This window comes from Schumannella sp. GW821-FHT10F01 (genome assembly GCF_058809295.1).
The window spans coordinates 55027-167259 of sequence record NZ_JBXASM010000009.1; the positions used below are offsets into that span (position 1 = coordinate 55027).

Sequence of the window (112233 nt, forward strand, 5' to 3'; positions counted from 1 at the left end):
CCGAGCGTGCTCGACAACCGCCGCGCGTTCACCACGATGGTGCGCAACGAGCTCTGGCGCCGGGTGCAGGCCGCGGCGCTGCAGCACGACGACGAGCTCGCCGCGCTCGATCCGGGCGTCGACTGGAGCGCCGCGCTCGACGCCTACTTCGACGAGCACGAGTCGATCGGCACCGGACCGGATGCCCGCGGGGCCGCCCGCCTGATCGTGCGGGAGGAGCCGGGCGCGTGGCGCGTGCGGCAGATCCTCGACGACCCCGCCGGCGATCACGACTGGGGCATCGAGGCCGAGGTGGATCTCGCCGCGTCGGCCGACGAGGGCCGCGCGGTCGTGCGGGTGCTCTCGGTGGGCCGGCTCTAGGCGGCGAGCAGCCGGGCCTCAGCGGGCGGAGTCCGCGGCCTCAGTCCTCGTCGTCGTCGCTGAGTGCGCGACGGTGGCGCTCGGCGGTGCTCTCGAGGTCCGCGTCGTCGTGCTCGTCGGCGGCGTGCCCGAGGCGGATCGTGAGGATGAGCCACCAGACGGCCGGCACGATGCCGACCACGAGGAGCACGGCGCCGATGACGGCGAACACGACGGCCACGGTGGGCACCGCCTCGTGGGCGCACGCGGCGACGGCGCTCGTGCAGGCGCGCGAGATCGCCGTGGACTGGTCGACGACAGCGAAGCTCACCGCGGCCACGGCGAGGCTGCCGAGCGCCACGGTGCCCAGGGTGCGTCGAGAGAGCACGATCGATTCCTCACGGGCCGCGCGGAGGGTGCGGGCCCGCGCTCAGCGTAGGGACGACGACGCGGCTCCCGACATTCCCAGAACGGGTTCCACCCGATGTGGGGGAGAACCGCGGCGCGCGTGCGGGAGGCTCGCAGGCTCCCGGCGGCACCGGCCGGACAGCCCGCGTTCATCCCGCGTTTGCGCACAGCCCCGCGACGTGCTCCACTGGTGCGCGGTGGACTTCCCTGTCATGGTCGCGCTGGTCATCGCACTGGCTCTCTTCTTCGACTTCACGAACGGGTTCCACGACACCGCCAACGCGATGGCGACGCCGATCGCCACGGGCGCGCTGAAGCCGAAAGTCGCGGTCACGGTCGCGGCGATCCTCAACCTCGTCGGCGCGTTCCTCAGCACCGAGGTGGCGCAGACGATCTCCGGGGGCCTCATCCGCGAGGGCCAGGACGGCATCCACATCACGCCGACGATGATCTTCGCCGGCCTGATCGGCGCGATCCTCTGGAACCTCTTCACCTGGATGCTCGGCCTGCCCTCGTCGTCGAGCCACGCGCTGTTCGGCGGGCTGATCGGCGCTGCGATCGTCGGGGCCGGGATCTACTCGATCGACGGCGCCGTGCTGCTGTCGAAGATCGTGATCCCGGCGGTGCTCGCGCCGTTCACCGCCGGGCTCGTGTCGTTCCTGGCCACCCGGATCGCCTACGGCATCACGAAGAAGCGCCAGCGCGGCGGCTTCAAGCGCGGCCAGATCCTCACCTCCTCGCTCGTCTCGCTCGCGCACGGCACGAACGACGCGCAGAAGACGATGGGCGTCATCACGCTGACCCTGGTCGCGGCGGGGTTCCAGCCGGTCGGTTCCGGCCCGCAGTGGTGGGTCGTGATCGCCTGCGCCATGGCGATCGCGCTCGGCACCTACACCGGCGGCTGGCGCATCATCAAGACGCTCGGCACCGGGATCACCGACGTCGAGCCGGCGCAGGGGTTCGCAGCCGAGGCCTCGACGACGGCGACGATCCTGGCCTCCACCCACCTCGGCTTCGCGCTCTCCACGACGCAGGTCGCGTCCGGCTCGGTGATCGGCGTCGGCATCGGCCGCAAGGGCGCGTCCGTGCGCTGGAGCACGGCCGGTCGGATCGCGCTCGGCTGGGTCGTCACGATCCCCGCGGCGACCGCGATCGGCGCGATGATGACCGGGCTCGCGGCGATCGGCACCGTCGGGGTCGTGCTCGACGTGGTGATCGGCGCCGCCGCGGCGCTCGGCATCTGGCTGTTCGCGCGCCGCTCCGGCATCCAGTCGCCCGGTCTCGACACCGTCGAGCCCGGCGAGCTCGTCCGCCCGAAGCGGCGCAAGCGGAAGGCCGGCGCATGATCGAGTGGGGCTCGTTCGCGAGCGTCCTGATCACCACGCTCGTCTCCGCGTGCGCGGTCGTGGCGCTGTTCTCGCTCGGCCTGCGGGTCGCGGACGGCGAGGCCGCCTGGCGCCGGCCGGTCTCCATCGCGCTGTTCGCCGTCTGCCTGCTCGCCGTCGCGCTCGGCATCGTGCTGATCGTGCCGCACCTCAGCGCGCTCGTCCTCCCCGGCGGCTGAACCGGCGGTGGCTAGGCTCTGACTGTCCCGCGCCGCACCCCCGCGCGGATGAGTCGAGATCGAAGGAGATCCCCGATGCAGAGCGCATCCGGGCGCGCGCCACAAGCGACCGCGTCCAGCACGTCCGCCCCCTCGTCCGCCTCCGCCGCCGGAGCCGCCTCGGAGGGCGAGGAGATCATCGCCGGCGACGAGAACGCCGTGACGACGGGACCGGAGGCCGCATCCGAGCGCCTGCACCAGGTCGCCGGCGGCGAGTCGGCCACGCGGGGCGAGAGCGACTCCCTCGGATCGATGGCGATCCCCGTCGACGCCTACTGGGGCATCCACACCGCCCGTGCGCTCATCAACTTCCCGATCACGCGCCGCGCGATCAGCAACTACCCGGACCTCGTGCGCGCCCTCGCCCGGGTCAAGCAGGCCGCTGCCCGGGCCAACCGCGAGCTCGGCGCGCTCGATCCCGCGAAGGCCGACGCGATCGACGCCGCGTGCGAGCGGATCGTCGCCGGCGAGTTCCACGACCAGTTCGTCGTCGGCGTCATCCAGGGCGGCGCGGGCACGAGCACGAACATGAACACCAACGAGGTGATCGCGAACGTCGCGCTCGAGTCGCTCGGGCTGGCGCGCGGCGACTACGCGGCGATGCACCCGATCGACGACGTCAACCGCAGCCAGTCGACGAACGACGTGTACCCGACGGCGATCAAGCTCGCGATGGTCTTCGGCGTGCTGCGGCTGCTCGAGGAGCACCGCCTGCTCACCGAGTCGTTCGCGGCGAAGGGCCGCGAGTTCGCGCACATCCTCAAGGTCGGCCGCACGCAGCTGCAGGACGCGGTGCCGATGACCCTCGGCCAGGAGTTCACCGGCTTCGCGCACACGCTCGCCGAGGACTACGACCGGCTCAGCGAGGCCATCCCGTGGATGAACGAGATCAACCTCGGCGCGACGGCGATCGGCACGGGCATCACCGCCGACCCGCGCTACGCGGAGGCGGTGCGCCGCCGGCTCGAGGAGGTCACCGGGCTCGCCTTCGAGACCGCGCCCGACCTCATCGAGGCCACGAGCGACGCCGGCATCTTCATGACGCTGTCCGGCATCCTCAAGCGCGCGGCGGTGAAGCTGTCGAAGATCTGCAACGACCTGCGGCTGGTGTCGTCCGGACCGCAGGCGGGGCTCGGCGAGATCAACCTGCCGCCCCGCCAGGCGGGCTCGAGCATCATGCCGGGCAAGGTGAACCCGGTGATCCCGGAGGTCGTGAACCAGGTCGCCTTCAGCGTCATCGGCGCGGATGCCACGGTCACCGCCGCGGCGGAGGCCGGGCAGCTGCAGCTCAACGCGTTCGAGCCGGTCATCGCCCACTCGATCCTGCAGTCGCTGGCCTGGATGACGAACGCCTGCCGCACGCTCCGCGTGAACTGCATCGACGGCATCACGGCCAACACGGCGCGGCTGTCGCAGCAGGTCGGCACCAGCGTCGGGGTCGTCACCGCCCTGACGCCGTACATCGGCTACGCCGCGGCCGCGAAGCTCGCCCACGAGGCGCTGACCACGAGCGCGTCGATCGCCGACCTCGTCGTCGGCGCCGGGCTCATGGAGCGCGTCGAGGTGGAGCGCGTGCTGTCACCCGAGCGGCTCAGCGGAGTGGCGCCGGTCACCGGCGTCGTCGACCTGGGCACGATCCAGGAGGCGCAGCGGGTCGAGGCCGAGCGCGCGGCCGGGGCGCCGCGCACGGAGGCCGATCTCACCTGACGTCCGTTCGGGTGATCGCCGCGCCGTCTCGCAACCCGTGCCGGAGATCCGCGCCGGGTTGGGAGACGGCGCGGCGATCATGATCCGGGCTCCTCGATCCGCACGGAGTCGGGGTCCTTGTCCGGGCGCCAGCCTCGCCAGACCGGATGCCGGAGGCGCCCGTCGCGGGTCCGCTCCGAGTACTCGACCTCGCCCACCAGGCTCGGCCGCGACCAGTGCGCGCGCCGCGCCTCGGCCGCGGGCACGCCGTCCACGGGCGGCGTCGCCCGGCCGATGCGGTCGAGCCGGGTCCGCGCGTCGACGAGGTCGCGCTCCCGGAACCCCGTGCCGACCTTCCCGGCGTAGCGGAGGCCGCCGCCGTCGGGCAGCGCGAGCAGGAGCGCCCCGAGCGTGCCGGCCCGACGGCCGGTGCCGTCCGTCCAGCCGATCACGACGACCTCCTGGGTCGCGGTGTGCTTGATCTTGATCCAGTCGCCGCTGCGCTTGCCCTCGCGGTAGCGGCTGTCGCGGCGCTTCGCCATGACGCCCTCGAGGCCGAGCTCCCGGCTCGTGGTCAGGGCGTCGGCGAGGGAGTCGCCGGCGTCCCCGGGCACCTGCACGGTGCGCGAGCCGGAGATCAGCCCGACCAGCCGCACGCGGCGCTCGTCGTACGGCGTCCTGGTGAGGTCGTCGCTGTCCGTCTCGAGCACGTCGAACAGCAGCACGGCGGCGGCGACCTCGGCGCGGGCGCGCTCGACATCCCTCGGCGCGGTGAGCCCGAGGCGCTGCTGCAGCCGGGAGAAGCTCGGGCGTCCGCGCTCGTCGAGGGCGACGATCTCGCCGTCGAGCACCGCGGTCTCGGCACCCGTCAGCGCATCGCCGAGCGCGGCGAGCTCCGGGAACGTCGGCGTGAGGTCGAGCCCGTTCCGCGACCGCAGCGTGACGGACGCGGGGGAGTCGCGGCGGTCGATCACGGCGATCGCGCGCACGCCGTCCCACTTCATCTCGTAGCCCCACTCGTCGCGCTCGTCCTCGGGGATCGACTCCGGCGTGCCGAGCGTCGCGAGCATCGGGGCGCGGGAGGTGTCCGGAGGCCGTCGCGCGCCGGACGCCGACTTCGCCCCGGACGCCGACTTCGCCCCGGCCCCGGACTTCGCCCCGGCCCCGGAGTTCGCCCCGGACCCGGACCGCTTCGAGGACGCCCCGGATGACCCCCGCGCCGCCGCCTCCTCGGCAGCGACCTCGTCCGCGTGGCGCCGTGCCGCGTCGGAGGACCAGTGCCCCGGGCGCTGGTCCTTCATGAGGTGGATGAGCCACTGGTCGCCGCCGGTGCGGATCAGCGCGTAGCGCGCCGCGCCGCGGCCGCCGTGCAGCGTGACGATGACCTCCTTCTCCTTCCACTTCTCGAGCACGTAGGTGCCGGAGTCCCAGATGTCGACGTGGCCGCCGCCGTACTCGGCCTTCGGGATGTCGCCCTCGAACCCGGCGTAGTCCATGGGGTGGTCCTCGGTCTGCACCGCGAGGTGGTTCCTCCCGGGCTCGGTCGGCACGCCCTTCGGCAGCGCCCAGCTCACGAGCACGCCGTCGTGCTCGAGCCGGAAGTCCCAGTGCAGCCGGCTCGCGTGGTGCTCCTGGATGACGAACACCGGCTCGGCGTCGTCGCGGGCGCCCGGACCGCCCGTGGCGGCCCGGTGGGCCTCGTCGCCGAACGGCTCCGGCGTGACCGCGCGGTCGCGCATCGACCGGTACCGCGCGAGCGCGTCCGTCCCGTCCTCCGCTGCCGCGGCCGCCTCCTCGTCGGGGTGATCGCCGCCGAGGTGCGCGAGGGGGTCGCCACGGCTGCGGAGCCGGTCGAGCACCTCGTCGAGCTGGAGCTGGCGGAGCCCCGGATGCAGCAGCTCGCGCCAGGTGCGCGGCGCCGCCACGGTCGGACGGTCCCGTCCGCGGAGCGAGTAGGGCAGGATCGTCGTCTTGCTGCCGTTGTTCTGGCTCCAGTCGACGAGCACGCGGCCGCGGCGCAGCGTCTTCTTCATATCGCTGACGACGAGATCCGGATGATCGGCCTCGAGCGCGCGCGCGAGCTCGTGCGCGATCTCGCTGATCCGGTCGCTCGACAGCGACCCGTCGAGGCCGGCGTAGAGATGCACGCCCTTGCTGCCGCTCGTCACGGGCACGGGATCGAGCCCGATGTCGCGGAGGATCTCGCGGGCGAGCTTCGCCACCTCGACGCACTCGGGCACCCCGGCGCCCTCACCGGGATCGAGATCGAGCACGAGGCGGTCGGGATCGCGTCGCGCACCGCGCGGCCCGAACCGCCACTGCGGCACGTGCAGCTCGAGCGCGCCGAGCTGCGCGAGCCACACGAGCGTCGCGGAGTCCTCGACGAGCGGGTACTCGTTCACGTGGTCCTTGTGCTCGATGCGGCGGCGGCGCACCCACGACGGCGCGGAGTCCGGCACGTTCTTCTCGAAGAAGACCGGCCCGTCGACGCCGTGCACCCAGCGCTTGCGGGTGACCGGCCGGCCCGCCGCGTGGGGCAGCAGCCACTCCGCGACCTCGGCGTAGTAGCGCAGCACGTCGCGCTTCGTCGTGCCCGTCGTCGGGTACATCACCTTGTCGAGGTTGGTCAGCCGCAGCCGGTGGCCGTCGACCGATGCGGTCGTCGTCTGCTCGGCCATGAGCCGACGCTAGGCCCGTGCGGGGCCGTTCGGCCACCGCCTCCCAGCGGATGCCCCGCCCGCCTCCCTATCGGAATGGCAACCTTCAAGGTCAGAATGAACCCATGAGGTCCATCTGGAAGGGCTCGCTGAGCTTCGGCCTGGTCAACGTGCCGGTGAAGCTCTACTCCGCGACCGAGGACCACGACGTGCCACTGCACCAGGTGCACGACAAGGACGGCGGTCGCATCCGCTACCAGCGCATCTGCGAGATCGACGGCAAGGTCGTGCCCTACGAGCACATCGACCGGGCCTACGACGACGGCGGCGAGACCGTCGTGCTCACGAAGGACGACCTCGAGTCGCTGCCGGTGGAGCGCAGCCGCGACATCGACATCGTCGAGTTCGTGCCGACCGAGCAGATCGACCCCATCCGCTTCGAGAAGAGCTACTACCTCGCCCCCGACTCGAAGTCGGTGAAGGCGTACACGCTGCTGCGGCGCACCCTCGAGAGCGAGGACCGCACGGCGATCGTGCAGTTCTCGCTGCGGCAGCGCACCCGGCTCGCCGCGCTCCGCGTCATGGACGACGTGCTCGTGCTGCAGACCCTGCTCTGGGACGACGAGGTGCGCGAGGCCGCGTTCCCGGAGCTCGACGAGCATCCGCGCATCTCGGCGAAGGAGCTGGAGATGTCGAAGCAGCTCGTGGAGAGCTTCGCCGGCGACTTCGACCCGACCGCGTATCGCGACGAGTACCAGGTGCAGCTGCGCAAGCTCATCGACGCGAAGCTCGAGCAGGGCGAGTCGATCGACACCGAGGCGACCTTCGGCGCGCAGGAGGACGAGGGCGGCGAGGTGCTCGACCTCATGGAGGCCCTGCGCCGCAGCGTCGACGAGAAGCGGGGATCGGCGAAGGGCGCGGGCCCGAAGTCCAAGTCGACCACCGCGAAGACCGCCGCGAAGAAGCCCGCGAAGTCGAAGAGCGCCTGAGCCGCGGTCCGACCTGAGCCGCGCCGCTGCGCCGTCGCGCCGCCGGCGCGGCCTCAGCGGTCGCGCAGCATCCTGACGAGCTCGGCCTTCCGCTTGCCGGAGTACCCCTCGATGCCGAGCTCCCTGGCGCGCTTCCGCAGGTCCGGCACGGTCCAGTCGTCGTACGACCCGGACTCGCCGCCCTTCCGTGCGACCGCCTTCGTGCCCCGCGCGGCTGCGGCGTTCGAGATCCGGGCCGCCTTCTCCTTGCTCGCGCCGTCGTCGCGGAGCTCCTCGTAGAGCTCCGGCTTCTTCAGGCTGCTGTTCCGTCGTCCCGGCATGGCGCGACGGTAGAGCCGTCGGCGGCGGGGGTTCCGGCGGCCCCAGGTGATGCCCAGCATCCCGGCTCCCGGCACGGTCCGGTCGGTGCAGTGACGCGCGCATGCTCTGCTTACACTGGGCCCCGGATGACGCCCGGAGCGGGTGGGGAAGGACGGACGTGGGAAAGCTGCTGTACGGCAACCTCAAGTCGGAGATCGTGCTCGACGACCGGGTGCTCGCGCATCTCCAGGCCGTCGTCTCGAGCAAGCTGCGCCGCGGCGAGGGCTTCTTCATCAACTGGAAGGACGACCCGTCGATCGGCGACGGCCACAGCGCCGCCTGGATCGGCCCCGGCATCCCGATGTTCTTCAAGTACTTCGGCTCGAAGCCGATCGAGCTCAACCGTCAGTGGCTCGAGGCCCTGACGATGTCGGCGAACAGCAACGGCGGCCTCCAGCTCACCGACGAGCCGAGCATGTCGCTCACCGGCCCGGCGTCGAACCAGGACTGAGGTCCGGCGCGACCTCATCGACCGGCTGCTCGGACGCCTCGTCGGCGCGCTCGCGTGCCGCGTCGCGGAGCCGCTCGGCGTCCGCGATGTCCTCGCTCCGCTGGGCGGCGAGCCGCAGCACCCGCTCCGTGCGCTTGAGCGGCACGACGATCTCCTCCTCGGCCGCGACGCCCTCCTCGAGCTGGCGGACCCGCAGCAGCTCGGAGTCGAGCTGCACGCCGATGAGCAGTGCGGCGTTGCTGAGGTAGAGCCAGAGCAGTCCCGCCAGCAGCAGGCCGAGCCGGCCGTACAGGTGCCCGTACGCGCCGGTCAGGCCGACGTAGAGGGCGAACAGCCCGGTGAGCAGTGCCCAGACGCCGAGCGCCATCGCCGATCCGAGCGTGAGCCACCGCAGCCGGGGCAGCCGGACCCCTGGCGCGGCGTAGTACAGCACCGAGATGAGCAGCACGAGCACGACGACGAGCACCGGCCACTTGGCGATGTTCCAGATCGTCTCGATCACCGGATCGACGCCCCGCCGCGCCAGGATGTCGCCGGACGCGGTCGGCGTGAGCAGGAGGATCGCGGCGGCGATGGAGGCGAGCACGACCACGACGACCGCGACCGCGACCATCTGGGCCCGGAACAGCGGCCAGCGCCGACCCTCCTGGCTCTCGTAGACGGCGTCGACCGCGCGGCCGAACGCGGCCGCGTAGCCGGAGACCGTCCAGATCGTGAGGAGGAGGCCGAGCAGGAGGGCGACACCCGGGTTCTCGAGGCGGAGCAGCTCGCCGAGCGCGTCGTGCACGGTCTCGCCCGAGTCCGGCGCGAAGGTGGTCGCGATCGCGGTGAGGTCGTCGACGGCTCGCGCCCGCCCGTCGAGCAGGCTCACGGTCGTCACGGCCAGCAGCCCGGCCGGGAGCAGCGCGAGCGCGCCGAAGAAGGTCAGGGCCGCCGCCGAGTCGTAGGCCCGGCCGCGCAGGAAGCCGCGCCAGGCGCGCCGGAGCACGAGCGTCCGGCGGGAGGGGAGGTCGTCGTCCCGCTCCGTGCGGGCCTCGCCGGGGGCTCCGCTCGTCGTCGTGGCGGAGGTCGGCTCCGCGGCGTGCGCCGGGCTCACGACTCGCGCCCCCGCGCTCGGATGGCGGTCGGCAGGCCGATCCAGAGTCCCGCGATGATCGCGGCCGAGGCGATCGCGGCGACGATCGCCGCGACCGGCCCGACGACGACGTCGAAGATCAGCGCGGCGGTTCCCGCGAACACGAGCGCCACGAGCGTCAGCGTCACGAGCATGAGCGCGTGGGCGACCTCGACCAGCTCCGACTTGAGCCGGCGGCGGAACAGCGAGCGATGCAGTGCCACCGGGGCCAGCCCGAGCACGGTCGCGAGCACGGCGACCACGACGAGCGCGAGGTAGAGGGCGACCTGATCGCCGGTCAGCGAGCCGAACCGCTGCTGGAATGCGAGCGTGAGCAGGAAGCCGGTGAGGATCTGGGTGCCGGTCTGCAGCACCCGGAGCTCCTGGAGCAGCTCGACCCAATGGCGGTCGGAGCGCTGCTGCGCGGTCTCCGGACGGCCGTCCCCGGGGACCGCGTCGTCGTGCGGGGCGTCGTCCGCGTCGGCGGGGCTCCGGTGGTCCGGGTTCGCGGGCATGTCCTCGATGGTAGGGAGTCGGCGAGGTCGCCAGGCTCGGTGCCCGGGGCGTGCTCGGTAGACTCGGAGCGAGGAGGCCGGCGCTGTGACCATCGAATCCGTCGACAGGATGAGCCGTCTGCGCGACCGCCTCGGCGACGCGCTCCTGATGGGGGACGCAGCGCTCGAGGCCGCGCGATCGGACCGCTCCGGGCACGTCTCGGCCCGGCGGCCGCTCGCGGTCGTGGAGGCCCGCACGATCGAGCACGTGCAGGAGACCCTGCGCTTCGCCACCGCCCACCGCATCCCGGTGGTGCCGCGCGGCGCGGGGACCGGCCTGGCCGGGGCCGCGATCGGCGACGCCGGCGAGATCGTGCTCTCCACCCGCTCGATGGACGCCCTGCTCGAGGTCTCGGTCGACGACGAGCTCGCCGTCGTGCAGCCCGGCATCATCAACGCCGAGCTCAACGAGCGGCTGTCCGAGCACGGCCTCTGGTGGGCACCGGATCCCGCGAGCCGCGCCATCTCGACCGTCGGCGGCAACATCGCCACGAATGCGGGCGGCCTGCTCTGCGCGAAGTACGGCGTGACGCGGGAGGCGGTGCTCGGGTTGAAGGTCGTGCTCGCGGACGGCACGCTGATGGAGTTCGGCCACCGCACGGTCAAGGGCGTCACGGGCTACGACCTCACCGCGCTGATGATCGGGTCGGAGGGCACGCTCGGCGTCATCGTCGAGGCCACGCTGAAGCTGCGGCCGCTGCCGCGCGGCGGCGTCGTCACCATCGCGGCCCGCTTCGACGACGTGGAGCGCGCGGCGCGGGCCGCGGCCGTGATCACCGCGCGCGGGCTCCGGCCGGCGATCCTCGAGCTGCTCGACCGCCGCGCGGTGGCCGGCATCGCCGAGCACCTCGAGCGCCGCGGCGTCGTGCCCGCGATCCGCACCGACGGCGTCGCGCTGCTCGCGCAGACCGACGGCGAGGGTGCCGCGGCCGAGGCGGAGTCCGTGCTCGCCGTCATCCGCGGGCTCGGCGGCGACGCCGTGCTGACGGCCGACCGCGACGAGGGCGAGCGGATGTTCGCGCTCCGCCGCGCGTTCCATCCGGCGATGGAGGAGCGCGGCACGGTGCTCATCGAGGACGTCTCGGTGCCCCGCAGCGCGCTGCCGGCGATGTTCGCCGCCATCGAGCGGATCGAGGCCGAGACCGGCCTGGAGATCCCGACCGTGGCGCATGCGGGCGACGGCAACCTGCACCCGAACTTCGTGTTCGAGGCCGAGCACGACGCGCACGGCCGACCGGTCGTGCCCGAGGCGGTGTGGGACGCGGCGGACCGGCTGTTCCAGACCGCGCTGCGGCTCGGCGGCACGCTGACCGGCGAGCACGGGGTCGGCATCCTCAAGCGGCGCTGGCTCGCGGACGAGCTGGGGGAGCCCCAGATCGAGCTCCAGCGGCGGCTCAAGGCCGCGTTCGATCCGCTCGGCATCCTCAATCCCGGGAAGGTGCTGGGAGGCGCGGTCGCGAGTCCGACAGTCGGGGAATAGCGAGCAGGGCGGCCTCGTTATCTGGGAGCGAGAGGGGGATCCCCTGAACCTGATGATGACCGCACTCCCTACCACTGCGCCGGACTCGTCCGGCATCCTCCGCCGTTCCACCGGTGTCGTGCCGCGGCCCGGTGCCGGCCAGCTGCGTCTGCGCCCGACCGCCCGCGGCCGGGGCTTCGTCGTGGGCGAGGTCGAGGCGAACGGACCCGACACGGTCGGCTTCGCGAACCACGACCGCGTCGCCTGGCGCGACACCTCGACCGAGCTGCCCGAGCTGCTGCTGATCGACCAGGACGACGTGCTCGGCGTTCCCGACTGGATCACCGACGACCAGGTCGTCACCCTGCTCGGGCCCGGGCTCGTGGCCCGCGCGCTGCTCCGCAGCAGCGGACCCGTCGGCCGCGGCGACGCGGTGCGGGTCATCTCCACGGATCCCGTCGTGTCGCGCCTCGCCGCCTCCTGGGCGAAGTCGCTCGGCGCGCGCATCGTCGACTCCGGCCCCGCGGTCGAGCTGCGCTTCGCAGACGGCCGGCGGCGTGCCGTGCCGTCGAGCCATGGCCGGCTCGCCCAGGCCGCCGTCGACGTGTTCCAGGCGATCCGCAGCGGCGTGTTCGACGACGCGGCCGACGACGGCGCCGCCAGCGCGGCCTGATCGACCCGTCGGCGCGCGCCGCCTAGGCTGGTCGCCATGAGCGGCGACCCGGAGACCCAGGCGGCCGCGCGCCGCTGGGACGACGCGCGCGAGGCCGTCGTCCCCGTGATCGGCGAGCGGATGACCGCGCTGGTCGTGCACGCCCTGCTGGCCGCCGCGGGCCGCGACGACCTGGCCGATGAGCTCGCGGCCGAGCTGCGCGAGCAGGGCGACGACCCGGCGGCGCCCGCCGTGACCGAGGTCGAGGCGTCGCTGCTCACCTGGGCCCGCGAGGCCGGTGCGGACGCGGACGGCTCGGCCGACCGCCGCCTCGACGCGACGCTGAGCGACGGCACGCGCGCCCGGCTGCTCGAGCTCGCGGCCGCGGCGCGCGACCGCTCGGCCTGAGGGCGCGGCGGTAGGTTCGACGTCGATGGAGAACCGCGCCCTGCTGCTCGCCGCCCTGTTCCTCGGAGCGGTGACGGTCCTGCTCCTCGTGGTCGACGCCGTGACCGCCTCGATCGAGGCCCGCCGCGCGCGCGACGACGACGAGCTCGAATCGCTGTCGGAGCGGCGCATCCGCGATCTCGTCTGGACGATCGCGATCACGGCGGTGCTGTCGGTCGGCGTCGCGTTCACGGTCGACTCCGTCATCCGCTCGTCGGTCAACGTGCACGGCGACCTCAGCGCGGTGCTCGGGCTGCTCGTCGCGAGCACCGGTGCGGTCTTCGTGGTCGGGGTCGTCGGCGCGCTCTCGGCGGTGCGCCGCGAGCGACCGAGCTACGCGCGCATGCGCCGCGACCTGCGCGATCGGGAGTCGCTGTCGATGGAGCCCGTCGAGCTCCGCGCCTTCCAGCAGCGGCTCCAGCGTGCCGACCGGGTGCGCGAGCGCCGCTACAGCACGTCGAGCCTGCTCCGCGTGGTCGGGCTCGTCATCGTCATCGCCGTCGCGATCGGCACCGTCGCGACCGGCGGCCTCGCGGACGGGCGGATGCTCGCGCTCGGCGTCGCGGAGGCGATCGTCGCGATCGTCGCCTTCATCGTGGGACTGCGGGCGGCCGAGGTGCGCCAGACGGCCGTCGAGTCGGTGCTCGCCGCCCAGCGCGCCGAGGTCGTCTCGATGCTCGAGCGGGCCAAGATCCCGCCGCGCGCCCGGGTGCCCGGGCTCTCGCGGCGCGTGTCCCGCGCGCTCGCGATCCTGAGGGAACAGCAGAAGTAGGGTGAGCGCATGAGCTACGGACAGCCCGCACAGCCAGGTCCCGCGCAGCCCGGTCCGGGCGGCTGGGGCCAGACGCCGGCCTCGGCGCCCGCGCAGGTGCGCGCCGAGACGCAGCAGTCCCCGGCCGCCGCGCTCGGTCAGCCCGCCCCGAAGAAGCGCGGCGCCCTGTTCGTCGTCGGCATCGTCGGCATCTCGGTCGCCGGGCTCGCCCTGCTCATCGCGCTCGCCTACACGCTGCTCGAGCTCGGCGTCGCGGCCGTCGCGGGCGGCGTGCTCGCGCTCATCCCGCTCGCGATCGTGCTGCTCGGCATCTGGTGGATCGACCGCTTCGAGCCGGAGCCGTGGCCGGTGCGCCTGTTCGGCTTCCTCTGGGGCGCCGGTGTCGCAGTGATCTGGGCCCTGCTCGTGAGCCTCGGCGTGCAGATCTACGAGCTCACGAGCGGCTCCGACCCGACGTCGGAGGGCTCGCAGTTCTTCGGCGCGGTCATCCAGGCGCCGATCATCGAGGAGTCGTCGAAGGGCCTCGGCGTCCTGCTGATCTTCCTCATCGCCCGCAAGTACTTCGACGGGCCGGTCGATGGCATCGTCTACGCGGCGACGGTGGCCGGCGGGTTCGCCTTCACGGAGAACATCCTCTACTTCGGCCGCGCGATCGACAGCGGCGGCGGGCTCGGCACCGTGCTGATGACGTTCCTGCTGCGCGGCATCATGTCGCCGTTCGCGCACGTGCTCTTCACCTCGTGCACGGGTCTGGCGATCGGCATCGCCGCCCGCTACGGCAACCGCTGGCTCGGCGTGCTCGGCGCGGTCGTCGGGCTCATCCCGGCGATGCTGCTGCACGCGCTGTGGAACGGCTCGTCGTCGATCGTGCCCGGGCTGTTCGGCTTCTTCATCTTCTACGTCGTCGTGGAGGTGCCGATCTTCGCCGGCATGATCGTGCTCGTCGTGTTCCTGCGGCGGGCGGAGTCGAAGCTCGTGGTGAAGCGGCTCGGCGAGTACGCCGCCGCCGGCTGGTTCAACGCCTCCGAGATCGCCTCCCTCGGCACCGCGGCCGGTCGTGGACGCGCTCGCGCCTGGGCCCGCACCGTCGGCCGTGCGAAGCTCATGAACACCTACATCCGGGATGCGACGCGCCTCGCGATGACCCGGCAGCGGATCGTCACCGGCGCCGTGCGCGCGCAGTCGCAGCTCGACGAGCGCGAGCTGCTCGACGCCGTGACCGCGAGCCGTCGGGCCCTGCTCGGCGGCGGACCGGGCGCGCCTGCCGTCGGGGGTCCCGGCCAGCCCGCGCCCGGCGGGCCGGCGCCCGGCGAGTACAGCCAGTACGGGTACACGGGGGCGCCGCAGGGCGTCGCGCCGCAGCAGTTCCAGCAGAGCCCGTACGTGCAGACCCACGCGCCGGTCGCGGGAGCGGGTGCCGCGGTCGCGGCGGCACCGGTGGCGCCCTCGCCCGTCGCGCCCGAGCCCGTCGAGCCCTCGCCGGTCGAATCCGCGGCGTCGTCCTCCGAGTCCACCCCGGCGAGCGGCTCGTGGAGCATCGCGGCGGAGTCCGAGGTCGAACGGGCCGAGCCGGTCGGCGACGACGCGATCGAGACCGGCGGGGGAGCGGCGCCCGCGACGCCGAGTGCGCCCGCCTCCGTCGAGACGCCGTCGGAGCCGTCCGAGTCGCCCGCGGCGGCGGCCGCGCCCCCGGCGGAGACCCCACCCGCGGCGGCGCCCGCACCCGCAGCGGCGGCCGCGCCCGCGGCACCCGCGCCCGTGACGCCGCCGAGCGCGGGGTATCCGGCGGAGGCGGCCCCGGCTCCGGAGCAGCCGGCGTTCCCGGCTGCTCCGCATCAGCCCGCCGCACAGCCCGAGCCGCAGAGGCCGTGGGGCCAGCAGGCGGCCGCACCGCAGTACGGCACGCCGCAGGTCGACACACCGCAGTACGGCACACCGCAGCCCGGCACCGCGCCGCAGGCCGGGGCGCCGTGGCCGCAGCCGTCGCAGCCGCACGCTCCCCAGCAGGGCGGATGGGGCGGATCCCCCTCGGGCGCCCCCGCGCAGCCCGCCTACGACCCCTATCGCGCCGCGCCCCCGCAGCCCGCGCCGCAGCAGCCGGGTGGTTGGAACGGCCAGCCCACGCCGCCGCAGCCCGGGCCGCCCCAGCAGCAGCCGGGAGCATGGAACGGTCAGCCCGCCGCACCCCAGCAGCCGGGCGCATGGAGCCCCCAGTCCGCCGCACCCCGGCAGCCGGGCGCATGGAGCCCCCAGTCCGCCGCTCCGCAGCAGCCCGGCGGGTGGACCGCACCCGGTGCACCGCAGTCCGCCCCTGTCGCGCCGGCGGCCCCGAGCACGCCGGCGGCTCCGAGCACGCCGCCGCCGGCTCCGTTCTCCTCGACGACCCCGCCGGGCGTCCCGGCGCCGAGCACGCCGCCATCGGCACCGCCGGCGCCCCCGGCCCCGCCCGCCGAGCCCGCAGGCGGGTCCGACGACGCCGCGGACGAGACGGACGATCGTCCGCGTCCGGCATCGCCGTGGGGTCCACCGCCGCAGTTCTGACCTGCGGGCCGCAGGCGAGGCGCCACGTTAAAGACTCATCGCCCAGTGGCGGGTCAGTGACTCCAGCACTTCTGGGCGATGAGTTGGTCTGCCCTCAGGGTGCACCCGTGTCCGTGCGGCGTCAACCCCCGGTGCGCCGCCCCGCGTGTCATCGGACAGGTGTAGACCGGCCCCATGACGAGAGCAGAGGACTGGATCGCGGGCTATGTGCGGGCGTGGCGCAGCGATGACCGGCTGGAGATCACCGCGCTCTTCACCGACACTGCGGAGTACCTGACCGCGCCCTGGCGCGAGCCGATCCGGGGCGCCGCCGCGATCGCGGACTGGTGGATCGCGGAGCAGGAGCCGTCCGAGCCGGGCTTCGAATGGGAGGTCGTCGTCGAGACCCCGGACACGGCCGTCGTGCAGGGGCGCACGGTCTATCCGGGCGACGAGACCTTCGTGAACCTCTGGGTCATCCGCTTCGCCGACGACGGGCGCGCCGCCGCGTTCACGGAGTGGTGGATGATCCCGTCCTGAGCGCAGCGCGGTAGGCGGCCTCGGCGGTCGCCCCGAACGGCACGAACACGACCTCCTCGACCCGGGTGACCGTGCCGGCGACCGTCTCGACCGCCGCCCGCACGGCGTCGTCGAGCGGCCAGCCGTAGACGCCGGCGCTGATCGCCGGGAAGGCGACCGTCCGGGCGCCGAGCTCGTCGGCGACGCGGAGTGACTCGCGATAGCACGACTCGAGTTGCGCGCGGGTGCCGCGACCGTGCACGGGGCCGACGGTGTGGATCACCCAGCGCGCCGGCAGCCTGCCGCCGCCGGTCGCGACCGCGGAACCGGTCGGCAGCCCGTCCGGGTAGGCGTCCCGCCGCAGCGCCCGGCACTCGGCGAGGATGCCGGGCCCGCCCGCCGCGTGGATCGCGCCGTCCACCCCGCCGCCGCCGAGCAGCGACGAGTTGGCGGCGTTGACGACGGCGTCCACCTCGATCCGGGTGATGTCGCCCGGGCGGATGCTCATCCTCGTCATCCGGGCAGGCTACGCCGCCCATCCGCGTCCGAAGTGTCTCGTCCCTCCCGGTGCGGACCGCGGCTGCGGTGCCGCCGAGCGGGCACGGTCAGCCCTTGGTGCAGTGCCCAGGGTCGACCGCGGCGCCGAGGGCGGCGGCGCGCGCGGCGACCGGGCCGACGACGGCCGGGCCGATCGCGTAGCCGAGCTCCGGGTCGTCCGCGTTCTCGGCGAACACCAGTCCGGCGACGGTGCCGGCGGAGGTGAGGAACGGACCGCCGGAGTTGCCCGGCTCGACCTTCGCGGCGAGCGTGTAGATCTGCCGCGGGTTGCGGCTGTCGCCGTAGATGTCCTCGACGCGCTCGGTCGACAGCGCGAGCACCTGCGCGCCGCCGGTCGTGAACGGACCGCCGTACGGGTAGCCGTCGATCACGCCGTCGGTGCCGACCGCCTGCTCGGCCGCGAGCCCGAGCGGCGCCGCCCGCAGCCCGTTGGTCGCGAGCACGGCCAGGTCGTTCACCGGATCGAAGTACACGACGCGCGCCTGCACGGCCTGGCCGTCCGGGGCGTCGACGACGGGCGCGCTCACCCCCGCGACCACGTGCGCGTTCGTGAGGATGCGGTCGGCGGCGACCACGAAGCCGCTGCCGGACTGGTTCTGGCCGCAGGCGTACGCGGTGCCGTTGATGCGCACGACGGATCTCGCGGCGGCCTGGAGCGCCGAGGTGCCGGTGTCGACCTCGGGGGCGCCCGGCGACTCGGTGATGCCGCCGAGGGCCTCGCCGATGCGGGGGAGCCCGGACTCGAGCACGAGCGACCGCAGCCGGGCGACGCCCGCCTGCACCGGCGTGGGCGTGACCCGGTCGATGCCGCGCAGCACCCAGGATCCCGCGGCCGCCTCCGACACGACGGGCGCGCCGAGCGACTGCAGGCTGCCGAGCACGAGCGAGCTCGAGAGGGCGGCGACGACGAGCGCGAGCGCGGCGCCGACGATGCGGTCGAGCACACGCAGCGGGCGGCGGGTCGAGAGCGGACGGCTCGCCGCCTTGCCGACCGCGCTGCCGGCGGCGTGCAGCCCGACGATGAGCAGCACGGTGGCCGCGATCGTGGCGACGATGCGCCAGGTCGGGTCGGGGATGAGCGGCACGAGCAGCGGGATGCCGAGGAACGCGATCACGGCGCCGACGATGAGCCCGACGACGGCGCCGACCGTCCTGGCGAAGCCGTCCCGCCATCCGACCACCGTGTAGGCGAGGAGCAGGAGGATCAGCACGACATCGAGGATCCTGGCTGCGATCACGTGTCCTCCTGCGCCGGCGCCTCGTGCTGGTGCGCCGCAGACAGTCTGCCGGATCCGGCCGGGAACGAGCGGCACCGGCCCGGCCCCGTTCTGGGGATGCCGCGGTGCGCGGCCGCGCGCGTAGCGTCGGAGGCGTCTTGGGGGAGGCGATGATCATGCTGCAGACGGTCCGACCGGACGTGACGGCGTCGGAGCACGACTCCGTGGCGCTCGCGAGCACGGCGCCGGTCGTCATCCCGGATCCGGCCACCGCGCCGCGGCCGCCGCTGCGCAGCCTGCGCGGTCGCCCCGCCGGCGCCGCCGCGATGCGCCGCTGCCTCGAGCTCCAGGCCTACTCGTCCACCCCGCGCGGCGCGCTCGCCCGGCTGATCGGCCGCGATCCGCTCGCGCCGTCGGCCCGCGAGGCCTTCGCGGAGGCCCGCGCCGAGGAGCGCGTGGCCAGGACCGTCGACGCGCTGGCCGGCTGGTCGGTGCTGCACTCGCTGCCCGTCTCCGCCGACGGCGGCGACCTCGCGCACCTGCTCGTCGGTCCCGCCGGCGCGGTGCTGCTCGTCACCCGCGACTCCCGCGGCCGCCGCGTGCGCGCCGCGGGCGACACGCTCGGCTCGAGCGCCGGCGACGAGTCGGCTGTGCTCGACGCCCTCACCCTCCGCGAGGACGTCGCCAGCCGCCTCGGCGTCGCGCTCGGCCGGCACGTGCCGGTGTCGGCCGCGGTCGTGCTCGTCGGCTCCGACCCGGCGTCCATCGAGCGGACGGCCGTGCCCGTGCTCTTCCTCGACCAGCTGCACGCCTGGCTGGCCCACCTGCCCGGCGCGCTCGAGGCTGACGAGGTCGCCGACCTCGCCGCCGCGGCCGAGCTCGCCGACGTCTGGCGCCCGCGTCCGTCGTCGGAGCTGTCCGACCCGGTCGAGGTCGCGGCCTTCCGCCGGCTCGAGGGCGAGGTGCGCTCCGCCCGCACCCGTCGCGCCGCCTGGGCCGTCGGCGGGATCGTCGCCGCCGTCGTCGTGGTGTTCGGCAGCGCCGCCGGCGGCGCGCCCGGCACGCTGATCCACTCCGTCGCGGAGCTCGTCGTCCGCTGAACCTCGCGCCTGGTAGCATTGCCAGGTTGCCGTCAGAACGGCCGCGGACACAGAGCGCCCGCTCCATCGGGGAGCGAGCACCGCGCAACGAGTGAAAGGGGATCCCTCTATGGCCCTGGATGCAGACATCAAGAAGGCGATCATCGACGAGTACGCCACCACGCCCGGTGACACCGGTTCCCCGGAGGTGCAGGTCGCGATCCTCACCAAGCGGATCAAGGACCTCACCGAGCACCTCAAGGAGCACAAGCACGACCACCACTCGCGTCGTGGACTGCTGCTCCTGGTCGGCCAGCGCCGTCGCCTGCTGGGCTACCTGCAGGACATCGACATCGCCCGCTACCGCTCGCTCATCGAGCGCCTCGGGCTCCGTCGCTGACGGTTCGCCGCTGATACCGCGAGCTTCTTGACGAAGGCCCGCCGCCCCTCGGGGCGGCGGGCCTTCGCCGTTCGCGGAGCCGGACGGCGCGTCAGCGACCTCGCGCGTAGGAGATGGCGCCGCGGATGCCGGCGATGATGCCGAAGACGACCGGGCCCCAGAGCAGGATGAAGTGGTCGCCCGGTGCGAAGAGGAACGTGCCGAGCGTGATGATGATGCCGAGCGCGGCGATGCCGAAGCCGAAGACCATCAGCTTCACGCCCGGGGCGCTCCATCCGGTCGGGCGCGGCGCGGCCGCGTACTGGTGCTGCGGCACGGCGCCGAACTGCTGCGGGGCGCCGTACTGGCCCGGCTGGCCGTACGGCGGCGGCTGCTGCCCGTCCTGCGGCGCGTACTGCCCGGGCTGGGCGTACTGGCCCTGCTGCGGCTGGTACTGGCCGGGCTGGGCGTACTGGCCGTCCTGCGGCGCGTACTGCCCGGGCTGGGTGTACTGACCCTGCTGCGGCGCCTGGCCCCACTGCTGCGGCTGCGAGTACTGGCCCGGGTCCTGCTGCGGTGCGGCCGGGGCGGCGTAGCCGGGCGCCTGCGGCACCGCGGGCTCGGGGGAGGTCTGTGCTGCGTCGCTCATCGATAGATCCCTTTCCAGATGCGGACGGATGCTCAACATACTCCCGAGCGACGGCGGCCGGGCCTCGCCGCGCCACCCCAGTTCGCGGCGCGTAGCCTGGCGTCATGGTCCCGGGCACCGAACGCGCCGTCCGCTTCGACCGCTTCGGCGGACCGGAGGTCTTCACCGTCGCGGAGGTGCCCGAACCGCATGCCGGGCCGGGCGAGGTCCGGGTCCGCGTGCACCACGCCGGGCTCAATCCGGTGGATGCGAAGATCGCGGCCGGCGGGCCGAGCCGTCACCGCGTCGAGCTGCCCTCCGGCAACGGCAACGACTATGCCGGGGTGGTCGACGAGGTCGGCGTCGGGGTCGACGGCGTGCGGGTGGGGGACCGGGTCTTCGGGGGCCACCGGTTCTTCGCGCAGGCCGACCATCTCGTCGTCGCCGCCGATCGCGTGAGCCCCGTGCCGCCGGGGCTCGGGCTCGTCGAGGCGGCCGTGCTCGACATCGCCGGCCGCACGGCCTGGGCGTCAGTGCAGGCCGTCGGCGTGCGCGCCGGCGACACCGTGCTGGTCGGGGCGGCCGCGGGCGGCGTCGGGGTCTTCGCCGTGCAGCTCTGCCGGCTCCGCGGCGCGCGGGTGATCGGCACCGCGTCGGACGACACGGCCGCCTTCCTGCGCGATCTCGGTGTCGAGCCGGTGGCCTACGGCGACGGGCTCGCTGACCGGGTGCGGGCGATCGCGCCGACGGTCGACGCGGTGCTCGACTACGCCGGACGCGGCACGGTGGAGGTCGGGCTCGAGCTCGGCGTCGCCCCAGACCGGATCAACACGAACGCGGACTCCGCCGCCGTCGAGCGACACGGTGTGCGCAACGCCGGCGCGCACACGACCCCGGGCCTCGACGAGCTCCGCGCGCTGGCCGACCTCGTCGCCGCCGGGGAGGTCTCGGTGCCGATCGCGGGCCGCGCGCCGCTCGAGGACGTGACCGCCGCCTACACCCGGCTCATGGACGGCCACGTGCACGGCAAGCTCGTGCTCGACCTCGTGCGCGCCCGTCCCTGAGGCGGCGTCGGTAGTCTCGCCGCATGGCGTTCTTCAAGGCGAAGGCGGGCGACCCGTCGCTCCCGCGCACCGACCGCGGCTCCGGGTCGCTCGACGACTACGACTTCGATCTGCGGCCGCGCAAGCGCAAGGACATCACGATGCGCCTCGAGGCGAGCGATCCGTGCCAGGAGGAGCTGCAGGCCATCGTCGACGCCGGCGACGGCGAGCTCGCGACGATCACGCCCGCGCGGAACCAGGAGGAGGACGGCCGGGACGCGCCGATCGAGGTCCGCCTGTTTGCGGGGCGCCGGGTCAGCGGACCGGTCGGCCGCGTGCCGCGCGGGCTCGAGGCCGTCTTCGACCAGGCCGTGCGCCGGCTCGAGGACCGCGGCGACAAGCCGCGCATCCCGGCCGTCATCGTGAAGACCCGTCAGGGACTCCGCGTCGACCTGCGGATGGCCGAGACGCGCTGACCCGGATCAGGCCCGTGCGGGGCCGTCCTCGTCGGTGACGTCGGCACTCTCGGCGATCTTCGCCTTGATGGCGTCCATGTCGAGCGCCCGCACCTGGGCGAGCAGGTCGTCGAGGGCCGGGCGGGGGAGGGCGCCGGCCTGCTTGAAGACGCCGATGCCGTCGCGGAACGCCATGAGCGTCGGAATCGCCTGGATGTCGGCCGCGCCGGCGAGGCCCTGCTGCGCGTCGGTGTCGACCTTCGCGAAGACGACGTCGTAGTTGTCGTTCGACGCCGCGTCGTAGATCGGCGCGAACGCCTTGCACGGGCCGCACCAGTCGGCCCAGAAGTCGACGAGCACGATGCCGCCCTCGAGGACGGTGGATTCGAAGTTCTGGTCGGTGAGCTCCACGGTGGCCATCCCATAAGGGTAGGCGGCGCATCCGAGCCCTCGCTGGCCGCTCGGAGTACATCCCCAGGATGATTCCGGGGCGCCGCCAGGACGATTCCGGGCCGCCCGGCCGCCCGCCGCGCCGCGCGGTGCGTACCGTGGACCTCATGTTCCGCCCGATCACGCGACGGCAGCTGATCGCCGACGTCGTGATCGCGCTCGTGCTGGTGCTCGTCGGCTACCTGCCGGCGATCGCCTACAACTCCTCCGGCGCCGAGGTCTTCACGCTCATCGGCCTCTCCGGCGCACTCGCGCTGCGGCGGCTGTCGCCCGGGCTCGCGCTCGGCGCGGCCTGGCTCGTCGCGCTCGTCGAGATGGCGATCGGCATCAACCCGATCGGGCCCTCGAACCTCATCATCCTCGCGATCCTCTACGCCACCTCCGCCTACGGCAACCGCGTCGTCCGCTGGCTCGGGTTCACCTCCGCCTTCGTCGGCGCGGCGTTCGTCGGCGTCTACACGACGCTCGTGATCCGCGGGGTCGGGTCGCTCGCCAACTCCGGCATCAGCGGCATCCTCGCGGCGATCGGGTCGGCGGCGTTCGCGTTCGGTGCGGCCGTCGCCGGGTTCCTCCTGGCCTGGACGGTGGGCCTGCTGGTCGCGACCTGGCGCCGCGGACGCCAGAGCCAGGCGCAGGTCGTGCAGGCCGAGCGCGAGGTCGTCGCCGAGCAGGAGCGCACGCGCATCGCCCGCGACATGCACGACGTGGTCGCCCACTCGCTCGCCGTCGTGATCGCCCAGGCCGACGGCGCGCGCTACCTCCGCGCGAGCCAGCCGGAGGCCGTGGACGAGGCGCTGCAGACCATCGCCGGCACGGCCCGCGAGGCGCTGGCCGACGTGCGGGTCCTGCTCGCCCAGCTGCGCCACACGCAGGGCGACGCCCCGCAGCCGGCGCTCCACGACCTCGATCGGCTCTACTCCCAGCTGCGCGCCGCCGGCCTCGACCTCCGCGTCGAGTCGACGGGCGACTCGATGCCGCTCGGCACCTCGACGCAGCTCGCCGTGTACCGGATCGTGCAGGAGTCGTTGACGAACGCGCTCCGGCACGGCGACCCCGCGGCCGAGGTGCTGGTGCGGTTCGACTGGACCGCCACCGGCCTCCACCTCTCCGTCTCGAACACCGTGCGCGCACCCGCGACGCACCCCGGCGGGCCGCTCGGCCACGGCCACGGGCTCGCCGGCATGACCGAGCGCGCCAGCCTCGTCGGCGGCAGCCTCAGCGCCAAGCAGACCGGCCCCGTCTTCGTCGTGCGCGCCTGGCTGCCCGGCGGCCTCACGGGCGCGATGCCGCTCGCGCTCCTCCCGGAAGGAACTCCCACCACATGACCGATCGCATCCGCGTCGCGCTCGTCGACGACCAGTCGCTCTTCCGCACCGGCATCCGCATGCTCGTCGCCTCGCAGCCCGATCTCGAGTTCGTGGGGGAGGCCGGCGACGGGCTCGAGGGCATCCGCCTGGCGTCCTCGACGAAGCCGGACGTGATCCTCATGGACATCCGGATGCCCGTGCTCGACGGCATCGACGCCACGACCCGCATCCTCGGCGGCATCCCGGCCGGCGCGCCGGCCCCGCGCATCATCGTGCTCACGACCTTCGACCTCGACGAGGCAGCGACCCGCGCGATCCGCGCCGGCGCCTCCGGGTTCGTGCTCAAGGACGCCGACCCGGAGTTCCTGCTCGCTGCGATCCGCACGGTGCACGCCGGCACCTCGGTCATCGCCGCGAGCGCCACCCGCGAGCTGTTCGAGCAGTTCGGCTCCCGATCCGCCGCGCGCACGGAGCCCGAGGCGTTCGGCGAGCTCACCGCACGCGAGCGCGAGGTGTTCCTGCTCGCGGCGCAGGGGCTGTCGAACTCGGAGATCGCGGGACGCGAGTACGTCAGCGAGGCGACGGTGAAGACGCACATCAGCCGCATCCTCGCGAAGCTCGGCCTCCGCGACCGCGTGCAGCTCGTCGTCTACGCCTTCGAGAACCGCCTCGTCGACTGAGCGGACGACGAGGACGGCCGCCCGGTCATCCCCGCGGATGACGGCCTTCCGCCCGACGCCCGATCCGCCGCCGACCGCCCGTCCCTAGCGTCGAAGGCATGGACAGCAGCCTCGACGACGCGGGCCTCGTGGCCCGGGTCCACTCCCTCACCAAGACCTACGGCGGCGACGCCAACCCCGTGCACGCGCTGCGCGACGTGAGCCTCGGACTCCGCCGCGGCGAGTTCACCGCGATCATGGGCCCGTCGGGCTCCGGCAAGTCGACGCTCATGCACATCATGGCCGGACTCGACAGCCCGACCTCCGGCCGCGTGTGGCTCGGCGAGGCGGAGATCGGCACGATGGCCGACAGCCAGCTGACGCTCGTGCGCCGGCGGCGGGTCGGCTTCGTGTTCCAGGCCTTCAACCTCGTGCCGACGCTCGACATCGAGGGCAACCTGCTGCTCCCGTTCGAGCTCGACGGCCGGCGTCCGAGCGCCGAGGAGCGCGCCTGGATCGACCGGCTCGAGACCACCCTCGGGCTCGGCGGACGGCTCCGTCACCGACCGCACGAGCTCTCCGGCGGACAGCAGCAGCGCGTGGCGATCGCGCGAGCGCTCGCCACTCGGCCGGACCTCGTGTTCGCCGACGAGCCCACCGGCAACCTCGACTCGCGCACCGGCCGCGAGGTGCTGCAGCTGCTCGCCGCGGCCAGCAGCGAGTACGGCCAGTCGATCGCGATGGTCACGCACGACCCGATCGCGGCGAGCTACGCCGACCGCATCCTGTTCCTCGCCGACGGCCGCGTCGTCGACGACCGGCCCCGCATGGAGCCGTCCGAGATCTCCGCGATCATGCTCGCGATGGAGGCGGCGGCATGATCCGGTTCACGTTGAAGGGCAACGGGCCGAGCATCCTCGTCGCGGCCCTGAGCGCGTCGTTCGGCGTCGCGCTGCTGCACATCGGCAACGTGCTCGCCGCCGTCATCGGCGCGAACGAGCGCGCGGGCGAGAGCGAGTTCGCGGCCGTCGCGCTGCGGATCGTCGCCATCGTGTTCCTCGCGATCGCCGCCTACGTCGGGGCGATCGTCACGGCGAACACCTTCTCGACGATCATCGCCGGCCGGGTCCGCACGGTCGCGCTGCTCCGGCTGGTGGGCGCCTCCGCGGCCCGCCAGCGCCGAGCCGTGGCGCTGCAGGGCCTCGTGGTCGGCATCATCGGCGCCGCGATCGGCGGGATCGTCGGCACGGTCGCCGCCATGGGGATCACGCGGATCGCCGTCGACGCGGACTGGTTCCCGGCGCCGGCGTACGGCTGGTCCGATCCGGTGCTGATCCTGCCGATGGCGGGGGTCGTGCTGACCACCTGGCTCGCGTCGTGGGTCGGCTCGCGCCGGGTGCTCTCTGTGACGCCCCTGCAGGCCCTCGGCGGCTCGCAGGAGCTGAGCCGGGAGGAGGCCGTCCGACGTCCGCTGCGCAACGGCGTCGCGATCGCGTTCTTCGCCATCGGCACGGTGCTGCTCGTGCTCGGCGTCGTCGTCGGGCTCGCCTCCCCGTACGGCGTGTTCATCGGCCTCGTCGGCGGCATCGTCTCGTTCAGCGGACTCGTGCTCGGCGCCCACCTCGTCATGCCGCCGGCACTGCGGGTCGTCGGGGCGCTGGCGGGACGCTCGCCGAGCGCCCGGCTCGCGGCGCAGAACGCGCTGCGCTATCCGGAGCGGAGCGCACGGACGACGATCGGACTCGTCATCGGCGTCACGCTCATCACGACCTTCTCGGTCGCGCTGCAGAGCTTCGCGCAGATGGTGCTGCTCGGCACCGAGGGCGATCCGTCGCGTCCGCAGATCGAAGCGCTGCTCGGCGGGCTGCAGGCGGTATTCGGCGTGCTCGTCGGCTTCAGCGCCGTGATCGCGGCCGTCGGGCTCGTGAACAACCTCTCGCTCAGCGTGCTGCAGCGTACCCGTGAGCTCGGCCTGCTCCGCGCGCTCGGGTTCAGCGTGCGGCAGCTCCGGCGCATGGTGCTGGCGGAGAGCGCGCAGCTCACGGTGACGGCGGTGCTCGTCGGACTGGTGCTCGGCGGGTTCTACGGCTGGGCCGGGGCGCAGTCGCTGCTCGGGTCGGCCGGCGGCGGACTCGGCATCGTGCTGCCGGGCATCCCGTGGGCGGTGCTCGCCGTGATCGTCGTCGGCGCGGCGGTGCTGACCTGGGCCGCGGCGCTGGTGCCCTCTCGGCGCGCGACGCGGGTCTCCCCGGTGGAGGCGCTCGCGGTGCAGTAGCGGCCGCGGCCGCCGGGGGCTGCGCGGCGGCCGCGCGGCGGGTGGCTGCGCGGTCCGCCGGTGCGGCCCGGTTCGGGTGCGGCGCGGCTCGGGTGTCGGAAACTCAGGACTCCCGTGCCACCCGGCTCGGGATCCCGCTGATGCGCCACGCGACCGGATCGGGAAGTCCTGAGTTTCCGACACCGCGGCACGGAACGGCCGCGCGCGCGGCCCGGCATCCCGCCCCCGCGTCCTACGCTGAACCCGTGGAGATCCGGCTGTTCGGCGGCTTCGCGGTCGTCCACGAGGGTGCGCCGCTGGGGGTCGTCGGCGACCGGCAGCGCGGGCTCCTGTTCCGCCTCGCGCTCGAGCCCGGCACGGCCGTCTCGTACCGCGCGATCGCCGAGGACCTCTGGGACGACCTGCCGGACAACCCGCGCGCGAGCCTGCAGAACCTCGCCTCGCGGCTCCGCACGCAGCTGCCCCCGGGTGCACTCGCCTCGACCCCGGGCGGCTACCGGCTCGAGGTCGCGCGGGACGCCGTCGACGTCGCGCGGTTCCAGGACCTGGTCGTCCGTGCGACGAGGGCGGACGCCGACGCCGCCCCGACGATCGCCCGCGCCGCACTCGAGCTCTGGTCGGGCGAGCCGTGGACGCCCGGCGACGGCTACGACTGGCTGCGCAAGGACCTCGCGGAGGATCACGCCGCCGCGCTCCGTCTCGCGGGGTCTGCGGCCGCGACCGGGTCGGGGAGCGCGTCGACACCCGGTCCGGGGAGCCCGACGGGCTCGCGCATCCCGGCGCCGATCACGGGCCTCGTGGGCCGCGTCGCCGAGCTCGACCAGATCGCGGCGCAGCTCGGGAGCGGCCGGCTCGTCACCATCCTCGGTCCGGGCGGCGCCGGCAAGACCCGGCTCGCCGTGGAGGCCGCGCGCCGGCTGTCCGGCGCCACGCTCGTCGAGCTCGCCCCGGCCGGCCCCGACGAGGTCTGGGCCGCGGTGCTCACCGCGATCGGCCGCGAGCTGCGCGCCTCCGGCGACGTGGCACGGCCGGCGCCGAGCGTCGTGACGCAGACGGTGCGCGCCCTCGACGGCCGTGAGACGGTGCTCGTGCTCGACAACTGCGAGCACGTCATCGCGAGCGCCGCGGAGCTGTCGGCCGAGCTCCTCGCCGAGCTGCCCGGGCTGCGCATCCTCGCCACGAGCCGGGAGCCGCTCGGCGTGCCGGGGGAGGCCTTCGTGCCGCTCGGCCCGCTCGATCCGTCGTCCGCCGAGCGGCTCTTCGCCGAGCGCGTCCGATCGGCTCGCGGGCGGGGGCTCGATCCCGAGGAGGAGGCGGATGCCGCTCGGGTGCGCGACCGCCTCGACGGACTGCCGCTCGCGCTCGAGCTCGCGGCCGCGAAGGCCCGCACGCTGACCATGGCCGAGATCGCCGACGGCCTCGATCGCCGGTTCGAGCTGCTCGAGGGCTCGACCCGGGTCGGACTGCCGCGCCACCAGACGCTCCGCGCGCTCGTGGACTGGAGCTGGCAGCTGCTCGGCGACGGCGAGCGCGACGCCCTCGCGGTGCTGGCGAGCTACCCGGCCGGCGTCGCGGTGACGGACGCCGACCGGGTGACGGCGGCGCACGGCCTGCGTCGCGGGGATGTCGACGCGCTCGTCGACAAGTCGCTGCTCCAGCGCGTGCACGGGCGCTTCCGGGAGCTCGAGACGATCCGCGAATACGGGGTGGAGCGGCTGATCGAGCGCGCCGCGCTCGACCGGGTGCGCGAGGTCCAGGCCCGCCTGCTCGCCGACGAGATCGAGCGGCACGACGTGCTGCTCCGCGGGCCGCACATGCTGGACTCGCTCGAGTGGTTCGACACCGAGGACGACAACGTCGTCGCCGCGCTGCGCTGGAGCGTCGAGCATCCCGATCCGTCGCTCGCGCTCCGGCTCGCCGCCGGCTGCGGCTGGTACTGGATGCTCCGAGACCGCAACGAGGACGCGGTGTCGTGGGCGCGCGCCACCCGCGGATTCGCGATGGTCGACGACAGCGATCCCGGGCTGTTCGTCCGGGCGCTGACGATGATGCTCGAGCGCTTCGAGGACGACGGGCGCGAGGCGCGGATGCCGACCGCCGACGAGCTGGACGAGATCGACGACCTCATCGTCGAGCTGCGCGGCCGCGACGGGGAGCTGTTCGCGATCCTGCCGGAGCTGTTCGCCGCGATGACCTCCGCGCTGCGCTCCGGCGGCAGCATCCAGGACGCACGGGTGCGCATCCCGGAGGGCCGCCCGCTCTCCGACTGGTCGCGCGCGGCGCTGACGACGTTCCAGGCCGCGATGGCGCAGAACCGCGGCGACGTGGACGAGCTCGGCGAGGCGAGCGGCCGCGGCATGGAGCTGTTCGCGGCGGTCGGCGATCTCTGGGGCTCGGCGATCGCGCGGCAGATGCGCTCGATCTGGCTCATGCTGCAGGGCCGGCTCGAGGAGGCGCTGGAGCTCACGGACGCCGCGGCCGCCGACCTGTCGCGCGTGAGCCGCGGGCCCGACACGCTGCAGCAGCGCGGCGCCGCGATCGAGCTGCTCGCGCGGCTGGGACGCACCGAGGAGGCACGGCAGCGCGCGGACCTGCTCGTCGCCGCCGCCCGCGAGTCGGGCTCCGCGAGCCAGCTGCGCTACGCCCTGCTCGTGGCCGGCACGCTCGCGGTGCGGACGGGGGACGCGGTCGACGGTCGACGACTGCTCGGCGAGGGCGAGTCGTCCGCGCTGTCGTCGTGGTTCCCGCCGCAGCTCCGCGCGCTGTACGAGGTGCTGCTGGCGGAGGTGACCGGCGACCCGGTGCGCCGACGCGAGCGGCTCCGGATCGCGGTCGCCGAGGCCGAGGAGAGCCACGACCAGCCGGTCATGGCGGAGGTCGCGCTCGGCGTCGGCGCGGTCGCGCTCGACGAGGGCGACCCGGACACCGCGCGGACCGCGCTGCACGTGGCCCGCGCGCTCCGCGGCGCACCGGATCCGACGCATCCGCTCGAGCGCCGGATCGCGGGCGAGCTCGAGCGGGCGGGCGCCCCCGAGGGAGCGCCCGCCCTGAGCCGCGGTGCGGCGATGGAGCGGTTCGCTCAGATCCTGCGGCGGTAGGCCCAGGCCGCGAGCGGGAAGAACACCGCGACCAGCACGACGCAGGAGAGCAGCGTCCAGAGGATCTCGCCGCCGACGGTCTCGCCGGCCGCGAGGGCGTGCTGCCCGAGCAGCAGCCCGCGCATCGTCTCGATCACGTGCGTGACCGGGTTGACGCGCACCCAGGCCTGCAGCCAGTCGGGCATGGTGCTCGCCGGCACGAACGTCGACGAGCCGAACGTCAGCGGGAACGTGATGAGGAACGACAGCCCCTGCACCGCGCCGGACGACCGCGCCAGCATCCCGATGAACACCGAGACCCAGCACAGGCTGACGGCGAACACGATCATGAGCACGACCGCGAGCAGCACCTCCGCGGGCGAGGTCTGGAACCGGAACCCGATCAGCACGCCGAACAGCAGGCTCACCCCGGTCGCGATGGAGTGGCGCACGATGTCGCCGACGACGGCGCCGAACAGCGGAGCCGAGCGGGCGATCGGCAGCGACCGGAATCGGTCGAACACGCCGTTCTTGAGGTCGGTGTTGAGGTTCACGCCGATGGTCATCGAGGTGAACATGATCGTCTGCACGAGGATGCCCGGCAGCGCGAACTGCAGGTAGTCGTGGGTGGAGCCCGCGACCGCGCCGCCGAAGATGAACACGAACAGCACGGTCATGATGATCGGCTGCAGCGTCACGTCGAGGAACTGCTCGGGGTTTCTCGTCATCTTCGTGACGGTGCGGCGCGCGAGCACCAGGGTGTCGCTGATCATCGGGTGGCTCCTTCGAGCTCGGGGGACGCGTCGGCGTCGGCGGCGGACGAGCGGCTGCCGCCGTGCCCGGTCAGGGAGTAGAAGACCTCGTCGAGGCTCGGGAGTCGCAGTGACAGCTCGGTGACGCCGATGCCGTCCGCGGCGAGGGCCGCCACGGCGGCCATGAGCGCGTCGTCGCCCGCGACCGGGACGCTGACGAGGTCGGCGGCCGGATGCTCCGGCTCGCGCTGGCCGAGGCGGGCCAGCAGGGCGGTCACCCGCGGCACGTCCTCGAGGCGGGACGGCCGCACCTCCAGGGTCTGCCCGCCGACCTGTCGCTTCAGGCCCTGCGGGGTGTCGTGCGCGATGACGCGGCCGTGGTCGATGACCGTGATGTCCTCCGCCAGCGCGTCCGCCTCCTCGAGGTACTGGGTCGTCAGGAGCACCGTGGTGCCGGCGCGGGTGAGCGCGCGCACCATGTCCCAGACGTCGTCGCGCTTCGCCGGGTCGAGGCCGGTCGTCGGCTCGTCGAGGTAGACGACGCTCGGGCGGCCCACGAGCGAGGCCGCGAGGTCGAGGCGGCGGCGCATGCCGCCGGAGTAGGTCTTCGCGAGGCGGCGGCCGGCATCCGTCAGCTCGAACTCCTCGAGCAGCTCGGCGGCGCGGCGCTTCGCCTCCCGGGCGGGCAGGTGCAGCAGGCGTCCGATCATCACGAGGTTCTGCACACCGGTGAGGTCCTCGTCCACGCTCGCGTACTGCCCGGTGAGGCCGATGGTGCGGCGCACCGCGGCGGCGTCCTTCACGACGTCGAAACCGCCGACGCGGGCGGTACCGGAGTCGGGGCGCAGCAGGGTCGCGAGGATGCGGACGGCCGTGGTCTTGCCGGCGCCGTTCGGCCCGAGCACGCCGAGCACGCGGCCCTCGGGCACGACGAGGTCGATGCCGGCCAGGGCCTTCGTGGTGCCGAACGACTTGGTGAGGCCCTCGGCCTCGATCGCATTGGTCATGAGGACACCGTGCTCCCGGAGCGCTGTCACGGTGCTGTCGTGCGCTGTCAGCCGGTGTCGAAGCGGGTTCCGACGCCCTCGCGGGCGGGTGTAGCCTCGGATCGTGCGCTACGGCCAGCTTCTTCTTCGCTGCCGCGACGGGGCCTGATCCAACGGCCTTCCTCGTCGCGGAGTCCGTCGTCGGCTGTTCCCGTCCGTGACAGAGGAAGAGAACCATGAAGAACACCCAGCGCCCCTCCGGGATGCCGATCCATCGGTACCGCCCGTACGCCGAGCAGTTCCCCACCGACCTGCCCGACCGCACCTGGCCCGCGAAGACCATCACCGAGGCGCCCATGTGGTGCGCGGTCGATCTCCGCGACGGCAACCAGGCCCTGATCGATCCGATGAGCCCCGAGCGCAAGCGGGCCATGTTCGACCTGCTGGTCCGCATGGGCTACAAGCAGATCGAGGTCGGCTTCCCGAGCGCGAGCCAGACGGACTTCGACTTCGTTCGGCAGCTGATCGAGGAGGACCTCATCCCGGATGACGTCGTCATCCAGGTGCTGACGCAGGCTCGCGAGCACCTCATCGCCCGCACGTTCGAGTCGATCGCCGGCGCGAAGCAGGCGATCGTGCACCTCTACAACTCGACGAGCGTGCTGCAGCGCGACGTCGTGTTCCGCACCGACAAGCAGGGCATCGTCGACATCGCCCTGCAGGGCGCGCACTGGTGCAAGCAGTACGAGGCCACCGTGCCGGGCACGACCGTGTACTACGAGTACTCGCCGGAGAGCTACACCGGCACCGAGCTCGAGTTCGCCGCCGAGATCTGCAACAAGGTCATGACCGTGCTCGTGCCGACGCCGGAGCGCAAGGTCATCATCAACCTGCCCTCCACCGTCGAGATGGCCACGCCGAACGTCTACGCCGACTCCATCGAGTGGATGTCGCGGCACCTCGACCACCGCGAGAACGTCATCCTGAGCCTGCATCCGCACAACGACCGCGGCACCGCGATCGCGGCGGCGGAGCTCGGCTATCAGGCCGGCGCCGACCGCATCGAGGGCTGCCTCTTCGGCAACGGCGAGCGCACCGGCAACGTCGATCTCGTCGCGCTCGGCATCAACCTGTTCACGCAGGGGATCGACCCGCAGATCGACTTCAGCGACCTCGACGGCATCCGCCGCACCGCCGAGTACTGCAACCAGCTCCGCGTGCCCGAACGCTCGCCCTGGGCGGGCGACCTCGTCTACACCGCCTTCTCCGGCTCCCACCAGGACGCCATCAAGAAGGGCTTCGAGGCGATGGAGATCCGCGCGAAGGCGGAGGGCGTGGAGCTCGCCGAGCTCGAGTGGGCCGTGCCGTACCTGCCCGTCGACCCGAAGGACCTCGGGCGGGGCTACGAGGCCGTCGTCCGCGTCAACTCGCAGTCCGGCAAGGGCGGCGTCGCGTACCTGCTCAAGACCGACCACAGCCTCGACCTGCCGCGTCGGCTGCAGATCGAGTTCAGCCAGGTCGTGCAGGCGAAGACCGACAGCGAGGGCGGCGAGGTGACGAGCGACCAGATCTGGCGCATCTTCTCCGACGAGTACCTGCCGGCGCCCGAGTCGCAGCCCGACGACAAGTGGGGCCGCTACGAGCTGCTGTCCACGCGCACCGCGTCGGACCTGGCGGGCTCGGTCGCACTGGACATCGAGCTGCGGATCGGCGAGGAGGTGGAGGCGGCGACCGGCGCCGGCAACGGACCCATCGCCGCGTTCCTCGGAATCATGGCCGAGCAGGGTCACGAGATCCGGCTCTACGACTACGTCGAGCACACGCTGTCGGAGGGCGGCGACGCGCTGGCCGCGGCCTACGTCGAGCTGCAGGTCGGCGACGTGCGGCTCTGGGGCGTCGGCATCGACGGCGACATCTCGACCGCATCGCTCAAGGCGGTCGTGTCCGCGGTGAACCGGGCGGTGCGCACGCGCGCCGACGACCGGGAGCTCGCCGCGGTCTGACCCGGGTCACGCGTATCCGGAGGCCCGGGCGGAGCATCCGTCCGGGCCTCCGGTGTCTGCGGCGGGGCGGCTCGGCCTCCGGGCCGGGACCTGGACCGGGTGGAGGGCGCCGGTCCGCGGCGCGGGCTGCGGCGTCGGCGTCGGCGTTGGCGTTGGCGTCGCGAGCGTCGGAAACTCAGGACTCCCGCCGCACGTGGCCCGACGCACCACCGCGATCGCGACGAACAGCGACGCGGACTCCTGAGTTTCCGACCACCGCGCTCGATACCAGCTGGTCAGGTGCGCGGGCGACGCCCGGGGAACCGCCATGCCACGGCGCGCTGCTCGGGCAGCGTCCAGCGGAAGAGCACCGCGAGCACCCGGATCGCGGTCGTCAGCACCACGCAGCCGACGGCCGCCACCAGCACCGGAACGCCGAGGGCGACCATGAGGACGAGCGAGGCGGATCCGGCGATGGCGGCGACCGCGTAGAGCGATCCGACCTGCATGAGCGCGATCGGCAGCCCGAGCAGGAGGTCGCGCAGGATCGAGCCGCCGACCGCGGACACCGCGCCGAGGAAGATCGAGGGCACGAGCGGGAGCCCGAGCGACAGCGCCTTCGTCGTCCCGATCGCGCCGAACAGGCCGAGCGTCACCGCGTCGAGGCCGGCCAGCAGCGCGCGGAGGCGATGGAACAGCCGCTCGGCCGCCATCCCGACGAGTGCCGCGGCGGTCGCGACCGGCAGGTACCAGTCGCTGAGCAGCGCCGCGGGCGTCTGGGCGAGCAGCAGGTCGCGCAGGATGCCGCCGCCGAACCCGGTCGCGATGCCGATGATCGCGACGCCGAGCAGGTCGAGACGCCGGTCGCGGAACCCGGCCGCGAACAGCGCGCCCTGCAGGCTGCCGACCCCGACCGCCAGCAGGTCGGCCCAGAGCGGGATGGTGAACGCCGCGTTCACAGCCGCTCGAAGAGCCCCGGGTAGTCGACGACGAGCCCGCGCGCGTCGACGGTGATCTCCGCCTCGAAGTCGCCGTCGAGCGACTCGAACAGCCACACCCCCTCGTCGACGCGGGTGTAGCGCTGCGGATCGACGTAGACCTCGAGGTCCGGGAACGAGACGTAGGCCATGTCGAAGTCGCCCTCGTCCTCGTCGCCCATGCGCCGGATCGGCAGCGTGTTCGTGAACGGCGACACGGCGAGGTCGATGTCGACGCAGCCGGCGAGGTCGGCGCGCGGCTGCCCGTCGACGGTCCAGCCCTCTGCGCCGTGCTCGATCTCGAGCACCCGCTGGCCGGCGAGGGCCTCGAGGTGGAGCGTGCGGAACGTCCAGTCCCGGTCGAGCGCGACCTCGTAGGAGTACCGCCCGCGTGCGGAGTCGATGACGCCGGACGCCTCGATGCCGTCGGCGGAGTCCGTCAGGCTGAGCCGCTCGAGGCCGTCGACCTCGACGCCGCGCCACACGATCTGCATGGTCGCCAGTCTGGCATCCGGCTAGGGCCGCGGGCCGCGTCGGCGCAGCGCGGCGCTCGCGGAGCCGGCGACGTCGGGATCGACATCCTGCGCCAGACGCTCGAGCACGGCGTCGGGTGTGCCCCTCCAGCGCGCGACCATCTGCCGCTCGCCGGCGCCGCCGGACTCGGCGAGGGCGGCGATCTCGTCCTCGGACGGCGCCCAGCGCGTTGCCTTCATGGCCGAACTCGCGATGAACACGAGCACGCAGACGAGCGCGAGGTACCAGATGGCCGTGGTGACCGGCGCGCCGCCTCCGCCTGCGACGGTCAGCGCGATGCCGACGACGACCGCCGGGATGCCGACGACGAGCGACCCGATGCCGGCGCGGTACCAGACCCGGTAGCGGGCCGGGTCCATCGGGGTCTGTCGGAGGCCGACGTCCATGGGAGCTCCTTCGATCGCGGCAACGCTACCGCCCGCGGTCGCGCGAGAGCCTGCGGATCCGCTCGGGGATCGACGGGTGCGGCGTCAGCGGATCGTCGGGGGCGCGGGGGATGATGGGGCGGTGCCGACCTACCGTGACGACGTCGTCGTCCTGCGCACCCACAAGCTGGGTGAGGCGGACCGCATCGTGACGATGCTGAGCCGCCAGCACGGGAAGATCCGCGCCGTGGCGAAGGGCGTACGCCGTACGGCCTCGCGGTTCGGCGCCCGGCTCGAGCCGTTCATGGTCGCGGACGTGCAGTGCTACATCGGCCGCAGCCTCGACATCGTGCAGCAGGTGGAGTCGATCGGCGCGTACGGGGCGGACATCGCCCACGACTACGGGCGGTACACGGCGGCGACCGCGATGGCGGAGGCCGCCGACAAGCTCACCGACCACGAGGCCGGGCTGCAGCACTATCTCCTGCTCGTCGGCGCGCTGCGCTCGCTCGCGCGCGGCGAGCACGACTCCGGGCTCACGCTCGACTCGTACCTGCTGCGGGCGCTGTCGATCGCGGGATGGGCGCCGAGCTTCTCGGACTGCGCGGTCACCGGTGCGCCGGGTCCGCACACGCACTTCGTGGTGCAGCTCGGCGGCGTCGTGAGCGACGCGGCCGCCCCGCCCGGATCGCCGCGCGTCGCGCCGGAGGTCATCGCGCATCTCGGGGCGCTGCTCGCCGGCGACTGGGAGGCGGCGGAGGGCGCGGACGAGCGCACCCGGGCCCAGGGCTCCGGCATCGTCGCCGCCTACACCCAGTTCCACATGGAGCGCGGCCTGCGCTCGCTCGAGCACGTCGATCGGACGCCGGCGTGAGCCCGCGCCGGCTGCGCGCGCCGGGCCAGAAGACGCACCGCGACTCGATCGACTTCGTGCCCGTCGACTGGACCGGGCTCACCCCGCCGGCGCTGCCGCGAGCCGCGGTGCCCGGTCACGTGGCGATCGTCATGGACGGCAACGGCCGCTGGGCGAACCAGCGCGGCCTCCCGCGCATCGAGGGCCACCGAGCCGGGGAGGCGAGCCTGCTCGACGTCGTGGCCGGCGCCATCCAGGTCGGCGTGACGCATCTCAGCGTGTACGCGTTCTCGACGGAGAACTGGCGTCGGAGCCCCGAGGAGGTCCGCTTCCTCATGGGCTTCAACCGCGACGTGCTGCACCGCCGGCGCGACCAGCTCGACGAGTGGGGCGTGCGCATCCGCTGGGCCGGGCGCCGTCCGCGGCTCTGGCGGTCGGTGATCGACGAGCTGCGGTTCGCCGAGCGCCTCACCGAGGGCAACTCGACGCTGACGCTGACCATGTGCGTGAACTACGGCGGCCGCACGGAGATCCAGGATGCGGTGCGCTCGATCGCCGCTGAGGTCGCATCCGGTCGGCTCAGCCCCGACCGGATCACCGAGCGGACGATCGCGCGGCACCTCTACCAGCCCGAGCTGCCCGACGTGGACCTGTTCCTCCGCAGCTCCGGCGAGCAGCGCACGTCGAACTTCATGCCGTGGCAGGCGGCGTACGCGGAGATGGTGTTCCTCGACCGGCTCTGGCCGGACTTCCGCCGCACGGACCTGTGGCATGCGATCCAGATCTACGCGGACCGCGACCGGCGCTTCGGGGGAGCGGTGGACGCGCCGACGGCGTGAGCTCTGGGCCGAGGCCGGGTCGGGGCGCCGCGGCGGCGTCGCGTGCGGCCTCGGGTGTCGTGTCCCGATGTCGGAAACTCAGGACTCCCGCGCTGCCCGAGCGCGCGCGTCCGCGGGGTCTCGGGTGACGCCGCGCAGAGCTCCTGAGTTTCCCGACACCAGCACCGAAACGTGCACCAGCGCCGACATCAGCACCGACACGAGCACCAGCGCCGACGCCAGCACCGACACCGACACCGACACCGACACGGAGCCCGGCACAGCAACACCCCGGCTCACCCCCGGGGCAGCAGCTCCCCGCGCACGACCCGGCGCAGCCACTCGTCCGCGTCGTGCGGCGTGGCGAGCCGCACGATGGGCAGCTCGGGCCGGTGCTCCTCGACGAGCGGCACGCGCTCCCGATACTTGTCCCGGGTCGCCAGGGCCCAGCGGACGATGTGCTCATCCGGCTCCGTGAAGAACGTGCGCAGCGGCGGCTCCACGTTGCCGTGCCAGAGCACCTCGCGCCGCACGCGCCGGCGCACGGTGCGGCGCACGAGCCGCCCGAGCGTGACGCGGAACGGGTAGTCGAGCCAGACCAGCAGCTCGGCGCGCTCCAGCAGGCGCTCGCGTACGACGCGGTACTGCCACTCCGTGACCCAGGCGTCCCCGGCGACGAGCTCGTCCACCTCATCGACGAACTGCGGCCGCGGCACCCAGTTCGGGCCGTGGTACAGAGAGTCGATCTCCGTGTACGGCACGCCGAGCACGCCCGCCAGCTCGGATGAGAACGTCGACTTGCCGGATCCGGTCACGCCGCAGACCAGGATGCGCCGCGGACGCAGGGGGAGCGGATCGGCCGGTCCGAGCATGAGCCGATGCTACGCCGCGGGTTCGTGTCATGGCGACACGAAGGTGTATGCTCTGTTCAGGTCGCCGAGACACGAACTCGGAGGCCCCACCGCCGGATGTCCGGCGCCCAGCAGCACATCGCACGACCGAGCACCGGAGCGGAGGAGCCATGGCCGGCATCGACCTCGCCGTCTCCACGGTGATCTTCGCGCTGCGTCCGGCGCCGGGGGGCGACCGTCCGCGCGTCTCGCTGCCGCTCGTCCGCCGTCTCAGCGAGCCGTTCCAGGGCCGCTGGTCGCTGCCCGGTGGCTGGGCCCGGAACGACGAGGCCCTCGCGGCGGGCGCCGCGCGCACCCTGCTCGAGACGACCGGCGTCGCGCCCGCGTACCTCGAGCAGCTCTACGCCTTCGGCGAGCCGGACCGGTCGCCGACGGGCCGCGTCGTCTCGGTCGTCTACTGGGCGCTCATCCGGCCCGACCTCGCGGACGCGGCGGTCGAGGACGACAACGTGCGCTGGGTGCCCGCTGACGACCTCCCCGACCTCGCCTTCGACCACGAGCTGATCGTGCGCTACGCCCTCTGGCGGCTGCGCACGAAGATGGAGTACTCCCGCATCGCGCAGGCCTTCCTCGGCCTGACGTTCACCCTCGCGGAGCTCCGCGAGGTGCACGAGGCCGTCCTCGGCCGCTCGCTCGACCCGGCGAACTTCCGTCGTCAGGTCGAGGCCTCCGGCACGCTCGTGCCGACCGGCGAGCACCGCACCGGAGGGCGCCACCGCCCCCCGATGATCTACCGCTACGACACCGACATCGAGCTGGTCGACAACGGCCCGCTCGCCCCCTCGAGCTAGGAGCACCGAGCGTCATGCCCTCCGTCGAACTGCTGATCACGTCCGCCCCCGGCGAGGCCTGCACCCCCGATCTCGCGCAGGGGCCGTGGGACTTCGACACCGTGCCCGGGTACGGGCCGGGCTCGTCGATGGGCGACGTCATCCCCGTCGGCGCGCCGCGGCAGGGCGAGCTGCCGAAGGAGTACCGCGACGCCTCCGATGAGGAGCTCGACGCCCGCATCGTGGCCGCGAAGGCGACCCTCGGCGACCGCGTCGTCGTGCTCGGGCACTTCTATCAGCGCGACGAGGTCGTGAAGCACGCGGACTTCCTCGGCGACTCGTACCAGCTCGCCAAGGCGGCGCTGACGGTGCCGGAGGCCGAGACGATCGTGTTCTGCGGCGTGCACTTCATGGCCGAGACCGCGGACGTGCTGGCCCGCGACGACCAGCGCGTCATCCTGCCGAACCTGGCCGCGGGCTGCTCGATGGCCGACATGGCCGACATCGACAGCGTCGAGGACTGCTGGGCGCAGCTCGAGGCGCTGTACGGCACGGAGCCGGATGCCGACGGCCGGGTGCCCGTCATCCCGGTCACCTACATGAACTCCGCGGCCGCCCTCAAGGCGTTCTGCGGCCGGCACGGCGGCGTCGTCTGCACCTCGTCGAACGCCGAGACCGTGCTCGAGGACGCGTTCCGCCGCGGGCAGCGGGTGCTGTTCTTCCCGGACCAGCACCTCGGACGCAACACTGCCAAGCGGATGGGCGTGCCGCTCGACCGCATGCCGATGTGGAACCCGCGCAAGCCGCTCGGCGGCTCGACCGGCGACGAGCTGCTCGACGCGCGCGTGATCCTCTGGCACGGGTTCTGCTCGGTGCACCGCCGCTTCACGGTCGAGCAGATCGACGCCGCCCGCGCCGAGCACCCCGGCGTGCGCGTGATCGTCCACCCGGAGTGCCCGATGGCCGTCGTCGACGCGGCGGACGAGGCGGGCTCGACCGACCACATCCGCAAGGCCGTCGCGGCCGCGACCGAGCCGACGACCTTCGCGATCGGCACCGAGATCAACATGGTGAACCGACTCGCGGACGAGTTCCCGCAGCACACGATCTTCTGCCTCGATCCCGTCGTCTGCCCGTGCTCGACCATGTACCGCATCCACCCCGGCTACCTCGCCTGGGTGCTCGAGGAGCTCGTCGCAGGCCGCGCGCCGAACGTCGTCAGCGTGCCGGAGGACGAGGCCGCGGATGCGCGCGTCGCGCTCGAGCGGATGCTCGCCGCCGTGCCGCGGAACAGCAGCGCCACCGCACCCGGCGCCGGAGCCGGAGCCGGAGCCTGATCGTGCGCGTCCTCGTGATCGGATCCGGCATCGCCGGGCTGACGACCGCGCTGCACGCCGCGCGGCGGCACGACGTGACGATCGTGACGAAGGGCGCGGCAGACGACGGCTCGACCGCGTTCGCGCAGGGCGGGGTGGCCGCCGCGCTCGACGCTGGGGACGCGCCGGAGCTCCACGCGGCCGACACGATGCGCGCCGCGGCCGGCGGCGCCGATCCGCTCGCCGTCGCCGTGCTGACGCACGACGGGCCCGAGCGCGTGCGGGAGCTGGCGGCGCTCGGCGTCCCGTTCGACCGGGCCGGCGCCGAGCTGGCTCTCGGCACGGAGGCTGCGCACTCGCGGGCGCGGATCGTCCACGCCGACGGCGACGCGACGGGGCGCGCCATCGAGCGGACGCTGCTCGACGCGGTGCGCGGCGCCGGGATCGAGCTGCGCGAGGGGCTCGCGCTCGAGGACCTGATCGTGGAGCACGGCCGCGTCATCGGCGCGCGGCTGATGGACGCGGACGGCGGCACGAGCGCACTGCCGGCGGACGCGGTGGTGCTCGCCACGGGCGGCGCCGGCCGGCTGTACCGCCACACGACGAACGCGCCCGGTGCGACCGGCGACGGCATCGCCGCCGCCCTGCGGGCCGGCGCCGTCGTGGCGGATCTCGAGTTCCAGCAGTTCCACCCGACCGCGCTGGCCGTTCCGGGTACGCCGCTCATCTCGGAGGCCGTCCGCGGCGAGGGCGCCGTGCTGCGGGATCGGACCGGACGGCGGTTTCTGGTCGACGCGCACCCGGATGCCGAGCTCGCGCCGCGCGACGTCGTCGCCCGAGCGATCGCGGATGCGATGGCCGCGCAGGACGGCGAGCCGGTGCTACTCGACGCGACCGGGCTCGGCGCCGAGCTGCTCGGACGGTTCCCTGGTCTCACCGCACTGACCCGCGCGCACGGCTTCGACTGGACGCGCGAGCCCGTGCCGGTCACCCCAGCCGCGCACTACGGGATGGGCGGGATCGTCACCGACCTCGACGGCCGCACCAGCCTCCTCGGCCTGTGGGCCGTGGGGGAGTGCGCGCGCACGGGGGTCCATGGCGCGAACCGGCTCGCGTCGAACTCGCTGCTCGAGGGCGCGGTCTTCGCGGCGCGGGTCGCGGCGGCGCTCGACGGGGTGGGGCTTGACGCGTCTGCGCTCGAGGGCGTCGGGCTCGACGGCGTCGGGCTCGACGGGGTGGTGCTCGAGGGGGCGCCCGCGCCCGCGATGTCGGAAACTCAGGAGTCTCGACGCGAGCACGGGCATCCGCGTCGAGGATCTCGGCGCCCGACGCACGGGAGTCCTGAGTTTCCCGCGCCCGCCACCCGCACCCTCCCCGTCGCGAGGCCCTCGTCGCGCACGCTCTCCCGCACGGACCTCCAGGACCTCATGTGGCGGCACGCCGGTCTCCACCGCGATGCCGAGGGCCTCGCGGTCGCGCTCGACGTGCTCCTCAGCACCACACCCGAGCCCGAGGTCGGGATCGCCGGCATCGAGTCCCGCGCGCTCCACGAGCTCGCGATCGCGGTCGTCGCGGCCGCACTCGCGCGCACCGAGTCCCGCGGCGCCCATGCCCGCACGGACTTCCCCTCCGTCGATCCCGCGCTCGCGCACCCGATCCGCTGGCGGTCGTCCGCCGCCTCCGCGAGCCTCAGCCCCGCCGACCGCGACCCCGCCGAGCGGGGCTCCGCCGAGCGCGGCCCCGCCGATCGAGTACCCGCCGACCGCGGACCCGACCCCCGGCTCGACTCCGAGCCCGAGCACACCAGGAGCGCCGTCGCGTGACCGTCATCACCACCTCGACCCTCGGCACCACGCAGGTCGACGACATCATCCGCCGCGCCCTCGCCGAGGACGCGCCCTGGGGCGACGTCACCTCGGAGGCGCTCATCCCGGCGGAGGCGACCGCGCAGGTCGTGCTGGCCGCGCGGGAGCCGGGCGTGCTCAGCGGCATCGAGGTCTTCCGCCGGGTGCTCGAGCTCGTCGATCCGGACGTCCGCGTCGACCTGCTGTCGTCCGACGGCGACCGCTTCGGAGCCGGCGCCGTGCTCGCCACCGGGAGCGGACGCGCTCGCTCGCTCCTCCGGGCCGAGCGGATCGGGCTGAACCTCGTGCAGCGGATGTCCGGCATCGCAACGCTCACCGCGCGCTTCGTCGAGGCGGTCGAGGGGACCGGCGCGCACATCGTCGACACCCGCAAGACCACGCCGGGGCTCCGCATCCTGGAGCGGCACGCGGTGCGGTCGGGCGGTGGACGCAACCACCGCTTCTCGCTGAGCGACGCCGTCCTGGCGAAGGACAACCACCTCGCGGTGCTCCGAGCGCAGGGCCTCGACCTGCACGACTCCGTGCGCGCGCTGCGCGAGCGGGTCGGCCACACCGTGCACGTCGAGGTGGAGGTCGACGCGCTCGAGCAGATCGAGCCGGTCGTGTCCGCCGGTGTCGACACGATCATGCTCGACAACTTCGACGCCGCGATGCTGCGCGAGGGCGTCGCGATCGTCGCCGGCCGTGCGATCGTCGAGGCGAGCGGGGGCGTGGATCTCGGCACGGTCCGCGCCATCGCGGAGAGCGGCGTCGACGTGATCTCCGTCGGGGCCCTGACGCACAGCGTCCGGTCGCTCGATCTCGGGCTCGACATCCGCCTGGAGGCGGACGGCGCGTGAGCGTCCGCTACCTCGATCACGCGGCGACCTCGCCCGTGCGCCGGAGCGCGCTCGAGGCGATGTGGCCGTACCTGACCGGCGAGTTCGGCAACCCGTCGAGCACGCACGATCCGGGCCGCCGGGCCGCCGCCGCGCTGGACGATGCGCACCGGCGCATCGGCTCGGCCTTCGGCGCCCGGGCCTCGGAGGTCGTCGTCACGTCCGGCGGGACGGAGGCGGACAACCTCGCGCTGAAGGGCATCGTGCTCGCCTCGCGTCGCGGCCGGCACCTCATCGTGTCGGCGGTGGAGCACGAGGCGGTGCTGGAGTCCGCCGAGCAGCTGGTGCGGCTGCACGGCGCCGAGCTGACCGTCCTGGGGGTGGATCGCGACGGAATGGTGTCCGCTGACGAGCTGGCCGGGGCGCTGCGCCCGGACACGGCGCTCGTCAGCATCCAGCACGGCGGCAACGAGACCGGGACGGTGCAGGACATCCGCGCACTGGCGGCGATCGCGCACGAGGCAGGCTCGCTGGTGCACACGGACGCGGTGCAGTCGGCCGGCTGGCTGCCCGTCGGGCTCGCCGAGCTCGGCGTCGACGCGCTGAGCATCTCCGGGCACAAGCTCGGTGCGCCGAAGGGCGTCGGCGCGCTGATCGTGCGCGCCGGCGTGCCGCTCGAGCCGGTGGTCGCGGGCGGCGGTCAGGAGCGCGGGCGACGCAGCGGCACCGAGGATGTGGCCGGCGCGGTCGGGCTGGCCGTCGCGGTGGCCGAGTCCGAGTCGGAGCGGCGCGCCGGCATCCCGTCCCGTGTCACCGCGGAGCGCGACGTCCTGCTCCGAGAGGTCGTGGACGGGGCGCGGGCGACCGTGCCGGGAATCCGCGTCACCGGGTCGGTGGAGCACCGGCTGCCCGGCACGGCGTCGTTCGTGCTCCCCGGGCTGTCGGGCGAGGCGGTGCTGCTCGAACTCGAGCGCGGCGGGCTCATCGGGTCCGCGGGATCGGCGTGCGCCGCGGGACGCGATGAGCCCTCCGCCGTTCTGCTCGCCATGGGGTACTCCGAGGCGGACGCGCGGTCCGCGATCCGCTTCACGCTCGGGCGCGATGCGGAGGCCGGGCTCGGGGCCGAGGTGGCCGCGCGGACGGTCGCGGCCGTGGAGCGGGTCGCGGCGCTCGGGCGGTGAGGTCGCGTCGGCTTCAACCGCGACGGGTCCTGCGCTCGGGATGGGCGCCGGAGGTGGGCTCCGGAAGCGTGCGCCAGGGTGCGTGCTGGAGTGCCGGCGGCGCGGCCCCGCTGTCGGGAAACTCAGGAGTCCCGCGACCGGCCGCGCGCCCCGTGAGCACTCCGCTGCGAACGGCCACGCGAAGTCCTGAGTTTCCGACGCGGGAGCGCCCGACCGACCCGGGTTCAGGAACGTCGCCACCTCAGACCGCGACGAGCCCCCAGTCCGCTCCGTCGATCCCGCGGATCGCCGCGAGCGCCGCCGCGATCGAGGGGACCCGGCGCGCACCGGCCTGCACGACAACCTGGATGCTCCGGTCGCTGGAGGGGGTCGTGGCACGCACCGTCGCGCCCGGCGGGATCGGCGCCGTCGCGAGCGCGAGCCGGGGGAGCAGCGCCACCCCGAGGTCGGACGCCACCAGGTTGAGCACGGCGATCGCGTTGTCCGTCTCGAGCTCGATCCGGGGGTCCACGCCGACGGCGAGGCAGGCCGCGAGCAGATGGCCGCGGCAGAGCGGGCATCCGGCGATCCAGGAGTCCTCCGCGAGGTCCGCGAGCGCGACCGGGTCCGCGGCGATCGCGCCGAGGCCGGCGTCACGGCCGTCACCGCGATGGACGCCACGGTCGGGCCTGTCCGTCTCGCGCCGGTCGCGCTCGACACGGTCGCGCTCGGCACGCTCATCCCCGCCGCCGTAGCCCAGCACCCCGGCCACGAGCGGATGCGCGCTCGGGAGGGCGACGACGACCGGCTCAGTGAACAGCGGGACCGTCTCGAGCATGGCGCCGTCGCGGTGCGGATCGGCCCGGTCGCCCGGGTACTGGAACGTGATCGCGGCGTCGACGACGCCGTCGCGCAGCATCCCGAGCGCCTCCGGGGGCTCAGCCTCGACGTAGCCGACCGTGAGGCCGGGATGCGTGTCCCGCAGCCGGCGCAGCAGCCGCGGCACGATCGTGGACGACGCGGTGGGGAAGGCCGCGAGCCGCACGGACCCGGTCCGCATCCCGACGAGCTCGGCGAGCTCACCGCCGGCCGCGTCGAACGCGCTCGTGATCGCGACGGCATGCCGTGCGAGCACCATCCCGGGCTCCGTCAGGCGGACGCCGCGCCCTGACCGCACGACGAGCGGCGCGCCGATCCGCGCCTCCGCCCGGCGCAGGTGCTGGCTGATGGCGGGCTGGCTGTAGCCGAGGGCGCGGGCGGCGGCGCTGATCGTGCCGTGCTCGGCGATCGCGCGGACGATGCGCACCGAGTGCAGATCGATCTCCGGTTCCATGAGGTCACGGTACGTTATGCATTCCATCGAATACATGCCCTTGTCGCATGGATGACGAGAGCGGATGCTGGCCGCATGATCGCCACGAGGTCCGAGACCGCCACCGGGTCGGCGGACACCACCGCATCGGGGTCCGCCGCCGCATCGGGGTCCGCCACCGCATCGGGGTCCGCCACCGCATCGGCTTTCCGCTCACGCGAGGACGCCGCCGCCGAGTTCGGCGAGCCGCGCGGCTATCTCGCGGTCGCCTCCATCGGGCTGCCGCCGCGGTGCGCGGTCGAGGCCCTGACGGCCGATCTCACCGCCTGGGCGGCCGCCGACCGCGATCCGCAGGGCTACGACCCGGTGATCGACCGGACCCGCGGCTCCTACGCCTCCCTCGTCCGCGTCGGGCCCGAGCGCGTCGCGATCGGGTCGCAGACCTCCGTGCTCGCGTCGCTGATCGCCGCGGCCGCACCGGCCGGCGCGCGCATCCTGCTGCCGGACGGCGACTTCTCCTCGATCATGTTCCCGTTCCAGGCGCGCGGCGACCTCGAGGTCGTGACCGTGCCGCTGCCCGCGCTGGCGGAGGCCGTCGACGAGCGGACCTGGCTCGTCGGCTGGTCGTTCGTCCAGTCGGCCACGGGCGTGCTCGCGGCGGATGCGGACATCGTTGAGGCCGCGGCGCGCACCGGCGCGCTCACGCTCTGCGACCTCACGCAGGCGGCCGGCGTGCATCCGGTCGACGCATCGCGGTACGACGCGACCGTCTGCCACACCTACAAGTGGCTCTGCGCGCCGCGCGGGGTCGCCTTCCTGACGCTGAGCGAGCGGATGTCGGACCGCCTCCGCCCCCTCCAGGCGGGCTGGTATGCGGGCGCCGACGTGTGGCGGAGCACGTACGGGCCGGCGATGACGCTGAGCTCCGACGCCCGGCGGTTCGACGTGTCGCCGGCGTGGCAGGCGTGGATCGGCGCGGAGCAGTCGATCGGGCTGTTCGCGTCGCTCGACCTCGACGAGGTGTGGACGCACACGTCCGGCCTCGGCGACGCGCTCTGCGACGGGCTCGGCATCGCGCAGCAGCACCAGGCGATCGTGACCTGGCCCGACGCCACCGGGGACGACCTGCAGCGGCTGATCGCGGCCGGCATCCGGGTCTCGGGCCGCGCCGGTCGGCTGCGCGCGAGCTTCCATGTGTGGAACGACCTGTCCGACGTGGAGGCCGTGCTCCGCGCCATGGAGTGATGGCTGGTCCTGCCTGGTCGGGCCCGTGTCGCGGTGGTCGAGTTCCGGGTCTGGGCTGATCCGGTCGACGGCGCGGTGTCGGAAACTCTGGACTCGCGGGCCAGCCAGAGCCGATCGACCCCGCGATTCCCCGACCCCGCCGCCGATCCTCCTGAGTTTCCGACCCCCGCGCCGCGGCTAGGCTGGGAGTTCCGCACCACCGACCGCCGCCGCAGCCCTCGCCGCAGCGCCGGTCCGACCCCGGGAGCTCACTCTTGGCCGCCTCCGTCCTTGATTCCGTCATCTCGCTCGCGAAGCGCCGAGGCTTCGTGTTCCAGTCCGGCGAGATCTACGGCGGGTCGCGCTCCGCGTGGGACTACGGGCCGCTCGGCGTCGAGCTGAAGGAGAACATCCGCCGCCAGTGGTGGCAGACGTTCGTGCGCGGACGCGCCGACATGGTGGGCCTCGACTCGGCCGTCATCCTGCCGACGAAGGTGTGGGAGGCCTCCGGTCACGTCGCGACCTTCACCGATCCGCTGGTGGAGTGCCTGCACTGCCACCGCCGCTTCCGCGCCGATCACCTGGTCGAGGCGTTCGAGGCGAAGAAGAACCGTGCGCCCGAGGGCGGCCTCGCCGAGATCACCTGCCCGAACTGCGGCACGCGCGGCCAGTGGACCGAGCCGCAGCAGTTCTCGGGCCTCATGAAGACCTACCTCGGCCCGGTCGACAACGAGGAGGGGCTGCACTACCTCCGTCCGGAGACCGCGCAGGGCATCTTCGTCGACTTCCCGACGGTGGTGCAGACGAGCCGCAAGAAGCCGCCGTTCGGCATCGGGCAGATCGGCAAGGCGTTCCGCAACGAGATCACGCCGGGCAACTTCATCTTCCGTACGCGCGAATTCGAGCAGATGGAGATCGAGTTCTTCACCCCGCCGGCCGAGGCCGACGAGTGGTACGAGAAGTGGATCGCGGACAGCGTCGCGTGGTTCACCGACCTCGGACTGAACCCGGAGAAGCTGCGCCGCCTGGATGTGCCGGACGGCGAGCGCGCCCACTACTCGACCGCGACCGCGGACCTCGAGTACGAGTTCGGGTTCGCGTCCGGCGACGGGTGGGGCGAGCTCATGGGCGTCGCGAACCGCACGGACTTCGACCTCACGAACCATCAGACGGCGTCGGGGGAGGACCTCCGCTACTTCGACCAGGCCACCGGCGAGCGGTACATCCCCTACGTGATCGAGCCGTCGTTCGGCCTGACGCGCGCGATGATGGCGTTCCTAGTGGATGCCTACGCCGAGGACGAGGCGCCGAACGCGAAGGGCGGCGTCGACACCCGCACCGTGCTGCGGCTCGACCGCCGGCTCTCGCCGATCAAGGCCGCGGTGCTCCCGCTGTCGCGCAACGAGCAGCTCTCGCCGGTCGCGCGCGAGCTCGCCGACACGCTGCGCAAGCACTGGTCGATCGACTTCGACGACGCGGGCGCGATCGGACGCCGCTACCGCCGCCAGGACGAGATCGGCACGCCGTTCGCCGTCACGGTCGACTTCGACACCCTCGAGGACCGGGCCGTGACCGTGCGCGAGCGCGACACGATGTCGCAGGAGCGGGTGGGGCTCGACCGGCTCGAGGGGTACCTGGCCGAGCGGCTGCTCGGGGCGTAGTCCCGCCTGGGCTGGGCTGTGCCCGCTCGGGATGCGGGTGCACGGTCGGCGGCGGGCTCCTCGGCGTGTCGGCGGTGTCGGAAACTCAGGACTGCCGATCTATCCGACTGCAGCGCCACCGGTTCCCGCGTGGTCATTGATCGCGGACTCCTGAGTTTCCGGCAGCGCGGAACGCGACAAGCTGACTCGACTCCTCCACAACGCCCGGGTCGGTGTTCTCTCCACCTCACGCACCGCGCGAGCGCTGAGGTCCCTCGACCCCGCGCACGCTCGATCCGTGGTCCTGGATCTCGCGGAGTACGTCTCGCGGCACGGCGGCTTCGCCCGCACCCGTGAGCTGCTCGCGGCCGGAGCCTCCGAGCGGGCGCTGACCGCCGCGGTGCGAGCCCGTGTGCTGATCCGCGCCCGCAACGGCTGGTACAGCACGCGAGCCGCGGATGACCCGGAGCTGCTCGCGGTCCGCGTCGGAGGGGTGCTCACCGGGATGTCGGCGCTCCGTCGACTCGGTGCGTGGGACTGGGCTGCCTCGACGTCGCTGCGCGTCGCTGTACGGTCCGGGGACGCCCGACTCCGCGCCGCGAATCGCGGGCGGCGCCGCCCACGGCTCGCCGCCCGTGATCGATCGGTCCGCGTGCATTGGACGGATGCGCCGACGCGGTCGCCCGGAGTGGCCACGATCGCGCCGATCCAGGACGCGCTGGTGCGGGTCGCCCTGGACGAGTCGCTGGAGACGACGGTCGTCGCCTTCGACTGGGCACTGCGCGCCGGACGAGTCGATCGGATCGACCTGGAGCTCGTGCTCGCCCGACTCCCGCGTCGGCTGCGGATCCTCCGTGCTCTGGTGGATCCCGCGTCCGAGAGCCCGCTGGAATCGGTCGCCCGGACCCGGTTGCGGCTCGCGGGGCATGACGTGGCGACGCAGGTCACCCTGCTCCGTCCGGGACCGGTGGACCTCGTCGTCGACGGGACGGTCGCGATCGAGGTGGACGGACGGAGCGTCCACGAGTCGTCATTCGAGCGGGACCGCGAGAAGGATCTCGAGATCACGTCCGCGGGCATCCACGCCCTCCGGTTGTCCGCGAGCGGGATACGCGATCGCTGGCCGCTGCTCATGGAAGCTCTGCACGCGGCGTTGCGCGCGCGGAGCCTCCTGGTCCCAGGTCGGGAAACTCAGGAGTCCGCGTGGCGCCGGTCCCGCGCGCGCCCGCCGTCTCGGGGCTGTGCTCGCGCCGCTCCTGAGTTTCCGACGCCACCCCCGCGCGCACCGTCCCCGGTCGACTCCGCCTGCGTGCGACCTCGCCGCGAGCTCCCGTGGACCGTCCCGCGGCGACCACCCGACCGGGGCCCCCGGGAATACCCGCGCCGCGCCCCGCGGTTGAGACCCGCGTGAGCAACGCCCCCATCAAGGTCGACATCTGGTCCGACGTGCAGTGCCCCTGGTGCTACATCGGCAAGCGCAAGTTCGAGGCGGCCGTCGCCGCGTTCGACGGCGAGGTCGAGGTCGAGTACCACTCGTTCGAGCTGGCTCCCGACACCCCGGTCGACTTCGAGGGCACGCCGATCGACTACCTCAGCGAGCGGAAGGGCATCAGCCGCGACCAGGCGACCCAGATGATCGAGCGCGTCACCGGCATCGCCACCGCGGTCGGGCTCGACTACCACTACGACGACATCCACCAGACGAACACGGTGCTCGCGCACGAGCTGCTGCACTTCGCGAAGTCGCACGGCCTCCAGCTCGAATTGAAGGAGCGCCTCCTCGCGGGGTACTTCGTCGAGGGCCGGCACGTCGGCCGCGCCGAGGACCTCGCGGATCTCGCGGCCGAGGTCGGGCTCGACCGTGCCGAGGCGCTGGCTGCGCTCGAGGACCACCGCCACCTCGCCGACGTGAAGGCGGATGTGGCGCAGGCGGCCGAGTACGGCATCCAGGGCGTGCCGTTCTTCGTGTTCGAGGGCGAATACGGCGTGTCCGGCGCGCAGGAGACCGCGACGTTCGGCAATGTGCTCGAACAGCTCCGCACCATGAAGGAGAGCGCCGCGTGACCGAGAACCTCCCCGCCCCGCTGACGATGCTCGGCTCGGCGGATGCCGCCGTGTGCGACGGCGACGTCTGCATCATCCCGGAGCACCCCGAGCACGCGATCGTCGCGCGCCGGTTGGACGACGACCGGGTCTGAGGCCCCGTGCGCGGCGCGGCGCGGCTCGAGCCGCGAGTGCAGGCATCCCGGCTCGGCAGTCGGAAACTCAGGAGTCGACGTGTCGGGTCGTGCGTTCAGCGGGCTGCGGCGTTCCGCCCTCGCCGGAACTCCTGAGTTTCCGAAACCGGGACCGCACGGGTCGCACCTCGCAACTCCCGGAGCGCCAAGCCCACCCCGAGCGGCGCCGACCCTCACCCCTCGCGAGCGCCCCCGCTCCTACCCTTCCCGGGCAGCCAGCGGCTCGGTGATGTCGGCGACCACGGCATCGAATCCCCGGACGACCTCGTCGGCATCCGCGAACAGCGAGCGCCCGTGCTCCCCGGCGCCCATGGCGATGCGACGTCCCGGAACCGTGGAGTCCGCGAACACCGGCCACGCCGTACTCGAGCCGAACGGGGTGATCGTGCCCCGCTCGTAGCCGGTCGCCTCGAGGGCGACGTGCGCCTCCGGCAGCCGCAGCTTGTTGACGCCGACCACCGCGCGCAGCTTCGCCCACGAGATCTGCCGGTCGCCGGGCACGAGCGCGAACAGGAACGTGCCGTCGTGCCGCTTCACCACGAGCGTCTTCACGATGTCGCGCGGCTCGATGCCCTGCACGCGGGCGGCCTCCTCGAGCGACGCCGCCGCGGCCCGCTCGACGATCTCGATCGGGATGCCGCGCGCCGCCGCATCCGCCCGCACGCGATCCGCGCCCGATCCCGTCATCCGCCCGTCCCCATCTCTCCACCGAGGCGGCCGATGCCCGGCCGCGCCCGCCGACCTCTGCGAGAATGGGCGGCGATGTCCATTCTCGCCGCCTCCCGCACCGCTTCGCCGGATGCTGCTGCCGGCATGCCCACCGCCGCTGCTCCCGCACCCGCCCGGGCCCTCCGCATCGGCGGCCTCGACCTCGACGTCCCGGTCGTGCTGGCCCCGATGGCCGGCATCACGAACACCGCGTTCCGCCGCCTCTGCCGCGAGTACGGCGCGGGCCTCTACGTCAGCGAGATGATCACGAGCCGCGCCCTGGTGGAGCGCACGCCCGAGAGCATGCGGCTCATCCGCCACCACGAGTCCGAGACGACCCGCAGCATCCAGCTCTACGGCGTCGACCCGACGACCGTCCGCGAGGCGGTGACGATGCTCGTCGCCGAGGACCGCGCCGACCACATCGACCTCAACTTCGGATGCCCCGTACCGAAGGTCACCCGCAAGGGCGGCGGCGCGGCGCTGCCGTGGAAGCTCGACCTGTTCCGCGGGATCGTCGAGAACGCGGTCGAGGCGGCGGGCGACCTGCCGCTGACGGTGAAGATGCGCAAGGGCATCGACCCCGACCACCTGACGTACCTCGAGGCCGCGCGCATCGCCGCCGGCGCGGGGGTCGCGAGCATCGCGCTGCACGCCCGCACGGCGAGCGAGTTCTACTCCGGCCACGCCGACTGGAGCGCCATCGCGACGCTGAAGGAGGCGATCGACGGCGTCCCGGTGCTCGGCAACGGCGACATCTGGAGTGCCGCCGACGCCGTGCGGATGATGGACGAGACCGGCTGCGACGGCGTCGTCGTCGGCCGCGGCTGCCTCGGCAAGCCCTGGCTGTTCGGCGACCTGCATGCCGCGTTCACCGGCGGCGGGCTGAAGGCCGAGCCGACCCTCGGCGAGGTCGCTGCGGCGTTCCGCCGGCACGCGGAGCTGCTCGTCGAGTTCTTCGACGACGAGAACCGGGCCTGCCGCGACATCCGCAAGCACGTCGCCTGGTACTTCAAGGGCTACGCGGTCGGCGGGGAGCTGCGGGCCGCGCTCGCCTCGTCGTCGAGCCTGCAGGAGATCGACGACCTGCTCGCGCGCATGGACGGCGACCAGCCGTACCCGGGGGTCGACGCCGAGGGGCAGCGAGGTCGCGCCGGCAGTCCGAAGAACCCGAGCCTGCCCGACCGCTGGCTGGAGAGCCGCGAGCTCGACGCCGCCTTCCGCGACGAGCTGGTCGCGGCCGAGCTGCACCACAGCGGCGGCTGAGCGTGGGGGAGCGCAGCACCGCCGGGTGGACCCTGCCCGCCGGCTACGGACCCGCGGATGCCGAGCGCCGGCATCCGGAGGAGCACTCGTCGCGCCGCAGCGACTTCGCGCGCGACCGCGCCCGCGTGCTGCACTCGGCCTCCCTGCGCCGCCTGGCGGCGAAGACCCAGGTGCTCAGCCCGACCGCGGGGCTCGACTTCGCGCGCAACCGGCTCACGCACTCGCTCGAGGTGGCGCAGGTCGGCCGCGAGCTGGCGGACAACCTGGGGCTCGATCCGGATGTCGTCGACACCGCCTGCCTCGCCCACGATCTCGGGCATCCGCCGTTCGGCCACAACGGCGAGCGCGCGCTCAACGAGTGGGCGTCGCCGATCGGCGGGTTCGAGGGCAACGCGCAGACGCTGCGGCTGCTGACGCGGCTCGAGCCGAAGGTGCTCGACGGCGACCGGTCGCTCGGCCTGAACCTCACTCGCGCGAGCCTCGACGCGAGCTGCAAGTACCCGTGGCCCGAGAGCTCGGGCGTGCCCGACCCGTCCGGGCGCCGCAAGTTCGGCTTCTACGACGACGACGTCGAGGTCTTCGACTGGCTGCGTGCGGACGCGCCGGCGGGCGTCCGCTGCATCGAGGCGCAGGTCATGGACCTCAGCGACGACATCGCCTACTCGGTGCACGACTTCGAGGACGCGGTCGTCGGCGGCTTCCTCGACGTGCGCGCGCTCGGCGCCCGCGTGGACCACGACGAGCTGGTGAGCTCGATGTTCGACTGGATCGGCGGCGAGGTGACGCACGATGAGCTCATCGCCGCGTTCGACCGGCTCGACAGCCAGCCGTACTGGGTGGACGAGTGGGACGGCGGACGCGCCTCGCTCGCGCGCCTCAAGAACCTCACCAGCCAGCTGATCGGCCGCTTCGCCCGTTCGGCGGTGTCGGCGACGCGCGCCGCGCATCCGACCGGCAGCCTGAGCCGGTTCGGCGCCGACGTCGAGGTGCCGGGGGAGACCCGCGCCGAGATCGCCGTGCTCAAGGGCATCGTCGCCGCGAACGTCATGTCGACGAACGCGCGCCAGCCACTGTACGCCCGGCAGCGCGGAATCCTCACGGAGCTCGCGGACGCCCTGTGGTCGTCCGGCGCGGCCGAGCTCGACGCGACCTTCGGGGCCGACTGGACGGAGGCGGCGGATGACGCGGCCCGCCGCCGGGTGATCGTCGACCAGGTGGCGTCCCTCACGGATCAGTCCGCGATCGCGCGGCACGAGCGGCTCGTCGGCTGAGGAGCCGCGTCCCTGAGGTTCCGCGACGCGCTGTCGGGAAACTCAGGAGTCGTCGCGCCAGCCGCGTGCGCCCGCATGACCGGTGCGCGCGGATCCGGCTCCGAGTCCTGAGTTTCCGACGCACCCCGACGGCAAACCCCGACGGCACACCCCGCGGCACGCGTGCCCGCCGCACGTCCACATCGGCGCGCCCACCCTCAGCACCCACCCCCGACCGAAAACTAGAATCCCCTCATGCCCGGCCTCATCCGACAGAGCGACATCGACGAGGTCCGGGCGCGCACCAACATCGCGGACATCATCGGCGAGCACGTCACGCTGAAGAGCGCGGGGGTCGGCAGCCTGAAGGGCCTCTGCCCGTTCCACGAGGAGCGCAGCCCGAGCTTCCACGTGCGCCCGACCCTCGGCGTCTACCACTGCTTCGGCTGCGGCGAGGGCGGCAACGTCTACACGTTCCTGCAGCGGATGGACCACCTCACGTTCCGCGAGTCGGTGGAGCGCCTCGCCGGCCGGCTGGCCTACGAGCTCCACTACGAGGACGGCGGGCAGGCCAACCCCGACCACGGCTCGCGCGCGCGGCTCTACGCCGCGAACTCGGCGGCGGAGGCCTGGTTCCGGCAGCAGCTCGCGACGCCGGAGGCGCAGATCGCCCGCGACTTCCTCGGCGGCCGCGGCTTCGACCAGGCCGCCGCGGAGCGCTTCGGCATCGGCTTCGCGCCGAAGTCGTTCGACGCGCTCGGGGGCGCGCTGAAGGCGCAGGGCTTCAGCCAGGAGGAGCTCGTCACGTCCGGGCTGCTGTCGACGAACGACCGGGGGAGCTCGTACGACCGGTTCCGCGGCCGCGTGATCTGGCCGATCCGCGACGTCACCGGCCAGACGGTGGGCTTCGGCGCCCGCAAGCTGCTGCCGGACGACCAGGACAAGGGACCCAAGTACCTCAACACCCCCGAGACGCCGATCTACCACAAGAGCCAGGTGCTCTACGGGCTCGACCTCGCCCGCCGCGCGGTCGCGAAGGGCAAGCAGGTCGTCGTCGTCGAGGGCTACACCGACGTGATGGCGTGCCACCTGGCCGGCATCGAGACGGCGGTCGCCACCTGCGGCACGAGCTTCGGCGTCGAGCACATCAAGGTGATCCGCCGGGTGCTCGGCGACACGGACGGCAGCGCGCTCTCGCAGTCCGGCGAGGTGGTCTTCACGTTCGACCCGGATGAGGCCGGCCAGAAGGCCGCCTCGCGCGCCTTCGCCGAGGAGCAGCGGTTCGCCGCGCAGACCTTCGTCGCGGTCGCCCCCGACGGACTCGACCCCTGCGACCTCCGGCTCGCGAAGGGCGACGCGGCCATCCGCGGCCTCATCGACGGCCGGCGGCCGATGTTCGAGTTCATGATCCGCCGCGGGCTCGCCGGGCACGACCTGGAGACCGTGGAGGGCCGCGTGGCCGCCCTCCGCGCCGCCGCGCCGATCGTCGCCGGCATCCGCGACCGCGCCCTCGGCGACGGCTACGTGCGCACCCTCGCAGGCTGGCTCGGCATGGATCCGGCGGAGGTCGGCCGCGCCGTCCGGAGCGCCCAGCACCGCCTCGGGAGCACCGGCCGGGATGGTGGCCGGGACGGCGGGACCCGGGATGCCGCCCGCGACGCCGGCACCCGGGACGCCGACTCCTCGACCCCGCGCAGCGGTCCCGGCGGCAGCCGCGCGGACCGCACGGCACCCGGGCAGGCGCCCGACGGCGCACCGGGGGGCCAGGACCGTCTCGGCGAGCCCGAGGACGCCCCCGCACCGCCGCCGATCAGCCTGCCCGACCTGCTGCGCGACCCGTCGACGCGGCTCGAGGTGGAGGCGCTGGCCGCGGCCGTCCAGCAGCCGGCGATGGTCGGCGCGCCGCTGCTCGGCCGCTTCGCCGCGTCCGGGTTCCACAGCCACGCGCTCTCCGTGATCCGCGATGCGGTCGGCGCCAACCTCGATCGCCTCGATGCGACCTGGGGCGCCCGGCTGGCGGACTCGGTGCCGGAGTCGTACGCCTCGCTGCTCCGCCAGCTCGAGGTCGCCCCGCTGCAGACGCGGTCCGACCGGCTGCAGGTCTACTGCGCCGGCATCGTGACGCAGATCGTCGAGCGCGACCTGCTGCGGCGCCGCAACGAGCTGCGCGGCTCGCTCATGCGGGCGCAGGCCGAGGGCGACGCGCCCCGCTCGGGCGAGCTGAACCGGGCGATCGTCGCGCTCGATCAGGAACGGCTCGCCCTCCGCGCGACCAGCTGACGGCATCGGTCCACGCGCCCAGCCGACAGGCGTCGGGCCCGGTCCGGATGTCGTGCGCCGTCCCGTTTCGATCATGTGACGAAACGGTCACTCGGCCGTTCTCGGGCGGGCGCGGGTCGGCGCGCATGGTAGGTGTAGAGGATGCGCGCACCCCCGGACGGGGCGCGCGCAGCCCTTGTAACCACAGAACAGGAGACGGATATGGCATCCGCATTCAGCTCCGCGCGCTCCCGACGGCTCGTCGCCGTCGTCGGCGTCGCGACGGCCTCCGCCCTCGCTCTCGCCGGCTGCGCCGGCGGCGGCACGACCGACGGCGGATCGTCGTCGCAGGGGATCATCGTCGGCACCACCGACAAGGTCACGTTCCTCGACCCGGCCTTCTCGTACGACAACGGCTCCTTCGCGGTGATGAACCAGATCTACCCGTTCCTCATGAACTCGAAGCCGGGCACCGCCGAGGTCACGCCCGACATCGCCGAGTCCGCGGAGTTCACCGGCGACGCCGACTACACGGTGAAGCTCAAGTCGGGGCTGAAGTTCGCGAACGGCGACGCGCTCACCTCGAGCGACGTGAAGTTCACCTTCGACCGCCAGCTCAAGATCGCCGACGAGAACGGCCCGTCGTACCTGCTCGGCAACCTCGCCAGCGTCGACGCGACGGACGACACCACGGTCGTCTTCCACCTCAAGAAGGGCGGCGACCAGACCTTCCCGCAGGTGCTCTCGAGCCCGGCCGCGCCGATCGTCGACGAGGAGGTCTTCTCGGCCGACAAGGTCACCAGCGACGCCGACATCGTCAAGGGAAAGGCCTTCGCCGGCCCGTACTCGATCGACTCGTACAAGAAGAACAGCCTCATCACGTTCTCGGCCTACAAGGGCTATGAGGGACTGCTCGGCACCCCGGCCACGAGCGACGTGACGATGAAGTACTACACGACCTCGTCGAACATGAAGCTCGACGTGCAGGAGGGCGCGATCGACGTCGCCTACCGCAGCCTCACCCCGACCGACATCGCCGACCTGAAGAAGAAGGACAGCGTCAAGGTCGTCGACGGCCCCGGAGGCGAGGAGCGCTACATCGTCTTCAACTTCGACACCCAGCCGTTCGGCGCGAAGACCGCGGACGCCGACCCGGCGAAGGCCCTGGCCGTGCGTCAGGCCGCAGCCGACCTCGTCGACCGCGACGCGCTTGCCAGCCAGGTCTACAAGGGCACCTACCAGTCGCTGTACTCCTACGTGCCGCAGGGCCTGGAGGGCGCCACCGAGGTGCTGAAGGACCTGTACGGCGACGGCGACGGCGGCCCCTCGGCCGACAAGGCGAAGCAGACCCTCGAGGCCGCCGGCATCACCACGCCGGTCGACCTGAAGCTGCAGTTCAACCCCGACCACTACGGCGAGGGCTCGGCCGACGAGTACGCGCTCGTGAAGTCGCAGCTCGAGAAGGGCGGCCTGTTCACGGTCGACCTCGCCTCGACCGAGTGGGTGCAGTACTCGAAGGACCGCGTCGCGGACGCCTACCCGGCCTACCAGCTCGGATGGTTCCCGGACTACTCGGACGCCGACAACTACCTCACGCCGTTCTTCACGGAGGACAACTTCCTCAACAACCACTACTCGGACGCGGAGGTGAACTCGCTCATCCAGCAGCAGCAGACGGAGGGCGACAAGGCCGCGCGCACGAAGCTGATCGAGGAGATCCAGGCGAAGGTCGCGGCGCAGCTGTCGACGATCCCGCTGCTCCAGGGCGCGCAGGTCGCGGTCACCGGCAAGGACGTGTCGGGAATGACGCTCGACGGCTCGTTCAAGCTGCACCTGGGCACGCTCGCCAAGGGCTGAGCCCGCTGATCCGGTTCCGGGGCGGTCGAGCGATCGGCCGCCCCGGGGCCCGCACTCCCGAGGACCCATGAGCTCCACCACCACGGCTCCGGCGCCCAGTGCGCCACCGGCGGCCACCCCGAAGCGGCGACGCAGCGGGGGAGGCCTCGGCCTCTATCTGCTGATCCGCTTCCTGCTGATCTTCCCCACCATCTTCATCCTCGTGACGGTCGTGTTCTTCCTCGGCCGCACGACCGGCGACCCGATCACCGCGGCCGTCGGCGACCGGCTCCCGCCCGCCGAGCTCGCGAAGCGCATCCACGAGGCCGGCTACGACCGCCCGCTGATCGTGCAGTACGTCGAGTACCTCGGCCAGATCGCCCGCGGCGACTTCGGCCACGCGCTGACCGACGGCCGCTCCACCTGGGAGATCGTCACCGGCTTCGGCGGCGCGACCCTCGAGCTGGCCGTCTACGCGCTCATCGTCGCGTTCATCGTCGGCATCCCGCTCGGCATGCTCGCCGCCAAGCTCCGCGACCGCTGGCCCGACGCCGTGCTCCGCGTGTTCGCGATCCTCGTCTACGCCACGCCGGTGTTCTTCGCGGGGCTCCTGCTCAAGCTCGTGTTCTCCGTCTGGCTCAAGGTGCTGCCGGTGGCCGGCCGCGCCTCGACGCGCACCGAGATCCGCTTCGACACCATGAAGGACCCGTCGGGCATCTACATCATCGACGCGATCCGGCTCGGCGACGGCGGCGCGATCGCGGACGTGCTCTCCCATGCGGTGCTGCCGGGCGTCGCGCTCGGGCTCCTCACCGCCGGCATCTTCCTGCGGCTGGTGCGCACGAACATGATCGAGACGCTCTCGCGGGACTACGTGGATGCGGCCCGCTCGCGCGGCGTCGGCGAGTTCCGCCTCACCCGCAAGCACGCCTGGAAGCCGGCCCTGATCCCGATCATCACCGTGATCGGCCTGCAGATCGCGCTGCTCCTCGGCGGCGCGGTGCTGACGGAGACCACCTTCGAGTGGCGCGGGCTCGGCTTCCAGCTCGAGCAGTACCTGCAGGCCCGCGACTTCGTCGCCGTGCAGGGCATCGTCGTGGTGCTCGCCGTGATCGTCGCCGTGACGAACTTCCTCGTCGACGTGATCGCCGCCCTGATCGACCCGAGGGTGAGGTACTGAGATGACCGCGACCCCCGTCTCGGAGCTCCGCCGGCCGCCGCTCTGGCAGCGGCTGCCGGTCGTGCACCAGTTCCGCCAGAGCGTCGGGCTGCAGCGCGGCATGCTCGTCGCCGGCCTCGTCATCACCGGCCTGTTCATCCTCGTCGCGATCTTCGCGCCGCTCATCGCCCCGTACGGCTTCGGCCAGCTGCAAGACGACAGCGGACGCAACTTCGGCGCCCAGAACCCGCCGAGCGCCGAGCACCTGCTCGGCACCTCGTCGGGCGGCTATGACGTGCTCTCGCGCGTGCTGTGGGGCGCGCAGACGGCCCTCGCGGTCATCGTCGTCGCCGTCATCCTCTCGATCGTCGCCGGCGTGCTGCTCGGCCTGCTGTCCGGCTACTTCGGCGGCTGGGTCGACCGGGTGCTCGTCGTGATCGCGGACGCGATGTACGCGTTCCCGACGCTGCTGCTCGCGATCGTCGCCGCGATCGTCATCAGCGGAGGGCAGTCGAGCCTCGGCGGCGGCATCCTCGCCGCGGCGATCTCGATCACCGTGGTGTTCATCCCGCAGTACTTCCGCGTGATCCGCGCCGAGGTCGTCCGCATCAAGTCGGAGGCGTTCGTCGAGAGCGCGCGCGTGATCGGCTCGAGCTCCGGCCGGGTGATGTTCCGCCACGTGCTCCGCAACTCGGTGCGCACGCTGCCGCTCATCACGACGCTGAACGCGTCGGAGGCGATCCTCACGCTCGCCGGCCTCGGCTTCCTCGGCTTCGGCATCCAGCCGACGTCGGCGGCCGAGTGGGGCTACGACCTCAACCGATCCGTGTCCGACGTCACGGCGGGCATCTGGTGGACCTCGGTGTTCCCGGGCGCGGCCATCGTGCTCGTGGTGCTCGGGGTGACCCTCGTCGGCGAGAGCCTCAACGACCTGTCCGACCCGCGCCTGCGCGCGCGGCGCCGCTCCAAGCCGGGCACCGCCGCGGACGCGGTGGCCGCCTCCGAGACGACGGCGCAGCCCGACCGAGGGGAGCTCGCATGACCGACGCGGTCAGCATCCGGAGCCTCGACGTCACATTCGCGACCGACGGCGGTGACGTGCACGCCGTCGACGGCGTCTCGATCGACGTCCGCGCCGGCGAGGTCATGGCCATCGTCGGCGAGTCCGGCAGCGGCAAGACGGTCACGGCGAAGACGATCCTCGGCCTCCTGCCGGAGACCGCCACCACGGGCGGCGCGGTGCTGCTCGGCGGCGAGGACGTGCTCAGCGTCTCCGCCGCCCGGATGCGCGAGCTCCGCGGCACCGAGGTCGCCATGGTCTTCCAGGAGCCCTCGACGGCGCTCAACCCGGTCTTCACGGTCGGCTGGCAGATCGCGGAGGGGCTCAGGGCCCACGGCTCCGTGTCGCGCGCGGAGGCGAAGCGCAAGGCGATCGACATCATGCGCCGCGTCGGCATCCCCGACCCCGAGCGCCGCGTCGACCACTATCCGCACCAGTTCTCCGGCGGTCAGAAGCAGCGCATCGTCATCGCGATGGCGCTCGTGCTCGAGCCCTCGGTGATCGTCGCGGACGAGCCGACGACGGCGCTCGACGTGACCGTGCAGGCCGAGATCCTCGACCTGCTGCGCCGCTGCCGCGACGAGTTCGGCACGGCGATCGTGCTGATCACCCACAACATGGGCGTCGTCGCCGACCTCGCCGACCGCGTGACCGTGATGTACCAGGGCGACGTCGTCGAGACGGCGCCGGTGCGCGAGCTGTTCGCGGCCCCGAAGCACGACTACACGCGCACGCTGCTCGCCGCGGTGCCGCGCGTGCAGCTCGTCGACCGACCGGTGCCGGACGCGTCCGGCACCCCGGTGGTGCGTGCCCGCGACCTCGAGATCGAGTACCCGGGACGGCTCGGCTCGCCGGCCTTCCGCGCCGTCGAGGGTGTGTCGTTCGACATCGCCCCCGGCGAGGTCGTCGGCCTCGTGGGGGAGAGCGGATCGGGCAAGTCGACGATCGGCCGCGCGATCGGCGGGCTGACCCGCGTCACCGGCGGCTCGCTGACCGTGTTCGGGCAGGAGGTGCTCGGCGTCCGCGAGCGCACCTTCCGCCCGCTGCGCAAGGACATCGGCTTCGTCTTCCAGGATCCGGCCACCAGCTTCAACCCGCTGCTGACGATCGCGCAGTGCGTCGCCGAGCCGATGATCGTGCACGGCACGGCGAGGTCGCCGCGCGCGGCCCGCGCGCGCGTCGACGAGCTGCTCGAGGCGGTGCAGCTGCCGCGGTCGTTCGGCGATCGGTTCCCGCACGAGCTGTCCGGAGGCCAGCGCCAGCGCGCGAGCCTCGCCCGGGCCATCGCGCTCGACCCGAGCCTGCTCATCGCGGACGAGCCGACGAGCGCGCTCGACGTGTCGGTGCAGGCGCGCGTGCTCGAGCTGTTCGCCGAGCTCCAGGAGCGCTTCGGCTTCGCCTGCCTGTTCATCACCCACGACCTCGCGGTCGTCGACCAGGTCGCGCACCGGGTCGTGGTGCTGCATCGTGGCCGGATCGCCGAGCAGGGTCCGACGGCCCAGGTGCTCGGCAGCCCGGCCGATCCGTACACGCGGCGGCTGCTCGCCGCGCTGCCCGTGCCGGATCCCGAGGAGCAGGCACGGCGGCGCACAGAGCGCCGCGCGGCGCAGCAGGCAGAATGAGGGCATGACCGCCGAGCCCGCCGTCCTCGCCGACGACCTGTCGCTGGCCTACTCGCACCGCGTCGGCGAGCCGCCCGCGGTCGACGGCGTCAGCCTCGAGATCCCGGCCGGCGGCATCCTCGGCCTGGTCGGGGAGGCGGGCTCCGGCAAGAGCACGCTCGCTCGGGCGGTGTCCGGCCAGCTCGGCGCCGGGCAGCGCGGCGCACCGGTCATCACCGGCGGCGCGCTCCGGGTGCTCGGCACGGACGTGCGCGGGATGCCGCGCCGCGAGCGCGACGCGCTCACCCTCAAGGTCGGCTACCTGCCGCAGGACGCCGGGTCGGTGCTGCTGCCGGCGCTGACCGTGGGGGAGAACGTCGCCGAGCCGATCTACGCCCGCGACCGCCGCTTCGACCGGCTCGAGGCCGGTGCCGCGGTGGCGGAGCTCATCGACGCCGTGCGGCTGCCGCTCGCCCTCATGGAGAGCTACCCGCATGAGCTGAGCCGCGGCCAGCGGCAGCGCGTCGCCCTGGCACGGGCCCTCGTGCTCGGCCCGACCCTGCTCGTCGCCGACGACCCGACCATGGGCGTCGACGTGCTGGTGCGCGGCCCGATCCTCGAGGTCATCGCCGACGTGCAGCGGGAGCGCGAGTTCTCGGTGCTCGTCATCGGCCACGACCTCCGCGAGCTGCGCAGCATCACCGACCGCATCGCGGTGATGCACCAGGGCGCGCTCGTCGGCGTCGGGCAGATCGACGAGGTGCTCGGCGATCCGCTGCACCCGTACGTTCGGAAGCTCGCCGGCCTGTACCGCCGACCCTCGCACGCGCGATGACGACGCTCCTCGCCGGCGGCTACGGGCCCGGCATGGGCGGCACCGGGCGCGGCGTGACGCGCCTGCACCTCGACGCGCGCGGCGGCCTCGAGGTCAGCGGCGTGCTGGCGGAGTCCGCGTCGCCGTCGTGGCTCCACGTCGCGAGCGGCGTGCTCGCCGCCGCCGGCGAGGAGGACGGCACGGTCGCCTCCTGGCGCATCGACGGCGGACGCCTCGTCGCCTCCCCGTCCGTCTCCGCCGGGGGATCGCCGTGCCATCTCGCGACCTCGCCGGACGGCGGCGAGCTGCTCGCCGCCTGCTACGGCGGCGGCGTGCTCGGCGCGGTCCCGCTCGTCGAGGGGCTGCCGGCCGGCGACGCCGTCATCGCGCTCCGCGACACCGGATCCGGACCGCACCGGGTGCAGGACGAGGCGCACGTGCACGGCGCGCTCCCGCTCGCGGACGGACGGGTGCTCGTCGCGGACCTCGGCACCGACGAGATCGTCGTGATCCGCCGCGACGCCGACGGCTCGACCGGCGGCCCGAGCCAGACCGGCGGCCCGAGCCAGACCGGCGGTCCGAGCCCGACGGGCGGCTGGCGCCGCGTCGGCGCGCTCGAGCTTCCGCCGGGAACCGGCCCTCGCGACCTCGTCGACCTCGGCGGCGGACGGGTGCTGCTCCTCGGCGAGCTGAGCTGCTCGCTCGTGCTGCTCGACACGGCGACCGAGGTCCCGGCGGTCGTCGTCGACGCCCCGCTGCCGGGTGCCGAGACGGGCGATCACGCGGCCGCGCTCGCGCTGCGGCGCACGCCGTCCGGCGTGCGGGTCCACAGCGGCCTCCGCGGCTCGGATCGCATCGGCGTCGTGCACCTCGACGGCGACCGGATGACGGGCGTCGGCTCGGTCGGATGCGGCGGGCACTGGCCGCGTCACGTGCTCGCGCAGGACGGGCTGCTGCTCGTGTCGAATCAGCTCTCCGACACGGTCGCGGTGCTCGCGCTCGACGACGACGCGCTGCCCGCCGAGCTCGGCCCCGCGACACCCGTACCGTCGCCCACGCACCTGCTGCCGGTGGCCGACGATCCGTGGTCGTCGCTGGCGCCGGTGTCCTGAGCGGGCGCGAACCCCTGCTAGGCTCGTCGTCGCTGTTCGCAGTGATCCTCGGTAGCTCAATTGGCAGAGCAATCGGCTGTTAACCGATAGGTTCTTGGTTCGAGTCCAAGCCGGGGAGCCCTCCATCCGCTCGGCGGGATGTGCTCCTCACCGCCCGCCCGCGGCGTCCCGCCCCGGGCGGGCTACTCCCAGCGGAGTACGGTCCGCGGCGCACGTGCTTCCGTCGGCGGATCCGCCGTGCCGAGCCCGCCGCGTAGCATCGAGCCATGCAGCACGCGGGGCCTGGTGGCGAGGGTCCCTGGGCGATGGGACCGCCGCACTGGCGTCCGCCGCGCGCGCTGACGCTCTGGCTGCCGGTCGCGCTCTCGTTCGCGATCCAGGTGCCGCCCGCGATCTGGCTGGCCGCGCATCGCTCCCTCGGCAGCGGGCTGTCGCTCGTGGTGCTGGCACTCGCCGTGCTCGGCCCGCTCGTGCTCATCGCGGCGCGCCGCTTCCCGGGGCCGGTCGTCGCGATCGCGACCGCCGCCGCCGCCGCGGACCTGCTCATCAACGTGCGCAGCGGACCGCCCTACCTCGCCCTCGCGTTCGCGATCGTCGGCGCCGTCGTGCGCGGCGCCCGGCTGTGGGCGTTCATCTCGCTCGGCGCAGGCTGGATCGCGACCGTCGCCATCGGGCTCGCGCTCGGGCTGGACTGGGCGCCGGGTCGCATCGCGATCGTCACGATCGGGCTGCTCGTCGTCATCGGCATCGCGGAGTCGATCCGCACCCGGCGCGACCGCTTCGACGCCCGCCGCGCCCGCTGGCAGCGGCTGCGCCAGGACGAGGTGCAGGCCGAGCGGGTGCGCATCGCCCGCGAGCTGCACGACGTGCTCGCCCACTCGCTGAGCCAGATCAACGTGCAGGCCGGTGTCGGGCTGCACCTCATGGACCGGCAGCCCGAGAAGGCCGCCGAGGCGCTGCAGAGCATCAAGGACACCAGCCGCACGGCCCTCGAGGAGGTGCGCGGCGTGCTCGGCGTGCTGCGGGCGGAGGGCGGCGCCGACCCGGCCGCCAGCCTCGTGCCCGAGCCGGATCTGGCACGCCTCGCCGGACTCGTGGAGCAGCTCGGCGCCGGCGGGCTGGCCGTGGCGGTCGACGACCGCCTCCCGGACCGCGACCGCGTGCCCCAGGGTGTGCAGCTGGCGGTCTACCGGGTCGCCCAGGAGGCGCTGACGAACGTGTCGCGGCACTCCGCGGCGCGGACGGCATCCCTCCTGCTCGAGCGGACGGCGTCCGGACTCCGTGTCGTCGTCGACGATCCCGGTCCCGCCGCCGAGGCGGGCCGCCGCCGCGACCTCACCGGCGGTCCGCCCGGACGCGGGCTGCTCGGCATGCGCGAGCGCGCCGAGCTGCTCGGCGGGGCCTTCAGCGCCGGGCCGGCGGGCGCGTCCGGCTGGCGGGTCTCGGCCGAGTTCCCGTTGGACGACCGATGATGGAGGAGATCCGATGATCCGCGTCGCCCTGGCCGACGACCAGCACCTCATCCGCGGCGGGTTCCGCAGCCTGCTCGAGGCCGAGCCGGACGTCGTGGTGGTCGGCGAGGCCGCAACCGGCCGTGAGGCGGTCGCCCTCGTGCGCCGCGAGCGGCCGGACGTCGTGCTCATGGACATCCGGATGCCCGACGGCGACGGGCTCTGGGCCACGGAGCAGATCGTGGCGGATCCGGCCCTCGCGGCCACCCGCATCGTCATCGTGACGACCTTCGAGCTCGACGAGTACGTCGCACGGGCGATCCGGGCCGGCGCGAGCGGGTTCCTGGTGAAGGACACCGAGCCGGTGGAGCTGATCCGCGCGGTGCACGTGGTCGCGGACGGCGAGGCCCTGCTGAGCCCGCGCGTGACCCGACGGCTGCTGGAGCAGGTCGCGGAGGGCCTCCGCGGTCCGATCGACGCCTCGCGGCTCGACGTGCTGACCGAGCGGGAGCGCGAGGTGCTCGCGCTCGTCGGCACGGGCCTCACGAACGAGGAGATCGGGCGGCGGCTGTTCCTCAGCCCGCTGACCGCGAAGACCCACGTGTCGCGCATCATGTCGAAGCTGCTCGCCCGCGACCGCGTGCAGCTCGTCGTCATCGCGTACGAGACGGGCCTCGTGACGCCGGGATCGCAGGCCTAGACCGCTGCGATGTACGCCGGGTCCGGATGCCTGCACCCGGGGGAGTACGCGACTCGCTCCCGCCGGCGGATCCGCTCCGGCCGGCGCTGCGGGAGGTTGGTCTCGCGGCACCAGACCGGGCGCCGCACCCGTCGGAAGGACACCCCGTGCTCACCGCACTCGCCATCGCCCACCCCTTCGCCCACGGCTTCGGCTGGGGCTTCCCGTTCGCGCTCGTGCTGATCCCGCTGTTCTGGATCGGCGTCATCGTGCTCATCGTCGCGCTGAGCCGCCGTCGCTGGCGTCGTGCCGGCGGACCCGGCTGGGGCGGCCCCTGGGGCGGCCCGTGGGCCGGTCACGGCGGGTGGGCTTCTCAGCAGGCCGCCCGCTCGGCCGAGTCGACCCTCGCGGAGCGCTTCGCGCAGGGCGACATCGACGAGGTCGAGTACCGCGCCCGCCTCGAGGTGCTCCGCGCCAACGCCGCGCCGCCGGTGCCGCCGCAGGGCTGACCCCCGATCCCGACGGCCGCGGGCCGGGTGCCGCAGACGGCGCCCGGCCCGTCGCCGTGTCCCGATCGAGACCCGCGCCGTCGCCCGGCCCTCGGCGTCCGCGGTAGTCTGCCCCGGGAATGCCGACCGGCATTCCGCTGGAAGGAGCGCCGCCGATGCCGACGTCGCTGCTGCTCCCCGCACTCGAGGCCGCGGCCGTGCTGGTCGTCGTGCTCCTCGCGCTCCTGATCGTCGAGCGGGTGCGCGGCGTCGCCGCCCGTCGCCGGCTCCGTGCCGGCGAGCTGGACCGCATCGAGCTCGAGCTGACGCTCGCCGAGCAGACCGGCCGCCTCAGCACCGCCGGCGAGCTCGGCGACCTCGCCGCCGCCGCCGTGACGTCGATGACCGCGCAGGCGGAGCGCATCCGGCTCCTCACCGCGACCGACCCGGAGGCTGCCGGGCGCTCGGCTGCGGAGCTCGCCGAGACGGCCCGCTCCGCCCTCGCCGAGCTGCGCCGCACGTCGGACCTCGCCCACACCGGCGCCGCCGACGCCGCGGAGCTCGGCCCCGCGCCCGGGCTCGCCGACCTCGACCGCCTCATCGACGCCCACCGCGAGCGCGGGCTGACGGTCGAGCTCGATGAGACGGGGGAGCGGCTGGCGCTGCGTCCCGGTGCCGAGCTCGCGGTGTTCCGCATCCTGCAGGAGGCCTTCGCGAACGCGGAGGCGCACGGCGGGCGCGGCACGACCGCCCGGGCGGCGCTCCGCTGGTCGGAGGACGGCCTGCAGCTGCTCGTCGACGACGACGGCGACCGGGCGCGCGCGATCGCCGCCGGCGACGATCCGGACGCCGCCGTGCAGGGTCGGCGCTACACGCTCGAGGAGGACCTCGCCGCGCTCGTCGAGACGCCGTACGGCCGGGGGCTCACCGAGATGCGCGAGCGCACGGCGCTCTACGGCGGCGTGTTCTCGGCGACGCGGGTGCCGGGGGTCGGCTTCTCGATCTCGGCGATCCTGCCCGCGCTCCGCAGTCACAACGGCATCTCCGGCGCCTCGCGGTGAGCGACGCGGTCGACCCGGCCGCGGCCCGGGCGGAGCGGTCGCGCGCGGTGCGCGCCGCGCTCGGGGTCGGGATCGCCGTCAGCGCCTACGGCCTCTCGTTCGGCGCGCTCGCGACGGCCTCCGGGCTGTCGGTCGCACAGGCCTGCGTGCTCAGCCTCGTGATGTTCTCGGGCGGGTCGCAGTTCGCGCTGATCGGCGTGGTCGCGACCGGCGGGATGTCGGCGTGGCCCGCGGCGCTCGGCGGCGCGGTGCTGCTCGGCGCGCGCAACACGCTCTACGCGATCCGGATGGCGCCGGTCGTGCGCGGGCCGTGGTGGCGCACGCTCCTGGCGGCGCACTGGACGATCGACGAGTCGACCGCGGTCGCCACGGCGCAGCGCGGCCTCCGGGCGCAGCGGATCGGGTTCTGGGTGACCGCCGCGGTCATCTTCGCCGGCTGGAACCTCACGACCCTGGTCGGGGCGCTCCTCGGCGATCTGCTCGGCGACGTGCGCGCCTACGGACTCGACGCCGCGGCGGCGGCCGCGTTCCTCGGGCTGCTCTGGCCGCGGCTCGCCGCGCTGCAGCCGGTCGTCGTCGCGATCGGCGCCGCGGTGGTGGCCGCGGCGCTGCTGCCGGTGCTGCCGGCGGGCCTCCCCGTGCTCGTCGCCGCGCTCGTGGCGGTCGCGGTCGGCGTGCCGGATCTGCTCGGCGGGCGCCCGCTGCCTCGCGTGCTCGCACGGCGTCGCGCGGACGTGGACCGCCCCGGCGGGGGCAGGCCCGGCGGGGAGGGCGCGGCTTGACGCTCTGGACCCTCGTGCTGCTCGCCGCGATCGCGGTTCTCGCGCTGAAGATCGCCGGCTACCTCGTGCCGGCCTCCGTGCTCGAGCGCCCGGCGCCGGCGCGCGTGGCCGGCCTGCTCACGGTGGCCCTGCTCGCGGCGCTCGTCGTCACGCAGACGCTCGGCGGCGCGGGCGGGCTCGTGGTCGACGCCCGCGTGCCGGCGCTCGTCGTCGCGGGCGTCCTGCTCGCGGTGCGCGCGCCGTTCCTCGTCGTGATCGTCGCCGCGGCGGTCTGCGCCGCCGTGCTCCGCGCGCTCGGCTGGGCCGCCTGACGCGGTCCCGAGTGGCTGAGCCGTTCCAGGAGGGACGAGCCGCCCACGGATGGCTGAGCCCGTCGAAGCCCCGCTCAGCCCTCGAGGTCGTCGACGCCCGGCAGCCAGCTGCGGCCGGGCACGCCCCAGCTCTGCTTGCGGATCGCCTTGAGCGCCTGCTTCTGCTCTGGGTGCCGGAGCCGGTCGACGTAGAGGTGCCCGTCGAGGTGGTCGTACTCGTGCTGGAAGATGCGCGCGAGCCACCCGGCGGCCTCGAGCTCGTAGTCGCCGCCGCTGATGTTCGTCGCCCGGAGCAGCGCCCGGGGCGAGCGGATGAGCGGGAACCGCTCGCCCGGCACCGAGAGGCAGCCCTCGGCGTCCTCCTCCTCGTCCGGCTCCGCGATCGGCAGCGGGGCGATGAACAGCGTCGGGTTGATCGCGGTGCCCTGGTGGCGTCCGCCGTCGGCGTCCATCCACTCGTAGACGAAGATCCGGAGCGGCACGCCCACCTGCGGCGCCGCGAGCCCGACCCCCGGCGCCTTGCGCATGGTCTCGTAGAGGTCCTCCACGAGGGTGCGGACGTCGTCGTCGATGCGCTCGACGGGCAGCGCCGGCGTGTGGAGAACCGGGTCTCCCGTGATGCGGATGGGGAGAACGGCCATGTCGGACAGGGTATCCGGACGGACGCGGGTAGATTCGTCGGGTGACACCGGACCTGAGCGACGCGCAGGACGCCCTCGCCAGCATCCCCGGGATCGGCATCATCATCGCCCTCATCGGCGCGGTCTTCCTCTCGCTGGGCGCGCAGTTCCAGCACCGCGGCGTGACCAAGGTGGAGGCGCGCTCCGGCACGGGGGAGAAGTCCGGTCTGGGCGGGCGGCAGCTGCTGCTGCTGCTGACCCGGCCGTCCTGGGTCGCCGGCACCGTGATGCTCGGGCTCGCGATCGTGTTCCAGCTCACGAGCCTCGGCTTCGCGCCGCTCATCGTGGTGCAGCCGATCGGCATCGTCGCGCTCATCATCACCTCGGTGGTGAACGCGCGCGTCTCGCACGTCAGCCTCGGCAGGGAGGCGATCCGCGCGATCGTGCTCTGCGTCGTCGGCGTCGCGGCCTTCGTCGTGACCGCCGCGATCGTCGCCGTGGAGCCGAAGATCGACGTGGCGCAGCTCGTCATCGTCGTGATCGTGCTCGTCGTGGTGCTCGCCATCCTCGCGGCGGCGTTCGCCTTCTTCCGGGAGCGTCTCACCGCGATCTTTTACATCTGCGGCGCCGGCATCCTCTACGGCTTCGTCGCCACGAGCGCGAAGGTCGTCATCAACCGGGTGCTCTCCGGGCAGCTCGACCTGCTCTCGTTGCTCTCGGTGGTCACGCTGCTCGCGGCCATGGCGCTCGGCGCGTACTTCGTGCAGACGGCGTACTCGAAGGGCTCGCCCGATCTCGTCATCGCCGGGCTGACCGTCGTCGATCCGATGGTCGCGGTCGTGCTCGCGATCGTCGTGCTCGGCGAGGCGAAGACCGTGCTCAGCGACGCGCCGTGGGCCGTGCCGGTGTGGATCGCGGCCGGCGCGGTCGCCATCCTCGGCGTCTTCCAGCTCGCCCGGCACCACCCGCAGACCGAGCACAACGTCACCGACGTGGCCCCGGAGCGCCTGCGCTGAGCGCGCGAGTGCTGTTGTAGTCTGCCCGTCAGTGTCTGAAACAGAGTCGCCCTCGACGCGTGCGCCGATGCGCATCGTGATCCCCGCCGACACCTTCGCCCCCGACATCAACGGGTCCGCCTCGTTCACCAAGCGGCTCGCCGTCGAGCTGACCCGCCGCGGGCACGACGTCCACGTCGTCTCGCCGGCCGCGAACCTGCAGCAGCACGGCGAGTTCCGCGAGACGCACGACGGCGTCGAGTTCAGCGTGCACCGCCTCTACAGCTGGAAGTGGCCGCCGCACCCGTGGCTGCGGTTCGCGCTGCCGTGGCGCATCCGCACGAACGCCGCGCGCATCCTCGACGAGGTGAAGCCCGACGTCGTGCACTTCCAGTCGCACATCGTCGTCGGCCTCGGGTTCGCGCCGGAGGGCAGGGAGCGCGGCATCCGTCTCATCGGCACGAACCACACGATGCCCGAGAACATCGCGCAGCACGTCACGATCCTGCCGAAGTGGGCCACCGACCGGCTCGTCACGGCCCAGTGGCGATCGGCGACGAAGGTGTTCGGGCTGGCCGACGAGCTCACCAGCCCGACGCAGCGCTCCGCCGACTACTTCGAGCGGATGACCGGACTGCACGACGTGCACGCCATCTCGAACGGCATCGACACGCACAACTACACCCCGGACTTCGCGCCCCGCACCGGCAACCGCATCGTGTTCGTGGGACGGCTCGACGACGAGAAGCACATCGACGAGCTGATCGAGGCGACCGCGCGGCTCGACCCGGCGCTCGACGTGCGGGTCGACATCGTGGGCGTCGGGGAGGCGAAGCACAAGCTCGAGGCGCTCTCGCAGCGGCTCGGGGTCGCCGACCGCGTGCACTTCCGCGGCAAGCTCAGCGACGAGGACCTGCGCGCCACGTTGACCGCGGGCACGGTGTTCGCGATGCCCTCGCGGGCGGAGCTGCAGTGCATCGCGGCGATGGAGGCCATGGCCACCGCGCTGCCGGTCGTCGCGGCGAATGCGATGGCGCTGCCGCACCTCGTGCATCCGGGCGAGAACGGCTGGCTGTTCGAACCGGGCGACGTCGACGGCTTCGCCGAGGGGCTGACGAAGGTGCTGACCGCGGAGCCCGACCAGCTCGACGCGATGAAGCGCGCGTCGCAGCAGATCGTGGCCGCGCACGGCCTCGCCCGCACCGTCGACCTGTTCGAGCGGCTCTACCGCGGCGAGCCCTTCGACGACGCGGCTCCGGCCGCGATCTGAGCCGACGCGGTCAGTACCGGCCGAGCCAGGCCTCCGCGGCCGTGCGCGTCCACTCGTCGGCCTTCGCCTCGCCGTGGACGCTGGAGGCGCCGAAGACGAGGATCGCGGCGCCGTGCTTCACCAGGTACCTGCAGTCGATCTGCGGCTGGTCGGAGAACGGCGACACGCACGCCCGGACGGCGTCGTCGGCACCCGCGAGGGAGCTCGGCTCGTAGCCCTCGCCGGCGGCGGCAGCGACCAGGTCGTCCCACGCCCAGGCGCCGCCGGGGAGGGCGCCGAACGCCACGCTGCCGGAGCTGAGGTCTGATGACGCGAAGCAGTCGAGGAGGCCCGTCCGCGCGGCGCTCGGCCACGCCCACAGACTGTCGCCGCCGGCGTCGGTCCCGACGACCGAGAAGTCGTTGTGGACCTTGTTGCCGCTGAGCGCGGCGGCGATCACGCCGTCGGGGTCGACCGTCTCGCATGAGGTGGCGTCGAGACCGCGGTCAGTGGGGACGAACCGGACCGGCGGTGCGCCGGTCCGTTCGAGGGCGGCGACGGCGGCGGCCAGCGCTGTCGAGGTCGACTCGCGGAGCGAGTCCGCCGCACGCGAGGTGCCGGCCGTCTCGGAGAAGAAGTCGATGGCCCAGTGCTCGCCGATCAGCTGGGCAGAGCACTGATCGTCGGTTCCGGTGCCGGTCGAGCAGCCGATGGCGCTGCGCAATCCACTCGCGATCTCGCCGCTGCTCTGATACGGGACGCCGTCATCGCGGTCGGACGGGGTGACCGCGTCGAGCCCGGAGTCGGCGTCGTTCGGCACGACCTGAAGCCAGAGCCGATGATCGAGCTCGCTGGTGGCCGCCGTGCTGCTCCAGGAGCACAGCAGCACGCCATCCTGCTCTGCGGCCACGGCGAGGAGGCCGGGGAGCATGAACTCGTACTTCCGGGTCACGAGAACGGCGGGCGCGCCGATCAGGTCGGCCACGGTGTCCGCGGAGAGCAGCTGGTCGCACGTCAGCGGGCTGCGCGATCCCGGCGGAGTCGCGGTGGGCGCGGCCGGCTCGGCGCTCCGCGACGGCGTGGTGGTGGCCTCCGTGCGCGGTGCGGCATCGCGGGCGAAGGCGCCCGTGCCGACGAGCACCCCGGTCGTGACGCCGAGCGCGACGACCGCGGCCGCCGCCACCGCGATGAGCGCCGCACGGCGGCGCCGGGGCGCCCGGGCAGTGCCGTCCGGGTCGACGGCGGGCTCCGGTTCGGTGTGGTCCACGGGGTCCTCCTGGGGTCTGGTGATCGCGATGCTAGGTGCCGGATCCGTCGCGGACGGCCCCGCGCGGCACAGCGTTATGGATCCGTTGCGAGAATCCCTCAGATGCATGCCGCTCGCGGTATACACCTCCGTGCGGGCCCGGAGGCGCGGCGTCGGAAACTCAGGATCGGCGTGCTGCGCGAGGGCGCGGCGGCACGCGCGCGCGGTGTCGAGGGTCGGCTGCTCCTGAGTTTCCGGCACCCCGGCGGCTACGCTGATCCTCGCCGCGCTCCGGGCGGCGACGGGGCGGTAGCTCAGCTGGTCAGAGCAGTGGACTCATAATCCATCGGTCACGGGTTCAAGTCCCGTCCGCCCCACGTGAGCAACCTGGAGGACCGGCCCGGCGAGGTGCTGCTCGAGTGCCCGCCCTCGACCGGGATCGAGATCCTCGAGCCGCGGGAGGTGCCGCTCGGCGGCCCCCGGGCGATGGGCGTGCACCGCACGCTCCCGCAGCGCGCCCGGAGCCTCATCGGCGCGTGGTGCTTCGTCGACCACTACGGACCGGAGCCTGTCGCGGGCACGGGCGGCATGGTCGTGCCGCCGCATCCGCACATCGGCCTGCAGACCGTGAGCTGGCTGTTCGAGGGGGAGATCGAGCACCGCGACTCGGTCGGCTCGCGCACGACGGTGCGGCCGGGGACGCTGAACCTCATGACCGCGGGCGGCGGCATCCAGCACTCCGAGTACTCGACGCCGGGGACCTCGACCCTGCACGGCGCCCAGCTCTGGCTCGCGCTGCCCGGGGCGGAGCGGCATCGCGCGCCGGACTTCGAGGCGACGGAGGCGATCGCATTCGAGACCGGCGCCGCCGTCGTCCGCCTGTTCCTCGGCGAGCTGGACGGGCGACGCGCGGCGGCGACCGTGCACTCGCCGCTCCTCGGCGCCGAGGTCACGCTGCCCGCGGGCGGCCGGACTGCCATCCCGATCGATCCGGCGTTCGAGCTCGGCGTGCTGATGGATCGCGGGACGCTCTCCGTCGACGGCACGCCGGTGCCGGTGCGGTCGCTGGCGTACCGCGCACCGGGTCGCGATCGCGTCGAGCTGGAGGCCGGACCGGACGGCGCACGGCTGCTGCTGCTCGGCGGCGCCCCGTTCGGCGAGCAGCTCGTGATGTGGTGGAACTTCGTCGGCCGCGATCACGAGGAGATCGCGACGGCCCGAGCCGACTGGGCGGCGCACGTGCTGGCGTCCTCCGCGGATCGATCCGGTGCCGATGGATCCGACGCGGATGCGGCCGGCCGCTTCGGCGCGATCGACGACGATCGAGCCCCGCTGCCCGCACCAGCGCTGCCGCCGGTCCGGCTCCGCCCGCGCGACTGATCGGCGGCGACTGATGGGCGAGGCCGCGGTCCCGTCGCAGTCAGCCCCAGATCGCGAGCTTCAGCCCGAGGCCGACCATGATCACCGCGATGGCGATGTCGAGCACGCGCCAGGCGGACGGCCGCGCGAAGACCGGTCGCAGCAGCCGTGCACCGAAACCGAGCGCGGCGAACCAGAGGATGCTGCCGAGGCCCGCGCCGACCGCCCACCACCAGCGCAGCTGATCGCCCTGCTGGTTGGCGATCGAGCCGAGCAGCACGAGCGTGTCGAGGTAGACGTGCGGATTGAGCCAGGTGAACGCGAGCGCCGGAAGGAGCACGGACGCCCACCGCACTCGCGGACGCGAGCGCACCGCGGTCGCGGCACGACCACCGGACGCGGCACGACCACCGGACGCGACGGGCACGACCGCGGCGTCCCCGTCGTCCGACCCGCCGACGTCGTCCACCCGCAGCGCGCCCGGACGCAGCGCCCGCCGCGCCGCCAGGACCCCGTAGCCGACGAGGAAGGCGGCCCCGACGAACCGCAGCACGACGAGCAGCACCGGCAGGCCGGCGATGAGCGCGCCGACCCCGGCGACGCCGGCCGTGATGAGGGCGAGGTCGGACAGCGCGCAGATCGCCACGACGGCGGCGACGGCGCGGGCCGGTCCGGTGATGCCGAGCCGCAGCACGTAGGAGTTCTGAGCGCCGATCGCGACGATGAGCCCGAGCCCGGTCGCGAGTCCGGCCAGGGTGGCGAGGAGCGCGGGGGTGAGGATCACGATGCGACGCTAGGACGAGCGCGCGGATCAGGCCAGCTGATGTTCCTGATGCTGCGTAAGCTGGGCTGATGGCGTCACTGCAGCTCGACCAGCTCGAGACGCTCGTCGCCGTGATCGACGAGGGCACGTTCGACGCCGCCGCCCGACGGCTGCGCGTGACGCCCTCCGCAGTGTCGCAGCGGATCAAGTCGCTCGAGGAGGCCGCGGGCCGGATCCTCGTGCGCCGCACGACCCCGATCGCGGTCACCGAGGCCGGCCGGGACGTGCTGCGGCATGCCCGGCAGGTGCGGCTGCTGGCCCGCGAGCTCGACGCCGAGCTCGCCGGCGCGTCGGAAGAGGCGCCGGTGCTCCCGGTCGCCGTGAACGCCGACTCGCTCGCCACCTGGTTCCTCCCGGCGCTGGCGACGGCCCAGGCGCGCACGGGCGCCGTGTTCGACGTGCACCGCGACGACCAGGAGTTCACCGCGGAGCTGCTGCGCGACGGGTCGGTCATGGCCGCCGTCACCGCGCAGGCGGCGCCGGTGCAGGGCTGCCGGTCGACCCCGCTCGGGGCGATGCGCTACCGGGCTGTCGCGACGCCGGCGTTCCGGGATCGCTGGCTGCCGTCCGGGTCGCTCGACGACCTCGACGCGGCGCCGCTGGTCGACTTCGATCGCAAGGACGACCTCCAGCAGGGCTTCCTCCGCCGCCTGCTCGGGCATCCGCCGCGGTCGCCGCGGCACTTCATCCCCACGTCGTCCGACTTCGCCAGGGCGGTGGAGCACGGCATGGGCTGGGGGCTCCTGCCCGACCAGCAGTCCCGCGGCGCCCTCGACGCCGGGCGGCTCGTGGAGCTCGCCCCCGGGCGACCGATCGACGTGGCGCTGCACTGGCAGCGCTGGAACCTCGCCTCCGCGCTCCTCGACGGGCTCAGCACGGTGGTCGAGGAGGCCGCACGGGCCGAGCTGCTCCCCGCACCGACGGGACGCGGATGACCCCGGGCGCCCACGATCCGCTCGCCCCCGACGTCGTCGCGGCCCGGCTCCGTGCAGCCGGCTGCGTCTTCGCCGAGGAGGAGGCGGCGGTGCTCCTCGGCGAGCACCGCCCGGCCGCGGAGACCGAGCGGATGATCGCCCGCCGGGCCGCGGGGGAGCCGCTCGAGGTCGTCGTCGGCTGGGCTGCGTTCCTCGACCTGCGCATCCTCGTGGAGCCGGGCGTCTTCGTGCCGCGCCGGCGCACCGAGGCGCTGGCGCTGGCCGCCATCCGCCGCTGCCCCGACGGCGGCGTCGTGGTGGACCTCTGCTGCGGCTCCGGCGCGATCGGGGCGGCGATCGCGGCCGCCCGCCCGGGCATCCGCCTCCACGCCGCCGACCTCGATCCGATCGCCGTGGCGGTGGCACGCCGCAACCTGCCGGAGACCGCGACGACCGCGGCCGGCGATCTGTTCGCGGCGGTGCCGAGCGACCTCGCCGGGCGCATCGACGTGCTCGCGTGCAACGTGCCCTACGTCGCGACCCTGGATCTCGCCACGCTGCCGCCGGAGGCGCGCGACCACGAGCCCCGGCACACGCTCGACGGAGGCGCCGACGGCCTGGAACTGCTCCGGCGCGTGCTGGCTGCGGCGCCGTCCTGGCTGGCGCCCCACGGCACGCTGCTCAGCGAGGTCGCCGAGCACCAGGTGCCCGCCGCACTGGCGGCGGCCGCGGCGGCCGGGATGCGCGCCGCCATCGAGCACGACGACGATCGCGATGCGCACGTCCTCACGGCCGGCATCGGGTCCCGCGGTCTCGGTGCCAGCCCTGAAACACGGAAACCGCCGGTCGGAGAATGATTGCCCGAGCGCAACCATCGGTCTAGCCTGTGTTCATTCCGGTCGGATCAGGGACCCTCACGGGTCGGCCGGACCCGCCCTGGCGGTCGCGCTCGCGACCCGGGGACGAGCGAGGCCCGAGGTGCATGCACCTCGGGCCTCGAGTCCGTCTCGGCTCGCGCGGGGATCAGGGACCGCGGAGTCGGAGTCGGACGGCGAACGGTAACCAGCCGTCCGGAGCACACGATACAGATGCATCGACCGTTTGCAACAGCTAGACAGATGATGCGCGGGGCGAGGACGGGGTGAGATCCCGGCGGAACGCGGGGTCCGTCGCGCGCCATGCCCCTCGCACTAGGGTGAACGCGTGACGAGCCCCCTCCGCCACCCGGCCGCCGTCGCCGTCGCGGCAGCAGTGGCCGTGCTCGCCCTGCTGGCCGGATGCGCGGCGCCGGCCGCGGATCCGACGCCGAAGCGGACCCGCACCTCGACCCCGTCGCCGACGCCGACGGCCTCGGCGCCCGCGGTGCTGGCGAAGCTGGTCATCGCGTCCGACGGACTGCGGGCGCTCGACTCCGCCGGCCACGCGATGCTCGACCTGCCGTACACGACCGACGCCGTCACGGCGGGCGAGGAGATCGCCGAGCTGCTCGATGCGGCCGCGACCACCGCCACCGTGACGACCGACGAGTGCTATCCCCAGCTCGACGAGTCGAGCTGGGGCGGGCTGCACCTCTTCACGAGCTCCGACGGCCTGACCCGACCCTCCGGCGCGCGGTTCTACCTGACCGCCGACCAGGCGGAGGCCGCGAGCGGCATCGCGATCGAGACGCCGGACGGCATCCGCGTCGGCGCGAGCCGATCGCAGGCGCTGGCCGCCGACCCGTCGGCCCCGAGCTTCTCCACCGGCGGCGAGATCGATCTCCACTACGACATCGGCGGCGGCTCCGCGCAGGGCGATCCGGGGGAGTACTTCGGCGCGCTGGCGGTGATCCGCGGCGGGAAGGTCGTCGAGCTCGACTCGCCGATCTACTACTCGCGGCCCTGCTGAGGCGGCACGCGCGGACATCGCGGCAGAGCGGCCGGCCGTCGAGGCCGACCCGCGCGCGCGATCCGGAATGCGCGCCGTGTCGCGCCGGTTGCGACCAGGAGACCGGACACGATGGATCTCCCCAGAGGGAAGGGACCCCCGCCATGACCGACGCCGCCACCACCGGCACCGCGCCGACGCCGCAGCAGGTGCTCGACCGCTTCCACGAGCGCCGCGCCCAGGCCGTGCTGCAGCCGCGTGGCAGCCTCGCCCTCGTCAACACCCAGTGGATCGACTCCGAGCAGACGATCTGGGGCGTGCCCGGGGTCTGGTCGCCACGGGCCGACGGCGGCTCCGGGCTCACCGTGACGGCGACCGCGTCCGACGGCATCCGCATCGACGGCGAGCTCGTCGACGGCACCGTGGTCGTGCGCGGCAAGGACGACGCGGCGCCGAGCGACATCGTCTTCAGCGACACCGTGACCGGCACCGTCATCCCGCAGGACGGCGGCGGCAGCTACGCGCTCCGCGTCTGGGATGCCGAGTCGGAGGGCATCACCGGCTTCGGCGCGATCGACGCCTTCCCGTTCTCGCCCGAGTGGATCGTGACGGCCGCCTTCACCGCGAACCCCGAGGGCACGACGATCGGGTTCGAGCATCTCAAGGACGGCGACGTCGTCCGCGACGAGGTCATCCCCGGATCGATCACGTTCACGAAGGACGGGGTCGACTACGACCTCGCCGCGTTCCAGGCGGGCCGGGCCCTGCAGCTCGTGTTCTCCGACGCCACGAGCGGCGACTCGACGTACAGCGTCGGCCGCTTCCTCTTCGTGCAGCCGCGCCCGGACGGCACGATCGTGCTCGACTTCAACCAGGCGGTGCTGCCGCCCTGCGCGTTCAGCTACGCGTTCAACTGCCCGATGCCGCCGAAGCAGAACCGCTTCACGGTGCCGATCGAGGCCGGCGAGAAGAACGTGGTCGACAAGAGCGGCGCGCCCCTGCACTGACCGCTCCGGTCCGAGCCCCGCGCCGCCCGCGACCCGAGACCGACGATCCTCTGGACGGCGGCGTCGCGGTGCGCCCGCGGGCTTACACTGCACCATCACTTCGGACGAGGTCGATCGGAGCATGATGGACAGTCCGTGGGCCGCGGCGCCGCCCGAGCTGCGCCGCCAGACCCGGCTCGCACACGATGCGGTCATCGGCGAGCGCGCCGACGCGGACGGCGTCCGCCGGCTGGTCGCGGAGTCGTGGCGCCGCTCGCTCGACCTCGCGCTCGATCCGGACGGCGCCCTCTCGGCGCTCGACCTGGCCGAGGACGACCTGCGCGAGTACCGCGACGCGCATCCGATGAACCTCGTGCTGCCCACGATCCACCGGCTCCTCATCCGCCACACATTCGACGCCGGCCTCATCGTGGCCGTCGGCGATCAGGCGGGCAGGCTGCTCTGGATCGACGGGGACCGGGCGCTCCGCCGCCGCGCCGAGTCGATGCTGTTCGTCGAGGGCGCCGACTGGTCGGAGCGCCGCGTCGGCACGAGCGCACCCGGCACCGCGCTCGCGCTCGACCACGGCATCCAGATCGCGGGGCCCGAGCACTTCAACCGCATCGTGCACCCGTGGAGCTGCACGGCCGTGCCGGTGCACGACCCGGCCACCGGCGCGGTGCTCGGCGTCATCGACATCACGGGCGGCGAGGACGCGGTGGCGCCGGCCACGCTGCCGCTCATGGAGGCCGCGGTCGCCGCGGTCGAGGCCGAGCTGCGCATCCGGCGATTGGACGACGCGGTCGCCCCGGTGCGCCGGTCGCGCCCGGTCGAGGTGCGTCCTGTGCTGTCGGTGCTCGGCCGCGACGGCGGCGTGCTCGAGCACGGGCTCGCCCGCGACGAGCTCGGGCTGCGGCACGCGGAGATCCTGACCCTGCTGGCCTGGCACCGCGGCGGGCTCGCCGCCGAGCGCCTGGCCGAGCTGCTCTACGGTCGCGACGACGCCGGCGTGACGCTGCGGGCCGAGATGGTGCGGCTGCGCCGCTCCCTGCCCGAGCGGCTCGCGCCCCTGTCGAAGCCGTACCGGCTGCCGGTGCCGCTCGAGCTCGACGTGCACCGGGTGCTCGGCTTCCTCGAGCGCGGCGCCCACAAGGTCGCGCTCGGCGCGTACGCCGGGCCGCTGCTGCCGCGGTCGTCGGCGCCCGGGATCGTGGCGCTCCGCGAAGAGCTGCGGCAGAGCCTCCGCGGCGCGCTGCTCGCGGACGCCGCCGTCGACACGCTGCTCGACTACGCGCGCACCGACGAGGCCGCCTACGACCTCGAGGTCTGGATGGCGGTGCTGAAGCTGCTGCCGGCGCGATCGCCCAAGCGCGCCGCCGTCGTGTCGCGCATCGAGCGCATCGAGGTCGAGCTCGCCCGCTGACGACGCCCCGGGTCGCCGCCGGGGCCGCGTGCAACAGCGCGCAACTCCCGTGCAACCTCCGCGCGCCTACTGTCGGCAGTGCCGGGTCACCCAGCCGGCACCCGACGACGATGTCACCAAGGAGCACCATGCCCGTCTACGCAGCCCCGGGGACCCCGGGCGCCAAGGTCGATTTCAAGCCCCGCTACGAGCACTGGATCGGCGGCCAGTGGGCCGCCCCGAAGCTCGGCCAGTACTTCGAGGACATCTCCCCGGTCAACGGCAAGCCCTTCACGGAGGTCGCCCGCGGCACCGCCGAGGACATCGAGGCCGCGCTCGACGCGGCCGAGAAGGCCGCGCCGGCCTGGGGCCGCACGTCCGCGGCGCAGCGCGCCGAGGTGCTGAACCGCATCGCCGACGTCATCGACGCGAACCTCGAGCTGCTCGCGGTCGCGGAGACCTGGGACAACGGCAAGTCCATCCGCGAGCCCCTCAATGCCGACCTGCCGCTCGCCGCCGACCACTTCCGCTACTTCGCCAGCCTGATCCGCGCGCAGGAGGACAGCTTCACCCAGCTCGACGGGGACACGGTCGCCTACCACTTCCGAGAGCCGCTCGGCGTGGTCGGCCAGATCATCCCGTGGAACTTCCCGATCCTCATGGCGACCTGGAAGCTGGCGCCCGCGCTGGCGGCCGGCAACGCCGTCGTGCTGAAGCCGGCAGAGCAGACGCCGGTCTCGATCCTCGTGCTCGTCGAGCTCATCGGCGACATCCTGCCGGCCGGCGTGCTCAACATCGTCAACGGCTTCGGCGCCGAGGCGGGCAAGCCGCTCGCGTCGAGCAAGCGGATCCGGAAGATCGCGTTCACGGGCGAGACGACCACCGGCCGCCTCATCCTGCAGTACGCGTCGGCGAACATCATCCCGGCGACGCTGGAGCTCGGCGGCAAGAGCCCGAACATCTTCTTCGAGGACGTGCTCGACAAGCGGGACTCGTTCCTCGACAAGGCGCTCGAGGGGTTCACGCTGTTCGCATTCAACCAGGGCGAGGTCTGCACCTGCCCGAGCCGCGCGCTCATCCAGAAGTCGATCTACGACGAGTTCATCGACCTCGGCATCCAGCGCACGAAGCAGGCGGTGCAGGGCAACCCGCTCGACACCGACACGCAGGTCGGCGCGCAGGCCTCGAACGACCAGCTGGAGAAGATCCTCAGCTACATCGACATCGGCGTGAAGGAGGGCGCGAAGCTGGCCGTCGGCGGCGGTCGCGCGGATCTCGGGGGCGACCTCAGCGGCGGCTACTACGTGGAGCCGACCATCTTCGAGGGGAACAACTCGATGCGGCTGTTCCAGGAGGAGATCTTCGGGCCGGTCGTCGCGGTGACGAGCTTCGAGGACTACGCGGAGGCGATGCTGCTCGCGAACGACACCCTGTACGGCCTCGGCGCGGGCGTCTGGAGCCGCAACGGCAACACGGCGTACCGGGCGGGTCGCGACATCCAGGCGGGCCGCGTGTGGGTGAACAACTACCACGCGTACCCGGCCGGGGCGGCGTTCGGCGGCTACAAGTCCTCGGGTATCGGCCGAGAGAACAACGCCCTCGCGCTCGACCACTACCAGCAGACGAAGAACCTGCTCGTGAGCTACTCCGAGCAGCCGCTCGGGTTCTTCTGATCGACGGCGCCCGCCGGTCAGGATCAGGCGGCGGGCGCTCCCACCCCGGTGGGCGGGGATGCCTGGCCCGTCCACCGGAGCACCATCCCTCGCGGGGCGGCGGATTCGGGTGCCGCCCCGCGAGGCCGGGTGCGGCTCCGGGCAGGTCCCAGCGAGGCGGGTTCCCACGAGGAGAGGAGATGCGATGACCATCGAGGCGACGGTGACGCGGCCGGGGGAGACCCGCTCGCGGGTGGCCCTCACGGACGAGTCCCTCGAGCTGCTGCGGCGGCTCTGGCAGAAGCACGGGCCGCTGATGTTCCACCAGTCCGGGGGATGCTGCGACGGCAGCTCGCCGATGTGCTTCCCGGCCGACGAGTTCCTCACCTCCGACGCCGACGTTCAGCTCGGTCTGTTCGACATCGCGGAGGCCGGCTCGCCGACTCAGCCACTCGCGTTCTGGATGTCGGCGGAGCAGTTCGAGTACTGGAGCCACACGCACCTCACCGTCGACGTGGTGCCGGGTCGCGGATCCGGGTTCTCGGTCGAGGCGCCCGAGGGCGTGCGGTTCCTCATCCGCTCGGATCTCATGGAGGAGGCGCTGCCCTTCGCCTGAGCGAGGACCGGCTCGCCGGCCGGCTCCACGATCTCGGCGGGGCGGGCCGGCGCCTGGGCATCCCCTCCACCTCCCTCGGGCCCTCCGCCCCGCGGACCTAGCGTTGGCGGTGTGAGGATCCTCGTCACCGGAGCGACCGGCTACGTCGGCGGACGGCTCGCGCCACGGCTCGCGGCGGCCGGGCACGACGTCCGCGTCATCGTGCGGGACGCCCGTCGCCTCCAGGACGTGCCCTGGGCGGGCGACGTCGACATCATCGAGGGCGACCTCGGATCGCCGGAGGATGTGCGCGCGGCCGTCGCCGACCGCGAGGCCGTCTTCTACCTCGTGCACTCGCTGTCGGCCGACCCGTCGTTCGAGGAGGGCGAGCGCCGGATGGCCCAGACCCTCGCCGACGCGGCGCGCGACGCCGGCGTGCGCCGCATCGTCTACCTCGGCGGCCTGCACCCCGAGGGCGACCTGTCGCCGCACCTGCGCTCCCGCGCCGCGGTCGGCGAGATCCTGCTCCGCTCCGGAGTGCCGACCGCCGCGCTCCAGGCCGGCGTCGTCATCGGGTCCGGCTCGGCGTCGTTCGAGATGATCCGACACCTCACGGACGTGCTGCCGTACATGCCGGCGCCGCGCTGGGTGCGCAACCGCGTGCAGCCGATCGCCGTGCGCGACGTGCTGCACTACCTCATCGGCTGTCTCGACCTGCCCGCGGACGTGAACCGCACGTTCGACATCGGCGGGCCCGACGTCTTCCGCTACGGCCAGCTCATGAACGGGTACGCGCTCGAGGCCGGACTCCGGCAGCGGCCCATCGCGACGCTGCCGGTGCTCACGCCCTGGCTCGCCTCCCAGTGGGTCAACCTGGTGACGCCCATCCCTCGCTCGCTCGCGGTGCCGATCATCTCCTCGCTGCAGCACGACGCCGTGGTGCGCGAGCAGGACATCCGCGAGTACGTGGCGGATCCGGCCGGCGGACTCACCGGCTACCGCGCCGCGGTCCGGCTCGCCCTGCAGCGCATGCGCGACGGCGAGGTCGAGACGAGCTGGCAGGACGACCCGGTGCTCGGCGCGCCGAGCGATCCCCTGCCGAGCGACCCGGACTGGTCGGGCCACACCGTGCTGACCGACCTGCGCGAGCGCGACTCGACGGCGCCGCCCGAGCGGCTCTGGCGCATCGTCGAGGGCATCGGCGGCGACGCGGGCTGGTACTCGTTCCCGCTCGCCTGGTCGGTGCGCGGCTGGATGGACAAGCTCGTCGGCGGCGTCGGGCTGCGCCGCGGACGTCGAGACCCGCGGCGGCTCGTGCACGGCGACGCGGTCGACTGGTGGCGCGTCGAGCGGATCGACCGTGGACGGCTGCTCGTGCTCCGGGCCGAGATGCGCGTACCGGGCCGGGCCTGGCTCGAGCTCGGCGTGGAGCCTGCCCCGGGCGGGTCGCGCTACCGGCAGCGGGCCGTGTTCTTCCCCGCCGGCCTGGCCGGGCGCCTGTACTGGCTCGTCATCCTGCCGTTCCACGGCGTGATCTTCTCGGGCATGGCCCGCCGGATCGCGGCCGCGGCGGAGTCCTCCGGCGACACCTGAGCGACGCCCCGCGCCGCGTCGCCGACTGACAGCGGCCCGCGGGAGACTGGTCCCGTGCACATCGTCCTGTCCTCCGGCGGCGCCGGCTGGACCGCGACCGTGCTCGACGAGGCCGGGCGCGAGACCGCGTCGCGGCAGCTGGCCGTCGCCGACCTGCCGGACTGGGTCGCCGGGCGAGAGGTGCACGATCGCCCGCGCTGGGTCTGGGCGGACACCGCCGTCGCCTACCCGGTGCTGCTCGCCTCGGGCGTCCGCGTGGAGCGCTGCGTCGACCTGCGGCTGTGCCGCCGCATCCTCCGATCGGCCGTGGCGGCCGCCGGCACCGACCTGGCGCAGCGGGAGCGCGACGGCTGGGACGCCCCGCCGACGCCACTCCGTCCCGCACCGGTGCCGGCCTCCGACGCCCTGTTCGAGGTGGAGGAGCCGGTCGTCGCGACGGGCGACCTCGATCCGGTGGCGGAGCTCCGGCGCCAGCAGGCCGCGGTCTCGGCGAGCCGGGAGCCCGGGCAGCTCGCGCTGCTCCTCGCGGCCGAGAGCGCCGGCGCCCTGGTCGCAGCCGAGATGTCGCACGCGGGGCTGCCCTGGCGTGCCGACCGCCACGACGAGATCCTGGCCGGCCTGCTCGGTCCCCGTCCGGCGTCCGGGCGGCCGCCCCTGCTCGAGGCGAAGGCCGATGAGGTTCGGGCGGCGCTCGACGCACCCGACCTCGACCCGGACTCGCCTCAGGCCCTGCTGCGCGCCCTGCAGGCCGCCGGCCTCGCCGCGACGAGCACCCGAGCCTGGGAGCTCAAGGAGCTCGACCATCCCGTCGTGCCGCCGCTGCTCGAGTACAAGAAGCTGGCGCGGCTGCACACCGCCAACGGCTGGAACTGGCTGGACGAGTGGGTGCGCGGCGGCCGGTTCCGCCCCGTCTACGTGGTCGGCGGCGTCGTCACGGGACGCTGGGCGTCGGACGGCGGGGGAGCGCTGCAGCTGCCGCAGCAGGTGCGCGGCGCCGTGATCGCCGATCCGGGCTGGAAGCTCGTCGTGGCCGACGCCGCCCAGCTCGAGCCGCGCGTGCTCGCTGCGATGTCCGGTGACCGGGCCATGGCGCGGGCCGGTGAGGCGCACGACATGTACGAGGGCATCGTGAGCTCCGGCGCGGTCGCCGACCGGTCCGAGGCGAAATACGGCATGCTCGGGGCGATCTACGGCGGCACCAGCGGCGTCAGCGGCCGGGTGCTGCCGCGGATCCGGCGCGCGTTCCCGAGCGCGATGGGCCTCGTCGAGGCGGCGGCGCGCGACGGGGAGGCGGGGCGCCGGGTGCGCACCTGGCTCGGCCGCACCTCGCCGGCGGCCGCGGACGCGGGCTGGGACGAGACGCTGTCCGAGGCGCAGCAGCGGCGCCGGCAGGCCGACCTGCGCGGCTGGGGCCGCTTCACGCGCAACTTCATCGTGCAGGGCACGGCGGCCGAGTGGGCGCTGTGCTGGATGGGCGCCCTGCGCGCCCGGCTCTGGTCGATGGGGGAGGGCGCCGAGGGCGCGGCGCGCGCGCCGTTCGCCCGTCGTCCGCACCTCGCGTTCTTCCTGCACGACGAGCTGGTCGTGCACGCGCCGGCCGAGCTCGCCGACGCGGTGGCCGAGGCGCTGCGTGCGACCGCCGGGGAGGCGGGGCGGATGCTGTTCCCGTCGACGACCGTGGAGTTCGCCATCACCGTGGCGGTCGTCGACAGCTACGACCAGGCGAAGTGATCCCGGGCGCGACACGTCCAGACGACTCGCGGAATCACACGCTTGTGATTCCCGGGTGCGCTCTGGCATGATCGGCCTTGCACCACATGCATCCGATCAGGTCGATGGGGAAGTCGCACCTGACGATCGGAGAGAATGTGGCTGCGAACAACACGCGCGGGGTGATCTACATCCATTCCGCGCCGAGAGCGCTGTGCCCCCACGTGGAGTGGGCGGCCGGGCGTGCCATCGGGCACGCCGTCAGCTTCGACTGGCGGCCGCAGCCCGTGCTCAAGGGCGCCCAGCGCGCCGAGTTCTTCTGGCAGGGCCCCCGCGGGCTCGGCGCGGCCATCGCGTCGTCGCTGCGCGGCTGGGAGCACCTGCGCTTCGAGGTCACCGAAGATGCCGGGCTCGGCACCGACGGTGGACGCTGGATGCACACGCCCGGTCTCGGCATCCACTTCGCCCAGACCGACACGGCCGGCAACGTGGTCATCCCGGAGGACCGCATCCGCGCGGCCCTCGAGGAAGCGGGAGCGAACGCGATCGAGCTGCACCGCGAGCTCCGCGTCGCCCTCGGCCAGTCCTGGGACGACGAGCTGGAGCCGTTCCGCCACGCGTCCGACGACAGCCCGGTCACCTGGCTGCACGCGGTGGGCTGAGCCGTGACCACGATCATCCGCCTGCTCCGTCGTCGGCGGCCCGCGCACCCGTGGCTCCTGCGCCGCGCCGTTCGCAACGCCGAGTTCGGCCCCCTCGCCTGACCGACCCCCTCACCCCGGACCCGGCATCCCCCAGTGCCGGCGTCCCCGGCCCCGCCGGCCTTCCCCAGGCCGGCGGGGCCTTCTCCTGCTCGGCGCCACCCGGTTGACTCCGCCGGCCGAACGGGGGACCCTGGCCCGCATGAGCGAGCTCGCGATCGTCCGCCGCCTCGACGCCGCCCCGGCGACGGTCTGGCGGGCGCTGACGGAGGCCGAGCAGCTCGCATCCTGGTACTGGCCGCCGAGCTGGCCCGTGTCGGCGCGGTTCGAGGCCCGGCCGGGCGGTGCCTGGCGGATCGCATCGACGGCGCCGGCCCTCGCGGCAGGCGGGGAGGTCCTCGCGCTCGACGCGGGACGCTCCGTGCGGCTCAGCTGGCGCTGGGACGGGGAGGACGCCTCCACCGAGGTGGTCATCGCCGTCGACGAGGAGTCCGACGGCGGCACGCTGCTGACGGTGCGCCACGGCGGGTTCGCCGACGAGGCGACGCGACAGGACCACATCGCGGGCTGGGACAGCTGCCTCGACCGCCTGCCGGACCATCTGGCCCGGCAGGGCGGCTGAGGCGTCGCGCGGGGAGCCGCCCGGTCAGACCGAGCGGAACGCGGCGACGGCGTTGTGGCCGCCGAAGCCGAACGAGTTCGAGATCGCGAGGTGCGGACCGTCCGCCAGCGGCGTCGGCTCCGCGGAGATCCGCAGGGGGATCTCCGGGTCCTGCTCGCTCGTGTTGATCGTCGGCGGGGCCAGCCGGTGCTGCAGCGCGAGGATCGTGAAGATGGCCTCGAGCGCACCGGTGCCGCCGAGCAGATGGCCGGTGGCGCCCTTGGTGGCCGAGACCGGGATCTCGTGCACCCGGTCGCCGAACGACGAGCGCAGCGAGACGTACTCGGCGATGTCGCCCACCGGCGTGCTCGTGGCGTGCGCGTTGATGTGGGTCACGTCGTCGGGCACCGCGCCGGCCGCCTCGAGGGCGAGCGCGATGGCGCGCGAGGCTCCACGGCCCTCCGGGTCGTTCGCGGTGATGTGGTACGAGTCGGCGGTCACGCCGCCGCCCGCGAGCTCCGCGTAGATGCGGGCGCCGCGGGCCTTCGCGTGCTCCTCGGTCTCGAGCACGAGGCTCGCCGCACCCTCGCCCATGACGAAGCCGTCGCGGTCGACGCTGTAGGGACGAGAGGCGGTGGCGGGATCGTCGTTGCGCTTCGAGAGCGCCTGCATCGAGGCGAAGGACGCCATCGTGATGCCGTGGATCGCGGACTCGGAGCCGCCGGCGATGACGACGTCGGCGAGCCCGGACTGGAGGTGCTCGTACGCGTTCACGAGCGACTCGGTGCTCGACGCGCAGGCGGAGGCGACGGTGCGGGCGAACGCGCGCGCCTCGAAGTGCATGGAGACCGCAGCGGATGCCGCATTCGGCATGAGCATCGGGACGGTCATCGGGAGGACGCGGCGCGGGCCCTTGGCCTTGAGCGTGTCCCAGGCGTCGAGCAGCGTCCAGAGGCCGCCGATGCCGGTCGCGAAGTCGACGCCGAGCCGCTCGGGCTCGACCTCCGGGGCGCCGGCGTCGGCCCACGCCTCCTTCGCGGAGATGAGGGCGAACTGGGCCACCGGGTCGAGGCGCTTCACGACGACGCGCTCGAGCACCTCCTCGGGGCGCACCTTCGCCTCGGCGGCGAAACGGACGGGGAGCTCCAGCTCCGTCACCCAGTCGTGCTCGAGGGTGCGGGCGCCGGACTCGCCGGCCAGCAGCGCGTCCCAGGTGTCCTGGACGGTTCCGCCGATGGGCGAGGAGGCTCCGATGCCGGTGACGACGATCTTCTTGCTCATGCTGCCTCTCCGTGGGATCCGGCGGGGTCGCCGGGGAAGGTCCGGCGGGTCGCCGGGGGTGGGACGGGGGCCGGATGGGCCCCCGTCCCGGCCGCGCAGGTCAGGCCTGGGCGTTGGTGATGTAGGTGACGGCGTCGCCGACGGTCTTGAGGTTCTTGACCTCTTCGTCGGGGATCTTCACGTCGAACTTCTCCTCGGCGTTGACCACGATGGTCATCATCGAGATCGAGTCGATGTCGAGGTCGTCGGTGAACGACTTGTCCAGCTGCACGGTGTCCGTGGCGATGCCGGTCTCGTCGTTGATCAGTTCAGCCAGACCGGCGAGAACCTCGTCGTTGGACAGGGCCATGGTGCTTCTCCTCGTATTCGGATGGTCGGTGATCGAGCTTAGTCAGGCCCGATCAGGGCAGTCGGACGACCTGCGCGCCGAAGACCAGACCGGCGCCGAAGCCGATCTGGAGGCTGAGGCCGCCCGAGAGCTCCGGGTGCTCCTGGAGCAGCCGGTGCGTCGCCAGGGGGATGGAGGCGGCCGACGTGTTGCCGGTCGTCGCGATGTCGCGGCCGATCCGCACGTGCTCCGGCAGCTTCAGCTCCTTGGCGAGCTGGTCGATGATGCGCATGTTGGCCTGGTGGGGCACGAAGGCGGCGAGGTCGTCGGCCGTGATGCCGGCGGCGTCGAGCGCCTGCTGCGCGACCTTGGCCATCTCCCAGACGGCCCAGCGGAAGACGGTCTGCCCGTCCTGCCGCATGGTCGGCCACTCGACCTCGCCGTCGCGGTACTGCTGCGTGGTGCCGGTCATCCAGATCGACGACCAGTGCGAGCCGTCGGAGCCCCAGACGGTCGGGCCGATGGCCGGCTCGTCGCTGGGGCCGACGACGGCGGCGCCGGCGCCGTCCGCGAGCAGGAAGGAGATCGAGCGGTCGGTCGGGTCGACGAGGTCGCTGAGCTTCTCGCCGCCGATCACGAGCACGTACTCCGCGAGGCCGGCGCGGATGAGCGCGTCGGCCTGCGCGATGCCGTAGGTGAACCCGGCGCAGGCGGCGTTCATGTCGTAGGCGGGCACGGTGCCGGCGCCGAGGCGCTCGGCGACGATCGTCGAGACCGACGGCGTCGCCACGTTGTTGCTGATGGTCGACATGATGAGCCCGCCGACCTGCGAGGGCTCGATGCCGGCGGCGCGGATCGCCTCGGCGCCCGCCTCGACCGCGAGCTCGACCACGCCGACGTCCTTCGAGGCCCGGCGGCGCTCGATGATGCCGGTGCGCTGGCGGATCCACTCGTCGCTCGAGTCGATCGGGCCCACGAGGTCGTCGTTCGTCACCGTCAGGTCGCCGCGCGCGGCGCCGTAGCCGAGGATGCGGGTGTGCTTCGGCCCCTCGGCCTGCTTCAGCGCGGTCATGCTGCTCCATCCAGGAGGTCGTGGGCGGCCGCGAGGTCGTCCGGGGTCTTCACGGCCACCGCGGGCACGCCCTTGAGGCCGCGCTTCGCGAGCCCCACGAGGGCGCCGGCGGGCGCCAACTCGATGATGCCGGTGACGCCCGCCGCGGCGAACGACTCCATGGTGAGGTCCCAGCGGACGGGCGAGGCGACCTGCCCGACGAGCAGGTCGACGAACGCGGCGCCGGACTCCACGACGGTGCCGTCGCGGTTCGTCCAGATCGTGGTCGTGGGGTCGGCGACCGGCAGCCCGGCCGCGACTGCGCGGAGCGTCTCGACGGCGCTGCCCATGAACCGGGTGTGGAACGCGCCGGCCACCTGCAGCGGGATCACACGCGCGCCGGCGGGCGGATCGGCCTTGAGCGCCTCGAGGGCGGGCAGCTCGCCGGCGACGACGATCTGGCCGCCGCCGTTGAAGTTCGCCGGCTGGAGGCCGAGCGCGTCGAGGCGGGCGAGCAGCTCGTCCTGGTCGGCTCCGATGACGGCGCTCATGCCGGTGGCGGCCTCGGCCGCCGCGGCGGCCATGGCGCGACCGCGGGCGCCGACGAGGGTCATGGCATCCGACTCGGTCAGGATGCCGGCTGCGGCGGCCGCGGCGACCTCGCCGACGGAGTGGCCGGCGACGCCCGCGATCCGGTCGCGGCGCCCGCCGTCGAGCACGGCGCCGAGCGCGAGGATGCTGGCCGCGACGATGAGCGGCTGGGCGACGGCGGTGTCGCGGATGGTGTCCGCATCGCTCTCGGTGCCGTGGGCGCGCAGGTCGACCCGGGCGGCGTCGGCGAGGGCGTCGAGGTGGTCGGCGAAGCGGGGCTCCGCCAGCCAGGGGGAGAGGAATCCGGGGGTCTGCGATCCCTGTCCGGGAGCGACGATCACGACGGTCACCCGTCCATCCTGCCGTCTCCCGGAGGCCGCGGCGCAACCCGATGCACCAAAGACCCCCGGATTCCCTGTCGTGTGTCTACAGCCGACGGCCCCGGTCAGCAGGCGCCGAGGCGCTCCCACACGTCGGCGGATCCGGGCGTCTCGCCCTGCGTCCACCACTTCGCCCGGTAGAGCGAGCCCTGGTAGCCGGCCCGGTTGCCGCCGACGTAGACGGCGCCGGACGACCACGTCGTCACGCCGTCGCAGCTCGCCGGCGGGTCCGTGGGCCCGGTCGGGTCGGTCGGCTCCGAGGTGGGCGTGCCGAGCGATCCGAGATGGCCGCCGACCTGGTCCGCGAACGCGTAGCCGTTGCCGGCGTCCCAGTTGATCGACCACGTCATCGCCCCGCGGATCTCCGGGTAGTGCGCCGCGGGCGTGTAGCTGCCGCAGTTCGTGCCCGCCGCGAGGCAGTCGAGGGCGGCGTTGACGACCGAGGGCGCGACGTAGCCGCTCCCGGCCGCCTGCGGGGTCGCCGGCACGCCGACGCCCACCTGGTCGGCCCGCAGGTGCCCGTCGAGCAGGATGTCGGCCAGCGCCGTGATGAAGTCGACCGAACCCGAGCTGTACGCCTTGCCGTCGCGGCCGAGCATGCTGCCCGAGTTGTAGTACTGCGTGTTGACGACCGTGATCAGGTCCTTCACGTTGTCGATCAGCTGCAGGTACGACCCGCCCGGCTGCACGTAGATGGTCTCGGGCGCCATCGTCAGCACGAACGAGGAGCCGGCGCGGCCCGCGAGGTCGCGGAGCGCCGAGGTCATGTTCGCCAGGTTCGGCGCGTTCTCGAGGTCGATGTCGACCCCGTCGAACCCGTACTGCTGCATGAGGCCCCAGGCGCTGTCGGCGAAGGCGGTCGCGGCGGCGCCGTCCGGCAGCGAGATCGCGCCGTTCTGACCGCCGATCGACAGCACGACCTTCCGGCCCTGGCCGTGCAGCGTCGCGATGTCGGCGCTGAAGTCGGCCGTGCTGTAGCCGCCGAGCTTCGAGGAGACGGCCGGATCGAGCGTGAACCCGATCGCGCCGGGGGTGGCAGTGGCATCCGCGAACGCGACGGCGACGATGCCGTAGGCGTCCGGCACGTGCGACAGGCGCATGACGGGGGCGCCGTTGTCGAAGTCGTGCCAGTAGCCGGTGAGGGTGTGGGCGCGGACATCGGCCGCGCGGGCGGGGCTCGCCGCGACGGTCGCGGCGGTGATGCCGCAGACCAGGGCGAGGGCGAGCGCCAGGGCGATCGCGAGCGGACGGGGGAGACGGTGGGTCATGGACGTGCACCTTCCGAGTTTGTAAGGACTGTTTACATATCGGGTGGTGCGAGCCTACTCCGTAAGCGTTTCCGGCGGGGCCGAGGTGCATCAATGCGCAGCATTGGTGCGAGTGCCGCGCAACGTCCGGGCGCATTCGGGACATTCCGGCGCACTCGGCGCACGAATCCGGCGTCCGACCGCGTCGGTGCTCGACCGGCCGCGACCGTCCTCAGGCGGACGGCTTGCGGTTGCCCTCGGCGATCGAGCCCACGATGAGCGCGGACTGGAGGATGAGCGCCTCGCGCGCGCCGGTGGCGTCCCAGCCGATCAGCTCGCTGATCCGCTTGAGGCGGTACCGCACCGTGTTCGGGTGCACGAACAGCTCGCGGGCCGTCGCCTCGAGCGACCGGCCGTTGTCGAGGTAGCACCAGAGTGTGGTGAGCAGCTCCTTCGAGTGCGCCTGCAGCGGCTTGTAGATGCGGGTCACGAGCGCGGACCGCGCCAGCGGGTCGCCCGCGAACGCGCGCTCGGGCAGGAGGTCGTCGGCGGCGACCGGACGCGGCGCGTTCCGCCACGATCCGGCGACCGCGAACCCGGCGAGGGCCGAGCGGGCGCTCTTCGACGCGTCGAGCAGGTCCGGCACCTCGTGCCCGAGCACCAGCTGCCCGGCGCCGAAGCCCTCCTCGAGCCGCTGCGCGATCTCGACGAACGGCATGGGGGTCGGCGGCTCCTCGTCGCCGTCGGGAGTGACGCGGCCGATCACGACGACGAGCCGGCTGCCCTGCACCCCGATCAGCACGTCGGAGTCGAGGTGCCGGGCCGTGCGCCGCAGCTGGTCGACGTCGAGCATCCGCGGGGCCGTGCCGACGAGCACGCTGACCGCGCCGTGCCCGTTCCAGCCGAGGGCCGCGACGCGGCTCGGCAGCTCGCTGTCGTACTCGCCGGTGAGGATCGAGTCGACGACGAGCGCCTCGAGCCGCGCGTCCCAGAGGCCGCGGGCCTCCGCGGCGCGGGCGTACACGTCGGCGGAGGCGAACGCGATCTCTCGCGAGTACAGCAGGATGCCCTCGCGGAGGTCGTCGTCGTCGCCGACGCGGTCCTCCACCACCGCCACCGTGATGCGGATGAGCTGCAGCGTCTGCTGCAGGCTCACCGACCGCAGCAGCTCGCGCGGCGCCGCCCCGAACACGTCCGCCGCGATCCACGGCGTCGAGCTCGGGTCCTCGTACCACGAGATGAACGAGGTGATGCCGGCCTGGGCGACGAGCCCCACCGCGCTGCGCCGCCGGGGCGGCATGTCGCGGTACCAGGGGAGCTCGTCGTCGAGGCGCTTCAGCGTCGCGGTCGCGAGCTCTCCCGAGATCGCGCGCAGCCGGTTCAGGGTCTGCGCCTTCGAGCGCGGTGGCACCTAGCTCTCGCCGCCCGCCGATCCGGAGGTGCCGGCGGACACGTCGAGCAGCCGGTAGCGCTCGATCGCCTGCGCGGCGAGCGACGGATCGACCTGACCGCGGCGCCCGAGCGACTGCAGCGTGCGCACCACGAGCGACGGACCGTCGATCGTGAAGAACCGCCGCGCGGCCGCGCGCGTGTCGCTGAAGCCGAAGCCGTCGGCGCCGAGCGTGGCGTAGTCGCCGGGAACCCAGGGACGGATCTGCTCCTGCACCGCGTGCATGAAGTCGCTCACCGCGATCTTCGGGCCCTCGGCATCCGCCAGCTTCTGCGTCAGGTACGGCACCTGCGGGGCCTCGCCGGGGAACAGCATGTTGTGCCGATCCGCCGCCTGGCCGTCGCGGGCGAGCTCGTTCCAGGACGTGACGCTCCACACGTCGGCGGAGACGTTCCAGTCCTTCTCGAGCAGCTCCTGCGCCTCGAGCGCCCACGGAACGCCGACGCCGGACGCGAGCAGCTGGGCCTTGACGCCCGGGTGGCTGCTGCGGTTCAGCAGATACAGGCCGCGCACGACCCCGTCGACGTCGAGGTCCTCCGGCTCCACCGGCTGCTGCATCGGCTCGTTGTACACCGTGAGGTAGTACATGACGTCCGGATCGGGGTGGGTGCCGCCGTACATCCGCTCGATGCCCGAGCGGACGATGTGGCCGAGCTCGTAGCCGAACGCCGGGTCGTACGCGACGACGGCCGGGTTGGTGGCGGCGAGCAGGTGCGAGTGGCCGTCCGCGTGCTGGAGGCCCTCGCCGGTCAGCGTGGTGCGTCCGGCGGTGGCGCCGATGATGAACCCCCGGGCCATCTGGTCGCCGGCGGCCCACATGGCGTCGCCGGTGCGCTGGAAGCCGAACATCGAGTAGAAGACGTAGACCGGGATGAGCGGCTCGCCGTGGGTGGCGTAGGCGGTGCCGGCCGCGGTGAACGCCGCGAAGGCGCCGGCCTCGTTGATGCCGACGTGCACGATCTGGCCCTGCGGGCTCTCCTTGTAGGCGAGCAGCAGCTCCCGGTCGACGCTCGTGTAGTGCTGGCCCTTCGGGTTGTAGATCTTCGCCGTCGGGAAGTAGGCGTCCATGCCGAAGGTGCGCGCCTCGTCCGGGATGATCGGCACGAGCCGACGGCCGAACTCCGGCACCCGCAGCAGGTCCTTGAGCAGGCGGGCGAACGCCATCGTGGTGGCGACCTCCTGCTTGCCGGAGCCCTTCTTCACGATCTCGTAGGCCTTGTCGTCGGGCAGCGGGATCTGCGTGTACTTCGAGCGGCGCTCGGGCACGTAGCCGCCGAGCGCGCGGCGGCGCTCCTGCAGGTACTGGATCTCCTCCGCGTCCTCACCGGGGTGGTAGTACGGCGGCAGGTAGGGGTTCTCCTCGAGCTGCGCGTCGGTGATCGGCACGCGCATCGCGTCGCGGAACGACTTGAGGTCGTCGAGCGTGAGCTTCTTCATCTGGTGGGTCGCGTTGCGGCCCTCGAAGTGCGGGCCGAGGCCGTAGCCCTTGATCGTCTTCGCGAGGATGACGGTCGGCCGGCCCTCGTGCTCGACGGCGGCCTTGAACGCGGCGTACACCTTGCGGTAGTCGTGGCCGCCGCGCTTGAGGTTCCAGACCTGGTCGTCGCTGTAGTCCTTGACCAGCTCGAGCGCGCGCGGGTCGCGGCCGAAGAAGTTCTCGCGCACGTAGGCGCCGTTCTCGGTCTTGTACGTCTGGTAGTCGCCGTCCGGCGTCGCGTTCATGAGGTTCACGAGCGCGCCGTCGGTGTCGCGGGCGAGCAGCTCGTCCCACTCGCGGCCCCAGACGACCTTGATGACGTTCCAGCCGGCACCGCGGAAGAAGCTCTCGAGCTCCTGGATGATCTTGCCGTTGCCGCGCACCGGGCCGTCGAGGCGCTGCAGGTTGCAGTTCACGACGAAGGTGAGGTTGTCGAGGCCCTCGTTGGCGGCCCACTGGAGGGCGCCGCGGCTCTCGACCTCGTCCATCTCGCCGTCGCCGAGGAAGGCCCACACGCGGCTGTCGGACTTGTCGGCGATGCCGCGGTTGGTGAGGTACTTGTTCGACTGCGCCTGGTAGATCGCGTTGATCGGCCCGAGGCCCATCGACACGGTCGGGAACTGCCAGAACTGCGGCATGAGGCGCGGGTGCGGGTACGACGACAGGCCGTCGGGCGCGTGCGACTTCTCCTGGCGGAAGCCGTCGAGCTGGTCGGTGCCGAGGCGGCCCTCGAGGTAGGCGCGGGCGTACATGCCGGGGGAGGCGTGGCCCTGGTAGAAGATCTGGTCGCCGCCGCCCGCGTCGTCGTGGCCGCGGAAGAACCAGTTGTGGCCCGTCTCGTAGAGCGCGGCGGAGGACGCGTAGGTGGAGATGTGGCCGCCGACGGCGATGCCGGGACGCTGCGCGCGGTGCACCGTGATGGCCGCGTTCCAGCGGATCCAGCGGCGGAAGCGGCGCTCGATCTCCTCGTCGCCCGGGAACGCCGGCTCGTTCTCCGGCGCGATGGTGTTGATGTAGTCCGTCGTGGGGACCATCGGGACGTTGAGCTGCAGCTCGCGCGAGCGCTTGAGCAGGCTCATCATCACCTCGCGGGCCCGGCCGCGGCCGTTGGCCGCGACGAGGGCGTCGAGGGAGTCGCGCCACTCGGAGGTCTCCTCCGGGTCGTGGTCCACGTCGCCAGCCGAGTAGGGGTCCTGATCGTTGACCGTCACCCTTGACCTTCACTTTCCTCGCTCTAGTGACCGGGTGGCCACGCGGTTCGGGTGGCGCGCCGGTCCGGGTCGCGGAGCGGGCGCATGCCGCGTCCACTCTAGTTCGCACCGCCGTCCGCTCGCGGCACGCGCCCGCGACCGCGGCCTCCGCATCCGCGGGGAGTGCTCCGGCACGACGCGGCGCCGAGGCGTATGATCGCGCACTGTGCCCGCGCGAGTCTGCGGGCCGGAACCCCGGAAGGACCGCACCCTCGATGGCTCTGGAGAACGACACCCAGGCACCCGATTTCGAGCTCCCGAACCAGTACGGCGAGCACGTGCGGCTGAGCGACTTCCGCGGCGTGAAGCCGGTGGCGCTCGTCTTCTTCCCGCTGGCGTTCTCCAGCACCTGCACGGGCGAGCTGTGCACGCTGCGCGACAACCTGTCGCTCTTCAAGACCCACGGCGTCGAGCTGCTCGGCATCTCCGTCGACTCGAAGGCCACGCTGCGGGCCTGGGCCCAGCAGGAGGGCTACGACTTCACGCTGCTCGCGGACTTCTGGCCGCACGGCGACGTCGCCAAGGAGTACGGCGTGTTCCTCGAGCAGAAGGGCTTCGCGAACCGCGCGACCTTCGTGATCGACGCGAAGGGCATCATCCGCTCGTCGTTCATCACCGCGCCCGGCGAGGCCCGCTCCATCGCGGAGTACCGCGCGGCGCTCGACGAGGTGCTCCCCGTCTCGGCAGCCTGATCAGCCGAGCTCGGCAGCCTGATCAGCCGAGCAGGCTGACGCCGCGGGAGATCACGAGCGCGAGCAGCACGAACGAGGCGAACGCCTCGACGAGCATGATGAGCTTCGCGCGGTGCGTGAGCGGCATCACGTCCGTCGGGCTGAACGCCATCGCCGTCGACGCCGAGAAGTAGAGGTAGTCGAGGTAGGCCGGCATCCAGTCCGCCCGCTTCGACGACTTGCTCGCCACCTCGGCGACGGTGTCGTCGTCCTCGTCCTGGGGGAACCGGAAGTCGGCGGGCGGCAGCTCGTCGCGCGGATCCCGTCGCCGCGCCACCGGACCGCCGCGGTCGATCTCCCAGTAGACGAGCGAGTACGCGACGACGTTGACGAACCAGACCTGCAGCGAGGCGAGGAGCAGCTCGGGGCCGTCGCCGCGTGTGGCGAGCACGAGCTCGATCACGAGCTGCACGAGCGCGAGCTGGTTCGCGGCGAGCAGCAGCAGCCCGAGCCCGATGGACAGGCCGCGCGACCAGCGGTACTCGGCGTCGAGCCGCTTCGGGTTGAGCACCACGAGCACCACGAGCATCGCCGCGCCGATGCCGACCACGGTGTAGCGGACGGCCGGGTTGAAGCCGGGCAGCAGGGCGTACACCGCGAGGGCGGCGATCACCGCGACGACGATCGACCACCGCCGCTCCGCCGCCACCCGGAAGCCGCTGCCGCGCGGGGTCCCGCTGATCTTCGCCACAGCGGTCAGGCTAGGCGGACGCGGCGACGCCCCGGCCCTCGCCCATCAGCTCCACAGGTCGCGGATGCGCGTCTCGGTCTGCACGAGGGAGTCCTCCACCTCGGTCGCGAGGTGCGCGCTGTCCTTGAGGATGCGGTGCAGGGCGTCGAGGCGCTTCGACCAGTCCCGGTGGGCGGTGCGGAAGGCCGCGTCGGCCTCGCCGCTCCAGGATCCGCGGAGGCCCTTCGCGGTGTCCGTGAGCCGGTCGAGCTCCTTCTCGATGCCCTCCGCGGCGCTCTTCAGGCGCGCCGACAGCGCGGCGATGCCGCCCGTGTCGAAGCTGATCGGCGCCGTGGCCGCGGTCGCGAGGTCGGCGACCGTGCCGCCGGCGGCTGTGGTGACGGTGACAGCGGTCGCCACGACCGTCCCGGTCGCCGCCGCGACCGTCCCCGTCACGGCGCCGACGAGGCCGACGGCCGGCGCGGAGGCCGTGCTCGACGTGCCGGTGACCTCGGGCAGCGGAGTCGAATCGGCGATCGGAGCCGGGGCAGGCGGCGCGGCGGCCGACGGCACCGGGACGGGCGGCAGCAGCGCGGCGGTCGGTTCGGCGTCGGTCGTCCCGACGATGACGCCGTCGGGATCGACCATGACGCGCATGCCGTCGGCCAGCTCGACGATGCGCCAGGTGCCGCCGGACTCGGCGTCGACCATCATCGGCGCTCCTCCTCGGCGTCGTCGGCGTCGCCCGCCGCGTCCTGATCGAGGCCCATCACATAGGTCGTGGCGCTCGTGGGCTGCAGCCGGCTGCCACGCCGGCCCGCGGCCGCGCCGCCCTCGCCGCCGGCTGTCATCCCGGCCGTGCGGGGCGGGACGGCGCCCATCATGCCGCCGCCGGAGGAGCCCGTGGCACCGGTCAGCCCGGTGAGTCCCGCGAGGCGCGCGCCGGCCACGACGCCGGCTCCCGCGATCACGGTGCCGCCGGCGATCGCGGCGACACCGAGCAGGCCGAGTCCGTCGCCGCCGCCGCCGGAGCCGCCGGTCAGCCCCTTCGCCGCGCGCAGCTGCGCGGCCCGGAGCGCCGCGGCCGCGGCCTCCTGGTCGGGGTCCGTCGGCTCGGTGGATGCGGGCGTCACCGCACCGCCCGTCGGGGTGCTGACCGTGTCGCCGGGCCGCGGCTTGAGCAGGGTGCCGGCGGCGGCGGCCGCCTGCGGCCAGTCCATGCTGCCGTCGAGGTGGGCGGAGGTGCGGTCGCCCGCCTCCTGCACGGCCGCCTCCGCGTCCGCGAGCCGCTGCTGGGCCGCGGCCCGATCGGCGGCGCCCGGGTCGGTGAACACGGGCTCGATGACGACGGCGCGGCCGGACGGGAGGCCCGGCTGTGCGGCCGCCGCGGCGCGATCGCGCTGCCACGTCGAGCGGGCGTCCGCGCTGCGCTGGTCGGCGGTGCAGCTGAGCTCGGCGGCCGCCTCCGCCTCGCGCCGCGCCCACGCGAGCACCGCCGCGAACGCGCTGAGCTGCGCGGAGCCGTCCTCGAGCGCGGCGGCGGCGGCCTGCCACTGCGCGACCAGGCTGGAGACCTTCGCCGTGAACGACTCGGCGGATCCGCCGCTCCAGATGCCCTCCGGGCTGACGGTGCGGAGCTCCTCGGCGGCGGCGGCGATCTTGGCCGACGCCCGGTGCCACTCGTCCGCGAGGTGCTGCACCTGGTCGGGATCGCCCGGGATGCGGTCTGCGCCCTCCCCGCTCACTCGCCGCCCCCGTCGTCGCCGTCGGTCGTGGCGCCCGCGGAGCCGTCCGGCTTCGCGTCGCCGCGCTGCTCGGTGCGCGTCACGGCGTCGTGGCCGCTGCGGTCCGCCTCGTCGTAGAGGTCGGCCGTCTCGTCGAGCCGTGCGCCGGTCGACCTCGTCGTGCCCGTGAGGCCGTCGACCGTCTCGGCCGAGCCGCCGTGGAATCTCGAGGCCGATCCGGCCAGCGCCGCATGCCCGAACGCGAGTGCGTCGGGCGCGACGCCCTCGGGACTCAGCGCCTCGGCCAGGATCGCGTCGACTTTGCGGGCGAGCCGGCGGATGCCATCGGGATCGGCGGCGGCCTTCATCGGCGGCCTCCGTGTCGGAGGGTGCGCACCCAGCGGTCGCCGGGCGCGACGGGTCCCGGGCGGTGCGTGCGGAGGAGGGTGGTGGTCACGTCGGGGAGGGGCCGATCGACTCGCGGGTGGTGAGCGGCGCCGTCCCCCGGACGGGGGTGGGAAGCGCCACGAGTTATTATCGCGTTGTCGTTGCCCTGGCGCAACGATCGGATCGGGCTCTTAGCTCAGCTGGGAGAGCGCCTCGCTTACACCGAGGATGTCGGGGGTTCGAGTCCCTCAGGGCCCACCGCCGGCGGGTCCGGCGACGCCCCGGCGTCTGCCACGCTGGTGCCATGACGGCGGGACGCGGGCGGGGCATCCTCGCGCTCGTGCTCGCCTCGGTGCTGTGGGGCACGACCGGCACCGCGGCCGCCTTCCTGCCGGACGCCGTGTCGCCGCTCGCGATCGGCGCGGCGACGATGGGCGTCGGCGGCGTCCTGCTCGCGGTAACGGCGCCGCGTCGGACGCTCGGCGTCCTCCGGCGTCGCGGCGTGCTGCCCGCCCTGCTCGCCGGCGCCGTCGGGGTGGTGGTCTATCCACTCTCCTTCTACACCGGCATGGACCTCGCCGGCGTGGCCATCGGCAACGTCGTCGCGCTCGGCTCGGCCCCCGCATTCGCGGCGCTCATGGAGACGGTGCTCGATCGCCGCCCGCCGGGACGCACCTGGGCGGCCTCCACCGCCCTCGCGGTCGCGGGCATCGTGCTGCTGGCGATCGGCGGGGGAGCGGATGCCGGGCCCGCCGTGCCCGCGGGGGTGCTGTGCGGACTGCTGGCCGGCGTCGCCTACGCCCTCTACACGGTCGCGTCCGGGCGGATGATCGCGGGCGGTGCCGACTCCCGCGGCGTCATGGGCGCCATGTTCGGGCTCGGCGCCCTGCCGCTGCTGGTCGTGCTCGCGGTGCTCGGCGGACCGCTTCTCGGCTCGGGGACGTCGATCGGCATCGCCGCGTACCTGGCGCTCGGGCCGATGGCGCTGGCCTACGTGCTGTTCGGGATCGGCCTGCGCACGGTGCGCGCGAGCACCGCGACGACCATCACCCTGCTCGAGCCGGTGGTGGCCACCGTGCTCGCCGTGACGGTGCTGCACGAGCGGCTCGGCGCGATCGGCTGGGCCGGAGCGGCGCTCGTGCTCGCCGCCCTCGGAATCGTGGTCGCGGCCAGTCGCTCGGGGGCGACGCGGCCACGGCCCTAGAATCCCGGGCATGAGCGACGGACCCGACGACGCCCGGGCGGATCAGACCGGGGCGACGGACGACGACGCCCTCGCGGACGCCATCCTCGCGACCTACACGTCCTCCATCCCGATCATCCGCGCCGGCACCGTGCCGTCGATGCCCGCCGAGTTCGACGCCGCGCTGCTCGCGGGGGACGACGAGCCGTCGGCTCCCGAGCCCGAGCCGGAGGCCGCTGCAGCGATCGAGGAGCGGCGGGAGCCCATTGCGCCGGAGCCTCCGATCGTGCCGCAGCCGGAGTCATCAGCGGAGCCCGCAATCGTGGCGGAGCCGGAGCCCGAGGTCGACACGGCGCCCGAGCCGGAGCCGGAGCCCGAGCCCGAGGCCGACGTGGCGCCCGAGCCGGAGCCGGCGATCCAGGCGGAGCAGGTCTGGACTGGCGAGTCGGCTCCGGAGCCCGAGCCGGCACCGGATCCCACCCCCGCGGCCGACATCGCGCCCGAGCCGGTCGCCGAGCCCGAGCCGGCTCCGGAGCCGGTGGTCGACGCCGCGCCCGACCCGACGCCCTGGTGGCTCGCGGACGCCGCGCCCGTCGCCGCGCCCGATCCGGTCTTCGCACCGCCGCCCTTCGAGGCCCGCTCCGACGAGCCGACCACCGAGCCGTCCGCGGACGACGAGCCCGACGGCCCGCGGATCTGGGATCTCGGCGACGCCCCCGCACCGGGCGCCGCCTGGACCGATACCGACGCCGGCCCCTTCGACCTCCCCCCGCCCGCCGACGAGGGCGAGCCGATCGACCTCGCGTCCGCACCGGCGCCATGGGAGTCGATGCCGGCGCCCGCGCCCGACAGCATCGAGACGGACGGCTCGCCGTGGCGGGTCGAGACCGACTCGCCCGTGAGCCCGTTCTCGCCGCAGCCGTTCCCGACCGAGGACCGCGAGCCCTGGACCTCGCTCGTCGAGCCCGAACCGGAGCCGGAGGCGGAGTCCGCGCCGGACCCGTCCGAGCCGGCCTTCCGCAGCGCTCCGCCTCCGCGTCCGGACTGGCAGCCCGCCGACTGGTCGCCGAGCAGCTGGGAGCCGGAGCCCGTGGACGACATCGGCGTCGCGTCGCCCGAGGCGTCGACTGCCGATCCGTCCATCGCGGACCCGATCGCCGACGCGTCGTCCGCCGACGAGCCATCCGTCGATGAGCGTCCCGCCGAGCAGCTCGACGACGCCGAGCCCGCATCCGCCCGTTCGGACGTCGCGCCGTCGAGCGAGCCGGAGCCCGTCCCGGACGCGTCGGGGACGGCCGCCGAGGACGCCGACGCGCCCCGGCTGAATGCGCCGACCGCCGTGCCGACGACCGCGACCGCAGCGCCCGCGCCGGGTCCCGAGGCGTGGGCCTCGATGCTGTTCCAGCCGCCGGCCACCGCCACCGGCCCCTCGCCGATCATCGACCCGTTCACCGGAGCGACGACCGCGCCGGCGACGCCGGACGCCGGGAGCGGCTCGGACGCGGCTGCGTGGAACGCCCCCGCGGTCGCCGCGAACGAGCCCGAGGTCGAGACCGAGTCGGGCTCCGCGCCCGGCGACGCCCCGTCCGAGCCGGCGGACGCCGCTGTCGAGCCGGAGGACGCCGCGACCGAGCTCCAGCCCGAGGAGGACCTCGCATCCGAGGACGACCTCGCGGCCGACGCAGGCGGCGCCGCGCACGCCGTCTACGCGGACGAGCCGTCGCTCGCACCGACCGTGCCGCCCTTCGACGAGACGCTGCTCTACGCACGTCCTTCCGACGACCCGACCCTCGACGCCCTCCGCCGCTTCGAGGCCGAGCTGCGCGAGAACGGCACGACGCTCGACGCGCCGCCGGCCGACGCGCCGGTCGAGCCGTCTGCGCCTCCGGCCTTCCCGCCGCCCGGCGCCGTTCCCGCAGCCGGGGCCGACCCGATCGAGGCTCGTCCCGAGGCCGACGATCCGTCCGCGGCCGACGTCCGGTCCGAGCCCGGCGTCCCGCCGGAGGCCGCCGAGGACTGGGCTGCGCCGTTCGACTGGGCACCGCCCGCCGACACCGCGCCCGCCGACCAGCCGCCACCCGTCGAGGAGGACGACCCGGCCTCGGATCCATCTCCCGAGCCGCCGACGATCGCCTCCCTGGCGGACCTCGCCGCGGCCCCGCCGCCGGACCCGGCGGCCGCCGTGGATCCGGAGTTCGGCCCCGCACCGCCCGCGGGCTGGGCCCCGACGGGCGACGACGCGGTCCCCGCGGAGCACCCCGACACCGAGTCGGGCGACGAGCCGACGGCTGGTCCCACGGAGGACCCGGCGGCCGACCTCCTGCCGCCGCGTCCGGACTTCACGTCCCCGACGCCGCAAGCCGAGGTCGCCGCGACTCCGGCCGAGGAGCCCCCGACCGGCCCCCCGGCGCTCGTCGAGCCGCCGGAGCGCGAGCCGGTCGCGCCGCCCACCGGCGATCTGCCGCGGATCCCGACGGACTACGGCACGGGCGACTGGCCCGCGCCGCCGATCCCGTCGGACGCGGCGACCGTCGAGCCCGCCGCGACCGTCGAGCCCGCGGCAGCCGACGAGCCACCCTCGCCGGACGACCCCTCGACCGCGGCTGCGGACGCGACGCCGAGCTCTGCGGCACCGGCACCGGGAGTCCCGACTGCCGCCGGCCACGAGCTCGACGACCCGCCCGCGCCCGCGACCGGCTCTCCGTTCGCACCGCCCGCACCTCCGGCGGATCCGGCCCCCGACGCGTCGCCCGCTCCGGAGGCCTCCGCGCCCGTGCGTGCCGCCTCCGCCGGCGACGCGGACTACTCCGACGACGACGACGGCTCGATCGACGACGGCGACCGGGTGATGCCGAGCATCGCGCCCCTGCCGCCCGGCACCGTGCATTCGACCCTGCTGCTCGCCGAGCCGGTCGCGACGACGACCGTGACGGGTCCCGCCGACGCCGTGCCGGACCGTCCGACGCTGCCAGGGGTCATCCCGGTGGAGACCGCCGGCACCGAGCCGACGCCGCTCGACCGCCGCGCCGGCCGCGCGGCCCGCCTGTTCTGGATCTGGTTCGCCGCGAACGCGTCCGCCGCCGGACTCGGCGTCGGCGCCGTGGTCAGCGCCTCGGGCATGAGCCTGCGGCAGTCGATCGTCGCGGTGCTCGCGGGCATCGCGATCTCGCTGCTGCCGCTCGGACTCGGCACGCTCGCCGGCAAGTGGAGCGGCCAGCCCGCGCTCGTCGTGTCCCGCGCGACCTTCGGCCTGCTCGGCAACGCGCTGCCCGCGCTCGTGGCCGTGCTCGCCCGGGCCGCGTGGGGCGGCGTGCTGCTCTGGCTGCTCGCGGACGGCGTCGCCCGCTCGCTCGGGCTGCTCGGCGTCGACGCCGTCGATCCCGAGACGCTGCGGCTCGCCGGGCTCGGCGTCGGAGCCCTCATCACCGCGGTCGTCGGCGTGTTCGGCTACGGCCTCGTGTCGCGGATCCAGCTCGTCCTCACGATCGCGACCGCCGTGCTCGTGGTCGGCGTCGTCGCCCTCACCGCCGGGGAGGTCGACCTGTCCGCGGCGCTGCGCCGCGGCGACGGCTCGTGGGCGCTCGTCGTCGGCGGCGCGGTCGCCGTGTTCAGCTGGGTCGGCCTGGCCTGGGCGCAGAGCGGCGCGGATGTCGCCCGCTACCAGCGCGCCGCGGCGCGGGGCTCCTCCAACATGCTGTCCGCGAGCATCGGGGCCGTGCTGCCCGTGCTGATCCTCGTGGCCTGGGGCGCCGTGCTCGCCGCCTCCTCGCCGCAGCTCGCGGAGCGACTCGCGGAGTCGCCGATCGCCGCCCTCGCCGGCATCCTGCCCGCCTGGTACCCGGTGCCGCTGCTGCTCCTCGCCGTGCTCGGCAGCCTGTCGGGCGCGATCCTGTCGTCGTACTCGGGCGGCTTCGCGCTCCAGTCGCTCGGCGTGCCGGCGAGCCGCCCGGTCTCCGCCGTGCTCGCCACGGTGCTCGCCGGCGCGGTCGGCGCGGTGCTGCTGCTGTCGACGGCGTCGCTCGACGGGGTCATCCACGACCTCCTGCCGACGCTCGCCGTGCCGGTCGCGGCCTGGACGGGCATCTTCGGCGCCGAGATGATGCTGCGGAGCCGTCGCTTCCACACGCCGTCGCTGCTCACCCGCGGCGGGGTGTACCCCGACATCCGGCTCGTGAACCTGATCGCGTTCGTCGCGATCACCGTGATCGGGCTCGGGCTCGTGACGAGCACGACGACCGGGCTGACCTGGCAGGGCTTCCTGCTGCCGCTCGCCGGCATCGCGGACACCTCGCCGCTCGGCGCGAGCGACCCCGGCGTGATCGTGGCGCTCGTGCTCGGACTGGTCGTGCCGATCGTGTCGGCCGTGCCGGTCATCCGCCGTCAGGAGGCGGTGCGCGCCTGACGCGCGGCGCCGCCCGCAGCGCCCCGACCCTAGACTGAGGGGATGCCGCGGCTCGCCGAGATCGACAGCGTCGTCGGCGACCTCTGGCCGCTCTCCGGAGCCGAGTCGTGGGACGCCCCCGGGCTCCTGTCCGGCGCTCTCGACGCCGAGGTCGACCGCATCCACCTCGCCGTCGACGCAGTCGCGGAGACGGCGGACGAGGCGGTCGCCGCCGGCGCCCAGCTGCTGCTCGTGCACCACCCGCTCCTGCTGCGCGGCGTGACCGCGATCCCGGAGACCCGGTCGAAGGGCGCCGTGCTCGCCCGGCTCATCCGCGGCGGCTGCGCGCTCGTCGCGGCGCACACGAACGCGGACGTGGTGCCGACCGGCACCTCCGCGGTCCTGGCGGGCCGCATCGGCCTCCGCGACGCCGTGCCGATCGTGCCCGGCGCGGTCGCCGGCACCGGCATCGGCCGCGTCGGGGTGCTGCCCGAGACGACCACCCTCGGCCGGCTCGCCGGTGCGCTGGCGCACCTGCTGCCGCCGACCGCGACGGGCGTGCGCGGCGCGGGGGACTGGGACCGCCCGGTGCGCACGGTCGCGCTCTGCGCCGGCGCGGGCGACTCGCTGCTCGCCGAGCCCGCCGTCAGGGCGGCCGACGTCTACGTCACGAGCGACCTGCGCCACCATCCGGCCTCCGACGCGCTGCAGGATGCGCGAGCCGGCGGCGGACCCGCGCTGCTCGACATCTCGCACTGGGCCGCCGAATGGCTCTGGCTCGACACCGCCGCCGCCGAGCTGCGCGCCGCCCTCCCGGGCGTCGACGTGACGGTCAGCGAGCTGCGCACCGACCCGTGGGACTTCGCCGTCCCGCAGTGACCCCGCACGACGGAAGGACCCGCTCATGGCCCTGAAGGCCGCCCCCGCCGATCAGGCGCTGCTCCTCGAGCTGCAGGACCTCGACAGCACCCTCCAGCGCCTCACCGCGCGCGCTGCGAAGCTGCCCGAGGAGGCGGCCCTGACCGCGATCGCCGCGGACCGGGACGCGCTCCGCGCCGCCGCCGGCGAGCAGACCGGATCACTCGAGGACGCCCGGCTCGAGCTCACCCGCACCCAGGCCGACGTCGAGGTCGTCGACGCCCGCATCGCCCGCGACCAGTCCCGCCTCGAGGCCTCGACCTCCGTGAAGGACATCGAGGGCCTCCAGCAGGAGCTGACCGCCCTCGCGAAGCGGAAGAACGACCTCGAGGACATCGAGCTCGCCGTCATGGAGACCGTCGAGGAGCGCGAGACCGCCCTGGCCGCCACCCGCGCCGACCTCGACGGGCTCGACGCGCGCACCGCGGATGCGACCGCCGCGCGCGACGCGGCGGCCGGCTCGCTCGCGACCGAGCGCGAGCAGGCGTCGATCGCCCGCGGCGCCCTGGCGGACCGCCTGCCCGCCGACCTCCTCGCGCTCTACGAGAAGCAGCGCGCCCGCTACGGGATCGGCGCCAGCCTGCTGCGCGGCGGCGTCTCCGTCGCGGCCGGCGTCGCCCTCACCGGGTCGGACCTCCGCACCGTGCGCACCGCGGCGCCCGACGACGTGCTGCTCTGCCCCGAGTCGGAGGCCATCCTCGTGCGGACGGAGGAGAGCGGGCTCTCCTGACGACGAGCGCTGCGGAGAGCGGGCTCCGACCTGCTCGCGCCCGCTAGCATGGGCCCAGGCAACGGGCCGGCCAGACGGTCGCGTCATCCGGCTGCGTCTCCTCGCGAGACGGACGCGGATGCCGAGGAACGTCCGGGCTCCGCAGAGCAGGACGGTGGGCAACACCCACCCGGGGTGACCCGCGAGAAAGTGCAACAGAGAGCAGACCGCCTCGGACCGCTCGCGTCTTCGGATGCGGCGTCCGCGGTAAGGGTGAAACGGTGGTGTAAGAGACCACCAGGGGCCCGAGTGATCGGGCTCGCTGGGTAAACCTCGTCCGGAGCAAGGTCAGACAGGGGACGTCGAGGCGGCTCGCCGAGTCCCCGGGTAGACCGCTGGAGGGTGTCGGCGACGGCACCCCGAGAGAGATGGCCGTCACGGTGCGTGCACCGTACAGAACCCGGCGTATCGGCCGGCCCGTTGCCCCTCAGCCCTCCGGGGTGAAGCGGTACCCCATCCCGGGCTCGGTGCGCAGGTACCGCGGGTCGGCGGTGTCGGCCTCGAGCTTGCGGCGCAGCTGCGCGACGTAGAGGCGCAGGTAGCCGGTGTCGACCGTGTACCGGGCGCCCCAGACGCTCGTGAGCAGCGCCTCCTTCGACAGCAGCCGGCCGGGGTTGCGCACGAGCTGCTCGAGCAGCCGCCACTCGGTCGGCGTCAGTCGCACCGGCGCGCCGTCGCGCGTGACGAGGCGCGAGCCGAGGTCGACGACGACGTCGCCGAAGCGGACGACCGGCTCCTCCTCCGCGGCCGACGCGCTCCGTCGCACCAGGGCCCGCACCCGCGCCAGCAGCTCGTCGACCGCGAACGGCTTCGTGACGTAGTCGTCGGCACCCGCGTCGAGCGCCTCCACCTTGTCCCACGACCCGCCGCGGCCGGAGACGACCAGGATCGGCGTCTCGGACCGTGCCCGGACGGCGCGGATGACGTCGATGCCGGTGGCGCCGGGCAGGCCGAGGTCGAGCACGACGAGGTCGGGACGCGCGGCCGCCGCCGTCTCGATCGCGGTCTCGCCGTCGGACGCGGTGTCGACGTCCCACCCGCGCGCGGTCAGCGTGATGCGGAGCGCCCGCAGCATCTGCGGATCGTCGTCGACGACGAGCACGCGCATCAGGCCCCCGCTCCCGCCGCCGGCAGGTCCAGGGCCATGGTCAGCCCGCCGCCGGGGGTGTCCTCGAGCGTCAGCGTGCCGCCCATGGCCTCCGTGAACCCGAGCGCGATCGCGAGCCCGAGGCCGATCCCGCTCGTGTTGTCAGTGTCGCCGAGCCGCTGGAACGGCAGCAGCACCTCCGAGCGGCGCTCGGGCGGGATGCCGGGGCCGTGGTCGATCACGCGGAGCAGCACCCGGCCGCCGGCCGACCTCGTGGCCACCGAGGGCGGGGCACCGGGTGGCGAGAAGCGCAGGGCGTTCGCCAGCAGGTTCTCGACCACCCGCTCGAGCAGCACCGGGTCGGCGCGCACCGGCGGCACGTCCTCGAGCGCGAGCTCCACCTCGCCCGGTCCGAGGCCGAGCCGGTCGAGAGCGACGACCGCGATCTCGTCGAGCTCGACGCTGCGCAGGGCGACCCCCAGCACGCCCGCCTGCAGGCGGCTCGCGTCGAGCAGGTCGGTGACGAGCCGGCCGAGCGACGTCAGGCTCTCGTCGGCCGTGGCCAGCAGCTCCGCGCGGTCGGCGTCGCCGAGGTCGGCGTCGTCGGCCCGGAGCGCACCGACCGCGGCTCGCGCGGACGCGATGGGCCTGCGCAGGTCGTGCCCGACCGCGGCGAGCAGCGCAGTCCGCAGCCGGTCGGCCTCCTCGAGCGGCTCGACGTCCGCGGCGCGCCGCGCGAGCCGGCGCTGGGTCAGCGCGGCGTCGAGCTGGGAGACGAACGCGCCGAGGATGCGGCGATCGTCGTCGGTCAGCGGGGGCCCGACCAGCCGCAGCGAGGCGGCGGCGCCGACCGGCAGCGTGCTCTCCGTCCGGTCCGCGTCGTCCAGGCCGGCCGGGCCGGCCGGATCGACGGCCGCCGCCGCCACGTCATCGCCCTGGCGCAGCTCGACGACCCGCATCCGGAACGTCTCCCGCAGCCGGCCCACGAGCGCCTGGAGCGCATCCGCGCCGCCGAGCACGCTCCCGGCCACCGCCACGAGCGTCTCCGATTCCGCGGCCGAGCGGGCCGCCTCCCGGGCGCGCCGCGCGGCGCGATCGACGACCACGCTGACGAGCACGGCGATCACGACGTAGACGCCGAGCGCGACGAGATTGCGCGGGTCGCTGACCGCGAACGTGCCGAGCGGCGCAAGGAAGAAGAAGTCGAGCGCGATCCCCGACGCGACCGCGGCGAGCAGCGCGGGCCCGAGCCCGCCGACGAGCGCGACCACGACGACGAGCAGCTGGAAGGCCAGCACCTCGATCGTCGCGGAGTCCGGGGTGTCCGCGATGCCGAGCAGCCCGGTCAGCGCCGGCACGCCCGCGGCGGCTGCGATCCACCCCGCGGTCCGGCGGCGGCGCGAGAGCGCGGCCCGGCCGGCGACACCCGCCATCGCGCCCTCCGCGCCCGCCGGCCCGGTCAGCGGCCGGTGACGTCGGCCGTGGGCTTCGCGCCGCGCTCGCTCGCGGTGTGGCGGTGCGTCAGCGCGGCGGCGCCGAGGATGCCGGCGTTGTTGCGCAGCTTCGCGGGCACGAGCGGCGCGCGCAGCTCGAGCAGCGGCAGGAACTCCTCGTAGTGCTTCGAGACGCCGCCGCCGACGATGAACAGGTCGGGGGAGAACAGCATCTCGAGCGTCTCGTAGTAGCGCTGCAGGCGCTTGGCCCACTGCTTCCAGTCCCACTCGTGCCGCTCCTTGGCGGCGTAGCTGGCGCCGCGCTCCGCGTCCTTGCCGTCGATCTCGAGGTGGCCGAGCTCGCTGTTCGGCACGAGCACGCCGTCGTTGATCAGCGCGGTGCCGATGCCGGTGCCGAGGGTGGTGAGGATCACGAGGCCGCCGGCGCCCTGCGCGGCGCCGTAGCGGATCTCCGCGACGCCCGCGGCATCCGCGTCGTTGACGAAGTGGATGTCGCGGCCGAGCGCCTTCTCGAACAGCGACTCCGCCTCGAGGCCGATCCACTCCTTCGAGACGTTCGCCGCGGACATCGTGCGGCCGTTGATCACCACGGCGGGGAAGCAGACGCCGACGGGCGCATCCGGGTTGTCCGCTGCGAGCTCGGCGACGAGCTCCTGCACCACGTCGACGATGTCGCCGGGCTCGCCCCCCTCGGGCGTCGGCTTCTTGATGCGGTCGGAGACCAGCTCGCCGGCGTCGAGGTCGACCAGAGCCCCCTTGATCCCGGTGCCGCCGATGTCGATGCCGATCGCCAGTGAGCTCATGACTCCATCCTGGCATCCCCGGCTCAGGGGATCGTCAGCAGCTCCGCGCCCGACTCGGTCACGACGAGCGTGTGCTCGAACTGCGCCGTGAGCGAGCGGTCGCGGGTGACCACGGTCCAGTCGTCGGCCCAGAGATCCCAGCGCTCCTCGCCGGAGATCGTGAGCATCGGCTCCACGGTGAAGACCATGCCCGGGTCCATGACGTCGGCGTACCGGGGCTCGTCGTAGTGGGGGATGATCAGCCCGGAGTGGAAATGCTGGCCGACGCCGTGCCCGGTGTAGTCGCGCACGACGCCGTAGCCGAAGCGCGCAGCGTAGCTCTCGATCGCGCGGCCGATCACGTTCACCTGGCGACCCGGTGCCACGGCTTTGATGCCCCGGAGCATCGCGGTCTCGGTGCGCTCGACGAGCTCGGCGACCTCGGGAGCGACCTGCCCGACCGCGAACGTGCGGTTGAGGTCTCCGTGCATGCCGTCGCGGTACGCGGTCACGTCGATGTTGACGATGTCGCCCTCGCGCAGGACGGTGTCGTCGGGGATGCCGTGGCAGATCACCTCGTTGACGGAGGTGCAGCTCGACTTCGGGTACCCGCGGTAGCCGAGGGTCGAGGGATACGCCCGGTGCTGCACGAGGAACTCGTGCACGATCTCGTCGAGCTGCTCGGTCGTGACGCCGGGCGCGACGGCGGCGCCGGCGGCCTCGACGGCGCGGGCGGCGATGCGGCCCGCCTCGCGGATGCGCCCGATCTCCTCGAAGGAGTACACGTCGCCGCGGCGGGTCAGGGTCGGTCCGGGACGGCCGACGTATTCCGGACGCGGAATGTCGCGGGGCACGGGGCGCTCGGGCGACACGTGTCCCGGCACGAAGCGTCCGTCTGCATCCCAGGGCATCAGCCCAGCCTAGATGGATGCGGTCCGTCCACCGTGCCGCGGCACCGCCGTCCTAGGCTGGCGGCATGAGCGAGTGGTGGTACAACAACAAGACCGGCGAGGTCGAAGAGGGCGCGCAGTCGCTCGGATCCGACCGCGACGGGCCCTTCGCATCCCGCGAGGAGGCCTCCCGCGCGCCGGAGATCGCGAGGGAGCGCGCCCGCGCCTGGGCGGCCGAGGACGCCGAGGACCGCTAGCGCTCCTCCGGGACTCAGTACGAGTGCTCGTCGGCCGGGTAGGCGCCGGAGGCGACGTCCGCCGCGTACGTCCGCGCCGCATCCTCGAGCACGCCGGCGAGGTCCGCGTAACGCTTGACGAACTTCGGCACGCGGCCGGTCGTGAGGCCCGCCCAGTCCGTCCAGACCATCAGCTGGCCGTCGCAGTCCGGTCCGGCGCCGACGCTGATCGTCGGGATGCCGAGCTCCTTCGTGACCCGCGCGGCGGCGTCCGCGGGCACCATCTCGAGCACGACGGCGAAGGCGCCGGCGCGCTCGACCGCCCGGGCGTCCTCGAGCAGCGCCTCGACCGCCTCACCGCGGCCCTGGATGACGTGCCCGCCGAGCTGGTGCTCGCTCTGCGGCGTGAAGCCGATGTGGCCCATCACCGGGATGCCGGCGGAGACGATGCGGCGGATCTGCTCCTCGCTGCGCACCCCGCCCTCGAGCTTCACGGCGTGGGCGCCGGTCTCCTTCATGAAGCGGAACGCGGTGTGCAGCGCCTCGTCCGGCCCGGTCTCGTAGGAGCCGAAGGGCATGTCCGCGATCACGAACGCCCGCTTGACGGCGCCGGCGACGGCGCGGGCGAGCGGGATGAGCTCGTCGATCGTGACGGGCACGGTCGTGTCGTAGCCGAGCACGTTGTTGCCGGCCGAGTCGCCGACGAGCAGGAAGTCGATGCCGGCGCGATCGAAGATGCCGGCCGTGAGCTGGTCGTAGCTCGTCAGCCCGGTGATCCGGATGCCCTGCTCCTTCGCGTTCGCGAAGTGCCGGGTACGGACGCGCTTGACGACCTCGTCTGCCATGTGCCCACCCTAGCCGCGCCGGCGGAGCACCCCGGCGACGAGCAGCCCCTGGGCGGCGAGGTACAGCGCCATGATCAGCACGTCCGACGCGCGGTCCTGGAGGGCCGGCGTGAACAGCCGCACGGCGAGGAGCGAGTCGGACAGCACGAACAGCGCGCCGCCGATGCCGGTCACGATCCCGCCCCGGGTCGCGGCGGCGGCCATGGCGCCGAGCGCGAGCCCGTAGACGGCGACCGGGATCGCCATGCCGCCGAGGAACGGGAGCAGGCCGACGAGCAGCGCGACCCACCAGACCGCGTAGAGGGCGGCCCAGCGGGGCACCCGGTGGCGGAACGCCAGCGCGAACGCCACGAGGTAGGCGAGGTGCGCGAGGAGGAAGAAGCCGAGCCCGACGGGCAGGTTCTGGATGGTGATGTCGCCGATCCACGACAGCAGCGCACCCGCCAGCAGCGCCGCGACCGGGGCCACGGCGCCGCGGCGACCGAGCAGCACGATCGGGATGGCGAGCGCCGGCATGAGCAGCGGCTTCGTCCAGTGGTCGAGGTCCGTCCAGCCCAGCGACTTCGCGCCGAGGTGGACGACGGCGACGAGCACGAACGGGAGCGCGCTCAGCCCCGCGAGGGAGCGCACGCGCGCCGGAGCGGCGGCCGTCGTCATGCGGGCGAGGCTACCGGCCGGATCAGCGAGTGGGCCGATAGGTGATCGGGAGTCGCCGATCCCGTCCGAACGCCATCCCGGAGATCTTCGGGCCGATCGCGCCCTGTCGCCGCTTCCACTCGGCGCGGTCCACGAGCT

107 protein-coding genes, 3 tRNA genes and 1 other RNA gene (2 of these 111 cut by a window edge) are annotated in these 112233 nt (G+C 73.7%); 73 read left to right on the forward strand and 38 right to left on the reverse strand.

Annotated features, from left to right (window positions below; genetic code table 11):
- Positions 1-360 carry the final stretch of a DEAD/DEAH box helicase gene (locus tag AC1RSJ_RS11490; protein ID WP_493118640.1) on the forward strand. 2130 nt of this gene lie to the left of the window's left edge, so the window shows 360 of its 2490 coding nt (coding positions 2131-2490); its start codon lies beyond the left edge, outside the window; it ends in the stop codon at positions 358-360.
- Positions 361-400: 40 nt separating this feature from the next.
- Here the strand turns inward: AC1RSJ_RS11490 and AC1RSJ_RS11495 are convergent, their stop codons facing one another.
- On the reverse strand, positions 401-727 hold the full coding sequence (locus AC1RSJ_RS11495; protein ID WP_493118523.1) for a hypothetical protein: 327 nt from the start codon (positions 725-727) through the stop codon (positions 401-403).
- 217 nt (positions 728-944) lie between these two features.
- Here AC1RSJ_RS11495 and AC1RSJ_RS11500 point away from each other — a divergent pair, with 217 nt between their 5' ends.
- The 3 genes from AC1RSJ_RS11500 (at position 945) to AC1RSJ_RS11510 (ending at position 4057) form a co-directional block, all read left to right on the forward strand.
- Positions 945-2093, forward strand: coding sequence for an inorganic phosphate transporter (locus tag AC1RSJ_RS11500; RefSeq protein ID WP_493118524.1), 1149 nt, complete (start codon positions 945-947; stop codon positions 2091-2093).
- Entirely contained in the window at positions 2090-2311 is a 222-nt protein-coding gene (locus tag AC1RSJ_RS11505; protein WP_493118525.1) for a hypothetical protein, read from the forward strand. The genes AC1RSJ_RS11500 and AC1RSJ_RS11505 overlap by 4 nt, the downstream gene beginning before the upstream one ends.
- Positions 2312-2386: 75 nt before the next feature.
- Positions 2387-4057, forward strand: coding sequence for an aspartate ammonia-lyase (locus AC1RSJ_RS11510; RefSeq protein WP_493118526.1), 1671 nt, complete (start codon positions 2387-2389; stop codon positions 4055-4057).
- 77 nt (positions 4058-4134) lie between these two features.
- Here AC1RSJ_RS11510 and AC1RSJ_RS11515 read toward each other — a convergent pair whose 3' ends face one another.
- Positions 4135-6714, reverse strand: coding sequence for an ATP-dependent DNA ligase (locus AC1RSJ_RS11515; protein WP_493118527.1), 2580 nt, complete (start codon positions 6712-6714; stop codon positions 4135-4137).
- 104 nt (positions 6715-6818) lie between these two features.
- On the opposite strand from AC1RSJ_RS11515, the gene ku reads away from it, so the two are divergent.
- Positions 6819-7682: a non-homologous end joining protein Ku gene (gene ku / locus AC1RSJ_RS11520; protein ID WP_493118528.1), complete on the forward strand. Its 864-nt coding sequence runs from the start codon at positions 6819-6821 to the stop codon at positions 7680-7682.
- Positions 7683-7735: 53 nt separating this feature from the next.
- On the opposite strand, the gene AC1RSJ_RS11525 is transcribed toward ku, so the two are convergent.
- Positions 7736-8002, reverse strand: a complete 267-nt coding sequence (locus AC1RSJ_RS11525) for a DUF7218 family protein (protein ID WP_493118529.1) — start codon at positions 8000-8002, stop codon at positions 7736-7738.
- Between the two features lie 158 nt (positions 8003-8160).
- Here AC1RSJ_RS11525 and AC1RSJ_RS11530 point away from each other — a divergent pair, with 158 nt between their 5' ends.
- Positions 8161-8493, forward strand: a complete 333-nt coding sequence (locus tag AC1RSJ_RS11530) for a DUF7882 family protein (protein ID WP_493118530.1) — start codon at positions 8161-8163, stop codon at positions 8491-8493.
- Here AC1RSJ_RS11530 and AC1RSJ_RS11535 read toward each other — a convergent pair.
- Positions 8465-9589 (reverse strand): YhjD/YihY/BrkB family envelope integrity protein, encoded by a 1125-nt coding sequence (locus AC1RSJ_RS11535; protein ID WP_493118531.1) that lies wholly within the window; start codon positions 9587-9589, stop codon positions 8465-8467. The genes AC1RSJ_RS11530 and AC1RSJ_RS11535 overlap by 29 nt on opposite strands.
- Positions 9586-10122, reverse strand: coding sequence for a DUF6328 family protein (locus tag AC1RSJ_RS11540; protein WP_493118532.1), 537 nt, complete (start codon positions 10120-10122; stop codon positions 9586-9588). The genes AC1RSJ_RS11535 and AC1RSJ_RS11540 overlap by 4 nt, the downstream gene beginning before the upstream one ends.
- A 109-nt stretch (positions 10123-10231) precedes the next feature.
- On the opposite strand from AC1RSJ_RS11540, the gene AC1RSJ_RS11545 reads away from it, so the two are divergent.
- The 6 genes from AC1RSJ_RS11545 (at position 10232) to AC1RSJ_RS11570 (ending at position 16551) form a co-directional block, all read left to right on the forward strand.
- The gene (locus AC1RSJ_RS11545) at positions 10232-11641 is read left to right on the forward strand and encodes an FAD-binding oxidoreductase (protein WP_493118641.1); all 1410 of its coding nucleotides are present in this window, start codon (positions 10232-10234) and stop codon (positions 11639-11641) included.
- Between the two features lie 55 nt (positions 11642-11696).
- Entirely contained in the window at positions 11697-12293 is a 597-nt protein-coding gene (locus AC1RSJ_RS11550) for an MDR/zinc-dependent alcohol dehydrogenase-like family protein (protein WP_493118533.1), read from the forward strand.
- A 36-nt stretch (positions 12294-12329) separates the two neighbouring features.
- Positions 12330-12680, forward strand: a complete 351-nt coding sequence (locus AC1RSJ_RS11555) for a hypothetical protein (protein ID WP_493118534.1) — start codon at positions 12330-12332, stop codon at positions 12678-12680.
- Between the two features lie 25 nt (positions 12681-12705).
- Positions 12706-13491 (forward strand): hypothetical protein, encoded by a 786-nt coding sequence (locus tag AC1RSJ_RS11560; RefSeq protein WP_493118535.1) that lies wholly within the window; start codon positions 12706-12708, stop codon positions 13489-13491.
- Positions 13492-13500: 9 nt separating this feature from the next.
- A complete protein-coding gene (locus AC1RSJ_RS11565) occupies positions 13501-16032 on the forward strand; it encodes a PrsW family intramembrane metalloprotease (RefSeq protein WP_493118536.1) in 2532 nt (843 codons plus the stop codon).
- Between the two features lie 174 nt (positions 16033-16206).
- Positions 16207-16551, forward strand: coding sequence for a nuclear transport factor 2 family protein (locus tag AC1RSJ_RS11570; protein ID WP_493118537.1), 345 nt, complete (start codon positions 16207-16209; stop codon positions 16549-16551).
- On the opposite strand, the gene AC1RSJ_RS11575 is transcribed toward AC1RSJ_RS11570, so the two are convergent.
- Together AC1RSJ_RS11575 and AC1RSJ_RS11580 are read right to left on the reverse strand one after the other, a co-directional pair.
- The gene (locus AC1RSJ_RS11575) at positions 16523-17047 is read right to left on the reverse strand and encodes an O-acetyl-ADP-ribose deacetylase (protein WP_493118538.1); all 525 of its coding nucleotides are present in this window, start codon (positions 17045-17047) and stop codon (positions 16523-16525) included. The two genes, AC1RSJ_RS11570 and AC1RSJ_RS11575, sit on opposite strands and share 29 nt — an antisense overlap.
- Positions 17048-17135: 88 nt before the next feature.
- Entirely contained in the window at positions 17136-18326 is a 1191-nt protein-coding gene (locus AC1RSJ_RS11580) for a MarP family serine protease (protein ID WP_493118539.1), read from the reverse strand.
- Between the two features lie 155 nt (positions 18327-18481).
- Here AC1RSJ_RS11580 and AC1RSJ_RS11585 point away from each other — a divergent pair, with 155 nt between their 5' ends.
- Both AC1RSJ_RS11585 and rpsO read left to right on the forward strand, forming a co-directional pair.
- Positions 18482-19405: a hypothetical protein gene (locus AC1RSJ_RS11585; RefSeq protein ID WP_493118540.1), complete on the forward strand. Its 924-nt coding sequence runs from the start codon at positions 18482-18484 to the stop codon at positions 19403-19405.
- 109 nt (positions 19406-19514) lie between these two features.
- Positions 19515-19784: a 30S ribosomal protein S15 gene (gene rpsO, locus AC1RSJ_RS11590; protein WP_493118541.1), complete on the forward strand. Its 270-nt coding sequence runs from the start codon at positions 19515-19517 to the stop codon at positions 19782-19784.
- 91 nt (positions 19785-19875) lie between these two features.
- Here the strand turns inward: rpsO and AC1RSJ_RS11595 are convergent, their stop codons facing one another.
- Positions 19876-20412, reverse strand: a complete 537-nt coding sequence (locus tag AC1RSJ_RS11595; protein ID WP_493118542.1) for a hypothetical protein — start codon at positions 20410-20412, stop codon at positions 19876-19878.
- A 104-nt stretch (positions 20413-20516) separates the two neighbouring features.
- On the opposite strand from AC1RSJ_RS11595, the gene AC1RSJ_RS11600 reads away from it, so the two are divergent.
- On the forward strand, positions 20517-21455 hold the full coding sequence (locus tag AC1RSJ_RS11600; protein ID WP_493118543.1) for an NADP-dependent oxidoreductase: 939 nt from the start codon (positions 20517-20519) through the stop codon (positions 21453-21455).
- Between the two features lie 23 nt (positions 21456-21478).
- A complete protein-coding gene (locus AC1RSJ_RS11605) occupies positions 21479-21910 on the forward strand; it encodes a hypothetical protein (protein WP_493118544.1) in 432 nt (143 codons plus the stop codon).
- 6 nt (positions 21911-21916) lie between these two features.
- Here the strand turns inward: AC1RSJ_RS11605 and trxA are convergent, their stop codons facing one another.
- The gene (gene trxA / locus AC1RSJ_RS11610) at positions 21917-22309 is read right to left on the reverse strand and encodes a thioredoxin (RefSeq protein ID WP_493118545.1); all 393 of its coding nucleotides are present in this window, start codon (positions 22307-22309) and stop codon (positions 21917-21919) included.
- 137 nt (positions 22310-22446) lie between these two features.
- On the opposite strand from trxA, the gene AC1RSJ_RS11615 reads away from it, so the two are divergent.
- The 5 genes from AC1RSJ_RS11615 (at position 22447) to AC1RSJ_RS11635 (ending at position 29678) form a co-directional block, all read left to right on the forward strand.
- Entirely contained in the window at positions 22447-23664 is a 1218-nt protein-coding gene (locus AC1RSJ_RS11615) for a sensor histidine kinase (RefSeq protein WP_493118546.1), read from the forward strand.
- Positions 23661-24326 (forward strand): response regulator, encoded by a 666-nt coding sequence (locus AC1RSJ_RS11620; protein ID WP_493118547.1) that lies wholly within the window; start codon positions 23661-23663, stop codon positions 24324-24326. Before AC1RSJ_RS11615 ends, AC1RSJ_RS11620 begins: the two co-directional genes overlap by 4 nt.
- A 98-nt stretch (positions 24327-24424) precedes the next feature.
- On the forward strand, positions 24425-25186 hold the full coding sequence (locus AC1RSJ_RS11625) for an ABC transporter ATP-binding protein (RefSeq protein WP_493118548.1): 762 nt from the start codon (positions 24425-24427) through the stop codon (positions 25184-25186).
- A complete protein-coding gene (locus tag AC1RSJ_RS11630) occupies positions 25183-26580 on the forward strand; it encodes an ABC transporter permease (RefSeq protein WP_493118549.1) in 1398 nt (465 codons plus the stop codon). The genes AC1RSJ_RS11625 and AC1RSJ_RS11630 overlap by 4 nt, the downstream gene beginning before the upstream one ends.
- Positions 26581-26825: 245 nt before the next feature.
- Positions 26826-29678 (forward strand): ATP-binding protein, encoded by a 2853-nt coding sequence (locus AC1RSJ_RS11635; RefSeq protein WP_493118550.1) that lies wholly within the window; start codon positions 26826-26828, stop codon positions 29676-29678.
- Here the strand turns inward: AC1RSJ_RS11635 and AC1RSJ_RS11640 are convergent.
- The gene (locus tag AC1RSJ_RS11640; protein WP_493118551.1) at positions 29660-30430 is read right to left on the reverse strand and encodes an ABC transporter permease; all 771 of its coding nucleotides are present in this window, start codon (positions 30428-30430) and stop codon (positions 29660-29662) included. The two genes, AC1RSJ_RS11635 and AC1RSJ_RS11640, sit on opposite strands and share 19 nt — an antisense overlap.
- Positions 30427-31416 (reverse strand): ATP-binding cassette domain-containing protein, encoded by a 990-nt coding sequence (locus tag AC1RSJ_RS11645; RefSeq protein WP_493118552.1) that lies wholly within the window; start codon positions 31414-31416, stop codon positions 30427-30429. Before AC1RSJ_RS11645 ends, AC1RSJ_RS11640 begins: the two co-directional genes overlap by 4 nt.
- 215 nt (positions 31417-31631) lie before the next feature.
- Between AC1RSJ_RS11645 and leuA the strand changes: the two genes are divergently transcribed.
- On the forward strand, positions 31632-33398 hold the full coding sequence (gene leuA / locus AC1RSJ_RS11650; RefSeq protein WP_493118553.1) for a 2-isopropylmalate synthase: 1767 nt from the start codon (positions 31632-31634) through the stop codon (positions 33396-33398).
- 275 nt (positions 33399-33673) lie between these two features.
- On the opposite strand, the gene AC1RSJ_RS11655 is transcribed toward leuA, so the two are convergent.
- Genes AC1RSJ_RS11655 through AC1RSJ_RS11665 form a run of 3 tightly spaced genes read right to left on the reverse strand, consistent with a single transcriptional unit; the run spans position 33674 to position 35274 of the window.
- Entirely contained in the window at positions 33674-34336 is a 663-nt protein-coding gene (locus AC1RSJ_RS11655; protein WP_493118554.1) for a trimeric intracellular cation channel family protein, read from the reverse strand.
- The gene (locus AC1RSJ_RS11660) at positions 34333-34848 is read right to left on the reverse strand and encodes a putative glycolipid-binding domain-containing protein (RefSeq protein ID WP_493118555.1); all 516 of its coding nucleotides are present in this window, start codon (positions 34846-34848) and stop codon (positions 34333-34335) included. The genes AC1RSJ_RS11655 and AC1RSJ_RS11660 overlap by 4 nt, the downstream gene beginning before the upstream one ends.
- A 21-nt stretch (positions 34849-34869) precedes the next feature.
- Positions 34870-35274 (reverse strand): hypothetical protein, encoded by a 405-nt coding sequence (locus tag AC1RSJ_RS11665; protein WP_493118556.1) that lies wholly within the window; start codon positions 35272-35274, stop codon positions 34870-34872.
- Positions 35275-35395: 121 nt separating this feature from the next.
- Between AC1RSJ_RS11665 and recO the strand changes: the two genes are divergently transcribed.
- Together recO and AC1RSJ_RS11675 are read left to right on the forward strand one after the other, a co-directional pair.
- A complete protein-coding gene (gene recO, locus AC1RSJ_RS11670; RefSeq protein ID WP_493118557.1) occupies positions 35396-36127 on the forward strand; it encodes a DNA repair protein RecO in 732 nt (243 codons plus the stop codon).
- Entirely contained in the window at positions 36124-36945 is an 822-nt protein-coding gene (locus AC1RSJ_RS11675; RefSeq protein WP_493118558.1) for an isoprenyl transferase, read from the forward strand. Before recO ends, AC1RSJ_RS11675 begins: the two co-directional genes overlap by 4 nt.
- A 275-nt stretch (positions 36946-37220) precedes the next feature.
- Here AC1RSJ_RS11675 and AC1RSJ_RS11680 read toward each other — a convergent pair whose 3' ends face one another.
- Positions 37221-37796, reverse strand: coding sequence for a P-loop NTPase family protein (locus AC1RSJ_RS11680; RefSeq protein ID WP_493118559.1), 576 nt, complete (start codon positions 37794-37796; stop codon positions 37221-37223).
- Positions 37797-37945: 149 nt separating this feature from the next.
- Between AC1RSJ_RS11680 and AC1RSJ_RS11685 the strand changes: the two genes are divergently transcribed.
- The 5 genes from AC1RSJ_RS11685 to AC1RSJ_RS11705 are packed head-to-tail and all read left to right on the forward strand — an operon-like array spanning position 37946 to position 43785.
- On the forward strand, positions 37946-38626 hold the full coding sequence (locus tag AC1RSJ_RS11685; RefSeq protein ID WP_493118560.1) for an NUDIX hydrolase: 681 nt from the start codon (positions 37946-37948) through the stop codon (positions 38624-38626).
- A gap of 14 nt (positions 38627-38640) precedes the next feature.
- Complete coding sequence (nadA, locus tag AC1RSJ_RS11690) at positions 38641-39942, forward strand: quinolinate synthase NadA (protein ID WP_493118561.1); 1302 nt, start codon at positions 38641-38643, stop codon at positions 39940-39942.
- Positions 39942-41744, forward strand: a complete 1803-nt coding sequence (locus AC1RSJ_RS11695; protein ID WP_493118642.1) for an L-aspartate oxidase — start codon at positions 39942-39944, stop codon at positions 41742-41744. Before nadA ends, AC1RSJ_RS11695 begins: the two co-directional genes overlap by 1 nt.
- The gene (gene nadC / locus AC1RSJ_RS11700; RefSeq protein WP_493118562.1) at positions 41741-42625 is read left to right on the forward strand and encodes a carboxylating nicotinate-nucleotide diphosphorylase; all 885 of its coding nucleotides are present in this window, start codon (positions 41741-41743) and stop codon (positions 42623-42625) included. The genes AC1RSJ_RS11695 and nadC overlap by 4 nt, the downstream gene beginning before the upstream one ends.
- Complete coding sequence (locus AC1RSJ_RS11705; protein ID WP_493118563.1) at positions 42622-43785, forward strand: cysteine desulfurase family protein; 1164 nt, start codon at positions 42622-42624, stop codon at positions 43783-43785. Before nadC ends, AC1RSJ_RS11705 begins: the two co-directional genes overlap by 4 nt.
- A gap of 241 nt (positions 43786-44026) precedes the next feature.
- Here the strand turns inward: AC1RSJ_RS11705 and AC1RSJ_RS11710 are convergent, their stop codons facing one another.
- The gene (locus AC1RSJ_RS11710; RefSeq protein WP_493118564.1) at positions 44027-45097 is read right to left on the reverse strand and encodes a LysR family transcriptional regulator; all 1071 of its coding nucleotides are present in this window, start codon (positions 45095-45097) and stop codon (positions 44027-44029) included.
- Between the two features lie 75 nt (positions 45098-45172).
- On the opposite strand from AC1RSJ_RS11710, the gene AC1RSJ_RS11715 reads away from it, so the two are divergent.
- The 5 genes from AC1RSJ_RS11715 to AC1RSJ_RS11735 all read left to right on the forward strand — a co-directional run bounded on the left by AC1RSJ_RS11715 (position 45173) and on the right by AC1RSJ_RS11735 (position 50138).
- Positions 45173-46321, forward strand: a complete 1149-nt coding sequence (locus AC1RSJ_RS11715) for an aminotransferase class V-fold PLP-dependent enzyme (protein ID WP_493118565.1) — start codon at positions 45173-45175, stop codon at positions 46319-46321.
- A gap of 254 nt (positions 46322-46575) precedes the next feature.
- A complete protein-coding gene (locus AC1RSJ_RS11720) occupies positions 46576-47961 on the forward strand; it encodes a glycine--tRNA ligase (protein WP_493118566.1) in 1386 nt (461 codons plus the stop codon).
- Positions 47962-48628: 667 nt separating this feature from the next.
- The gene (locus AC1RSJ_RS11725) at positions 48629-49351 is read left to right on the forward strand and encodes a putative endonuclease domain-containing protein (protein WP_493118567.1); all 723 of its coding nucleotides are present in this window, start codon (positions 48629-48631) and stop codon (positions 49349-49351) included.
- Positions 49348-50004 carry a DsbA family oxidoreductase gene (locus AC1RSJ_RS11730; protein ID WP_493118568.1) on the forward strand — a complete coding sequence of 219 codons (657 nt, stop codon included), beginning with the start codon at positions 49348-49350 and terminating at the stop codon, positions 50002-50004. The genes AC1RSJ_RS11725 and AC1RSJ_RS11730 overlap by 4 nt, the downstream gene beginning before the upstream one ends.
- A complete protein-coding gene (locus AC1RSJ_RS11735; protein WP_493118569.1) occupies positions 50001-50138 on the forward strand; it encodes a hypothetical protein in 138 nt (45 codons plus the stop codon). The genes AC1RSJ_RS11730 and AC1RSJ_RS11735 overlap by 4 nt, the downstream gene beginning before the upstream one ends.
- Before the next feature lie 237 nt (positions 50139-50375).
- Here the strand turns inward: AC1RSJ_RS11735 and AC1RSJ_RS11740 are convergent, their stop codons facing one another.
- Entirely contained in the window at positions 50376-50864 is a 489-nt protein-coding gene (locus tag AC1RSJ_RS11740; RefSeq protein WP_493118570.1) for an aminoacyl-tRNA deacylase, read from the reverse strand.
- Between the two features lie 126 nt (positions 50865-50990).
- Here AC1RSJ_RS11740 and dusB point away from each other — a divergent pair, with 126 nt between their 5' ends.
- The 16 genes from dusB to AC1RSJ_RS11820 all read left to right on the forward strand — a co-directional run bounded on the left by dusB (position 50991) and on the right by AC1RSJ_RS11820 (position 68014).
- On the forward strand, positions 50991-52151 hold the full coding sequence (dusB, locus tag AC1RSJ_RS11745; RefSeq protein ID WP_493118643.1) for a tRNA dihydrouridine synthase DusB: 1161 nt from the start codon (positions 50991-50993) through the stop codon (positions 52149-52151).
- A gap of 2 nt (positions 52152-52153) precedes the next feature.
- Positions 52154-53422: a deoxyguanosinetriphosphate triphosphohydrolase gene (locus tag AC1RSJ_RS11750; protein WP_493118571.1), complete on the forward strand. Its 1269-nt coding sequence runs from the start codon at positions 52154-52156 to the stop codon at positions 53420-53422.
- A 234-nt stretch (positions 53423-53656) separates the two neighbouring features.
- Entirely contained in the window at positions 53657-55681 is a 2025-nt protein-coding gene (gene dnaG, locus AC1RSJ_RS11755; protein WP_493118572.1) for a DNA primase, read from the forward strand.
- Positions 55682-55882: 201 nt separating this feature from the next.
- Complete coding sequence (locus tag AC1RSJ_RS11760) at positions 55883-57517, forward strand: ABC transporter substrate-binding protein (RefSeq protein WP_493118573.1); 1635 nt, start codon at positions 55883-55885, stop codon at positions 57515-57517.
- A gap of 67 nt (positions 57518-57584) precedes the next feature.
- The gene (locus AC1RSJ_RS11765; protein ID WP_493118574.1) at positions 57585-58676 is read left to right on the forward strand and encodes an ABC transporter permease; all 1092 of its coding nucleotides are present in this window, start codon (positions 57585-57587) and stop codon (positions 58674-58676) included.
- Position 58677: 1 nt separating this feature from the next.
- Positions 58678-59697 (forward strand): ABC transporter permease, encoded by a 1020-nt coding sequence (locus AC1RSJ_RS11770; protein ID WP_493118575.1) that lies wholly within the window; start codon positions 58678-58680, stop codon positions 59695-59697.
- Positions 59694-61337 carry an ABC transporter ATP-binding protein gene (locus tag AC1RSJ_RS11775; protein ID WP_493118576.1) on the forward strand — a complete coding sequence of 548 codons (1644 nt, stop codon included), beginning with the start codon at positions 59694-59696 and terminating at the stop codon, positions 61335-61337. Before AC1RSJ_RS11770 ends, AC1RSJ_RS11775 begins: the two co-directional genes overlap by 4 nt.
- Before the next feature lie 4 nt (positions 61338-61341).
- Positions 61342-62151 (forward strand): ATP-binding cassette domain-containing protein, encoded by an 810-nt coding sequence (locus AC1RSJ_RS11780; RefSeq protein WP_493118577.1) that lies wholly within the window; start codon positions 61342-61344, stop codon positions 62149-62151.
- On the forward strand, positions 62148-63242 hold the full coding sequence (locus AC1RSJ_RS11785) for a lactonase family protein (protein WP_493118578.1): 1095 nt from the start codon (positions 62148-62150) through the stop codon (positions 63240-63242). The genes AC1RSJ_RS11780 and AC1RSJ_RS11785 overlap by 4 nt, the downstream gene beginning before the upstream one ends.
- 45 nt (positions 63243-63287) lie before the next feature.
- A tRNA-Asn gene (locus AC1RSJ_RS11790) sits at positions 63288-63360 on the forward strand.
- A 148-nt stretch (positions 63361-63508) separates the two neighbouring features.
- A complete protein-coding gene (locus AC1RSJ_RS11795) occupies positions 63509-64714 on the forward strand; it encodes a sensor histidine kinase (protein WP_493118579.1) in 1206 nt (401 codons plus the stop codon).
- 13 nt (positions 64715-64727) lie between these two features.
- Positions 64728-65393, forward strand: a complete 666-nt coding sequence (locus AC1RSJ_RS11800; RefSeq protein ID WP_493118580.1) for a response regulator — start codon at positions 64728-64730, stop codon at positions 65391-65393.
- Positions 65394-65539: 146 nt separating this feature from the next.
- Positions 65540-65881, forward strand: a complete 342-nt coding sequence (locus AC1RSJ_RS11805; protein WP_493118581.1) for an SHOCT domain-containing protein — start codon at positions 65540-65542, stop codon at positions 65879-65881.
- Positions 65882-66036: 155 nt separating this feature from the next.
- Positions 66037-66921: a sensor histidine kinase gene (locus AC1RSJ_RS11810; RefSeq protein WP_493118582.1), complete on the forward strand. Its 885-nt coding sequence runs from the start codon at positions 66037-66039 to the stop codon at positions 66919-66921.
- Entirely contained in the window at positions 66918-67703 is a 786-nt protein-coding gene (locus AC1RSJ_RS11815; RefSeq protein WP_493118583.1) for an AzlC family ABC transporter permease, read from the forward strand. Before AC1RSJ_RS11810 ends, AC1RSJ_RS11815 begins: the two co-directional genes overlap by 4 nt.
- Positions 67700-68014 carry an AzlD domain-containing protein gene (locus tag AC1RSJ_RS11820; RefSeq protein ID WP_493118584.1) on the forward strand — a complete coding sequence of 105 codons (315 nt, stop codon included), beginning with the start codon at positions 67700-67702 and terminating at the stop codon, positions 68012-68014. The genes AC1RSJ_RS11815 and AC1RSJ_RS11820 overlap by 4 nt, the downstream gene beginning before the upstream one ends.
- Before the next feature lie 74 nt (positions 68015-68088).
- On the opposite strand, the gene def is transcribed toward AC1RSJ_RS11820, so the two are convergent.
- A complete protein-coding gene (def, locus tag AC1RSJ_RS11825) occupies positions 68089-68655 on the reverse strand; it encodes a peptide deformylase (protein WP_493118585.1) in 567 nt (188 codons plus the stop codon).
- Positions 68656-68696: 41 nt separating this feature from the next.
- On the opposite strand from def, the gene AC1RSJ_RS11830 reads away from it, so the two are divergent.
- Positions 68697-69650, forward strand: a complete 954-nt coding sequence (locus AC1RSJ_RS11830) for a DMT family transporter (protein WP_493118586.1) — start codon at positions 68697-68699, stop codon at positions 69648-69650.
- Between the two features lie 67 nt (positions 69651-69717).
- Positions 69718-70899 (forward strand): glycosyltransferase, encoded by a 1182-nt coding sequence (locus tag AC1RSJ_RS11835; protein ID WP_493118587.1) that lies wholly within the window; start codon positions 69718-69720, stop codon positions 70897-70899.
- A 10-nt stretch (positions 70900-70909) separates the two neighbouring features.
- Here AC1RSJ_RS11835 and AC1RSJ_RS11840 read toward each other — a convergent pair whose 3' ends face one another.
- A complete protein-coding gene (locus AC1RSJ_RS11840) occupies positions 70910-72145 on the reverse strand; it encodes a hypothetical protein (protein ID WP_493118588.1) in 1236 nt (411 codons plus the stop codon).
- 282 nt (positions 72146-72427) lie between these two features.
- On the opposite strand from AC1RSJ_RS11840, the gene AC1RSJ_RS11845 reads away from it, so the two are divergent.
- Both AC1RSJ_RS11845 and AC1RSJ_RS11850 read left to right on the forward strand, forming a co-directional pair.
- Positions 72428-72501, forward strand: a tRNA-Ile gene (locus AC1RSJ_RS11845).
- 1 nt (position 72502) lies between these two features.
- On the forward strand, positions 72503-73504 hold the full coding sequence (locus AC1RSJ_RS11850) for a pirin family protein (protein WP_493118589.1): 1002 nt from the start codon (positions 72503-72505) through the stop codon (positions 73502-73504).
- A 40-nt stretch (positions 73505-73544) separates the two neighbouring features.
- Here the strand turns inward: AC1RSJ_RS11850 and AC1RSJ_RS11855 are convergent, their stop codons facing one another.
- Positions 73545-74267: a LysE/ArgO family amino acid transporter gene (locus AC1RSJ_RS11855; RefSeq protein ID WP_493118590.1), complete on the reverse strand. Its 723-nt coding sequence runs from the start codon at positions 74265-74267 to the stop codon at positions 73545-73547.
- Positions 74268-74335: 68 nt separating this feature from the next.
- On the opposite strand from AC1RSJ_RS11855, the gene AC1RSJ_RS11860 reads away from it, so the two are divergent.
- The 11 genes from AC1RSJ_RS11860 (at position 74336) to AC1RSJ_RS11910 (ending at position 86347) form a co-directional block, all read left to right on the forward strand.
- Complete coding sequence (locus AC1RSJ_RS11860; RefSeq protein WP_493118591.1) at positions 74336-75241, forward strand: LysR family transcriptional regulator ArgP; 906 nt, start codon at positions 74336-74338, stop codon at positions 75239-75241.
- Positions 75238-76077: a putative protein N(5)-glutamine methyltransferase gene (locus AC1RSJ_RS11865; protein WP_493118592.1), complete on the forward strand. Its 840-nt coding sequence runs from the start codon at positions 75238-75240 to the stop codon at positions 76075-76077. Before AC1RSJ_RS11860 ends, AC1RSJ_RS11865 begins: the two co-directional genes overlap by 4 nt.
- Before the next feature lie 346 nt (positions 76078-76423).
- Positions 76424-77107, forward strand: a complete 684-nt coding sequence (locus AC1RSJ_RS11870) for a hypothetical protein (RefSeq protein WP_493118593.1) — start codon at positions 76424-76426, stop codon at positions 77105-77107.
- 143 nt (positions 77108-77250) lie between these two features.
- Positions 77251-78093: a DUF1684 domain-containing protein gene (locus AC1RSJ_RS11875; protein WP_493118594.1), complete on the forward strand. Its 843-nt coding sequence runs from the start codon at positions 77251-77253 to the stop codon at positions 78091-78093.
- 121 nt (positions 78094-78214) lie between these two features.
- The gene (locus AC1RSJ_RS11880) at positions 78215-79495 is read left to right on the forward strand and encodes a GAF domain-containing protein (RefSeq protein ID WP_493118595.1); all 1281 of its coding nucleotides are present in this window, start codon (positions 78215-78217) and stop codon (positions 79493-79495) included.
- A gap of 128 nt (positions 79496-79623) precedes the next feature.
- On the forward strand, positions 79624-81147 hold the full coding sequence (exaC, locus tag AC1RSJ_RS11885) for an acetaldehyde dehydrogenase ExaC (protein ID WP_493118596.1): 1524 nt from the start codon (positions 79624-79626) through the stop codon (positions 81145-81147).
- Positions 81148-81331: 184 nt separating this feature from the next.
- Complete coding sequence (locus AC1RSJ_RS11890; protein WP_493118597.1) at positions 81332-81742, forward strand: DUF779 domain-containing protein; 411 nt, start codon at positions 81332-81334, stop codon at positions 81740-81742.
- A 111-nt stretch (positions 81743-81853) separates the two neighbouring features.
- On the forward strand, positions 81854-83314 hold the full coding sequence (locus AC1RSJ_RS11895) for an SDR family oxidoreductase (protein WP_493118598.1): 1461 nt from the start codon (positions 81854-81856) through the stop codon (positions 83312-83314).
- A 54-nt stretch (positions 83315-83368) separates the two neighbouring features.
- Complete coding sequence (locus AC1RSJ_RS11900) at positions 83369-85045, forward strand: bifunctional 3'-5' exonuclease/DNA polymerase (RefSeq protein WP_493118599.1); 1677 nt, start codon at positions 83369-83371, stop codon at positions 85043-85045.
- A gap of 104 nt (positions 85046-85149) precedes the next feature.
- A complete protein-coding gene (locus AC1RSJ_RS11905; protein WP_493118600.1) occupies positions 85150-85686 on the forward strand; it encodes a DUF3145 domain-containing protein in 537 nt (178 codons plus the stop codon).
- 241 nt (positions 85687-85927) lie between these two features.
- On the forward strand, positions 85928-86347 hold the full coding sequence (locus tag AC1RSJ_RS11910) for an SRPBCC family protein (protein WP_493118601.1): 420 nt from the start codon (positions 85928-85930) through the stop codon (positions 86345-86347).
- A gap of 24 nt (positions 86348-86371) precedes the next feature.
- On the opposite strand, the gene AC1RSJ_RS11915 is transcribed toward AC1RSJ_RS11910, so the two are convergent.
- The 7 genes from AC1RSJ_RS11915 to aceE form a co-directional block, all read right to left on the reverse strand.
- Complete coding sequence (locus tag AC1RSJ_RS11915) at positions 86372-87607, reverse strand: beta-ketoacyl-[acyl-carrier-protein] synthase family protein (RefSeq protein ID WP_493118602.1); 1236 nt, start codon at positions 87605-87607, stop codon at positions 86372-86374.
- A 100-nt stretch (positions 87608-87707) separates the two neighbouring features.
- Positions 87708-87956, reverse strand: a complete 249-nt coding sequence (locus AC1RSJ_RS11920) for an acyl carrier protein (protein WP_493118603.1) — start codon at positions 87954-87956, stop codon at positions 87708-87710.
- 52 nt (positions 87957-88008) lie between these two features.
- Complete coding sequence (locus AC1RSJ_RS11925; protein WP_493118604.1) at positions 88009-89007, reverse strand: beta-ketoacyl-ACP synthase III; 999 nt, start codon at positions 89005-89007, stop codon at positions 88009-88011.
- Positions 89004-89927, reverse strand: a complete 924-nt coding sequence (locus AC1RSJ_RS11930) for an ACP S-malonyltransferase (protein ID WP_493118605.1) — start codon at positions 89925-89927, stop codon at positions 89004-89006. Before AC1RSJ_RS11930 ends, AC1RSJ_RS11925 begins: the two co-directional genes overlap by 4 nt.
- A gap of 95 nt (positions 89928-90022) precedes the next feature.
- Positions 90023-91225, reverse strand: a complete 1203-nt coding sequence (locus tag AC1RSJ_RS11935) for a glycosyl hydrolase family 18 protein (protein ID WP_493118606.1) — start codon at positions 91223-91225, stop codon at positions 90023-90025.
- A 211-nt stretch (positions 91226-91436) separates the two neighbouring features.
- The gene (locus AC1RSJ_RS11940; protein ID WP_493118607.1) at positions 91437-92615 is read right to left on the reverse strand and encodes a PucR family transcriptional regulator; all 1179 of its coding nucleotides are present in this window, start codon (positions 92613-92615) and stop codon (positions 91437-91439) included.
- A complete protein-coding gene (gene aceE / locus AC1RSJ_RS11945; protein ID WP_493118608.1) occupies positions 92616-95342 on the reverse strand; it encodes a pyruvate dehydrogenase (acetyl-transferring), homodimeric type in 2727 nt (908 codons plus the stop codon).
- A 254-nt stretch (positions 95343-95596) separates the two neighbouring features.
- On the opposite strand from aceE, the gene AC1RSJ_RS11950 reads away from it, so the two are divergent.
- Positions 95597-96073, forward strand: coding sequence for a peroxiredoxin (locus tag AC1RSJ_RS11950; RefSeq protein WP_493118609.1), 477 nt, complete (start codon positions 95597-95599; stop codon positions 96071-96073).
- 22 nt (positions 96074-96095) lie between these two features.
- Here the strand turns inward: AC1RSJ_RS11950 and AC1RSJ_RS11955 are convergent, their stop codons facing one another.
- From AC1RSJ_RS11955 to AC1RSJ_RS11970, 4 genes are read right to left on the reverse strand one after another with little or no spacing between them, the layout of a single operon-like run.
- A complete protein-coding gene (locus tag AC1RSJ_RS11955) occupies positions 96096-96803 on the reverse strand; it encodes a hypothetical protein (protein ID WP_493118610.1) in 708 nt (235 codons plus the stop codon).
- A gap of 45 nt (positions 96804-96848) precedes the next feature.
- On the reverse strand, positions 96849-97496 hold the full coding sequence (locus AC1RSJ_RS11960; RefSeq protein WP_493118611.1) for a WXG100 family type VII secretion target: 648 nt from the start codon (positions 97494-97496) through the stop codon (positions 96849-96851).
- Positions 97493-98527 carry a putative T7SS-secreted protein gene (locus AC1RSJ_RS11965; protein ID WP_493118612.1) on the reverse strand — a complete coding sequence of 345 codons (1035 nt, stop codon included), beginning with the start codon at positions 98525-98527 and terminating at the stop codon, positions 97493-97495. The genes AC1RSJ_RS11960 and AC1RSJ_RS11965 overlap by 4 nt, the downstream gene beginning before the upstream one ends.
- Positions 98524-98874: a hypothetical protein gene (locus AC1RSJ_RS11970; protein ID WP_493118613.1), complete on the reverse strand. Its 351-nt coding sequence runs from the start codon at positions 98872-98874 to the stop codon at positions 98524-98526. The genes AC1RSJ_RS11965 and AC1RSJ_RS11970 overlap by 4 nt, the downstream gene beginning before the upstream one ends.
- A gap of 204 nt (positions 98875-99078) precedes the next feature.
- On the opposite strand from AC1RSJ_RS11970, the gene AC1RSJ_RS11975 reads away from it, so the two are divergent.
- From AC1RSJ_RS11975 to rnpB, 6 genes are all read left to right on the forward strand, one after another.
- Positions 99079-99151: transfer RNA gene (locus AC1RSJ_RS11975), tRNA-Val, on the forward strand.
- 46 nt (positions 99152-99197) lie between these two features.
- Positions 99198-100097: a DMT family transporter gene (locus AC1RSJ_RS11980; RefSeq protein ID WP_493118614.1), complete on the forward strand. Its 900-nt coding sequence runs from the start codon at positions 99198-99200 to the stop codon at positions 100095-100097.
- A gap of 10 nt (positions 100098-100107) precedes the next feature.
- Positions 100108-104478 (forward strand): purine-cytosine permease family protein, encoded by a 4371-nt coding sequence (locus tag AC1RSJ_RS11985; protein WP_493118615.1) that lies wholly within the window; start codon positions 100108-100110, stop codon positions 104476-104478.
- Between the two features lie 42 nt (positions 104479-104520).
- The gene (locus AC1RSJ_RS11990) at positions 104521-105336 is read left to right on the forward strand and encodes a Nif3-like dinuclear metal center hexameric protein (RefSeq protein WP_493118616.1); all 816 of its coding nucleotides are present in this window, start codon (positions 104521-104523) and stop codon (positions 105334-105336) included.
- Positions 105337-105361: 25 nt separating this feature from the next.
- Positions 105362-106105 carry a zinc ribbon domain-containing protein gene (locus AC1RSJ_RS11995; protein ID WP_493118617.1) on the forward strand — a complete coding sequence of 248 codons (744 nt, stop codon included), beginning with the start codon at positions 105362-105364 and terminating at the stop codon, positions 106103-106105.
- A gap of 62 nt (positions 106106-106167) precedes the next feature.
- Positions 106168-106568: RNase P RNA component class A (gene rnpB, locus AC1RSJ_RS12000), an RNA gene on the forward strand.
- Between the two features lie 3 nt (positions 106569-106571).
- Here the strand turns inward: rnpB and AC1RSJ_RS12005 are convergent.
- Genes AC1RSJ_RS12005 through map form a run of 4 tightly spaced genes read right to left on the reverse strand, consistent with a single transcriptional unit; the run spans position 106572 to position 110378 of the window.
- A complete protein-coding gene (locus AC1RSJ_RS12005) occupies positions 106572-107252 on the reverse strand; it encodes a response regulator (protein WP_493118618.1) in 681 nt (226 codons plus the stop codon).
- Positions 107252-108664, reverse strand: coding sequence for a sensor histidine kinase (locus AC1RSJ_RS12010; RefSeq protein WP_493118619.1), 1413 nt, complete (start codon positions 108662-108664; stop codon positions 107252-107254). The genes AC1RSJ_RS12005 and AC1RSJ_RS12010 overlap by 1 nt, the downstream gene beginning before the upstream one ends.
- A gap of 26 nt (positions 108665-108690) precedes the next feature.
- On the reverse strand, positions 108691-109488 hold the full coding sequence (gene ppgK / locus AC1RSJ_RS12015; RefSeq protein WP_493118620.1) for a polyphosphate--glucose phosphotransferase: 798 nt from the start codon (positions 109486-109488) through the stop codon (positions 108691-108693).
- Between the two features lie 23 nt (positions 109489-109511).
- Positions 109512-110378, reverse strand: a complete 867-nt coding sequence (gene map / locus AC1RSJ_RS12020) for a type I methionyl aminopeptidase (RefSeq protein WP_493118621.1) — start codon at positions 110376-110378, stop codon at positions 109512-109514.
- Positions 110379-110443: 65 nt separating this feature from the next.
- Here map and AC1RSJ_RS12025 point away from each other — a divergent pair, with 65 nt between their 5' ends.
- Positions 110444-110614 (forward strand): methionine aminopeptidase, encoded by a 171-nt coding sequence (locus tag AC1RSJ_RS12025; RefSeq protein ID WP_493118622.1) that lies wholly within the window; start codon positions 110444-110446, stop codon positions 110612-110614.
- A gap of 14 nt (positions 110615-110628) precedes the next feature.
- Here the strand turns inward: AC1RSJ_RS12025 and panB are convergent, their stop codons facing one another.
- The 3 genes in view from panB to AC1RSJ_RS12040 are tightly spaced (at most 22 nt apart) and all read right to left on the reverse strand, a layout consistent with a single transcriptional unit that may run on beyond the window.
- On the reverse strand, positions 110629-111438 hold the full coding sequence (gene panB, locus AC1RSJ_RS12030; protein WP_493118623.1) for a 3-methyl-2-oxobutanoate hydroxymethyltransferase: 810 nt from the start codon (positions 111436-111438) through the stop codon (positions 110629-110631).
- A 9-nt stretch (positions 111439-111447) separates the two neighbouring features.
- On the reverse strand, positions 111448-112095 hold the full coding sequence (locus tag AC1RSJ_RS12035) for a lysoplasmalogenase family protein (RefSeq protein WP_493118624.1): 648 nt from the start codon (positions 112093-112095) through the stop codon (positions 111448-111450).
- Between the two features lie 22 nt (positions 112096-112117).
- A protein-coding gene (locus tag AC1RSJ_RS12040) for an NAD+ synthase (protein ID WP_493118625.1) crosses the window boundary here: on the reverse strand, positions 112118-112233 show its end. 1621 nt of this gene lie beyond the right edge of the window; only the last 116 of its 1737 coding nucleotides appear in the window; the start codon falls outside the window, past its right edge — the gene reads right to left on this strand; it ends in the stop codon at positions 112118-112120.

Coding starts and splice junctions, on each gene's coding strand:
- AC1RSJ_RS11505 (WP_493118525.1), top strand. CDS start 2,090: ATGATCGAGTGGGGCTCGTTCGCGAGCGTCCTGATCACCACGCTCGTC.
- AC1RSJ_RS11510 (WP_493118526.1), top strand. CDS start 2,387: ATGCAGAGCGCATCCGGGCGCGCGCCACAAGCGACCGCGTCCAGCACG.
- AC1RSJ_RS11515 (WP_493118527.1), bottom strand. CDS start 6,714: ATGGCCGAGCAGACGACGACCGCATCGGTCGACGGCCACCGGCTGCGG.
- ku (WP_493118528.1), top strand. CDS start 6,819: ATGAGGTCCATCTGGAAGGGCTCGCTGAGCTTCGGCCTGGTCAACGTG.
- AC1RSJ_RS11525 (WP_493118529.1), bottom strand. CDS start 8,002: ATGCCGGGACGACGGAACAGCAGCCTGAAGAAGCCGGAGCTCTACGAG.
- AC1RSJ_RS11540 (WP_493118532.1), bottom strand. CDS start 10,122: ATGCCCGCGAACCCGGACCACCGGAGCCCCGCCGACGCGGACGACGCC.
- AC1RSJ_RS11545 (WP_493118641.1), top strand. CDS start 10,232: ATGAGCCGTCTGCGCGACCGCCTCGGCGACGCGCTCCTGATGGGGGAC.
- AC1RSJ_RS11550 (WP_493118533.1), top strand. CDS start 11,697: ATGACCGCACTCCCTACCACTGCGCCGGACTCGTCCGGCATCCTCCGC.
- AC1RSJ_RS11555 (WP_493118534.1), top strand. CDS start 12,330: ATGAGCGGCGACCCGGAGACCCAGGCGGCCGCGCGCCGCTGGGACGAC.
- AC1RSJ_RS11560 (WP_493118535.1), top strand. CDS start 12,706: ATGGAGAACCGCGCCCTGCTGCTCGCCGCCCTGTTCCTCGGAGCGGTG.
- AC1RSJ_RS11565 (WP_493118536.1), top strand. CDS start 13,501: ATGAGCTACGGACAGCCCGCACAGCCAGGTCCCGCGCAGCCCGGTCCG.
- AC1RSJ_RS11570 (WP_493118537.1), top strand. CDS start 16,207: ATGACGAGAGCAGAGGACTGGATCGCGGGCTATGTGCGGGCGTGGCGC.
- AC1RSJ_RS11575 (WP_493118538.1), bottom strand. CDS start 17,047: ATGACGAGGATGAGCATCCGCCCGGGCGACATCACCCGGATCGAGGTG.
- AC1RSJ_RS11585 (WP_493118540.1), top strand. CDS start 18,482: ATGCTGCAGACGGTCCGACCGGACGTGACGGCGTCGGAGCACGACTCC.
- rpsO (WP_493118541.1), top strand. CDS start 19,515: ATGGCCCTGGATGCAGACATCAAGAAGGCGATCATCGACGAGTACGCC.
- AC1RSJ_RS11595 (WP_493118542.1), bottom strand. CDS start 20,412: ATGAGCGACGCAGCACAGACCTCCCCCGAGCCCGCGGTGCCGCAGGCG.
- AC1RSJ_RS11600 (WP_493118543.1), top strand. CDS start 20,517: ATGGTCCCGGGCACCGAACGCGCCGTCCGCTTCGACCGCTTCGGCGGA.
- AC1RSJ_RS11605 (WP_493118544.1), top strand. CDS start 21,479: ATGGCGTTCTTCAAGGCGAAGGCGGGCGACCCGTCGCTCCCGCGCACC.
- trxA (WP_493118545.1), bottom strand. CDS start 22,309: ATGGCCACCGTGGAGCTCACCGACCAGAACTTCGAATCCACCGTCCTC.
- AC1RSJ_RS11615 (WP_493118546.1), top strand. CDS start 22,447: ATGTTCCGCCCGATCACGCGACGGCAGCTGATCGCCGACGTCGTGATC.
- AC1RSJ_RS11620 (WP_493118547.1), top strand. CDS start 23,661: ATGACCGATCGCATCCGCGTCGCGCTCGTCGACGACCAGTCGCTCTTC.
- AC1RSJ_RS11625 (WP_493118548.1), top strand. CDS start 24,425: ATGGACAGCAGCCTCGACGACGCGGGCCTCGTGGCCCGGGTCCACTCC.
- AC1RSJ_RS11630 (WP_493118549.1), top strand. CDS start 25,183: ATGATCCGGTTCACGTTGAAGGGCAACGGGCCGAGCATCCTCGTCGCG.
- AC1RSJ_RS11640 (WP_493118551.1), bottom strand. CDS start 30,430: ATGATCAGCGACACCCTGGTGCTCGCGCGCCGCACCGTCACGAAGATG.
- AC1RSJ_RS11645 (WP_493118552.1), bottom strand. CDS start 31,416: ATGACCAATGCGATCGAGGCCGAGGGCCTCACCAAGTCGTTCGGCACC.
- leuA (WP_493118553.1), top strand. CDS start 31,632: ATGAAGAACACCCAGCGCCCCTCCGGGATGCCGATCCATCGGTACCGC.
- AC1RSJ_RS11660 (WP_493118555.1), bottom strand. CDS start 34,848: ATGCAGATCGTGTGGCGCGGCGTCGAGGTCGACGGCCTCGAGCGGCTC.
- AC1RSJ_RS11665 (WP_493118556.1), bottom strand. CDS start 35,274: ATGGACGTCGGCCTCCGACAGACCCCGATGGACCCGGCCCGCTACCGG.
- AC1RSJ_RS11680 (WP_493118559.1), bottom strand. CDS start 37,796: ATGCTCGGACCGGCCGATCCGCTCCCCCTGCGTCCGCGGCGCATCCTG.
- AC1RSJ_RS11685 (WP_493118560.1), top strand. CDS start 37,946: ATGGCCGGCATCGACCTCGCCGTCTCCACGGTGATCTTCGCGCTGCGT.
- nadA (WP_493118561.1), top strand. CDS start 38,641: ATGCCCTCCGTCGAACTGCTGATCACGTCCGCCCCCGGCGAGGCCTGC.
- AC1RSJ_RS11710 (WP_493118564.1), bottom strand. CDS start 45,097: ATGGAACCGGAGATCGATCTGCACTCGGTGCGCATCGTCCGCGCGATC.
- AC1RSJ_RS11715 (WP_493118565.1), top strand. CDS start 45,173: ATGATCGCCACGAGGTCCGAGACCGCCACCGGGTCGGCGGACACCACC.
- AC1RSJ_RS11740 (WP_493118570.1), bottom strand. CDS start 50,864: ATGACGGGATCGGGCGCGGATCGCGTGCGGGCGGATGCGGCGGCGCGC.
- dusB (WP_493118643.1), top strand. CDS start 50,991: ATGCCCACCGCCGCTGCTCCCGCACCCGCCCGGGCCCTCCGCATCGGC.
- dnaG (WP_493118572.1), top strand. CDS start 53,657: ATGCCCGGCCTCATCCGACAGAGCGACATCGACGAGGTCCGGGCGCGC.
- AC1RSJ_RS11760 (WP_493118573.1), top strand. CDS start 55,883: ATGGCATCCGCATTCAGCTCCGCGCGCTCCCGACGGCTCGTCGCCGTC.
- AC1RSJ_RS11765 (WP_493118574.1), top strand. CDS start 57,585: ATGAGCTCCACCACCACGGCTCCGGCGCCCAGTGCGCCACCGGCGGCC.
- AC1RSJ_RS11770 (WP_493118575.1), top strand. CDS start 58,678: ATGACCGCGACCCCCGTCTCGGAGCTCCGCCGGCCGCCGCTCTGGCAG.
- AC1RSJ_RS11775 (WP_493118576.1), top strand. CDS start 59,694: ATGACCGACGCGGTCAGCATCCGGAGCCTCGACGTCACATTCGCGACC.
- AC1RSJ_RS11780 (WP_493118577.1), top strand. CDS start 61,342: ATGACCGCCGAGCCCGCCGTCCTCGCCGACGACCTGTCGCTGGCCTAC.
- AC1RSJ_RS11785 (WP_493118578.1), top strand. CDS start 62,148: ATGACGACGCTCCTCGCCGGCGGCTACGGGCCCGGCATGGGCGGCACC.
- AC1RSJ_RS11795 (WP_493118579.1), top strand. CDS start 63,509: ATGCAGCACGCGGGGCCTGGTGGCGAGGGTCCCTGGGCGATGGGACCG.
- AC1RSJ_RS11800 (WP_493118580.1), top strand. CDS start 64,728: ATGATCCGCGTCGCCCTGGCCGACGACCAGCACCTCATCCGCGGCGGG.
- AC1RSJ_RS11810 (WP_493118582.1), top strand. CDS start 66,037: ATGCCGACGTCGCTGCTGCTCCCCGCACTCGAGGCCGCGGCCGTGCTG.
- def (WP_493118585.1), bottom strand. CDS start 68,655: ATGGCCGTTCTCCCCATCCGCATCACGGGAGACCCGGTTCTCCACACG.
- AC1RSJ_RS11835 (WP_493118587.1), top strand. CDS start 69,718: ATGCGCATCGTGATCCCCGCCGACACCTTCGCCCCCGACATCAACGGG.
- AC1RSJ_RS11860 (WP_493118591.1), top strand. CDS start 74,336: ATGGCGTCACTGCAGCTCGACCAGCTCGAGACGCTCGTCGCCGTGATC.
- AC1RSJ_RS11865 (WP_493118592.1), top strand. CDS start 75,238: ATGACCCCGGGCGCCCACGATCCGCTCGCCCCCGACGTCGTCGCGGCC.
- AC1RSJ_RS11875 (WP_493118594.1), top strand. CDS start 77,251: ATGACCGACGCCGCCACCACCGGCACCGCGCCGACGCCGCAGCAGGTG.
- AC1RSJ_RS11880 (WP_493118595.1), top strand. CDS start 78,215: ATGATGGACAGTCCGTGGGCCGCGGCGCCGCCCGAGCTGCGCCGCCAG.
- exaC (WP_493118596.1), top strand. CDS start 79,624: ATGCCCGTCTACGCAGCCCCGGGGACCCCGGGCGCCAAGGTCGATTTC.
- AC1RSJ_RS11890 (WP_493118597.1), top strand. CDS start 81,332: ATGACCATCGAGGCGACGGTGACGCGGCCGGGGGAGACCCGCTCGCGG.
- AC1RSJ_RS11905 (WP_493118600.1), top strand. CDS start 85,150: ATGGGGAAGTCGCACCTGACGATCGGAGAGAATGTGGCTGCGAACAAC.
- AC1RSJ_RS11910 (WP_493118601.1), top strand. CDS start 85,928: ATGAGCGAGCTCGCGATCGTCCGCCGCCTCGACGCCGCCCCGGCGACG.
- AC1RSJ_RS11915 (WP_493118602.1), bottom strand. CDS start 87,607: ATGAGCAAGAAGATCGTCGTCACCGGCATCGGAGCCTCCTCGCCCATC.
- AC1RSJ_RS11920 (WP_493118603.1), bottom strand. CDS start 87,956: ATGGCCCTGTCCAACGACGAGGTTCTCGCCGGTCTGGCTGAACTGATC.
- AC1RSJ_RS11925 (WP_493118604.1), bottom strand. CDS start 89,007: ATGACCGCGCTGAAGCAGGCCGAGGGGCCGAAGCACACCCGCATCCTC.
- AC1RSJ_RS11935 (WP_493118606.1), bottom strand. CDS start 91,225: ATGACCCACCGTCTCCCCCGTCCGCTCGCGATCGCCCTGGCGCTCGCC.
- AC1RSJ_RS11950 (WP_493118609.1), top strand. CDS start 95,597: ATGGCTCTGGAGAACGACACCCAGGCACCCGATTTCGAGCTCCCGAAC.
- AC1RSJ_RS11960 (WP_493118611.1), bottom strand. CDS start 97,496: ATGATGGTCGACGCCGAGTCCGGCGGCACCTGGCGCATCGTCGAGCTG.
- AC1RSJ_RS11970 (WP_493118613.1), bottom strand. CDS start 98,874: ATGAAGGCCGCCGCCGATCCCGATGGCATCCGCCGGCTCGCCCGCAAA.
- AC1RSJ_RS11980 (WP_493118614.1), top strand. CDS start 99,198: ATGACGGCGGGACGCGGGCGGGGCATCCTCGCGCTCGTGCTCGCCTCG.
- AC1RSJ_RS11985 (WP_493118615.1), top strand. CDS start 100,108: ATGAGCGACGGACCCGACGACGCCCGGGCGGATCAGACCGGGGCGACG.
- AC1RSJ_RS11990 (WP_493118616.1), top strand. CDS start 104,521: ATGCCGCGGCTCGCCGAGATCGACAGCGTCGTCGGCGACCTCTGGCCG.
- AC1RSJ_RS11995 (WP_493118617.1), top strand. CDS start 105,362: ATGGCCCTGAAGGCCGCCCCCGCCGATCAGGCGCTGCTCCTCGAGCTG.
- AC1RSJ_RS12005 (WP_493118618.1), bottom strand. CDS start 107,252: ATGCGCGTGCTCGTCGTCGACGACGATCCGCAGATGCTGCGGGCGCTC.
- AC1RSJ_RS12010 (WP_493118619.1), bottom strand. CDS start 108,664: ATGGCGGGTGTCGCCGGCCGGGCCGCGCTCTCGCGCCGCCGCCGGACC.
- ppgK (WP_493118620.1), bottom strand. CDS start 109,488: ATGAGCTCACTGGCGATCGGCATCGACATCGGCGGCACCGGGATCAAG.
- map (WP_493118621.1), bottom strand. CDS start 110,378: ATGCCCTGGGATGCAGACGGACGCTTCGTGCCGGGACACGTGTCGCCC.
- AC1RSJ_RS12025 (WP_493118622.1), top strand. CDS start 110,444: ATGAGCGAGTGGTGGTACAACAACAAGACCGGCGAGGTCGAAGAGGGC.
- panB (WP_493118623.1), bottom strand. CDS start 111,438: ATGGCAGACGAGGTCGTCAAGCGCGTCCGTACCCGGCACTTCGCGAAC.
- AC1RSJ_RS12035 (WP_493118624.1), bottom strand. CDS start 112,095: ATGACGACGGCCGCCGCTCCGGCGCGCGTGCGCTCCCTCGCGGGGCTG.